The following is a 115,343-nucleotide window of genomic DNA, read 5'->3' as shown; positions in this document are numbered from 1 at the left end:
CCATCCGCTGATTTACAAAGTGCTGACGATGATTCCGCTCGTTCTGGGAATTGTAGTTATGGCGTGTCTGGCGGTCGGACTTCTTGCGGATCTGTATGTAACAGCTTCCGGTATCCTTAAGATGAACCGCAGACTGGAAGCAATGGAGAAGATTGCAGCCGAGCTGAAGGAACTGTCTGATAAGGTCGGCGAGAATATCTATGAGAATGTAATGGAAGGTATGGAATTCAGGGAGGAGAAGAAAGCTCGTATAGAGGAATTAAAAGAGAAATACGAAGAGATGGCAGAGAACCGTACAAAAGTTGGTGAGCGTCTCGTGAAGGCATTCCCGAAGATGCAGGTCGGGCAGCATAAGGAGATATTTGAGGAACTGCGGGAGCGCATAAAAAGAAGTAAATAAAATCATAATTCAGAAAAAATAAAAAACCTTGAAGAACAAATCTTCAAGGTTTTTTCATGCGGAAAAAGGGACTTGAACCCTCACAGGATTGCTCCCACTAGAACCTGAATCTAGCGCGTCTGCCATTCCGCCATTTCCGCTTGACAAAAAGTATCTTATCATAGTCTGACGGAAAATGCAAACATTTTTTGTGAAAAATTGAAATTTTTTTAATTTTTTCTTCAAATCTAATGGATTTCGATTCCGTTTACTTCCAGATGATCATCGATTGCAATTACCAGACAGCGGCGTCCATCGATATCACGCGTCTCTACCAGATCGGCTCGTTCCGGATTAACCTTAACTACCACATCCGGTGTCTCAATCTGGAAAGTCTTAGCACTGGCGATGTTGGATGCGAGCAGGGTTCCGTGTATGCCGACTGTCTCATCGAATTCATCATCGAATGATTCCAGCTTCTCTTCGGCAACTCCGCTGCGTGTCAGGAGCTTTCTGACATCAGTTTTGGATAATTCCAGCGGTTCCGGTTCTTCCTTGGACTGTTCGATCATTTCATTTAAATTATCATGGATGTTACGGACCACTTCGTAGTCACTGTCTTCGCCCAGGGTATCACTTACGATTGCCTGGAAGGTTGTCTTCTGATCACCGGCAGTCAGTGGAGTAGTGCTTCCAAGGACGTGTTCTACGAAATATGGCTGTAATTCTTCTGGTTTCTTTGTGTAATAAAGGACATTATGTAAGTCCGTTGCACGATCCTGGAATGCAGGGAATAAAAATCCTTTGACCGGAGCTTCTACGAACCAGTCGCGGATACGGTCTTCAATGTTATTTGTCTGTGCATTGTAAGTAAGTCCGGCTTTCGTAAGATTGACCGGACAGATGCTGCAGAGGATGTGCTCATATACGGTATCGGAGGCGTCCTCCATCTCCAGACCATCTTTGGTCTTACCGGGAACATCGTATACGGCATGGATCAGGATGATGTAGTAGTTTTCGCCGTATTCATAACTTTCCACGACCTTATCATAGAATTCCTCCAGAAGAAGGTCATCCTGAAGTTTACTGTCCTTTAATCTCATAAGAAATTCCTGTGTGCCGCCATTCAATTCCTGGTCGAGCGGGAATTCCATATTGATGAGGTTCTTTCCAATTGTTCCGGAAAGGGTGTGTTTGAAGATGTCAAAATATTTGAAAGCCTCTTCTTCGGGTAAAGATAAGAAGGCTTTTTTCATTTCCATTTTTTTCTCTTTTTCGTGATCCACATAACATCCGCAGATGCGTGTGATGGCACAGTTTTCAGGAGAAAACTGTCTGCGGATCTCCAGAACTTCTTTTTTATTCATGCTATACACTTCCTTATCATAGGCTGGGAGGATACCTTAAAGCTTCTATATCAGATATCCGGTCCTGCGTTATAAAATGTTAGCATATCAGAGAGGAAAAAACAATCTTTGACCATTGTAAAAGATGAGATGGGAACGTATAATAGTAAATAGAATATACCAAAATACGTAACTATCCGATACTTGAAAAAGATGGGGAAGGGGATAGTTATAGTAAAAAAGAAAGGGAAAAAGAATATGGGAAATATATTCGACATTTTAGGACCGGTAATGGTAGGTCCATCCAGCTCGCATACAGCAGGGGCAGTCAGGATCGGTATGGTGGCAAGACAGTTATTCGGCCGTCAGCCGGAGAAGGCGGAGGTTATCTTGCATGGCTCGTTTGCCGCAACAGGAAAGGGACATGGAACGGACAGGGCATTGATTGCCGGTTTATTGGGGATGATGCCGGATGATATGCGCATACCGGACAGTTACGAAGTTGCAAAAGACATGGGGATGGATTTTGTAATGAAGAACAAGAACATTAAGGGTGCACATCCGAATACTGCTCAGATTATTATGGAAGCAGAAGGTGTGCCGCAGATGAAGATCCAGGCACATTCCATCGGAGGCGGACGCATCTGTGTCTGTAAATTGGATGGGATTGATGTAAATTTCAGTGGAGAGAGCTGTACACTGATCATCCGGAATGTGGATGAGCCGGGACGGATCATGGAGGTGGCCGCTGCACTCAGTAAAGCTGAGATCAATGTGGCGACCATGCAGGTATTCCGTGACAAGCGTGGCGGAACGGCTGTTATGGTTGTAGAGACAGATCAGGTGATTCCGCAGAGTGCGATCGATGAACTGGAGAGCAAGCCGGGAATTATCCGTGTGAAATTTCTTGATCCGAACGGATCGGTATAGATAATGGAGGAAAAGAAGATATGTCATATCAGTCAATGGAAGAGGCGAAACTGAGAGGGGAAAAAGAGAACATTCCATTCTGGAAATCAATCCAGTTAGAGGATGCACAGGAGAGGGATGTGAAGATAGAAGATTCCTGGGAAAAGATGAAGTATATGTGGCAGTCCATGCTGGATGCGCTGGATGCCTATGAACCGGACAAGGTATCAAGAAGTGGTCTGGTCGGAACAGAAGGCGGGCTTATGGACAATTACCGTGAGAATGAAGAACCGTTGTGTGGGGATTTTGTCTCAAAGGTGATGTCTAATGCACTGAAGATGGGGTGTAATAATGCCTGTATGAAACGAATTGTTGCGGCACCCACAGCAGGAGCCTGCGGTGTACTTCCGGCAGTACTTGTTACTTATTATAAAGAATACAATGTTCCGGAAGAAAAGATGATAGAAGCCATGTATGTGGCAGCCGGACTTGGTCAGATCATTGCCAACCGGGCATATCTTGCGGGAGCATCGGGAGGATGTCAGGCAGAGATCGGTTCCGGTTCGGGAATGGCAGCCGGGGCAATCTGCTATATCAAAGGCGGAGATACGGATCAGATCGGACATGCCTGTGCGATGGCATTGAAGAACCTGATGGGACTTGTATGTGATCCGGTAGGAGGTCTGGTAGAGGTACCGTGTGTGAAACGTAATGTAGGCGGTGCAGTGAATGCGCTGGCGGCAGCGGACATGGCACTGGCAGGGATTACAAGTAAGATACCTGTTGACCAGGTGATAGATGCGATGAAAGAAGTCGGAGACAAGATGGACGTATCATTGAGAGAAACCGGTGTCGGTGGTGTTGCAGGAACACCTGCAGCACAGGAAGTAGTAGAAAAATTAGGGATGTAGCATAAGCTACATCCCCTTTTTAAGAGAGCGTTGTTTTTAAATCGGTGTTATGAAAATAAGCGTGTGCTTTATCGAATAATTTGTTGCACAGGACCGTATAAACAGAACCAAACAGGTTGGCACCAATTCGGAGTGCTACTGCATATGGCATTCCAAACAGACCGGACGCAATGGAAAGCGCTCCAAATGTATTGAACACTGTCTGCCAGGAATATCCTGCCGAATATCCGACGCCGATTCCGCCGATGATTCCGATATAGGCATACATAGACTCAGGAAGAATCGTATACAGAACAACGAATAACAGACCTCCTACGATGTTGAACATCCAACGCTTTCCGGAACGTGCGACACAGTCATTTGTAAACGGAAGACACACGGACATACATGCGATACCTGCCCACATAGCTCTTGGAAGTCCGAGCAGGGACATGATGAGCATCGCCGATGATACGATGAATGTCAGCTTGATATACCATCTGCTGCGTGCGGAATGAATGTTGAATTCCTGGAACAGATGAGAAAATTTACGCCGGTAAGGACGGTTCTTCTGATTCTTATAGAAAATGATCATGCAGAGGATCATTCCGACAAGGAGTCCTTCCAGTCTTAAAATGTAGGCATGTCCGCTTACATCATATCCAAATAATAATAGATAGCCAAGGACAAAAGTAGAGTGATTGTACATGATCACATTGTGGCATCCGAGGATCATCAGCAGCATGATACAGGCTGCATTAATAAAGAAGGCAGGAACCGGTGATACCATGTTGGCAAGACGGGGACCTGCCATAAGGATTGCGTAGATGCCTGCGATAGAGGCAAGCCCGTGCGTGGTACGGATTCCGAAATCGGCCTGCCTGAGAACCAGCACGGCCAGAAGCACGGTAACTCCGACAACACTGTTGTCATTTCCGATGAATTTACTATATAAAGATACAACGGCGACACAGAATATCATTACAAGATATACTTTAAAGTTGTAAATGAGTATGTGACGGCGTTTTTCTTTTTTATCGGTTGTGTTTTTAATCAGCTGTTTAGAGCCGGTCGAGCTTAGTTGTAGTTCCTGGTAAAATGTCATAATAAAATCTCCTTTATTTTTTTTGTGAAGAAAGAATCTCGTTCGCTTCACGGATTAGTTGGAATAAAGTCTCGAATTTCTCTTTCTTCATATTTTTCTGTAATGTATAGAGTGGATCCAGATAGTAATAGTACGTACGGTCAATCTCATCTTTTCCGGCACCGGTAATGCGGATGCAGTAACTGCGGCGGTCGGACGCAGAGGCCTCTTTACAGATAAACCCTTTGGATTCCAGATGGTCGGTCAGGCGGCTTACGATAGTCTTACTGATGCCCATAGCGCTGGTAATCTGTCTTGGGGTCAGTGGTTCTTCCGAAAGCGCGATCCGGAACAGAAAATCAATCTCCTGAGCAGAAGTGTGCTCTGATTTTCCGGATTTCCGGATCGCCATGCTTGCGAAATGCCGGAGGTCGCCCTGTTTTGATACGATATCAGTCCAGTTTTTGTCTTTCATAGTTGCTCCTTTATAATAGTTTACTTTGTAAACAATTGCGATAAGTACTATAATAGATATAGAAGGAAATGTCAAGGGGATTTATGGAAGTACCTTTGGTCTATAAAAATAAAAAAGTTTGTAACGAATTGAGAAAAAATGACTCTTAATAGTAAAAGAAGATATAAATGAGAGAAGAGAGGTGAGTTCATGGAATCTTTTGAGGAAGTATATCAGAAATATTTAAAAGAGGTATATTGTTTTCTGCTGAGATTATCCGGAGACAGGGAAATAGCAGAAGAACTTACCCAGCAGACATTTGCCATTGCATTTGAAAAATTGGAAAATTTCAGAGGTGAATGTAAATTATCGGTGTGGTTATGTCAGATTGCGAAGCATGAATATTATGCGTGGACAAAAAAGCAGAAAAGATATGCAAATAAATTAGATGAAAATCATGCAGATCAAGGGGAGGATTTATTAAATGGCATAATCAATCAGGAAAATGGACAGATCATCCGAAAAATTCTACATGACTTACAGGAACCGTACAAAGAAGTATTCATGCTGCGGGTGATGGGAGAGGTATCATACAGAGATATCGGACAGTTATTTTCAAAAAGTGAAAGCTGGGCGAGAGTGACCTATTACAGAGCCAAGAAAATGATCGTAGAAAAGATGGGAGGCGCAGGCAATGATGAAATGTGAGATTATCAGAGATCTGATACCGTTATATCTGGATAAGGTATGCAGCGAAGATAGCAGAAAACTGGTGGAAGAGCATTTAGCAGAATGTAGTGAATGCAGGAAATATATGAAAGAATTAGAGACGGAACTGGAAGCGGTGAAACAGAAAAAAGAAGAAGACCTGGATGAAAAGCGGTTGTTACAGGAAGGAGCGGAGCGTATGAAGGAAATCGGCAGGAAAAGTATCGTAGATAAGATGATTATTGTGGATACATTACTAAATTTCTTATTGATCGTAACGGCTGTAGTATTGTGCAAACGGCAGATAGATATCGAAGGTGCCGATGCGGGATATTATATAGCAGCCATGGTATTCAGCTTTGGATTTATTATCACATTCTTCATATGTGACTGCATCACACTGGTTCAGAAATGGAAGAGAAGAAAAATGCGGACGGAGTGGGAGTATAAACAGATTCCGATCTGTGAAAGTTATGCGAAGATATCTATAGGCGTAAAAGTAATCATTGTATTTATGCTGGTATGTGCGGCTTGTATATTAGGATTTTCACAGTTTGGAGGAGTATTTTCTATTTAATGCACTAAGTAAGCCAAATCCCCGAACCGTAATAAAAGGTTAGTTCTCCATTTAATTATTATGGCATGCGAAACCGCAGGAATAAACTTACAAGGTCCTATCCTGTGCATACGGACTCATGGTTGGTAATTCTTAAGTAAAAAAGTTGACCGTTTGCTCACAAAAAATCCACTGTCTGAGACGAATGTCGAGTTTGGATTTTTTGTGAGCTCGTTTTTAGGTCAACTTTTTTGCTTTAGAATTTCCCCATGTTGGAGTCAGCACAGGATAGGATCTTGTAAGTTTATTCCGATCGGTGATAGCCGCCATAATGCATTAAATAGAAACTTGACAACTATAGTTGTCATCTGTTAGAATCTAAATGACAAGAAAAATTGTCAAAATATGATTGATAAAGGAGATGAGCATTTGCCTTTACTAAACCGATTGAAGGAATACAGATCAAGACTTGGCGTCAATCAGACCGAGATGGGAAAGCTCGCAGGCGTATCCAGACAGACGATCAGCCAGATAGAGAGAGGAGACTATTCGCCGTCAGTAACACTCGCATTAAAGATTGCGAAGATTTGTGAAGTCAGTGTAGAAGATATTTTTATATATGAAGAGGAGATAAATGATGAAGGAAAAGAAAAGTAGTTATTTTACCGCAACGTGGAAGATGCTCGCGGCAGTGATAATCGGGGGAATCGCCGGAGGCGTGTCGGTAGTCATCTATGAACTGATGAAAAAAGGAATAGATGCAGGAATCAGAACGATTAACGGAACGATTCAGCAATATATATTTCCAGCTCTGATTATAATCGCGGTTGTTACGGTAGTTGTGGGTGAATACAGTTTATACCGGTTAAAGAATGTATACAAAGAAATGAAGGATGCAGATGAGGACAGATTCTATGAACTGGATTACGAAGAAGAAAAATGGGGAGCGTGGACCAGTGGGGTTAATTTGGTGTCACAGGTGGCCTGCATCATAATTTTATCCTTTGGATATTCTTTGAAGTATATAGAATCAGGAAAATCCAGATATTTTTTATTCGCTTGCATTATATTTATACTGTGCTATTTCTACGATATTTATCTTTCTGTACGTTATGTAAAAGCGATACAGGCGGCACATCCGGAGAAAAAAGGTGATCCAACTTCAAGCAAATTTACGGAACAGTGGGTGGAAAGCTGTGATGAAGCAGAAAAAGAAATTATATACAAAAGTGCATATAAGACGTATATTGTATTGAACAAAGTAATACCGATATTATTGTTGCTTACATTAATAGCAAATATGTTCTTGAATACTGGTATATTGGCGGTTCTTGTTGTAGCTGTCATTTATCTGGTCACAGGAATGACGTATATCAGATCCAGCATGGTTTCTAAAGCAAAAAGGATTGGATAAAATAAAAAGTCATATTAGGTGAATGCATCAGATAAAACTGGTGCATTCATGATTATAACATATCATTCTATATTATAATTCGTTGAGTTAAGGAACATTTCGTTCCAATCATGAAATACATCGATAAATATATCAAAATTTTTCAAAATATATAACGAAAGAATAAGCAAATAAATGTTGAATTATCAGATATTCGAAATGTGGGATTCCATTATGAAGGATGGAAACGGAAGATTAAAATCATTTACAAATATACTTGATAATATAATTATTATCGCATTGAAATACTGTAAAGATAAGTTTATACTGAGAGGAGAAGCCTATGAATAATACGAATTTGTTAAAGACAGGTTTTGTTAATGAACGGTTCCGATATTATGAGAAGTTAGTCGCAGAGCTGACAATGATGAGTGATATGTTCATGCGGAACGTGTTAAATATTCTGGAATGTGCGGAATATATATTAAGAGTTATTACTGAAAATGATGATCTGGAATTAACAGAAGTCGTTGTTCAGAAAGATTACAAGAATTTACAGGGAAGATCGGCTGTACTTGACTGTGTGGCTGTGAATGGCAGAAAAGAAATATATGATATAGAAGTACAGCAGGAAAAAGCCGGAGCAGGCCCAAAAAGATTACGCTACCACAGCAGTATAATAGACGCACATAGTCTGTTTGCGGGAGAAGATTTTGAAAAACTGCCGGAATCAAAGGTTATTTTTATCGTAGATGAGGAAGTAGAAAATGAAGTTGCACCCATCTTACATATCAAACGGACTGTAAGAGAAACCGGCAGAGATTATAATGATAAAAGCGAAATTATATATATTAACGCCCGGATGAAAGAAAATACAGATATGGGCAGATTGATGCATGATTTTCATTGTACAAAGGCAGAAGACATGTATAGCAAAGTATTGGCAGAGCGGGTAAGAGTATTGAAAGAGACACAGGAAGGAGTGGAGATTATGTGTAAAGAGATGGATAAGATTTACAAAGCGGGAGAGTTAATAGGAGAAGAGCGTGGAAAAGAAAAAGGAAAATATGAAACAGCAATGAAGTTGCTTGAATTAGGAGCAAGGGAAGACATGATTGCAGAAGCGGTAGGGCATAGTGTAGAAGAAATAAAACGTTGGAAGAATGATATGAAACACTAATAATATATTATGAAAAATAAGCAAAAATGGAAAAGGAGAATCTATTATGAAAGTATTCGTATACAGAAAATGCAGCACCTGCATGAAAGCATTAAAGTGGCTGGAAGCACACAACGTAGAATTTGAAGAACGAGCAATTAAAGAAGAAAATCCAACTTACGAAGAATTAAAAGAATGGTACACAATGAGCGGACTTCCACTCAAAAAGTTCTTCAATACCAGTGGCATGTTGTACAAGCAGATGAACCTGAAAGATAAGCTAAAAGAAATGACGGAGGACGACCAGTTAAAACTCCTGGCAACCGACGGAATGCTCGTAAAACGCCCACTCGTAATTGGAGACAACTTCGTCCTGACCGGATTCAAAGAAAAAGAGTGGGAAGAAAAGTTGCTATAAGTTAAGATACATTATCATAATTATATGAATTTCCGGTAAACACCAGATGCCTGGAAAATAAAAATATATTTTGATATTCAAAATACTTGACAAACAAAATTTCTTGATATATACTTTGACAGTCAAAATAATTTAGAATCAAAATAAATCAGAGGTATTTAGAATGACTGGAAGAATATGTGGGACAGGATCTTGCGTACCATCATTTGTAATGGATAACAATGACATTGCAAAACTGGTTGATACCAGTGATGAGTGGATCCGGGAGAGAACCGGAGTCGTGAGACGTCATATCATCAGAGAAGAGACGACGGTATCCATGGCCGTCCAAGCCGGACGACAGGCACTTGAAAATGCAGGTATTACTGCAGACGACGTGGATCTGATCATCGTTTCTACGATTTCTTCAAATGTAATACTTCCATGTACAGCCTGTGAAGTGCAAAGAGAACTCGGAGCAAAGCGTGCAACCTGTTTTGATCTGAGTGCGGCATGTACCGGATTCGTAGTTGCTTATAATACAGCGGCTGCGTATCTGAATGCGGGTGTGTATCAGACGGCTCTGATCATTGGCAGTGAAAGTTTGTCGAACCTGACGAACTGGAAGGACCGCGGAACATGTATCCTGTTCGGGGATGGTGCCGGAGCAGCGGTACTGAAAAGTGAAGATATGAGATATTATCTTCCAGTGACACACTCCGATGGTTCCAAAGGAGAAGCACTGTGCTGCCGGAGCAGATATGACAGAAGCGAGTTATCGCCGGAAGATCTGCCGAAGCCGGATGAAAAAGAATATCTGATGCAGATGGATGGAAGAGAAGTGTTTATGTTTGCAGTAAAGAGCGTGCCGCAGGCAGTAAAAGAAGTGCTGGAAAAAAATAATGTGGCTCAGGAAGAAATCAGCTTTTATATCTTACATCAGGCGAACAAAAGGATCGTAGAAGCAATCGCAAAGCGGCTGGGCGAGCCGTTGGAAAAATTTCCGATGAATCTGGAAGAATACGGAAATACATCTTCCGCAAGCATTCCGATTCTTCTTGATGAATTGAACAGAGCCGGAAAGCTGCAAAAAGGTCAGAAGATTATCCTCGCGGGATTTGGCGCAGGACTTACCTGGGGCGCAAGTATTCTGGAATGGTAAAAAACAGTAAAAACAAATATGAGAAGGAGAACAAAAACATGTTAGAACAGATTAAAAAAATGGTAGCAGATAACTTAGGAGTAGAGGAAAGCAAGATCACAGAAAATGCATCATTCAAAGATGACCTCGGAGCAGATTCCCTGGATCTTTTTGAACTGACAATGGCACTGGAAGATGAATACGGAATCGAGATTCCATCCGAAGATCTGGAAAAGATCGTAACAGTAGGTGATGTTGTAGAGTACGTAAATGCTCACAAAGAGTAAGAAATACAGGACAGTAACATAAAAATGAGATTATAAAAAGACAGGGAGTATAGAGATTATGCAGACAGAAGTAACCAGATTATTAGGAATTGAATACCCGATCATCCAGGGCGGTATGGCCTGGGTAGCAGAATATCATCTGGCAGCAGGTGTATCTGAAGCCGGCGGACTGGGACTCATCGGTGCAGCAAGTGCTCCGGCAGACTGGGTAAGAGATCAGGTACGCAAGGCAAAAGAACTGACAGACAAACCGTTCGGTGTCAACATCATGCTGATGAGTCCTTATGCAGATGAGGTCGCAAAGGTAATCGTTGAAGAAGGTGTAAAAGTTGTGACCACCGGTGCAGGTAATCCGGAGAAATACATGAAGATGTGGAAAGAAGCCGGAGTAAAGGTTATTCCTGTTGTTGCTTCTGTAGCCCTGGCGAAGAGAATGGAACGCTGCGGGGCAGATGCCCTGGTAGCAGAAGGATGTGAAGCCGGCGGACATATCGGCGAGAGTACAACGATGGTGCTTGTTCCGCAAATCGTGGATGCAGTCAATATTCCGGTTATTGCTGCCGGAGGAATTGCAGACGGAAGAGGAATCGCCGCCGCATTTATGCTGGGAGCAAAAGGTGTTCAGATGGGAACACATTTTGTCGTTACAGATGAATCCCAGGTACATGAGAATTACAAAGAAAGAATCATCAAAGCGAAGGATATTGATTCCAAAGTAACAGGAAGAACCACAGGACATCCGGTCAGAGCCCTTCGCAATGATATGACGAGAAAATATCTGGAACTGGAGAACGCCGGAGCCGGATTTGAAGAATTAGAAAAGCTTACACTTGGCGGACTTAGAAAAGCAGTTGTAGAAGGCGATGTGAAGAACGGAAGTGTAATGGCAGGACAGATTGCAGGTATGGTAAAAGAAAGAATGTCATGTAAAGAGCTGGTTCAGAAACTGGTGAATGAGACAGATGCATTGATCGGAGGAAAAGGATTCTATGAGTAAGACTGCATTTATTTATCCCGGACAGGGAGCTCAGAAAGCCGGCATGGGAGCCGACTTTTATGAGAACAGTGAGATCGCAAGATACATATTCGATCAGGCAGGTGAGGAGCTTGGTCTGGATATGAAAGCACTCTGCTTTGAAGAAAATGATAAACTGGATCTGACGGAATATACGCAGGCAGCAATGGTTACCACTTGTCTTGCGATGACAAGAGTTGCAGAGAATAAAGGGTTGAAAGCAGATGTTACGGCAGGATTAAGTCTCGGTGAATATCCGGCGATCGCAATTGCCGGCGGGATGAATGATATGGATGCGATCCGTCTGGTGAGAAAAAGAGGAATTCTGATGCAGAATACGGTGCCGGCAGGAGAAGGTGCTATGTGTGCGGTCATCTCCATGGATGCAGAGAAAATCGAAGAAGTGATCGAACCGATCGCAGATGTATCAGTTGCAAATTATAATTGTCCGGGACAGATTGTTATCACCGGCAAGACGAAGGCTGTGGAAGAAGCAGCCGGAAAATTAAAAGAAGCAGGTGCAAGACGGACAATTATGTTAAATGTCAGCGGACCGTTCCATTCGAAGATGCTGGTTCCGGCGGGAGAGAAGCTGGCAGAAGAGCTGGAGAATACCAGATTTCATGAATTGAAGATTCCGTATGTGACAAACGTATCGGCAGAAGAAGTAACGGATATCAGAGAAACTCCGGGGCTTCTTACGACACAGATCAGTTCACCGGTGCGCTGGATGCAGAGCATGGAGCGCATGATCGCAGATGGTGTGGATACATTCGTCGAAATCGGACCGGGCAGGACACTGGAAGGATTCTTAAGAAAAATCAATCGAAATGTGAAAGTATTCCACATTTCCCAGTGGGAGGATGTGGATAAAGTCTGTGAGGAACTCGCAGATGGTGGAAACAGGATGGAGGAATCGTAAAGATGGATCAGACAATGGAAGGAAAAGTTGCGGTTGTAACCGGAGCATCCAGAGGAATCGGAAAAGCAATCGCTGTAAAGCTTGCATCAAAAGGAGCAACAGTTGTGATCAACTATAACGGTTCCAGAGAAAGAGCCGAAGAAGTAAAGAATGAAGTTGAGTCTGCAGGCGGTAAAGCGGTGATCATACAATGTAATGTGGCCGATTTTGATGCCTGTAAAGAATTCATCGAGACGGTGATCAAGGAGCAGGGAAGAATTGATATTCTGGTTAATAATGCAGGAATCACAAAGGATGGACTCCTTATGAAGATGTCAGAAGAAGATTTTGATAAGGTATTGGACACAAACTTGAAGGGAACATTTCATACAATAAGAGCTGCGCTCCGCCAGATGATCCGCCAGAGAAGCGGACGCATTATAAATATGGCATCTGTTGTAGGTGTCAGCGGTAATGCAGGACAGGCAAATTATGCGGCGTCCAAAGCAGGTGTGATCGGACTGACCAAAACAGCAGCCAGAGAAGTGGCATCCAGAGGAATCACGGTCAATGCAGTTGCACCGGGATTTATCGAGACCGACATGACAGAAGTACTTCCGGAAAAGATAAAAGAAGCGTCTGCCGCACAGATTCCGCTTGGAAAATTCGGAAAAGCAGAAGATGTGGCGAATGCGGTTGCATTTCTTGCGTCAGAGGATGCGGGATATATTACCGGACAGGTATTGCATGTAGACGGCGGTATGGTGATGTAAAGGAGATTAAGATATATGAAGAGAAGGGTTGTAGTGACAGGACTTGGAGCAGTGACTCCGATCGGAAATACCGTAGAGGAGTTCTGGGACGGTATAAAAGAAGGTAAAGTAGGAATCGGAGAGATCACAAAATTCGACACTACGGAATATAAGGTGAAAATTGCGGCCGAGGTAAAAGATTTTCAGGCAAAAGACAGAATGGATTTTAAGGCAGCAAGAAGAATGGAGCCATTTTCCCAGTATGCGGTAGCGGCGGCGAAAGAAGCATTCGAGGATTCCGGACTTGATATGTCAAAAGAAGATCCGTTCCGTGTCGGTGTGATCGTAGGTTCCGGTATCGGAAGCCTTCAGGCAGTAGAAAAAGAATATGAAAAGATCCGGACCAAAGGACCGGGAAGAGTCAATCCATTGTTGGTTCCGATGATGATCTCGAACATGGCAGCAGGCAATATTTCCATCCAGCTTGGGCTGAAAGGAAAATGCACGAATGTTGTCACAGCATGTGCCAGTGGAACAAACTGCATCGGTGATGCATTCCGTGCGATCCAGTATGGTGACGCAGAAGTGATGCTGGCGGGTGGAGCAGAAGGATGTATCTGTGAGACCGGAGTCGCAGGATTCACAAGTCTGACAGCACTTTCGACTTCTACAGATCCGATGAAGGCATCCAGACCATTTGATAAAGACAGGGATGGATTCGTTCTCGGAGAAGGTGCAGGTGTAGTTGTTCTGGAAGAACTGGAACATGCAAAACAACGTGGTGCAGTCATCTATGCCGAACTTGTCGGATACGGTTCTACGGGAGATGCATATCACATTACTTCTCCGGCAGAAGACGGAAGCGGAGCAGCCAAAGCAATGGAACTTGCAATGGAAGAAGGCGGGATCAAACCTTCTCAGGTAGATTATATCAATGCACATGGAACCAGTACACATCATAATGACCTGTTCGAGACACGTGCAATTAAGCTGGCACTCGGCGAAGCGGCAAAGGATGTTGTGATCAATTCTACAAAATCTATGATCGGACATCTGCTTGGCGCAGCAGGAGGTGTAGAGTTTATTACCTGTGTGAAGACAATTCAGGATAACTTCATTCATCAGACTGTCGGAACAGAAACCGCAGATGAAGAATGTGATCTGAATTATGCAATTGGTGCGCCGATTGAGAAGAAAGTGGATTATGTACTGACCAACTCGCTTGGATTCGGAGGGCATAATGCAGTGTTATTGTTGAAGCGGTATGAAGGCTAGCGGAGAATCACAGGAGGGACAAAGAGCATATGGAAATGGAGAAAATGATCGAACTCATAGATGCCGTGTCAAAGTCAGATCTGACAGGATTTAAATATGAGGAAGAAGGAATCAAATTGCATTTGAGCAAGAAAGAAAATACATGCTATGTGACGGAAAATCTGTCTGCACCGGTGAATGCGGTAACAACTTCTGCTGCTGAGATAAAAAAAGCAGCAGAAGGAGATCAGATATCGGGAACATCTGCCGAAGAAATACCTGTCGGGAATGTAGTGGAATCCCCGTTGGTAGGAACATTCTATGCAGCACCTGCGGAAGATGCGGAAAGTTTCGTAAAAGTCGGTGACAGAGTAGAAAAAGGACAGACACTCGGAATTGTAGAAGCAATGAAGCTGATGAATGAGATCGAAAGCGATTACAGCGGAACAGTCGCAGAGATTCTGGTAAATAATCAGGAAGGTGTGGAATATGGACAGCCATTGTTCCGCATCGTGTAGGAGGACAGTATGAATCATTTAGATATCAATCAGATAAAAGAAATCATCCCGCACCGCCACCCATTTCTTCTGTTGGATTACATTGAGGATTATGTACCGGGAGAATACGCAGTGGGATATAAATGTGTGTCTTACAGAGAAGAATTCTTCGCCGGACATTTTCCGGAAGAACCGGTGATGCCGGGAGTACTGACTGTGGAAGCGCTGGCGCAGGCCGGTGCGGTTGCAATCTTAAGTCTGGAAGAAAACAAAGGAAAGATTGCATATTTCGGCGGAATCAATAAATGTAAATTCAAAGGTAAGATCGTTCCGGGAGACAAGGTACGTCTGGAGACGAAGATCATCCGGCGAAAAGGGCCTGTCGGTGTCGGCGAGGCAGTCGCAAGTGTGGATGGAAAGGTAGTAGTCAGTGCAGAACTGACATTCATGGTTGGATAAACAAAAAGCAGCATAGGAGTGTAAGGAAAGATGATTAAAAAAGTATTGATCGCAAACAGGGGAGAGATTGCAGTGCGTATCATCCGTGCCTGCCGTGAGATGGGAATAGAGACTGTGGCGGTCTATTCCGAGGCAGATAAAGAAGCATTGCACACGAAGCTTGCAGATGAAGCAATCTGCATAGGTCCTGCTCCGTCAAAAGACAGCTATCTCAGTATGGAAAATATCATCAGTGCAACGATCATCAGTGGTGCAGATGCAATTCATCCCGGATTCGGATTCCTGTCTGAGAACAGTAAATTTGCAGAATTATGTGAGCAATGCAATATTACATTCATCGGACCGGATTCCAAAGTCATTGCAAGCCTTGGTAATAAACAGGTTGCGAGAAATACGATGATGGCAGCAGGCGTTCCGGTCATACCTGGAAGTAAGGAACCGGTCTACGATGCAAAGACAGGTGCTGCGTTGGCACAGGAGATCGGCTATCCGGTTATTATAAAAGCTGCCCTTGGCGGCGGAGGGAAAGGCATGCGTACTGCATGGACACCGGAAGAGTTTGAATCTGCATTTCAGACGGCGCAGAAAGAGACTGAGATGGCATTTGCCGATTCGACGATGTACATTGAACACTTTGTAGAAAATCCAAGACATATTGAGTTCCAGATTCTGGCAGATAAATATGGCAATGTGATCCATCTGGGAGAAAGAGACTGTTCCATCCAGCGTAATCACCAAAAATTGATTGAAGAATCCCCATCTGTTGCATTGTCAGATGAACTGAGAAAAAAGATGGGAGATGCGGCGGTGAAAGCCGCCAAAGCAGCAGGGTATGAGAATGCCGGAACGATCGAGTTCTTATTAGAAAAATCCGGGAACTTTTATTTCATGGAAATGAATACCAGGATCCAGGTGGAGCATCCGGTAACGGAATGGGTAACCGGTGTAGATCTTGTAAAGGAACAGATCCGTATCGCATCCGGACAGAAGCTGTCCTATACACAGGAAGACATTAAACTGACCGGACATGCGATCGAGTGCAGGATCAATGTAGAGAATCCGGAGAAAGGATTCCGCCCGTCTCCGGGAACGATCACGGATATGTATCTTCCGGGAGGAAAGGGAATCCGCATCGATTCTGCAATATACAGTGGTTATACGATTCCGCCATATTATGATTCCATGGTGGCAAAACTGATCGTATGGGCGAAGAACCGTCAGGAAGCAATCCACAAGATGCAGAGTGCGCTGGGTGAGGTCATTATAGAAGGAATTGACACGAATGTGGATTATCAGTATGGAATTGTGAATCATCCGGATTACATTGAGGGAAATATAGATATTGAATTTATTGAAAGACTGTAGAGGTGACTGCTGATGAAGCTGGACAACGTATTTAAGAAAACCAGAATTGCTGTCGGAAGAAAGAATTATATTACATTTACCAGACGACCGGAAGTACCGGAGGGATTACTCCGCAAATGTAACAAGTGTGGAGGAGCAATTATTGCAGAGGATGTAAAGAAAGATCATTACATCTGTCCGAAGTGCGGGGGATATTTCCGCGTGCATGCGAGACGAAGGATCGAGATGGTCACAGATGAAGGTTCTTTTGAAGAGTGGGATTCTGATCTTCAGGGAGGGAATCCTCTGGAATACAAAGGATACGAAGAAAAACTGGAAAAACTGCAGGAAAAGACAGGGCTTTCAGAAGCAGTCATAACAGGAAAAGCAAAGATTGACGGCCGTGAGACGGCTATCGGAGTCTGTGATGGGAGATTTTTGATGGCCAGCATGGGAGAAGCAGTTGGAGAGAAGATAGCAAGGGCAGTAGAACGGGCAACAGAAGAAAGACTTCCGGTCATCTTATTTGCCTGCTCCGGAGGGGCCCGCATGCAGGAGGGAATCGTCTCTCTGATGCAGATGGCAAAGACATCCGCAGCACTGAAGCACCACAGTGATGCCGGACTTCTTTATATCAGCATACTGACTGATCCCACGACTGGCGGAGTAACCGCAAGCTTTGCGATGCTCGGGGATGTGATCCTGGCAGAGCCAAAAGCTCTGATCGGGTTCGCAGGCCCAAGAGTGATCGAGCAGACCATCGGCCAAAAGCTTCCGGAGGGATTCCAAAGAGCAGAGTTCTTATTGGAACATGGATTCCTGGATGCCATTGTAGAACGTCCGCAGATGAAAGCAGTACTTTCTAAAATCCTTGCACTTCATGAGAATGGAAAAGGAACAGATTTTAATAGAAAAGAATGTGCTCAGGATCTGGTGGCAGACGGAAGGAAAGAAGAAAAATTAACGGCATGGCAGAGAGTAGAACTTTCCAGACGAAAAGACCGTCCGGTAGGAAGTGATTACATTGATGCGCTCTTTACAGACTTTGTAGAATTCCACGGTGACAGATATTTTGCGGATGACAAAGCAATCATTGGCGGTGTGGCAAGGTTCCATGGCATGCCGGTAACGGTGATCGCACAGGCAAAGGGAAGAAATACGAAAGAAAATATCGAAAGAAACTTCGGCATGCCGGAACCGGAAGGTTATCGAAAAGCATTAAGACTGATGAAACAGGCAGAAAAATTTGCCAGACCTGTCATTTGTCTGGTCGATACACCGGGAGCGTTCTGCGGACTGGAAGCAGAAGAGCGCGGACAGGGAGAAGCGATTGCCAGAAATATCTATGAGATGTCCGGATTAAAGGTTCCGGTCGTATCTATCATTATCGGTGAAGGCGGAAGCGGTGGAGCACTTGCGATGGCAACTGCGGATGAAGTGTGGATGCTGGAGAATTCTATCTATTCGATTCTTTCGCCGGAAGGATTCGCAAGCATTTTATGGAAAGACAGTTCTAAAGCAAAAGAAGCCGCAGAAGTGATGAAGCTGACAGCAGAGAATTTGAAAGCACAGGGAATTGTAGAGCGTGTTTTCGCAGAACCGGAAACATATACGGTTCAGAATATGGATTCTGTGATCATGCAGATAAATGAAGCAATAGAAGAGTTTCTGATGAGATATGGAAGCATGTCAGAACAGGAATTGATAAGACATAGATACGAGCGCTTCAGAAATATGTAATAGGTATGAACACATAAATTCTATAATATGACGAGGAAAAAAGATATGGAAATACAACCATTGAAAATAGGAACAAAGATGGCAAAAGTTCCGGTTATCCAGGGTGGTATGGGAGTAGGGATCAGCCTTGGAAATCTTGCCGGAGCAGTTGCAAAAGAGGGCGGCATAGGGATTATCTCTGCCGCTCAACCCGGCTTTAAAGAAAAAGATTTTGAAAAGAATCCATTAGAAGCAAACTTAAGAGCGGTGAAATCGGAATATGAAAAAGCAAGAAAACTGGCACCGGATGGAATCATAGGATTTAATCTGATGGTTGCCATGGAGCATTATGAAGAATATGTGCATGCGGTGGTAGAAGCAGGCGCAGATCTGATCGTATCGGGAGCGGGACTTCCGACGGAACTTCCGAAATATGTGGGGGATTCGGACATTCTGCTTGCGCCGATCGTATCTACTGCAAAGTCGGCGAATGTCATATTAAAGTACTGGGATAAAAAATATCAAAGAATACCGGATCTGGTAGTGATCGAAGGACCGCTTGCCGGGGGACATTTGGGATTTCGTGAAGATCAGCTGGATGAATATGAAGGACAGGCAATATACGATCAGGAGATTCAGAAAATCAAAGAAATCATACAGAACTATTCGGATAAATACGAAAAGAAGATTCCGATAGCAATCGGTGGAGGAATTCATGACAGCGAAAGCGCCGCACATGCATTTTCCCTTGGGGCAGATGCGATACAAGTGGCAACCAGATTCGTTACAACGGAAGAATGTGACGCAGACATCCGCTATAAAGAAGCATATCTGAATGCCGGAAAAGAAGATATTGTGATCGTAAAAAGTCCTGTGGGAATGCCTGGACGTGCGATTCTGAATCCCTTTATGAAAAAAGTAAAAGAACAGGGCAGGATTGCTCCCGCACATTGTTACCGCTGTCTGAAACACTGTAATCCGGGAACGACACCATATTGTATTACGCAGGCACTGATCAATGCCGCAAAGGGAAATGTCGATGATGCATTACTTTTCTGCGGGGCATATGCATACAGAGCAGATCATCTGGAAACTGTGAAAGAAGTTATTGATTCTCTGATGCCAGAAAGGGTATAATAAAAGACAAGAGTAAAGAATGAAGAGTTAAAGTGAAGGAAATTACAGAAGATGGGAATGGATGACGCATATAAGATGATCAATCAGACACTGGTCAGTCTGATCAATGAAATATGGGAGCTGGAAGAAAAGGCGATTATTACGGACGAGTTCAAGGATCTTACAAATAATGATATGCATGTAATAGAAGCAATCGGACTCGGAGAAGGAAATAATATGTCTTCCATCGCCAGAAAGCTGAATATTACGGTAGGATCCCTTACGACTGCCATGAACAGTCTGGTGAATAAAAGATATGTGGAGCGTCACCGCAGTGAAGAAGACAGAAGAGTCGTTCTTGTCAAGCTGACAGAAAAAGGTGTAAAGGCTTACCATCATCACGAAGATTACCACAGACAGATGACACAGGCTATCCTGGACAAACTGGATGATACCGAACTTCCGGTACTTGTGAAGACACTGGATGCATTATCTGAATTCTTTACCGGGTATAGTGAGAATAAGGAATGATGGAGTTATCTTCCAAATCTGCATGAAGTAGCTGCATGGATCGAGAAAGAGAATAACAAATAAGAAGATAGAAAGTGACTGTCATGCAGCCTTTACAGGTTGTGGGCAGTTTTTTCTGCATATGTCAGAAATACAAAATAAAATTCATAGAATTCAGGAGGAATAGCAATGTACGAAAAAGAAGCAGAACAATTACAGACAATTATTGATGACAGTGAAAGAATTGTATTTTTCGGAGGTGCAGGTGTCTCTACAGAGAGTGATATTCCGGATTTCCGAAGTGCGGATGGATTATATCGGCAGAAGTATAAGTATTCACCGGAACAGATTGTAAGCCACAGTTTCTTCGTACAGAGCCCGGAAGGATTCTATGAATTCTATAAGGAGAAGATGATGTTCCTGGATGCGAAACCGAATGCTGCACATCGTAAGCTTGCAGAATTAGAAGCAGCCGGCAAATTAACTGCTGTTATCACGCAGAATATTGACGGACTTCATCAGGCGGCAGGAAGCAAAAATGTACTGGAACTGCACGGAAGTATTCATCGCAATTACTGCATGAAATGCCATAAATTCTACGATGCGGCTTATGTAAAACATGCAGACGGAATCCCGAGATGCAGCTGCGGAGGAATGCTCAAACCGGATGTTGTACTTTATGAGGAAGGTCTTGATTCTGCTGTGATCAATAAGAGTGTGAAGGCAATAAGTGAAGCAGATACGCTGATCATAGGTGGTACATCACTGATCGTTTATCCGGCAGCAGGATTTATTGATTATTTCAGAGGAAAACATCTGGTGGTGATCAATAAGGGTGCAACAGCCAGAGAAGTTGGTGCGGAGTTGACGATTGCGGCACCGATCGGGGAGATACTGGGACAGATAAAGGTACAGTAGTAAGCGCTGGAAGTACTAAGTGCCAAAAGTGGTAAGGACTGGAAAAGAACTTAAAAACTGGAGAAAGAAGATGAAGAGAACAGGAAAATACATTTCTGTCTGCCTGTGTGCAGTAATGATCGCTTCCATGTTCATGTGCGGAGGCTGCCAGAAACAAGAGAAAACAAAAATAACAAAGAAAAAACAAATCGAACTGTGGCATTACTGGGACATCCCGGGAAACCAGCAGCATCTGGAAGAACTGGTAGATCAGTTTAACCAGTCACAAGATAAAATAGAAGTTAAGGTATCCTACATACCGGATGAAGATTTCAAGAAACAGCTGGCATTGTCCATGTCGGAAGAAAAAATGCCGGATATTGCGTTGGTGGATTCTTCGGATTTTCAATTTCTCCATCAGATGAAACCATTTGCAGATCTGACAGATGAGATCCCGGAATTACAGGAGTATTCAGAAAAAGCGCTGGCACCATGTTCTGCGGATGGAAGAATCTATGGACAGCCGTTTGGAGTGAACTGTACGGCGATGTTTTATAATAAGAAGATTCTGGAGAAAGCCGGATGTAAAGTCCCGGACAATTGGGAAGAATTCGAAGAAATTGCGGCGAAGGTCAGTGATAAAACGATAAAAGGATTCGCAATCACAGCATTGCAGACGGAAGAAAGTATGTATGAGTTCCTGCCGATCCTGTGGTCTATGGGTGGCGATATCCATCGTATTAATACAGCAAGCGGGCAGCAGGCTTTTCTGTTTTTGAGAAATATGGAACAGGAAGGAAGCTTAAGTCTGCAGAGTATTTCCCTAACGATGGGAGATCTGACGAATCAGTTTATAAAGGGCAAGATTGCAATGATGTTCAATTCTTCTATGGCAATCGACAGCATCCGAGAAAGCAATCCGGATCTCGAATTTGGAGTGGCAGCAATTCCATGTGGAGACAATCCGGTGACAGTTGCAGGAGGAGAGATTCTGGCGGTGGCAAATAATGAAAATAAGGAATATGCGGTTCAGTTTCTGAGATTTCTTGCTGATGAGAATCGAATGAAAAGCTACATAGATGAATTCGGATTTCTTGCACCAAGGCAGGAGATTATGCAGCAACAGTTCAAAAACGATGAAGAAAAAGGGGTATTTATAGATCTGTATCAGAATGCAAGGATAAGAGAGATCAGCAGTAACTGGCCGCAGATCTCATTGACTCTTTCCGATACATTAAGAGAGATCCTGGTAAATGAAGAAGATTCACAGACGATATTGGATAAAGGTGCGGAGAAGATAGAGAGTATTGGAGCGGAAAACAGATGAAAAAGAGAAAGAAAAATCTCCGGCAGATATTAATACCGGCATTTATCATTACGGCATGTATTCCGCTTGCTATTTTTGCACTGATATCGCAGGAGAGATTAAAGACAAGTACATTAGAGAATATGAACAATCAGGCAGAGGCTGACTTGCAGAAAGCAAATCAGAGCCTGAATATGACGCTGGATAAATACGAAACGTTACTTTATGCTATTACAACAGATGAAGAATTTCTGAGCCTTGTAGTAAATGCAAATGATTCGGAAGAAATTCCGGAAGCGGATGCATATAATATGAGAAGAGATTTTGCCCATATCTGTAATAGAAATGAAGGAGTTGACGGAATCCAGCTTGTGCTTTCAGACAAGAGGCGGATATTTTACGACCGACTGTCGTCATCTTCGGTGAATAGTACATGGATGGAAAAGGTAAAAATTCCGGATGAGACAAAGCTGCTGTCCTATGATGTTGATAAAGATACGGACAATCCTGAGCGTATGTTTCATATCGGGAGAAAGGTGGTTAATTACTGGGATATCAGTGAGGATCTAGGATATGTAATCCTGTCTGTCAATTTGGATGAACTGGAATCGGTATTAAGCGCAGGAAAAGGGTCCAGAGTATATCTTGTGAAAGACGGAGTGATCGTAGGGGCAGAAGATACAAAGATGCTTGGCCGGCAAGAGAAGGCTTTGGATAGTGCAAAGGTTAATCAGAAGGCAATCAAAAATGCCAGAAGCGGCTGGTCAATCCTCTTATGTCAGTCGATTCGTGAATATCAGAAAGCAATTGAAGAACAGGTGATATTCTGGATCATGGTAGCGCTTGCTGTTCTGCTGATCTTTGTCCTTCTGATCTATCGTGTTACCAAACCGGTCATGATATCGGTAAATGACATTGTGGATGCAATGAAAAATCTCGAAAAAGATAATTTCCGGGAAAAGCTTGAAGTCAAAGAAAAAGACAGTACAGAGATTCAGGAAATATCTGAAGGATTTAATGAAATGTCGGAACGTATCCACAATTTGATCGGACAGGTAAAAGAATCGGCAATGGAGCAGAAGAATGCAGAAATCTCTGCATTAGAGGCTCAGATCGATCCACATTTCCTTTATAATATTCTGGATACGATCAACTGGAAAGCAATTGAGAATGAACAATATGAGATTAGCGAGATGTTGGTGGCACTTGCGGACATCCTGCGCTATGCGATCAATGATGCCGGTGAATTTACCACAATTGATGCGGAAAAAGGATGGCTGGAAAAATACATCCTTCTCCAGCAGGAAAAACTGGGAGAAGAGATTGAACTGGAATTTAAAATTCAAGATTCGTACGGGAAATGCAAGATTCACAAGATGCTGCTGCAGCCATTTGTGGAAAATGCGATCAAATATAGTTTCCGTGGTTATGAAGGAGCACATCGTCTGACGATCGAGGTATCCAAAGCGGAAGAACAGATGCATATTATTATCGCAAACAACGGCCGGCATATAGATGAAGATCAGTTGAAAGACCTGAATATGGGAAAAGAGATCAAGAATCATTTTGGAATCTCGAATGTAAGAAAACGTCTGAAACTTTATTACGGAGAAGATGCAGTGATTTATTTTGAAAATGTATCTCCAAGTGGAGTGAAAGTACATTTGTTTGTGCCATTGCAGGAGGAACAAAAAGATGAAGATAGCAGTTATTGAAGATGAAAAACCGATCAGAGAAGGACTTGTACATATTTTAAATAAGATAAGTCCGGAATATCAGGTCGTAGGCAGTGCGGAGAATGGAGCAGAAGGACTGATACTTCTGGAAGAGGAAATGCCGGATCTGATCATGCTGGATATCCAGATGCCGGATATGGATGGACTGCAGATGCTGAAAGAAGCACGGGCAAGAGGAATCTATACAAAAGTGATTATTCTTACAGCCTACTCGGATTTCAGCTATGCGAAAAAAGCAATCGAACTGGGAATTGAAAATTATCTGCTAAAACCGGTGAATCTGACAGAACTAAAGAAAACGCTGGAAAAAATTAAAGAAGAGTTATTTGTAGAACAGAGGGGAAAGAATTCTCTTTCATTGGAAAAGATTCTGAAGGATATCCTGGATGGTGAATATGAGAAGAATGAAAGGCTGGACGCTGTGCTGGCAGATAATTATGGAATCATTCAGGGACACAGCCTGTATTGTATGTACATTTTCCTTGGAAAATATTATGAAAGTGAGAAGAAAGAAGTCGGATTATTTCTGGAGGAATTGAAAGAACACAATCCGGAACGGAAACTGTGCTGGCTGCCTCGTGAAAAACAACAGGCCGCATTGGTCTGCTTTTATGGTGAGGAAGATGTCAGTAAATTATTGAAATACGTAAAACATTCGGTAGTACCGGCATGTTCCGTAAGACTGCATGACCGTGGCGTATTTACATGGAAGGAATGTAAGGGACTTAACAGACTGACTGAGACAGAGCTGGAATTAGAAAAGGCATGTGGCTGGCATCTGATACTCGGAGACAGGGTATTGATTGAATGCGAGAAAATTCTACAGATGAGAACGTATCAGTTCATTTATCCGGCAGAGCTGGAAAACAGGGCCAGAAGTGCAGTAATACATATGAATGTAGAAGAATTTACCGGTTGTTTTCAGAAATTCATGAAATATGGACGCATAGAAGTACACAGTCCACAGGAACTCAGAGAAGTGTGTATCCGTTTCGCATATGCGATAATCAATACAGCCAAGGAGTGTGGCACATTGCGGGATGAGGAATTGATGGTTCAGAGAGTGTTAAAGACAATCTTAGGTGCAGTTTCCTGGGAGGAGATAGAAGCAGTCATGATGGAATTATTCTCCAGCATCGAGATAAGTCAGATCAACCAGACATCTTCTGAATATCTGGTACAAAAAGCACTGACAATTATGAAAGAATGTTATAGTGACGGGATTACTTTGGAAGAAACAGCCAGAAGACTTCATGTTACAGAGCAATATCTGGGAACACAATTAAAGAAAGAAACGGGGACTTCCTTTACGGAGACGGTACGAAAATTTAAAATCATGCATGTGAAAGAATTACTTCTGGATACAGATCTGAAATTAAATCAGATAGCTGCAATGACTGGATTTTCCAATCCAAAGTATATGAGTAAAGTATTTAAACAGGAAGAAGGGATGCTTCCAAATGAATACAGGCGGATTAATGCATAACAGTTTATAAAATTACTCCTTTCCGAAAAAATTGCTCCTTTTTAAAATTTGGATTCTGATATAGTGGGTTCAGAACAAAAAGAGGAGGAATTAAGATGGAAGCGGTTGATAAAATATCCGTCGGAGTGAGTAAAGAAAAAGCCGGACAGAATACACAGGAAGCCATCACAGAGAATGCGGATGGAATGAAAGTATCTCTGGGAGAGAAAATCTGTTATGGAGTAGGTGATATCGGAGCAAATCTGGTATGGACAACGGTAGCCTCTTTCCTGACGATATATTGTACTGATGTGGCAGGTATTGCTGCAGGAGTAGTAGGAACACTGATGCTGATCGCCAGATTATTCGATGGCGTATCGGATCTTTTTATGGGAATCATTATAGATAAGACGAACACCAGATGGGGAAAAGCCCGTCCGTGGGTACTCTGGAGTGCGCCACCGCTGGTCATCAGCCTGATCATGATCTTTACAGTACCGGACCTTGGTGCAAATGGAAAAGCAATTTACCTGTTACTTGTATACATATTCCTTGCAGCGGTATGCTTTACAGCATCTAACCTTTCTTATAATACAATGCTTTCACTGGTAACCACAGAGCAGCACGACAGAAATGTCATGAACACGATCCGTTTTGAATTTACCATGATCGCACAGCTTGTGATTAACGTGATCACGATTCCACTGGTACATTTCCTTGGAAACGGACAGCGTGGCTGGACATGCATGAGTATCGTGTATGCAATCGTAGCACTTGGAATGTTCATCACAACATTTGCCGGAACAAAAGAAAGATACAAACCAATCAAAAAAGAAACAACAGCGAAGAAGAAGACACATCCGCTGAAAACAATTAAGATCCTTTGCAGAAATAAATACTTTATCCTGATCACACTTGCATTTGCAGTGATCTATACATCGCTTGGATTAACCGGAGGATCCAGAATCTACTATGCAAAATACGTATTAGGGGATGAGATGCTGAACAGTACAATGACCATGTTCAACTATATCCCGACCATCCTTACGATTATGTTGATCCCGGTATTTACAAAAAGATTCGGAAAGATCAAAGCACTGTTTGTAGGATTCTTATTCTACGCAGCAGGACTGGTGCTTGAAATCGCAGGACCTGTTAATCTTCCAATGATTTACACTGGTCTGGTGTTACAGGGAATCGGACATGCGGCATTGTATTCATGCCTGTTCGCAATTGTCGGAGATGTCGTAGATTACAGTGAATGGAAAGACGGAATCCGTGAAGAAGGAATTACTTATAGTGTGACAAGCTTCGGACAGAAGATCGGAACCGGACTTGGAACAGCAGCACTTGGATGGATTCTGGCAGCCGGACATTATGACGGAACAGCAGCCGTTCAGTCAGCAAGTGCAATCTTCGCAATCAAAGGACTGTTCCTGTATCTGCCACTGGTGATTACAGTGATCGTTCTTATCATCTGGTACTTATTCATGGGAATTGATAAGATCTATCCGACAGTCAGAAAAGAACTGGATGAGCGTAGAGAAAAGGCTGAGTAAGAAAAAGCTGAGCAAGAGAAAGCCGAGTCAGAAAATATAGAATAGAAAATGTGAACTTGAATGGTAATTAGGAATAAGCCGGAAGATGTAATGTCTTCCGGCTTATTTTAATCGCCATGCGTTCGGAAGAAGCTGCCGGTGGCAGGTTCTGTAGATACAGAAAACTTTGGCACATAAAAAGGCAGGAAATGAAGTCCTGCCTTTAAAAAATAATATGTAAGATTTAAAATTAACCAACAATGCGGTATTTCTTATCTACAGCATTCAGAAGTTCATGTCCGTCTTCTGTTACGAGAACAAGGTCCTCAACACGAACACCGTATTTGCCTTCGAGGTAGATACCAGGCTCGATAGAGAAGATCATACCAGGCTCAGCTACATTCTTGTTGATCGGGCTTACATCACCATACTCGTGATCTTCCTGTCCGATGAAGTGTCCAAGACGGATTCTCCAGTACTCACTGTATCCAGCTTCGTCAATCAGATCTCTTGCCTGAGCGTCGATATCGCAGAAACGCATACCAGGTTTGATAACGGCTTCTGCTTTCTCAACTGCTGTACGAACCAGATCGTGGATAGCAGCCTGCTCATCATCTACGCTCTTGCAGTAGAATGTTCTTGTCATGTCTGAGCAGTAACCTTTCCATACACAACCCATATCGATCAGGACACATTCTCCGGCTTTCAGAGTTCTTGTCTCACTTGGTGTATGGTGCTGGTCAGCAGCGTTAGGTCCGAAGCATACGATTGTATCAAAGCTTACTCCGCTAGCTCCCTCTTTCAGGTACTCAGCGTCGATGAAGTCAGCAACTTCTTTCTCTGTCATACCTTCTTTGATGAAATTAGCAACTCTTTCCATAACCGTATCGTTGATTACAGATGCATGTTTCATGATTGCAATCTCTTCTTCGTTCTTAACTGCACGAACACCGTCTACGCAGTCAGATCCCCAGATTGTCTTCATCTCAGGGCAGCGCTCCTGAAGTGGAATGAGGAAACGTGCAGGCCATGTCTTGTCAATACCAAGAGTGCTCTTTGTATCGATGTGCTCCATCAGAACACCGATCTGGTCATCCATGTCACTGAACCATACTTCTTCAAATCCTGTATTTGATACATAATACAGATAGTTCAGGAATAATGTATGTTTTCCACTTGTTCTAAGTAACAGGGCATATAATCTTTCCCCAGGATTTACCATGATTCCTGTTAAAAAGCGGATGCTCAGTGGATCAGATACCAGTAACTGATCAATTCCTTTCTCTTTCATTTTTTCTAATACGCGGCTAATTCTTTCGTCCATTGTTAAAATGCTCCTTCCTGTGCGTTTTGATAAAAATCCTATTTAAGATAATAACATGAATTGGCTAAAATGACTAGAATTTTAGTGAATTTAAAGGATTAATTTTTGAAATGTTCTGACAACAATTTCTAATGTTTATCATATTGACTTTAATAGAACAATGTGATAATATATTAAAAATAATGAATGGGCATTACACAGTATGGTAATGCCCATTTTTTTATTGCTATGCATTCGTAAGGAGCATGTTGATAGCAAGGGTTATAAATACGAAGGTATACGTATAAGAGTAATTTTTAGAGAATGCTCTTGTAAAAAGAGAGGAAGAGGGTAGGAAATATGAAAGAAAAGAAAAAATTATCACTGGCTGCACAGATATTCATTGCACTGGTTTTGGCGGTCATTGCAGGATTACTGATGCAGAAATACGCAAATTTTGCGGAAACTTATATCAAGCCATTTGGTACGATCTTTCTGAATTTACTGAAATTCATTGTCGTTCCGATCGTGCTGTTTTCCATTATGTGTGGAATTATTTCCATGAAGGACATTAAAAAGGTCGGATCGATCGGAGTAAAGACAGTCGTTTACTATATGTGTACGACAGCATTTGCCATTACATTCGGACTTATTGGGGCAAATATGTTCAAAGGAGCATTTCCGAAGATTGCGACAACAGATCTTTCTTATAAAGCAGATCAGACGATCTCACTGATGGATACGATTGTAAATATCTTCCCATCAAATTTTGTATCACCGATGGTGGAGGCAAATATGCTCCAGGTGATCGTGACGGCACTGATTCTTGGATTTGGAATTATCCTTCTGGGGGAAGGTGAAAGAAATACAAGACTGGTAACAGCCTGTAATGATCTGAATGATGTATTTATGAAATGTATGGAGATGATCCTGAAGTTATCACCGATTGGTGTGTTCTGTCTGCTGAGTCCGGTCATTGCTTCAAACGGGCCGGCGATCATCGGTTCACTCGCGATGGTACTTCTGGCTGCTTATGTATGCTACATCATCCATGCAGTAGTTGTATATTCGTTTGCAGTAAAGACAATGGGCGGAATGAGCCCGTTAAAATTCTTCAAGGGAATGCTTCCGGCAATCATGTTCGCATTCTCAAGTTCTTCATCTGTCGGAACACTTCCGATTAATATGGAATGCGTAGAAAATATGGGAGCATCCAAAGAAGTATCTTCTTTCGTACTTCCGCTGGGAGCTACGATTAACATGGACGGAACTGCAATCTATCAGGGTGTGTGTGCGATCTTTATTGCATCATGCTATGGCATCCATCTGACGCTTCCGCAGATGCTGACGATGATCCTGACTGCAACGCTGGCTTCCATCGGTACTGCAGGAGTTCCGGGAGCAGGTATGGTTATGCTCGCAATGGTACTTACCTCAGTCGGACTTCCGGTTGACGGAATCGCACTGGTTGCCGGCGTGGACCGTATCTTTGATATGGGACGTACGGTGGTTAATATTACTGGTGATGCATCTTGTTGTATTATTGTTTCGAATATGGAACGGAAGAAAGATGCAAAGAGGGAAATTGAAAACGGACTGTAGACTAGTGGAACCAGTTGGAACGGCGTGTTGTGTCGTTTTTAGTGTCCCAGTGGCTCGTTATAAGAATGAAAATAATAGGTGCTTTCCAGTATGTGTGCTGGGAACACCTATTATTTTGTGATTTTTAAAGATGTTTGGGTGTTGCCCGGTAATTGGGCAAAAAAATAGGACTGCAATGTTTGGGAGGAGTGCAGTCCTGAGGAAAAAGTTATGAAAAAGATTTAAAGTGTTTGTTCTCTTGAACAATTCCTAGTATAGAATTAAATTGTGATAAAACTGTGATGGAATTAGAAAGAAATTGTTAACAAATTTAGAACATAAAATAAAATACGATCAGATGCACCATAAACCGGGACAGTGTTGAAATCAAAAAGTCCGGGTGTTAGAATTACAACAGATGCTATAGCAGAAGATATATAACAGAAAGATATCAAAGAACACAAGAAAGAACACGGAATATACGAACATACACCAAGGAGGAATACACCATGCGGATCCTAATCTACGGCGCCGGAGTCATCGGAAGCTTCTACGCATCCAGATTCGTCAAAGCAGGACTGGATGTAACAGTCTTAGCAAGAGGGCAGCGGTTAAAAGAATTACAGGGACACGGTCTATGGTACAGAGGCAAGACAAGAACGCATAAAGTTGAGGTTAAGACGATCAGTGAGTTAAAGCCGAATGACCGTTACCAGTTTATTTTCCTGACTGTACGTGAGAATCAGGTGGAAGAAGCACTGGAAGACATCAGTAGGAATGAAAGTCCGAATGTTGTCACTATGGTCAATACGATCAAACCATATGGCAGGTGGGAGAAAATCTGCGGAAAAGGCAGGATCCTTCCGGCATTTCCGGGAGCGGGCGGCTGTATCGAAGGTGGGATTCTGGATGCACAGCTTCTGCCAAGAGCAATCCAGCCGACAACATTCGGTGAGATCGGAGGAAGAAAGAGCAGCAGGGAAGAAGCACTGGCATACATATTTAGAAAAAGCCACATTCCATATCAGATCGTTCCGGAAATGCATCACTGGCAGATCTCACATCTTGGCGTGATCATTCCGCTGGCAGATGCTTATTACCAGAGCAGGCATCCGGAAAAAATCTGTGCAAATGAAAAATTGATGACGCTGACAGCTTATCGGATGAAAAAGAACCTGAAGTGGATCGCCCAAAAGGGAATGTTGTGCCCGGCAAAGCTTTATATGATCAAAGATATGCCGACAGGAATGCTGGCAGGGGTTCTAAGCAGAGTATATCAGAGTGAATTTGGCAACAGATTTCTTTACCGGCATGCGATGCATGCACCGGAAGAATTCCAGCGGCTGCATCAGGAATTCTATAATTATATGAAGACACATACGAAAGAGAGTAACAAAACATGATAAGACCGATTATGAAAGATATATTTTTCCTAAACCAGAGATCCAAGCCGGCGACAGAGGCGGATAAGCAGGTTGCAGTGGATTTGTTAGATACATTGAAAGCGCACGAGGAAGGCTGTGTCGGCATGGCAGCGAATATGATTGGCGTGAAGAAATGTATCATAGCCGTCAATATGGGATTCATGAATGTGGCAATGTTCAATCCGAAGATTGTAAAACGTTCCGGAAAATATGAGACGGAGGAAGGCTGTCTTTCCCTTACTGGTGTGAGAAAATGCACCCGGTATCAGGAGATTGAAGTGGAATATCAGGATATGAATTTCAAAAAACAGAGACAGAAATATACTGGATGGACGGCGCAGATTATTCAACATGAAGTAGATCATTGTCACGGTATTGTGATATAGTCATGCGCTGGTGTTGTATCATTGACACAAAGATATATATTAGGATTAGTCATAATATTTTGCCATAATATTTCCCACTACCTTATTGACACAACTGCATCAAAAGCATACAATAAAACTAGATTGTTAATAAAATAACACATGAAACGTAAAGATTACAGGAGGGTAATATCATGGCAAAGATTTTATGTAGTCCAAGTAAATATGTACAGGGTGCAGGAGAGATGAAGAAGCTGGGTGAATATGCTCAGAAGTATGGCAAGAAGGCACTTGTACTGATCACGGAATCCGGATACAAACGTATCGGAGACGTTGTAAATACTGGATTTGAAGGATACGAGATCACACCTGTATATGAGTATTTCAACAGAGAATGCAGTAAGAATGAGATTAACCGTCTGGTAGACATTATGAATGAAAAAGGCTGTGATGTCGTGATCGGTATCGGTGGTGGTAAGATCCTGGATACAGCCAAAGCAGTTGCTTATTACAAAGAAGCTCCGGTTCTGATCTGCCCGACAATCGCATCGACAGACGCACCTTGCAGTGCACTGTCAGTTATTTATACAGATGATGGCGTATTCGAAGAGTACTTATTCCTTCCGGCTAACCCAAATATGGTTCTGATGGATACCGAGATTATTGCAAAATCACCGGTAAGACTTACGGTATCAGGAATGGGTGATGCACTGGCAACATATTTTGAAGCAAGAGCCTGTCAGGCAAGCGGGGCAACAACATGTGCCGGCGGACAGGTTACACAGGCAGCAATCGCACTTGCAAAACTTTGTTTTGACACTCTGATGGCAGAAGGTGTAAAGGCAAAACTTGCCCTGGAAGCAGGAGCATGTACACCGGCTGTGGAAAAAATCATCGAAGCCAACACATTACTGAGCGGTATTGGATTTGAGAGTGGCGGACTTGCAGGAGCACATGCAATTCATAATGGATTTACCGTACTGGACGAGTGCCACCATATGTATCACGGTGAGAAGGTTGCATTCGGAACGATTACGCAGCTGGTACTGGAGAATATTCCGGCAGAAGAACTGGAAGATATCATTGACTGGTGTATCGAACTGGGACTGCCTGTGACATTAAAAGAACTGGGAATCACAGAAGTGACGGACGAGAAACTGATGGCAGTTGCAACAGCAGCCTGCGCAGAGAACGATACGCTTCATAATATGCCATTCGAGGTAACACCGGAGACTGTATGTGCAGCAATCAAGGCAGCAGATGCATACGGAAAATATTTCCTCGGAGAATAGTCAAGAATCTGTGAAAATAAAAAATACATAATAAATACAGAGAATCTGCCATTGACAGGTTCTCTGTATTATTTTGCAGAATCATTCTGTATATGAATCTGAAAATTTCAGTAGATTTCAAGAATAACTTAACATCTTTTTTACAAAAATATCGAGTAAATTCAATATTTTCATACTATACCTGAAAATGTACAAAAAACAAAATCAGAAAGTGTGAGAAATATCTATGATCAAATCCTATGTTATTGATACCAATATTTTAATCCAGGCACCTTATGCATGTCAGTGTTTTGAAGAAAACAGGGTGATATTGCCATTGGTTGTATTAGAAGAACTGGACGGCCTGAAGAAAGCAGAAGGAGAAAAGGGAGCAAATGCAAGGCGGGCGATCCGTTTTCTGGAAAAGCTCAGACTGAAAGGAGACCTTTTAAAAGGTGTCCAGATGGAAAATGGAGGAATCCTCCGTGTAGAGGCCAATTGTGTAAATGTAGAACTGCCGGAAAGCCTTCCGGAAGATAAGCCGGATAATCGGATCTTAAAAGTATGTAAGGGAATCCGGGAAGAAGAAAAGCCGGTCGTTCTGGTGACAAAAGATCTGGTCCTTAGGTTAAAAGCACAGATTCTCGGAATTGAAGCCCAGGATTTCAGCACAGAGCAGGTCATCGAAGAAGAGGGACAGTACAGCGGCAGACAGATTTGCTATGTGGCGGAAGACAAGTTCAAAGAATTCAAGAAAAAAGGCGTTCATCTGAAGGAACTTTATTTGTCCGATGAAGATGGTAATAAGATCCAGCCGGAACTTACGGAGAATGAATTTATCATATTGAAGGCAGATCAGTCTGTGAAAAAGACACATCTTGGAAGAGTTGAAGGGAAGAAAGTAGTATCGTTAGAATTCCGAAAGAGCCAGCCTTATGGCATCAAACCAAGGAATGCCGGACAGTATTTTTTACAGGAAGCATTGATGAAATCCGCAGAGAAAGCACCGCTTGTAATTGTAAAAGGAATGGCAGGAACGGCGAAGACATTTTACTCACTGGCAGTCGGACTGGAGAAGGTGCTGAACAATCCGACCGGAGAATATAGAAGAATTCTGATCTGCAGACCGAATGCGCAGTTTGACCAGGATATCGGTTTCCTTCCGGGAGACGAGCAGGAAAAGATATCACCTTTGATGCGTCCGATCGTAGATAATCTAGAGCAGCTGATTGATTCGGATGAAGAAGAGCGTTATCAGGATGAACAGGAATTACAGGGCAAGATCGAAGAGATATTTGCAAGAGGACTGATCCAGACAGAAGCAATGAATTTCATCAGAGGCCGTTCATTTGTGAAGACCTATCTGATCATAGACGAGGCGCAGAACATGACTCCGAATCAGGTGAAAGGAATCATAACAAGAGCCGGAAAAGGAACGAAGATCATTCTGCTTGGTGATCCGAATCAGATAGACCGGCCATTTCTGGATGAGAGAACGAATGGACTTAGTTATGCGTCGGAATACATGAAGGGTAGTCCTTTATGTTATCAGATTACAATGTCTGCAGAAGAATGTGAGCGTTCCGAACTTGCGATGGATGCGATTCACAGATTATAGACATAGATTATAGAATTAGAAGGGAACGAAATAAAATTGAGCAAAGTAACATATAAAGCAATCAAAAATATGCCGGAGGTGAATGCCTATATTGAGCAGGGAAATAGGGTACTTGGAGCACTTGGGTTTACCGAACATTCCAGAGGACATGCAGTAAAAGTGGCGGAAACTGCCGGAAATATTCTGGAAAAATTAGGGTATAACCAGCATACGATCGAGCTTGCCAGGATAGCGGGCTATATGCATGACATGGGAAATTGTGTAAACCGTGTGGATCATGCACATAGTTCCGCAATCATGGCATTTCAGATACTGCGGGATCTGAAAGCACCGGATGAAGACATCGCAGTGATCGTCAGTGCAATCGGTCAGCATGATGAGGCAACCGGCATGGCAGTGGATGCGGTATCGGCAGCACTGATACTGGCGGATAAGACGGATGTAAGAAGAAACCGTGTGCGGAACACGATCAAGGAAAGCTTTGACAAACATGACCGTGTGAATTATGCTGCAGTGGCATCCAGTCTGCATGTAAATGTCGAAAAGCAGGTGATTCTGCTGGAGATTGAACTGGATGAAGGAATCTGTTCTATATTAGATTATTTTGAGATTTTCTTACAGCGTATGCTGATGTGCAAGCGTGCGGCAGAGATGCTGGGAATGAAATTCAAGATGAAAGCGAACGGGAATAAGATCTGTTAATCGGATGTGACAAATGAGGGAAAATTGGAAGATGATTTCATAGAACTAGTGATTGACATTCCCTGAAAGACAGTGCTATAATACAACCCTAAAATGAATGTGGATTTTTCTGGAGCAATCTATTTTTCGCCACATGGTTACTGAGTAGAAGTAACCATGTGGTTTTTTGTTGTTACATATTCAGTTGAAACAATCTGTGACAAGATGGGAAAATAGAGAAAAGCATTGCAAAGATCCGCAATAGAATTAGAAGATTAATAGATAGTACATATGAGAGAAAGGGGATATATATGGATCAGACATATATGAAAGAACAACCGGTATTAAAATTGATCGTATCGATGGCACTGCCGATGGTCATTTCTATGATGGTGAGTTCACTTTATAATATTGTAGACAGCTTCTTCATCGCCAGGATCAGCGAAGATGCCATGACGGCGTTATCACTGGTGTATCCAGTGCAGAATCTGATCAATGCGGTGATGATCGGATTTGGAATCGGAATCAATGCGGTCATCTCATTTTATCTTGGAGCGCAGGATAAAAAGATGGCAGACAGGGCGGCAACACAGGGAATGCTGCTAGGGACGATTCACGGAGTCGGATTTATGATTCTGGGAATTGCCGTAATGAGACCGTTTTTACAGATGTTTACGGGAAATGCACAGATTGTGGACTATGGTGTGCGTTATTCGAGAATTGCATTTTTATTTGCTACGGCATTATCTTGGCAGCTGGTATTTGAGAAGACGTTTCAGGCGGTCGGACGTATGGTGGAGTCAATGACTTGTATGATGTCAGGTGCGATTATCAACATTATCCTGGATCCAGTCCTGATCTTCGGACTTGGACCATTTCCGAAGATGGGAATCGAAGGAGCCGCACTTGCAACAGGAATCGGACAGGCAGCAGGAGCAGTATTGTACCTGATCTTTTATATCGTGAATCCGCTTCCGGTGAAATACAGAAAGAAATATCTGAAGGCTGATTTGAAGCTGTGGAAAAAATTATATGTAATCGGAATTCCGGCAAGCCTGAACCTGGCACTTCCGTCGCTTTTAATCTCTGTATTGAACGTAATACTTACAGGCTATGGGGAAGTCTACGTATTCGTTCTCGGAGTCTACTATAAGCTGCAGACCTTCCTCTACCTTCCGGCAAATGGAATCGTGCAGGGAATGCGTCCGCTTCTCGGATATAATTACGGAGCGGGAGAGCATAAGCGTGTACATAAGATCTTCCAGGATGGCCTGATCCTGGTACTCGTGATGATGGCAGCCGGAATGGCAATCTGTCTGGCAGTTCCGGGACAGCTGATGGGATTATTTACAGCGAATCCGATAACGATGAAGGCCGGAAGTGTGGCACTCAGAGTCATCAGTCTTGGATTCCTTGCTTCATCGGTATCGGTTATCTGCAGCGGGGCACTGGAAGGTCTTGGAAAAGGTGTGCATTCACTGATCATTTCGTTATGCAGATATGTGGTTGTGATTATTCCGGTGGCATTCATTGTCAGCCGTTTTATGGGAGCGGTCGGAGTATGGCATGCGTTCTGGATCACGGAAGTGGTGACTGCGGTGATTGCGTATGTGGTGTATCGGAAAGGCGTGAAGGGATAGTAGAAGAGATAGCGAAAGAGATCATATAAGAGTAGAGAATATAAAATAAGAAGTGGGAAGTTAAAAGTCAGAAAGAAAGTTTTTTCAGATCTGAATAATCTGAATGTGATTACTTCTACATCTCAGGAATATGAGACCAGCTTTGAATTTACGGAAGAAGAAGTATTTTATGTCTGATCGCATGGACCATTGCCGAGTCACTGGGAGCGGATCCGAGAGCCGTCGTCATTGCAGTGTTCATTGTATTGCCGATCTTTTATCCATTTTATTAATTCCTCAATTTTTATAAATATGACAGGGCTGTCGTACGAAATGATGTGTGCGGCAGCCCTGTTCTTTTGCGCAAAAAGGGCAGGTAAAGACAGAGAAAATTGTAAAAGAAGAGACTACAGGTTTGCGTTGACTGACTAATTGAATAAAGAGTATAATAAACCTACTGATACAGACGGAGTGATCGATATCTATCCGAATGTAAAGAGAAGAAAATACAGGGAAGAAAATAAAAAAAGAATGACTCTGACTGCAAGGTAAGTCCCGAGCAGGAATAGTTATGAATTCGTTTCATTAAAAAGTAGTTAACAGCAGGTTATGTTACAGCACGGTATACAAAATCAGGCGATTTCTAACATGAAAGAGAGCCATTTGGGTATATCGTGCTTTATTATATCTAAGTATACAAGAAAAATTTTCAAAGGTAAGTTTTCAGCAATAAGAACATGCAGGAGGAACACACATGTTAAAAGTAGCAATCTACGGAAAAGGTGGAATTGGGAAATCCACCGTCACATCCAATCTGGCAGCAGCATTTGCCACGATGGGGAAGAAAGTCATCCAGATCGGCTGTGACCCGAAGGCAGATTCGACGATGAACCTGCTCGGCGGGGAGCCGCTAAGGCCGGTCATGAATTATATGAGAGAAGAAGACGAAGAACCGGAGAAACTGGAAGATATTGCAAAAGAAGGATTCGGAAATGTCTTATGTATCGAGACAGGCGGACCGACACCGGGACTTGGATGTGCGGGAAGAGGAATCATTGCGACATTCCAGTTATTAGAAGATCTGAAATTATTCGAGACCTATAAGCCCGATGTCGTTCTGTATGACGTACTCGGGGACGTGGTCTGCGGCGGATTCGCAGCGCCGATCCGGGAAGACTATGCGGAAAAAGTTCTGATCGTGACATCCGGGGAGAAAATGGCACTCTATGCGGCAGACAACATTTCAAAAGCAGTAAAGAACTTTGAAGACAGAAGTTATGCAAGAGTGTTCGGAATCGTACTGAATCACAGAAATGTGGAAAATGAGACCGAAAAAGTAGAGACATTTGCAAAAGAGCATGGATTTGACATCGTGGGAGAGATTCCAAGAAGTGATGAAATTAACCGTTGTGAAGACCAGGGGAAGACGGTGATCGAGGGCAATCCGGAGTCGGACATCAGTAAATGCTTCTATGATCTGGCGGAAATATTATGGAAAGATGAGGAAAAGGTATGAGAGGGACTGCCTATTATTGTACGGTAGAAGAATTACAGAAGCGGGGAAGGGATGATATTCCGGAGCAGTTCCGGTCGAATACGCATCTGATTTACAGTTCTCCGGCGACGCTTGCATTTAATTCGCCGGGAGCGGAAGGATTCGGTGTAAAGAGAGCGGGGCTTGCGATCCCGGATTCGATTATGCTGATCGTGGCACCGGGATGCTGCGGACGGAATACGTCCATGATCAGTTCCATGCCGCAGTATGAGGACCGGTTCTTTTATCTTACGATGGATGAGACCGATATCGTAACGGGAAGACATCTGAAAAAAGTGCCAAAGGCAGTACAGGAGATCTGTGACAGTCTGGAGAAGAAGCCGTCGGTTGTGATGATCTGCATTACCTGCGTGGATGCGCTTCTTGGAACAGATATGGAACGGATCTGCAGAAAATCCGAAGAAAAGACAGGACTTCCGGTCAGACCGTGTTATATGTATGCGCTGACAAGAGAAGGACGGAAGCCGCCGATGGTGCATGTGCGTCAGTCCTTATATTCTTTATTGGAACCAAAGAAGAAAAAAGGAAATGTCGTGAATCTGCTGGGATTCTTCTCACCACTTATGGATGATTGTGAGTTATACGGAATGCTGGAAAAAGCAGGCGTAAAGACGGTACACGAGATATCCAGATGCAAGGATTACGAAGAGTACCAGACGATGGCAGAGGCGAATTTTAATCTGGTATTACATCCGGAAGCGAGATTCGCAGCGGAAGATTTTCATGAGAAATTGCAGATTCCGTTTATCGAACTTCGGAGATTGTACCAGATTGATAAGATAACGAAGCAGTATCAGGCACTGGGAAATGTTCTGGGGATTCCATTCGAAGATCATGAAGCGGAGGCTGCTGCACTTGATTCCGTAAAACGCTTGAAATCTGCGAAGCCGGATGCAGTTTTCGCCATCGGGGAATGTATGAACGGGGATCCGTTCGAACTGGCACTGGCACTTGTAAAGTATGGATTCCGGGTGGCTGAGATCTATGGAACGCTGACCGCCGAGAATTTTGTATACCTGAAGAATTTATCTGAATTGAGTCCGCAGACAAAAGTATTTTCCAATATGGAACCAACCATGCTGTATTATGATCCGGAAGAGAGCGGGGTTACAATTACAATTGGCAAAGATGCCTGCTACTATCATCCGGATGTGAAAAACGTGATGTGGAACGAAGAAGTGCAGCCGTACGGATATGCGGGTGTGAGATATTTGTGCGAAAGACTGTTGGAGGTGTAGGCGATGAAAGGATTAAGAAAATATCTGACACCATTTGCACCGGATCAGTCGGGAGCAGTGTCGGTGTTATATGAACTTGGCGGAATGCTGGTCATCTGTGATGCAGGCGGATGTACGGGAAATGTGTGCGGCTTCGATGAGCCAAGATGGTTTGAAACCAGAAGTGCGGTATTCAGTGCGGGACTTCGTGATATGGATGCGATCCTTGGAAGAGACGACAGACTGGTTGCAAAACTTGCAGATGCGGCAGAAAAACTGGATGTGACATTTGCAGCAGTGATCGGGACTCCGGTTCCAGCAGTGATCGGGACGGATTACCGGGCGCTGGAGCGGATGCTGTCTAAGAAGACGGATCTTTCGGTCCTGACGGTGAATACGGATGGAATGGAATTGTATGACAAGGGAGAAGAAAAGGCATATCTTGCATTGTTCGAGAAATTCAGTGACAAGAACGAAGAGTCTGAGGATATGAATGATAAAGACAGACCACATATCGGGATTATCGGCATGACTCCGCAGGATGTCAGTGACCTGAAGGCAGCAAATAAGATCCGGAAAGTATATGCAGACCAGGGAATGCGTGCCATCTGCTATGGCATGGGGGACGGACTGGATGAAGTGAGAAATGCTTCTCTGGCAGCGAAGAATGTGGTCGTATCTCCGGCAGCATTAAAAGCAGCGCAGTATCTGCAAAAGAAGTTCGGAACACCATATGAGATTGCCTATCCACTGGCATCAGAACTTGTGCCGGAAGTGAATTATCAAGGAAAGAAGATCCTGATCGTACAGCAGCAGGTGATTGCAAATGCAGTGCGTAAGGAGATCGAAAAACGAACCGGGGAAAAAGAAGCAATCACAACAGCGACATGGTTCATGCGGAAAGAGGAGATTTTAACGGATCTGAATGTTGATGCCGCAGATGATATTAGTCTGAAAGAAGAGGATGATTTCATTTCGCTGGTGGAAAAAGAAGGATATGATGTGATCTTTGCAGATCCGTGTATGGAGCGGATGATTCCGGGATTTGAAGGGACATTTATTCCGCTGACGCATTTTGCAGTGTCAGGAAAGCTTAACGTGTAAGCAGGATATATGGGAAACCTATATGTTTTAGACAGGGGGAAGAAACGGATGATAACAAAGAAAATCCGTGTCTACGGAATTGTGCAGGGCGTCGGCTTCAGACCGACTGTGAGCCGTCATGCAGCGGCTGCCGGAATCACCGGAAGTGTGTGTAACAAAGGTCCCTATGTGGAAATCTTTGCACAGGGAGAGGAAAAATGTGTAAAAGATTTTCTGGAGAGACTGGAAAATCAGCCGCCGAAGAGAGCTGCCATATTGAAGATCAATACAGAAGATGTAAAAGAGGAAGAATACGGGAAATTCAATGATTTTCAGATCATAGAAAGCGAGAAGACAAAAGGGGAGATCTTCGTCTCGCCGGATATTGCAATCTGCGAAGAATGCAAGAAAGAAATGTACGATCCGAAAGACCGGCGTTATCTGCACCCATTTATCAACTGCACCTGCTGCGGTCCCAGACTTACGATCCTGGATGCACTTCCATATGACCGGGAACGGACCAGCATGAAGGAATTCCCGATGTGTCCGGACTGTGCTTCGGAGTATGAGGATCCGGCGACCAGGCGTTATGATGCACAGCCGGTATGCTGCAACGATTGTGGTCCGGAAGTGTATCTGACCGGCAGGGAAGAACGGGGAAGAGCTGCGATCATTGCCACAAGAAAAATGATTCATGATGGCGGGATCGTGGCAATCAAGGGAATCGGCGGATTCCATCTCTGCTGTGATGCGACGAACGAGGAAGCAGTACAGAGACTGCGGACATTAAAGAACCGTCCGGCGAAACCGTTTGCCGTGATGGCGCGGGATTTGGAAGCGGTAAAGCAGGAATGTCTGGTAAATGAAGTACAGGAGGAGATTCTGGATGGACACCAGAAGCCGATCCTGTTACTTGAAAAACGGAAAAAATCTGCAGACAGTACAGGTCTTTGCAAGTCTGTCGCTCCGGGGAATCCAAAAGTCGGCATCATGCTCCCATACGCTCCGGTACAGATGCTGTTATTCCGATATGACGATGGAATCGAGATGCCGGATTATCTCGTAATGACGAGCGGTAATACCTCCGGTGCACCGATCTGCAGGGATGACAAAGAAGCGGTGGAGGAACTGTCACAACTATGTGATCTGATCCTTTCTCATGACCGGAAGATACGGATCCGGGCGGACGATTCGGTGATGGATTTTTATAAGGGAGAGCCTTATATGATCCGGCGCTCCAGAGGCTATGCACCGCTTCCGACGATGGTGACAATGCCGTGGAAAGGACAGGTGCTGGCAGCAGGCGGAGAACTTAAGAATACATTCTGTATCGGGGTGGATGGACGTTTCTATCTGTCTCCGTATGTAGGGGATCTGGAAGATCTCCGTACTGTAAAAGCGTTGCAAGAGACGATCCACAGATTCGAGACACTTCTGGAGGTAGAACCGGAAGTTGCAGCATGTGATCTGCATCCAAAATACAACTCGACAGTCGTTGCAGAAGAACTGGGACTTCCCGCCGTAAAGATCCAGCATCATTATGCACATATTTTATCCTGTATGGCAGAAAATGACCGGAAAGAGCAGGTGATCGGCGTGGCATTCGACGGAACCGGATATGGTACAGATGGAACCATCTGGGGAGGCGAACTTCTGCTTGCAGATTATCACGGATTTGAGCGGATGGGAAGTATCGAACCATTTCTTCAGATCGGAGGAGACATTTCTGCTAAAGAAGGATGGCGAATTGCAGTTTCACTGATCTATCAGCAGACACAGGATAAAGAACAGACAATGGAGATTGTAAAGAAGCTTAACCTGTGCAGTGAACCGGAATGCAAAGTGCTTCTTGCCATGGCGGACCGGAAAATGAATGCTGTGACATCGACCAGTGCGGGACGTCTGTTCGATGCAGTCAGTGCAATTCTCGGAATCCGGACGAAGTCTACGTTCGAAGGGGAGGCTTCGATGGCACTTGAATTTGCCGCAGAAGCTTATGAGAAAGAGATCTGGGAAATTGATGAGCCGGCAGATGGTGAAAGCGATCCGGATGAAGAAAAGAAAGAGCCGGAAGACAGGCTGATTATGCAGACAGGAAGCCTTATAAAATATCTGACAGAGAAGAAAACAGAAGGCATTCAGGCAGAAAAATTAGCTTATATCTTTCATCAAAAGCTGGCAGACCTTATAATCTGTGGCTGCAGGAAGATCAGAAAGAAAACAAAATGTAATTGTGTGGCATTAAGCGGCGGTGTATTCCAAAATCGGCTGTTGTTGAGAATGGTGGAAGAAGGTCTGGAAAAAGAACATTTTACCGTACTCAGACATCACCTGATCCCGGCAAATGACGGCGGGATCGCACTGGGGCAGGCAACATATGCCATGCAGTATATTCAGGAGGGAAAATAACATGTGTGTAGGATTATCAGCAAAAGTAGTCCGTATCAGTGATGGTACGGCAGTTGTAGACGCGGGGGGTGCAAAAAGATCGGTCTCTTCAGAATTACTGGAAGATCTGGAACCAGGAGATTATGTAATGGTGCATGCAGGAATCGCCATTGCAAAAATTACCGATGAAGATGACAGTGAGACAGATCAGTTGATGGAGGAACTTCTGTAATGAGTGAAGGAAAGAAAACGGCAAGAGAGATCATAGAAGGATATGACGGTCCTGCAGTCCGGATCATGGAAGTATGCGGGACACATACACATGAAATCTTCCGTCTGGGTATCCGCAAACTTCTTCCAAAGCAGGTAGAATTGATCTCTGGTCCCGGGTGTCCGGTCTGTGTCACACCGGTAAGTTATATCGATGAGGCAGTTTATCTGGCTCTGGAAAAGAGTGTGACAATCTGTACATTCGGAGATCTGGTGCGTGTGCCGGGAAGTAAGAAGAGTCTGGCAGATGCAAGAAGCGAAGGCGGGAAGATCCATATCGTCTATTCACCTGCAGATGCGGAAAAATATGCAAAAGAACATCCGGAAGAAGAGGTTGTATTCTTATCTGTAGGATTTGAGACGACGACTCCGGCGGGATGTCTGTCTGTCAAAAAAGCAAAAGAAGAAGGAATCACGAACTATTCCATGCTGATCGCAAATAAAACGATGCCGCAGGCATACGAAGCATTAAAAGGAAGCGCAGACATTTTCTTATATCCGGGACATGTCAATGCGATCACAGGAACAAAGCTTTGTGAAGAACTGGTGCAGGAAGGTGTAAGCGGTGTGGTGGCAGGCTTTACGGCAAAAGAACTTCTGACTGCACTGGCAGTTGCGTTGACACATTTTCAGAAAGGGAAACCTTTCTTTGTAAATTGTTATCCGCGTGTAGTGACAGAAGAAGGAAGTAAAGAAGCGCAGAGACTGGTGGATACGTTGATGGAAGCATGTGACAGTGAATGGAGAGGACTCGGAATCATACCGGGATCAGGACTTCGTTTACGTGATGAATGGGGGATGTATGATGCCAGAAAGAAATATCAGGTTCAGAAGATGGAAGGAAGGGCGAATCCGGCCTGCAGATGCGGGGATGTATTACAGGGAAAATGTAAACCATCCGACTGTAAAGTATTTGGAAAGGTCTGTACACCGCAGCATCCGGTAGGTGCATGTATGGTATCCGGTGAGGGAGCCTGTTCAGCATATTATATGTATGGAAGAGAATAAGAAAAACAGACGGAAAATAGCAAGGAAGTGGACAAAATGAACGAGTATGTGGATAACGAAGCAAGAAAAGCGAAATTAGTGGGGAAAACTGTGACGATGGCACATGGTGCGGGAGGACACCAGACGTCAGAGCTGATCGATATGATCTTCAAAGCACATTTTGATAATCCGGATCTGACTGCGGATGATGCAGCCGTCCTGGCACCTCCGGCCGGTAAGATGGCAGTATCTACGGATGGATTTATCGTATCACCGGCATTCTATCCGGGAGGAAATATCGGAAAGCTTTCCATTTGCGGTACGGTCAATGATCTTTCATGTATGGGAGCAAAACCATTATACCTGACCTGTGCATTTGTGATCGAAGAGGGATTTCCGATGGAAAAACTGGAAGAGATTGCAGAAGCAATGGAGAAGACGGCGAAAGAAGCCGGAGTCCGGATCGTATCGGGAGATACCAAGGTTGCCGGAAAAGGGCAGGTGGACGGAGTCTTTATTACGACAACAGGTATCGGTGAGATCACGGATGGAGTCGAAGTTGCGGGAAATCTTGCAAAACCGGGCGATGCGATCATTGTGACAGGAGATATAGGAAGACACGGATGCACGATCCTTCTTGCGAGAGAAGATTTTGGAATCGATGCGGATGTGACGAGTGACTGTGCACCACTCTGGGGGAATGTAAAAGCAGTGATGGATGCAACGCATGAACTGCATGTGATTCGTGATGCGACCAGAGGAGGAGTCGGAACTGTGCTGTATGAGATTGCCGGACAGAGCCAGGTAGGCATTCGTCTGGATGCTTCGAAGATTCCGGTTGCACCAGAGGTACGAGGTGTATGTGGAATGCTTGGACTGGAGCCGCTCTATCTTGCATGTGAAGGACGGCTTGTGATCATGGCGCCGAAAGAACAGGCACAGACGATCGTGGATGCATTGAAAGTATGTCCATATTCACAGGATGCGGCAATTATCGGTGAAGTGACCGAAGAGCAGCCGGGAAAAGTAGTGATGTTGACGGAGATCGGAACGCAGGCATTACTTCCGCAGCCGGGCGGGGAATTACTGCCGCGCATCTGTTAGGAGGGTATCAATGGATACAAGAGTGGCAGTTATTTCTATCATTGTGGAAAATCCGGAAGCGATCGAGACATTGAATCATCTGCTTCATGAGGCAGGACAGTATATTATCGGAAGAATGGGAATTCCATATCGGGAAAAAGGTATTAATATTATCAGTATTGCTATTGATGCACCGCAGGATGTGATCAGTACGTTATCCGGCAAGATTGGTCGTCTGAGCGGGATATCCACGAAGACGGCGTATTCGAATATTATTACGAAAGCAGGAGAATAAAAATAGTATGATTAAGATTGCAGTATATGGAAAAGGCGGGATCGGAAAATCAACAACCGTGTCTAATGTAGCTGTGGCACTGGCGGAAAAAAGACTGAAAGTGATGCAGATCGGATGTGATCCGAAAGCGGATTCGACGATTGCATTAAGACACGGGGAAGCGGTGCCGACTGTACTGGACCTCTTCCGGGAAAAGAAGCAGGATCTGAGATTAGAAGATATGGTGCGGACCGGCTATCAGGGTGTGATCTGTGTAGAGGCAGGTGGTCCGACACCGGGACTTGGATGTGCAGGAAGAGGAATTATCACGGCACTGGAAAAGTTAAAAGAGACAGGAGCATATGAAGTATATCAGCCGGATGTTGTACTTTATGATGTACTCGGGGATGTTGTATGCGGTGGATTTTCTATGCCGATGAGGAAAGGATATGCGGATAAAGTCTTTATCATCACTTCGGGAGAAAATATGGCAATCCATGCCGGGGCAAATATTGCGATGGCAGTGGAGAATTTCAAGACCCGTGGATATGCGTCTCTTGGAGGGATTATCTTAAATCGCAGAAATGTGGCAAGAGAAGAAGAGAAGGTAAAAGAGCTGGCAGATGATTTCAAGACACAGGTGATAGGAACATTATCTCACAGTGAACTTGTGGCAGAAGCGGAAGAAGAAGGAAAGACGGTCATGGAGTGTTTCCCAGGCAGTGAGATGGCGGAAGAATATAGAAAGCTTGCGGAAGTAATCTATGAGTTGTCAAAAGAATCCGGGGAGGGATGGAAATGTTAAAGAAAGCCGGAGAATCAAGCGGTCTGGAATTCAATTCCCCGGCGCATGGGAACTGGAATATTGTTCATACGGGAATGCTTCTTCCGGAAGCGATCCAGATCTATGTCTGTGCGGATAACTGTATGCGGGGAGTTGTTCTGACAGCAGCCGAGATGAATGCCGCAGACAGGTTCTCTTTTGTGATCGTAGAAGAGGAGGACCTTCTGAATGGTAATCTGGAAGATGTGACGATCGAGGGAGTGACAGATGTATTAAAGAAACGAGGCGATCATCCGAAGGCGGTATTATTATTTACAGTATGCCTGCATCATTTTCTGGGATGTGATCTGGAACGGGTATATGAAGAATTGGAAGCGAGATTTCCGGAGATCTTTTTCATCCGCTGTTATATGGATCCGATCATGCAGAAGCACGGACTGACGCCGGATCAGAAGCTTCGGAAGTCGATCTACGACGCACTTCCGGAAAGAAATGCAGGGAAGTCTGATTTAGAAAGATCAGTGACAATTTTAGGCAGTGATTTTGCGCTGGATGAGACGAGTGATATCAAACGTTTGTTGAAGGCAGAGAATATAGAAGTGAGAGAACTTCCGACCTGTGACTCATGGAAAGCTTATGAGAACCTTGCAGACAGTAGAATATTCATAGCATGCTATCCGCCTGGAAAATATGGACTGGAAAGTCAGGCAGAGAGGCTTGGGAAGAAAGCGTTATATCTTCCGGGAAGCTTTGATTATGAAGAAATCATCAGACAATGGAGAATGCTGGAGCAGACGGTTACGGAAAGTGTAAGAGATGCTGAGATAGATGAGACCATAGAAAGAGAGATTGCATTGTGTGAAGCAGTTTTGAAAAAAACAAGACAAATAATCGGAGATGCACAGATCATGATCGATCACACATTTCATCCAAGACCGCTGGAGCTTGCAAAGCTGTTACTGACATATGGCTTTTCTGTGACAAGAATCTATCTGGATGCGGTAAATCCGGAAGAAAAAGCAACATTTGAGTGGCTGAAACAACAATATCCTGGCCTTTCATATGAGCCGACGATCCACCCAGAGATGCGGGTACGTCCGAGGAAAGAAGAAAATATACTGGCAATCGGACAGAAAGCGGCGTGGTTTACCGGAACGAAGCATTTTGTCAATCTGGTGGAAGGTGCCGGACTGTATGGATTTGACGGAATCCGGAAAGTGGCAGGATTGATGATAGAAGCCTGGCAGGAAGAAAAAGATCCGGAAGATCTGATCATCCGGAAAGGTTGGGGGTGCGAAAGCTGCATATGAAACGAAGTTATAAGATCATACCAATTTATACAGCGGATGTATCCGGTGTCTGCTCGGCACTCTATGAACTTGGCGGGATGACAGTGATGCATGATCCGTCCGGCTGTAATTCTACATATAATACACACGATGAGATTCGCTGGTATGACCAGGACAGCATGATCTATATCTCGGGACTTACGGAGATCGATGCTGTTATGGGAAATGATGAGAAACTGATCCGTGATATCGAGATTGCGGCAGAGGAATTAAAGCCGAAGTTTATAGCACTTGCGGGCTCCCCGATTCCCTATATGAATGGAACAGATTTTGAAGCAATCGCCAAGATACTGGAACAAGATCTCGGGATTCCGGCATTTTCCGTTCCTACAAACGGCATGCATGATTATGTATATGGTGTTGGAAGAGCACTTGCAGAGATTGCGAAACGTATCGAAGGAAAGAGAGAAGTGACGCCAAAGAGCGTGAATCTTCTTGGTGTGACACCGCTCGATTTCGGACCACAGGAGCATGTGGATGCATTGATACAGAATGTGGAACAGGCGGGATGGAAGGTGTTGTCGACCTGGGCGATGGGAGATACACTGGAAAACCTTGCTCGCGCACCGGAGGCAGAGGTGAATCTGGTGGTCTCTTCGACGGGACTCCGGGCGGCGGAAATATTGCAGGAAAGATTCGGGACGCCTTATGTGACCGGTACACCGATTCGGGGATTTATGAAAACTCTGTTGAATGCAATAGAAGAAAAAAAGCAGGTAGCATATCTCGAAAAAGGAAGACATATCGGCCTGACAGGAAACGAGTTGGAAAAAAGTTCAGAAAATCAGATCATATTAATCGGCGAACCAGTGATCATGGAATCTCTGGCAGCGGTGATCGAGACGGAATATCAGATATCTGTAAGAGTAATCTGTCCGCTAAGGGAAAAGAAAGGATTACTTGCGGATGGAGATATTGCAGTTTGTGGAGAAGAAGAACTGGAGCAGGCACTTCAGAGTTTAAAGAATGTAAAAGGCGTTGTGGCGGATCCATTGTATCGCCCGGTCTGCCCGGAGAATGTGGCATTTTATGAGTTGCCGCATATTGCATTTTCGGGAAGAATTTATAAAAAGAAACTGCCGGTTCTTGCAGAACTTATATAGGCGGTAAGAGCAGAAAGGAAACAGAAATGGGACATTTATATTTTGCAAGACACGGACAGACAGTCTGGAATGTAGAGAATAAGATCTGCGGAGCAACGGATATTGAATTGACAGAACTGGGCCATCAGCAGGCAGAAGAACTGGGACAGGCAATTCTGGAGCAGGGAATTCAGATTGATGAGATACTGTATTCACCATTGATCAGGGCAAAGGAGACCGCCAGACATGTATCTGAGGTAACCGGGATCCCGATGCGTGAAGAAATGCGCCTGAAAGAACAGAACTTTGGAAAATACGAAGGTACGCCGAGAAATGGAGAAGAGTTCCAGAAGGCCAAGGCTAATTTTATTAATTCTTATGAAGGCGGCGAATCGATGCTGAAGCTTTGTCACCGGATCTATGATCTGCTCGATGATATTAAAAAAGAATCAGATCAGAAGACGTATCTTCTGGTTGCACATAACGGGATTTCAAGAGCGATACAGTCTTATTTTGGTGATATGACAAATGATGAATTTGCAAGATTCGGTATCAGGAATTGTGAGATCCGTAAGTTTGAATACAAGGAGTAAGAATAAAAACAAAAAAGAAACATGAAAAATCCACCGTACTTAATAATATTTTAAATACGATGGATTTTTATGATATCTCATCCAATGGACTATACCTCTTTCTTTCTTCGATTTGTTTTTTATCATTTTTAAATGATGTTAAATTTACGTTCCTGGTGGTTTATCCTCCTTATTCTTTATTAGAATCTTTTCAGTTTAAATTGTCCTCTGCATTGGACTATACCTCTTTCTTTAAATTTTAAATAAAGATTTAACTGATTGGTGGTTCGTCCTCCTTTTCTTTTGTTGATATTATAATATCTCACGAAAGAGAAAATGTCAATAGGTAATCTGAAAAAAATATAAAAAATAATAAAAAGACAGAATATTCAGAAAATATGGAGCACCTAAATAAATAATGCTATAAAATTATATAAGATAGATTCCTTCGATAAAGTCTTTAATAAATGGCAGGGCGGCTCCTGTGGCTACGGTGTCTGTGCGGCATTTTCCCGGAATGATATAAGAAGTATCGTCATCAAATGTTGAACGTTCTGCTACACAGGAACGGATATATTCCATATCTTCTTCCGTGAAATATGGTGTTACATGTCCGCCAAGGATTACCGTGTGTTCCAATACCATATGGAGGTTATTGATGAGGATGGATAAATGCCGGAGATATTCATCCCATTTGGCAAGGCAGGACGGATCGCCTGTGACTTTGCGGGAAAAAAATTCATCCAGATTATCACAATCGGAAAGTAGCGAATTACCGGAACAGTAACATTCGGCACATCCTTTGCGTCCGCAGTAGCAGTCCAGACCATTCGGAACAAGAGTCATATGTTCAAAAGTACCACTTTTTCCGGTTGCTCCGGTAAGCAACTGACCGTCGACAATGATGGCACCGCCAAGATGATAACCGAGAGATATATAGGTCGCATCGGTAATATCCGGATTTTCCCATAATTCACTGGTACATGCACATTCGGCATCGTGTACAAATTTGCAGGGAACATGAAAGGCATCAGAGAAGAGGTCTATAGACATTCCGGTGCAGTCTAAGATTTTTCCATAAGTTAATTCCGAACCGTCCGGAGAGATAAGTCCCTGGACACCAAGGCCAATTCCAAGAATACTTTCAGCTTTATGATGGTTGATCTGGCAGAAGTTTTTGACCGCTTTTTTTAATTTGGAAAAATATGCAGCAGAAGCTTCGAATGAGACCGGGAGCGTTTCTTTTGCAATCATCTTACCATATAAGTTGATAGAAAGAATGTGTGTAGTATGTGGCAGAATTTCCAGTCCTATTGCGATTTTTGCATCTGAAATAATCTGATATGCATTAGCCCGGCGTCCAACGGAAGAGGACAAACGGCCGCATTTTTCAATTAACTGTTCTGATTCAAGTGTTGTCAGATGTTGTGAAACGGTAGGCAGACTGACTGATAATGCAGTTGCGATATCCTGTTTGGAGCAGGATGGATTCATATATATATAATGATATACGTCTGACAGATTTTTTTTCTTAATATCAGTTAATGAAAATTGTTCCATGATCGATCTCCTAATTATTATAAATCATTTTATAAATTTATTATACAATTTATTCGGTTCATTGAAAAGGATATTTCTCCTATGAAAACTGCACAAAAAAGAAAGTATAATCTTGTTTGGTTTTATGTCTTGCATTTATCTCGAAAAAGATATATTATATAAACACATTAAATAAAACGATTTTATAAAATTGAAACATATAATTATATAAAAAGAATCAAAAAGAAAGAGAGGAAACAAAAATGGGAATCATTGAAAAAATGAGACTGGATGGAAAAAAAGGTTTCGTAACCGGTGCAGCAAGAGGAATCGGTAAATGTACAGCTACAGCATTTGCAGAGGCAGGAGCTGATGTGGCAATTGTAGACCTTGACATCGAAGAAGCAAAGAAGACGGCGAAAGAACTTGCTGAGAAGACAGGAAGAAAGGTTATCGCAATCCAGACAGACTGTACAGACAAAGAGCAGGTTGATGCAATGGTAAAACAGGTTGTTGAAGAATTTGGCGGACTGGACTTCTGCCACAATAATGCAGGAATCTGTATCAATGCTCCGGCTGAAGAGATGACATATGAGCAGTGGTTAAAAGTTATGAATATCAACCTGAACGGAATCTTCTTAACAGATATCGCAGCAGGAAAATATATGTTAGAGAATGGCGGCGGATCCATCATTAACACCGCTTCTATGTCAGCACATATTGTAAACGTACCACAGCCACAGTGTGCATACAATGCATCAAAAGCAGGAGTGATCCAGCTTACAAAATCACTTGCTATCGAATGGGCAAAACGTGGCGTACGTGTTAACAGTATCAGTCCTGGATACATCGGAACGGAATTAACACTGAATTCTCCAACACTGATTCCACTTATTGAGAAATGGAATGAGATGGCACCAATGGGAAGAATGGGTAAACCGGAAGAACTGGAAGCTATCTGTGTATATCTTGCAGGAGACGCAAGCTCATTTACAACAGGATCTGATATTGTGGTTGATGGAGCATTTACCTGCTTCTAAGCTATAGAATGTCTGTATGGATATATAGAAAATGCATAGGGAAGTTTGTCTTTTGGCAGGCTTCCTTATATTTATAATAAACGAAAAAATCAGATGATTAGGTCGGAAAGGAATTTATTTATGGGTGCAAAAGAATTAATTATTGAAGGGAAAACGGCACTTGGAATCGAGCTTGGATCAACAAGAATCAAAGGAGTGTTGATTGATTATCAGGGCAATGTACTTGCTGTCGGAATACATGACTGGGAGAACTCTTTTATAGATAATATCTGGACATATAGCCTTGCGGAAATTCATGCAGGAGTGCGTGACTGCTATAACTCTCTGAGAAAAATTGTAGAAGAGACATATGGAGTTACACTCAAGAAGATTGGTTCGATCGGAGTCAGTGCAATGATGCATGGATATATGGCACTGGACAAAGAAGGCAGACAGATTGCTCCATTCCAGACATGGAGAAATACCAATACACAGCAGGCAGCAGATGAACTGACAGAGTTATTTGACTTTAATATTCCGCTCCGCTGGACAGTTGCACATCTGTATCAGAGAATTCTGGACGGAGAAAAACATGTAGAGAAGCTGGATTATGTATCAACACTGAGTGGATATATTCACTGGAAACTGACAGGGGAAAGAGTTATTGGTGTCGGTGATGCTGCCGGTATGTTCCCGATTGATTCGGATACTATTGATTATGATGCCGGCATGAAAGAGAAATTTGATGATTTGATCAGGCCATATGGATATAGCTGGAAACTGGAAGACATTTTCCCGAAGGTACTTGCAGCAGGTGAGAATGCAGGATATCTGACAGAAGAAGGAGCAGCATTTTTAGATGAGACCGGTAATCTGGAATCCGGAATTATGATGTGCCCACCGGAAGGAGATGCAGGAACCGGAATGACAGCTACAAATTCGGTGGCTCCAAGAACAGGTAATGTATCAGCAGGAACCAGTACATTTGCAATGATCGTTCTGGAAAAACAGCTTAGCAAAGTGTACCGTGAGATCGATATGGTTACTACACCAACAGGTTTCCCATGTGCAATGTCTCATGCGAATAACGGAACATCTGACTTAAATGCATGGATCGGAATCTTTGGCGAATTTGCAAAACTGATGGGAATGGAAGCAAGTTCAGGTGATTTGTTCCAAAAATTGTATACAAAATCTTTGGAAGGGGATCTGGATTGCGGAGGACTTCTGGCATATGGATACTATTCAGGTGAAAATATCACAATGTTAAATGAAGGCCGCCTGGCTTTCCTTAGAACAGCAGAGAGCAAATTCAACCTTGCAAATTTTATGAAAGTAAATCTGTATACATCACTTGGTGCGGTTAAGATGGGACTGGATATTTTGATGGATGATGAAAAAGTAAAGGTTGAAAAGATTATGGGACATGGCGGTTTCTTCAAGACAAAAGGTGTCGGACAGAGATATCTGGCAGCGGCAGTAGGAGCACCGGTTACGGTTATGGATACTGCAAGCGAAGGTGGTGCATGGGGAATTGCACTTCTGGCCGCATATCTGGCAGATAAAAAAGACGGAGAAAAGTTGGAAGATTTCCTGGATAACAGAATCTTTAAAGAATTATCAGGAGAGACGATTGAACCTGCAAAAGAAGAGATTGATGGATTTGATGCATTTATGGATCATTATAAAGCCGGACTTGAAATTGAAAAGAGTGCAATTGAACATATGAAGTGGTAGAATTGTGCATAAAAATCCAGACAAAATAATCAACTTTTTGGTGAATCTTCATCTGCTTTAGGTGTTATAATACGACTGTAACAAAGGAAACCTACTTAACAAAACCTCTTTGTAGCGTTGAAACCACAAAGCGAAGGCTGCTAAGCATCAGATTTTTGGAGGAAAAGATAAATGAATACTTTAAAAGCTGAAAAAAGAAGCATGGACGTCAAAGCAAAGAAATTAAGAAGAGAAGGTTACGTTACCGGTAATGTCTTCGGAAGAGAGATGAAAGAATCTGTTCCGGTTAAGATAGAAAAAGCAATTGTTGACCGTTTACTGAAGACCTGTCACAAAGGCAGTCAGGTCATGCTGGACATCGAAGGTGAGAAGATGAATGTTCTGGTCAAAGATGTTGAGTTCAATCCATTAAAAGGTCAGGTAGATGAGATAGACTTCCAGGCACTTGTAAGTAATGAAAAAGTACATTCTGTAGCAGAGATCGTTCTGGTCGGACATGAGAAAGATGCAGGCGGTGTACTGGAGCAGTTACTGGAAGAAGTACAGTTCAAGGCATATCCGTCAGCATTGGTTGACAAGGTAGAAGTTGATGTAAGTAACATGAAAGTCGGAGATTCTATTAAGGTAAAAGATCTTACACTTTCAAGTGACAAAGATGTAGATGTCATGACTGATCCTGAAACGACAGTTGTTACATTACAGTATGTACACAACAATGTACCGGATGATGATGAAGATGAGGCAGCCGCAGAGACCGCAGAATAATTCTTGTGTAATACAGAAAATTGTATTACAGAAGGGAATAATCTAAACAAAAGATAAAGTATATAAAAATATGGAAAAACCCGGATATCGAAGTATAGATGTCCGGGTTTTTCTGTTATACTACATCATATATAGAAACTATGATCTGTTCTGATTTGTATAGAGATGAACAAAAGTAAGAATGGTAAAATGAGGTGATCTTATGGCAAAAGAGCAGCTTGCGGTAATAGAGATGGTAACGAATATGATCCTGGGTAAGACCGGTGGAATCAGTAAAGTGGATTTTGTACCTCAGAAAATACGGTGCCCGGAACCACAGAGTATTGTGTATGAGAATCCGGGGCAGACCTTCCCAAGAAACACTCCGGAAAGCCAGGGGATTCATTCGGAGCATTTGAGAAATCTGGTGGAGGAACTGGCATACTCACCAGACACCGATATGCACCACTTTATGGTATTGCGTCATGGAAATGTCATCTGTGAGACGGATTTTGCACCTTACAGAAAAGGTATCTGGCATATCACACATTCCATGTGTAAGAGCATCACCGGAATGGCAGCAGGACTTCTGATAGATGAGGGAAAACTGGATCTTTCAGAAAACATTTATAAAATTTTTCACGATAAAGGAAGTACCTGGGCGAAAATATTCCGGCCGGAGGTCACGGTAGAGAACCTGATGACGATGACAAGCGGCGTAACATTTAATGAATCAGGAATCGTATCCGGAAATGACTGGCTGGAAAGTTATCTGAATGCACCGGTATCAGAAAAACCAGGCACAAAATTCCAGTACAACAGTCTGAATTCCTATGTGCTTTCCGCAATCATAACCGAACGGACCGGAATGCCGATGGATGAATATCTGAAGCCGAGACTGTTCGAGCCATTGGGGATTACAGATTATCTGTGGGAGAAATGTCCGAGAGGAATTACGAAAGGCGGCTGGGGACTTTTCATGCATACAGAGGATATGGCGAAGCTTGGACAGCTATATCTGAATAAGGGGAAATGGAATGGAAAACAGATCATTCCGGAAAGCTGGGCAGAGGCGTCTGTTACGAAAAAAATAGATAGTATAGAAGGTACTTACGGATACGGATATCAGCTCTGGATGGAAGAACGTCCGGGAAGTTTTGAATATAACGGAATGCTTGGGCAGAATGTGCTGATCTATCCGGACGTTGATATGGTGATCGTAACGAATGCGGGAAATGAAGAACTATTCCAGGACAATGTGATGCTGAATATTATAAGAAAATATTTCCCGGTAGATTGGATGCCAAAAGAGACACTTCCGGAGAATCCAATTGCGTATGCAAAGCTGCAGGAACTGACCGAAATCTGTTTAAAGAAGCAGCAATGCTATAATCATCCACTCACGGTCTGTAAAGGTGGATGGAAGAAGAACTCAGAAAAATATAGGGCACGCGGGAAGTATATAGAAACACAAAAAGCACGGAAACAACAGATCCATTTACTGGAGGATCTGCTGGATGGTGTACACTATGAATTGGACCAGTCAAGTGTCGGTCTGTTTCCGCTGGTTATGCAGGTGATGCACAATAATATGACAGATGGGATATCGAAAATCGGTTTCCGCAAAGGGATGATACTATGCTTTCAGGAAGGTGAAGAATTAATAGAACTTGAAATGGGATGGTCAAAATATATCGAAAATAAACTGACTGTTCATGGAGAGACATATCTGGTTGCAGTGAAGGGAGAACTTTCTTCAGATGTAGATGATAACCCGGTTTTGAAAGTGGAAATTGCGTATCTGGAAGAAGCGATGAGACGGAAGTTATACGTGACATTTGTCAGGAATACAGGGAATAACCGGGACTTAATACCGCCGGAACATATAGAAATAAAATGGTACGAATCGCCCGGTAAGGCTTTGATCATGGAAGGAATGGAATCCATCACGACAGAAGTTACTAAGCATCCGATCTATTCCCGTATCAGGGAGAACGGAGGTATTGATCTGCTCCATCGCCTGATGGAACAGACGATAGAGCCGGTAATTAAGGGGAAATTAATCATTACTGATACACATTAAAGTAAACGGAAAACCTGTTCTACAGTTGCGGTCATATTATTGCGCGCAGCGACAGGATCCATAGCTTCTGCAAGTGTGCAGACACCGCGTAAGATAGGGAAAAATGCATCGATCCCTTCTTTGTTGCAGGCAGTCGCTTCTTTTGTGACGCTTCCTGCAAATGCGATAACCTTTGCATTATATTTTTTTGCAAGTCTGGCAACTCCGACAGGAGCTTTTCCCATTGCGGTCTGAAAATCAAGGCGGCCTTCACCGGTAACGACCACATCTGCGCCGGAAAGCTCTTCTTCCAGTCCGACAGCATCTAAGATCAGTTCAATACCAGGTGTCAGTGCAGCGCCGGTATATGCAAGGAATGCATAGCCAAGTCCACCGGCAGCACCGGCACCTGGTGTATTCATATAATCATTTTCAAGAGTTTCAGAAGTAACTCTGGCAAAATGTGCCATCGCTTCATCCAACGTTTTTTTCATATCTTCGGTCACACCTTTTTGCGGTCCATAAACATATGTGGAACCATTTTCACCACAGAGTGGATTATTCACATCGCATGCGACCTGAATGTGGCATTCTTTTAAAAGCGGATTCATACCGGATACATCGATACGGGCAACTTTAGCCAGGGCCTGTCCGCCTTCTCCGGCATCTTCGCCATTTTCATCCAGAAAACGTACGCCGAGAGCTTTTAACATTCCGATACCTCCGTCGTTGGTGACACTTCCGCCGATACCGATGATAAAGTTACGACAGCCTCTTTGGATAGCATCGTTTATCATTTCACCAACACCGTAACTGGTTGCAAGAAGCGGGTTCTTTTCTGAATCAGGAACCAGAGTAATACCTGCTGCGGATGCCATCTCCATAACAGCAGTGTTGGTATCTTTCAGATATCCGTAATAAGCATCTACCGGTGTGTGCATCGGACCTGTAACGGTAAGGTCAATGCGTTCCCCGTTCATTCCTTCGATCAGTGCGTCGGTTGTTCCTTCTCCTCCATCTGCGAGCGGTTTTACGATAACTTCCGCGTCTGGTTTTGCTGCAAGGATTCCGTCTTTGATTGCCATTCCGGCTTCCATGGAACTTAGGCTTCCTTTTAATGAATCGATTGCTATTACAACTTTCATGTGAATAAACCTCCTGAAATACATTTTTTAGGTACATAGAAATAAAAATTCAGAATTGATTTCTTAATATGCAGTATAACATAGGAGAAAAAGAAAAATATATAGTACGAAGAATGAAAAAGGGGAAAAATAAACGCAATATATGTTTCAAGTGACATATATTGTGTAAAAAGCTGCAGTTTTATCTACATTTCTTTCAGACGAAGAGCAAGATAAAGAATAACTCCGTCTCTGAAACTACGCGGGTTCAGACCGCAGATCTTATGAATACGGTCTAACTTGTATTGCAAGGTATTCTTATGAAGATAGAGATATTCACTTGTTCTGGAAAGCGATTGCTCATGGTCAAAATAACTGCGTAAAAGAGAACAGTCTGCTTCATCCAGGCAGGAAAGCGTCTTTGCAATAAATTCAGCCGTGGTGACTTCGTTTAAGGATCCAAGGAGGATTTCAAGTGTCAGATCATCGAAGAGTGCATAATGATCAGCAGAATCCGTAAGTGAATTTAATGCGATCCGGGCAGTATCGTAGGAGGTGGAAAGCTTAAAAAGTTCCGCTGGGCGTCCGATACCCATCTGGATGGAATCAGACAGGGACAGACAGAATGATTCCAATTCTTTCAGAGGGAAGGAGCTGTCGATGATTGCAGCATATTCATGTGGATACTGAAACTTATATAAGTGTATGGAATGTTCTGTGAACATCCGTAAAATTTTTTCTTCCGCAGACGAGATCGTGATCGTAGAATGGTCTGATAACATGCGGATGATCAGTACACGTTTTTTCTTCTCGATATTGATCTCAAATTCATCAAGAAGATCATGGATATAGTTCAAATCTGCTATTTTATCCGGGAAAGACTCAAATTCGCAGGTTCCGTTGGAAGTTCCGGTTCCGGACAGCAGATAAGAAACCAGATAAGTGCGCTTTTCTGATAAAGTGCGGGAAGCGGCATTCAATTCCTGTTCGCGGATAAGAAGCCGGGTGATTTTTTCTGCCAGATAAGCAAATTTGCGGACCTCATCCGGTGAACCGCTTATTCCGATAACAGCAATGAGATATCCGTTGTGTGTAACAGGAATATTAACTCCGCTGCTGGTTCCTTCGTAGTGGTCATTATCCTGTACTTCAATGACAGTTTTCGTATCGGCAGCTTTTTTACCGATTTCATGAAAAGAGCCGATGCGGGAAGTATTGGTACTGGCGTAGATAATACCATTCTTATTGATGAAATTAATATCGTGTCCACAAACGTCATGGACGGTATCTACAATCTGTGTAGCGAGCTGTTTTCCAATCTGTGTGATCATTGGTATCCCTCCTGCTTGTATGATTCGCCTAAAAGATCATATTCAAAAAAGTTCATATCTGAGATTATAGCAGAGAATCCGTTCATATTAAAACATGAAAAAATATATTTGATAATAAAAAAAGTTAATATATTAAAGTGAAATTATTTATTTTATTATTTATTCTTGCGGTGTTATACTTGAAGCAACAAGGAAAAAAGAAACGGAAATAACCGAAAGGAGAAAGACTCATGTATAGTATTGATTTGAACAGTGATATGGGAGAAAGCTTTGGAGCATATAAGATCGGAGGAGACGAAGAAATCATCAAATATGTGACCACTGCCAATGTTGCCTGTGGATGGCATGCAGGAGATCCGATGGTTATGGACAAGGTTGTCCGCATGGCTAAAGAGAGAGGTGTTATGGTAGGTGCACATCCGGGATATCCGGATATGATGGGATTCGGACGCAGAAAGATGGTTTTGTCTCATGATGAGATTAAAAATTATGTAAGATATCAGATCGGAGCGCTTGCAGCATTTACGAAGAGTTATGGAATGAAATTACAGCATGTGGCACCTCACGGGGCAATGGGAAATGCATGCCAGTATGATGAAGATATCGCAAGCGCAATCGTAGAAGCAATCTGTGAATACGACAAAGACCTGATTGTTTACTACTGTGCGGGAGCAGTTCTCGGAGATATTGCCGAAAGCAAGGGACTTCGTACAGCTTCAGAGATCTTTGCAGACAGAGCATATATGGATGACCTTTCACTCGTTCCGAGAAAGATGGAAGGGTCTATGATCACAGATGAAGACATTGCAATCCAGAGATGTGTGAAGATGATTAAAGAAGGAAAGGTTACTTCTATCACTGGAAAAGAACTGGATATCAAAGGAGATACCCTTTGTGTTCACGGTGACGGACCGAAAGCGCTGGCATTCGTTCAGAAGATCCGTGAGAAATTCACGGAAGAAGGCATCGAGATCAGACACTTATAAAATATAGTATAGGGACAAACAGATAATCATTTTCAGCAGGAGGAACAGACATGGAATACAAAACAGCAAAAAGAATGGAATGCCTTCCATTCTCCGGAATCAGGGCAGTTATGGAAAAGGCAACAAAGATGCAGCAGGCAGGAGAGAAAGTCATTCATCTGGAGATTGGACGTCCGGACTTTGATACACCGAAAAAGATCAAGGATGCAGCGTATGAGAGCCTGAATGCGGGACATGTATTTTATACATCCAATTATGGAACTCCTGCACTCCGGAAAGAAATCGCAAAATGGGAAAATGAACATCACAATGTGAATTATGAAGCATCGGAAGTTCTTGTAACAGTCGGTGTCGGCGAGGCAACATATGCGTCTATGGCAGCATTTCTGGAAGAAGGCGATGAAGTGCTGGTTCCGAATCCGGTATGGCTGAACTACATTCATGTACCGTCCTCACTGGGAGCAACTCCGGTTACTTACAGCCTGAAAGAAGAAAATGATTATCAGATAGATTTTGAAGAACTGGAATCTAAAATTACTGAGAAAACCAAGATGATCGTAGTGGTTAATCCAAGTAACCCGACCGGCGGGATCTTCTCAAGAAAGACACTGGAAAAATTAAGTGAGATCGCAATCCGTAATGATCTTCTGGTCGTATCGGATGAGATTTACAGTCAGCTGGTGTACGATGGTGCAGAGCATGTCAGCATTGCTTCCATCCCGGGGATGAAAGAGAGAACAATCACACTTGGAGGATTTTCAAAAGCATATTCTATGACCGGATGGCGCCTGGGATATATGTGTGCTCCGGAAGGTATTATCTCTGCATGTGTCAGAGTACATCAGTATACGATCACATGTGCTTCTTCATTTGTACAGGATGCAGCAATTGTCGCACTGAATGAATGTGCAGATGATGTAGAAGCAATGAGGCAGGAGTATCAGAGAAGAAAAGACTTCATGGTAAAAGCATTGAATGATATTGATGGTATCAGCTGCAATAACCCACAGGGAGCATTTTACATTTTTGTAAATGTAAAGAGTCTGAGAATGACATCAATGGAAGTTGCAGAATATCTACTTGAACATGCCAAAGTAGCACTGGTTCCGGGATCGGCATTTGGATCTGAAGGGGAAGGATATCTGAGAATTTCTTATGCATGCAGTTATGAAGACCTTCAGGAAGCAGCTAAGAGAATCAGAGAAGCAGTTGCAGAACTGAAAGCCAGATAAAAATAGAAAAATTAATTTGACACTACCAATTAATATTGTATAACGTATCCAAAAGGAAGAAGCAGTATCTGTTCGTCAGATACTGCTTTTTCGATGAAACAGGAAAATATGGATACCGTTACTGTCCGCCCCATATTTCACCAATCGGGATCTCCTTGCGTTCAAGATGAAGAAGCTGTTCCAGAATCTCTTCAAAAAGCTCAACAGCGCGTTTGCTGGTAGTTTTTGGATATTTGTGTTTGATCTTATAGCAGATGCGGTTTGGAGCCGGATTCTTCAGCTCACTCACATATACTTTGCGGTACCGGGAAAGTTCATGGATGACAGATTCCGGTGCAATCATCCAGGTATCTGCATTTTTCCAGAGACGGTCGAGCAATGTGATCGTATCCGCAGAAATATGTGGTCTGGATACAGAAGAAAGCCAGCGGTCGTGCCAGATTTGAAAATTGTCATCCCAACTTAAGAACAATTCTTTTGTTGGATCCAGTTCATCTGTATGTACGATCGGTTTCTCAACAGTCGGATGTTCGGACTGTACCAGATAAAGTTTTTCTTCAAATAATTTTTCTGAAATAATGTTTTTGTAATGAAGCTGGTGATATACAAAGCCGATATCTATATTATGTTCACTGAGCATACCGTATAATTCGGAAGAATGATGTGACTGAATGCTCAGATCCAGATGTGGATAATTCATAAGGATCTTGTCATACAGAGGGACAAATACGGCGATGTTCAGACTGTCGGTGCAGCCGATATTCAGCAGCAACTGTTCCTGATTATGCTGTAGTTCGAGTGTTTCTTTCCAAAGAGACATCCAGCGTTCGGCGAGGATGATAAAATCCATTCCCTTTGGGGTGAGTTCGACCTGCTTGTGGCCTTTGTTGCGGATGACCAGAGAAAATCCGAGCTCGTTTTCCAGAGAAGTTAACCGGTGGCTTACCGTAGGCTGGGAAAGAAATAAGAGATCTGCGGTTTTGGTAATACTTTTGGTGTTGACAATCGTTAAAAATGTTTCGATTTCAGCGAGATTCATGCTATTCCTCCTCGTTCATTTGTTATTTATATTTCATAGTTTGCAGTTATTCTGAATATAAAAGTTGTTTATATTATACAGAGAAATTATTCGTTTTTCAATCAGTAACTTGTATGCTATGATGAAATCAGAATAAAAGAAAAGAGGTTTTTATATGTCAGCAGGATGTAGAATCAGAAGGAATTTTGAAAGACCGGCAAAGGAGTTAGTTGAGGCATTCCGTGGAATTCCGGTTGCTAATATTGACGATAATTGCGGAAGGATCGCAGCGGTAGATGCAAGTATTTTCCCGTTAAATCCTAAGGCACGTCTTCTTGGAACGGCATTCACAGTAAACGCACCGGCAGGAGATAACCTTCTGTTCCATGCAGCACTTGATATGGCACAGCCTGGAGACGTTATTGTACTTGCAAACAAAGGAAGTATGAGCCGTGCACTATGTGGTGAGATTATGAGCAATTACGCAAAGAAGCGTGGACTTGCAGGTATCATCATTGACGGATGTGTGCGTGACAGCTATACACTCAGCCAGATGGAGTTTCCTGTGTATGCAAAGGGGATTACACCAAACGGACCGTATAAGAACGGTCCTGGAGAGATGAATTTCCCAGTTTCCTTTGGAGGAATTATTATCAATCCGGGAGATATCCTTGTTGGTGATTCCGATGGACTGATCGCAATAGATCCAAAGAATGCGGAAGAGCTTGCTAAAATTGCAAAAGCTTATCATGAAGGGGAAGAAAATCAACTGGACGGAATTATAAATCGTGGTGAATGGCCTCGCCCATGGGTACAGGATTCCCTGGAAAAAGTTGGATTCGAATTTGTGGACTAGCAGATAACTGTATATTAGAAATATTAGTATATGTTATAATGAATCTAAAGTGACGAACGATAAGAAATGATATGCAGAAAGGTCTGTCAGAACATGGGACAGACCTTTCTCCATACAAAATGGAGGTATGAAAATGGAGGTAAGATTTCTTACAGCGGGAGACCGGGCGGTTTCCGTAGAGTTTGGGAAAACAATCTGCCTTGAGACGAATGCAAAAGTACGTATGCTGGATGAGAATTTGAAAGAAGATCCGATCGAAGGCATGATCGAGACAGTTCCTACATACTGTGCACTCATCATTCACTACCGTCCGGAAGTGATCCGGTATGGGAAACTGGTGAAAGAACTGGAGAAAAGACTTGGTAATATGCATGCAGTCGACAATAGTAATAAGAAGAAAGTAGTAAAAGAAGTGCCGGTATACTATGGCGGCGAGACAGGTCCGGACCTGGAATATTGTGCAGAGCTGGAGCATACAACCGTAGAAGAGATCATAAGAAAGCATTCCGAACATGAATACTATGTATATATGCTGGGATTTGCACCGGGCCATCCGTATATGGCAAGATTTGATGAGCCGTTCGGATTCAAGAGAAGAGAATCACCGAGAGTAAAGATCCCGGCAAGATCCATTGTTGTACAGCAGAATCTGTCAGATTTTATTCCATTTGAACAGCCATGCGGATGGAATATTATCGGAAGCACACCGCTGGATATCTGTAACTTTGATAACGAAGATCCATTCCTGGTACATGCCGGTGACTGGGTAAAACATGTGCCGGTAACGAAGTCGGAATACGACAAGATCCGCAGAGATGTGGAAAAAGGTACATATAAGGTGAAGACATATACACCGGAAGGTAACGCATAGAATCGGAGGTCATGATATGGGAATAATAGTTGAAAATGGTGGAATCCTGACGACTGTACAGGATGAAGGAAGATTCGGATATCAGGCATTCGGAGTATCTACCTCAGGAGCCATGGATAATCATTCGTTTCATATCGCCAATATACTGGTAGGAAACGATATGGGAGAAGGGGCACTGGAGATGACATTTATCGGTCCGACATTAAAGTTTACCAGTGATAATATCATTGCAGTGACGGGCGGAGATCTGACTCCGATGCTTGACGGCAATGAATTTCCGATGTATCGGGCGGTTCTGGTGAAAGAAGGACAGACGCTTTCCTTCGCAGGAGCAAGAAATGGATGCCGCGGATATATTGCATTTGCAGGCGGTCTGGATATTCCGATCGTGATGGGAAGTAAATCAACACTGCTTCGTAATCATCTTGGAGGAGTAAAGGGACGAAAACTTGAAAAAAGTGATGAGATTGGATTTGTCTCAGCGAAGACAATACTTCCGAATATGGAAGCAAGAAAAGTACCGGCAAGTGTATATCCAAAGAAAGAGATCGTTCTTCGTGTGGTACTGGGACCACAGGATGATGAATTTACAGAAGCAGGAGTAAAGAGCTTCTTTTGGAACAGTGGTGTGATCACCAATGAATTTGACCGTATGGGCTGTCGTATCGAACGGGAGCCGATCGAACATGTCGGAGATGGTAATATCAATACAGATGGTATTTCCGTCGGATCCATCCAGGTGCCAACAAATGGAAAGCCGATCATCATGTTATCGGACAGACAGAGCACCGGAGGATATGCCAAGATAGGAACAGTAATTTCCGTGGATCTTGCAAAGATTGCACAGGCACAGCCGGGACAGAAAGTACGTTTTGTCAATGTAAGTCTGGATCTGGCCCAGGATCTTTATATCAGAGAGCTGGAGTCGATTAAGGCACTGGATGAAAGGCTGAATGCGTAAGTGGTCATTCAAGTGATGATCATGCAGGATTGCACATGGAAATGAAATAAAACAAAATGCTAATAAAAGAGAAAGGTGAGAAATGTTATGAAAATTGTAGTATTAGACGGTTACACAGAGAATCCTGGAGATTTAAGCTGGGATGCATTAAAAGAATTAGGAGAAGTAGAAGTCTATGACAGAACTTCTTATGAAGAGTCGCCATTAATCGCAGAGCGTATCGGAGATGCAGAGATTGTAGTGATCAACAAAACTCCTATTTCCAAAGAAACAATGGATAAATGTGAAAATATCAAACTGATTGCTGTTCTTGCAACAGGATACAATGTTGTTGATTATGCATACGCAAAAGAAAAAGGCATTCCGGTGGTAAATGTACCTACATACGGAACACAGATCGTAGGACAGTATGCACTCGGACTTCTCCTTGAAATCTGTTCACATTACGGACATCACGACGAATGTGTAAAAGAAGGAAAATGGGAGAACAATCCTGACTGGTGCTTCTGGGATTACCCAATGATCGAGCTCTATGGAAAGACAGCCGGAATCATCGGACTTGGAAGAATCGGACAGGCTACAGCAAAACTTCTGAATGCATTAGACATGGAAGTAATTGCATATGATGCACATGAAAGCGAAGCAGGAAAGAAACTGGCTGAATATGTGTCATTAGATGAGTTATTTGCCCGTTCTGATGTGATCTTCCTTCACTGCCCGTTATTCCCGGCTACAGAAGGAATAATCAACAAAGAGAACATCGCCAAGATGAAAGACGGTGTAATCCTCATCAATAACAGCCGTGGACAGCTTGTTGTAGAGCAGGATCTGGCAGATGCACTGAACAGCGGTAAGGTATACGCAGCAGGACTTGATGTTGTGTCTACAGAGCCGATCAAAGGCGATAATCCACTGTTAACAGCTAAGAACTGTATCATCACTCCACATATTTCATGGGCAGCTCAGGCATCAAGACAGAGAATCATGGATATCACAGTAGATAATATTAAAGCCTTCCTTGAGGGAAATACAGTAAACCAGGTAAACAAATAGAATAAATATGATAAAGGAAAGCCTTTCACAGAGTTATCAAAACTCTGTGAAAGGCTTTCTTTGGTACACTTTCCAGATATTTATATACAAAAAAGAGAAGCTGCCAGATAACAGCTTCTCGCTATTCAAAAGATGAGGAATGGGGGTTATTTCCCTTCTGCAATGTCCTTTGTGATTTTTAAGAACTTGTCTACGTCATCTCTGCCATGGCAATGAAGAGGAGATACACGGAGTGCTCCGTCAAGTCCGAGTGTTTCTACGATACGTTTTGAATATGGACTGCTTTTAACACGTTCAAAGATTGTTACACCGTGTTCCAAATATTTCTGAGCACAGTCAGCATATTCAATACCTTTAATACCCATAGCAATGATTAAATCCTTGTATGTAAGATCTTCCATATCGACATAGACTTCTACGCCAGGAATATGACGAAGACCAGGAACTTCTTCTGTTCCTTCCAGCATACGGTAGAGAAGTCCTCTTTCCTGCAGATGGATTCTGTTCATACCTTCTACATAGAGCTCACGTTTGCTCATTCCTTCAGCTTTGTCTCCAAGGAAATGTTTTGCAATATCGCATACATAATCGATGACTGCCATCATAGATGCGAAGTTACCAGGTGTAGGAGTTCCGAGAGCCCATACATCAGGAGCTTTACATGTGAGTTTTCTGTGCGTCATGCTCGCAACACGGTCAGATACATAACAGTATCCACATCCACGTACACCAAAGAATTTGTAAGGTGCGAAGTTGGATACATCTACACCCCAGTCTTCAACATCTATAACGGCATGTGGTGCATGCTGTACTGCGTCACTTACAATGTAGATGTCAGGATTGATCTCTTTGGCACGTCTTGCAATTTCCTTGATATCCATGATATTTCCGGAAATGTTGGAAGCAGCCATGATGCTTAATAAAACGGTGTCTTTGTCTACGTACTGCATAATCGTATCAGGATCAAGACCACCGGTTGTCTGATTTGCAGGAACTTCACGGAATTCTCTTCCTGTCTGCTTACAGTAGTATTCTACCGCATCATGAGCAGACGGATGTTCCAGTGCAGATGTAACTGCATTTTTTCCCCATTTAACATTTTCCATGATTGTTCCGACAGCATGGAACATTGTCTGGGAAGCAGAAAGTTCAGTGATAAGAGCACCACTCTTTGCACCAAACACAACTTCAAGGATTTCTTTTGTTCCTTCACTTACATAATAAGAAAGATCATATCCTTTTCCACGTACACGTTCCGGACAGTCTGGATATTCTTCCAGTCCGGCTTTGGCTTCTACAGCAGCCCTGAGTCTGAGAGATCCGCCGGAGTTCTCAAAGAAGAGCCGGTCTCCATAATCCGGATCTGTATCGGCATAACAAAACTGTTCTTTTAAGCTTTTCTGATATTCATCTGAAAATAATTCCCCATATTTAGTAGCCATAATTTTTCCTCCTTATTGGCTTGAATCTATTGGTTGTCTTTATTATATCAATGTTGTTGTGAAAAGAGAAATGAATAATGTTGCTGTATAATATTAACGATATTAATATTTGATAATATAGATAATATAAAAGATATTGATATTTTATAGACAAATAATTAATTTTACTTACGACCGCATCCATGTTACATTGTATGTAGTTCATAAATAAACGCGCGGTTTATAGAAAAAATTAGTAAATTCTAATGAAAACAAAAAGGAAAAGGAGTAGAACAACAATGAGTAACACAACGAAAAAACAGCCAATGTCGGTTGTAAAGAAAATGATGATCGCTCTTGTCGGCGGCCTGTTGGTGGGAATTGCTTTTCTTTTATTAAGAGAGCAGTTGATCTCTTCTGGTAATGAGGGTGCATGGACGATACTCAACAAGATCCTGTTCCAGGACATTACAGCAGAAGATGGTGTTAGTGCAATTGGTCTTTTCTACATTATAGGCCAGTTATTTATGAGAGGATTACAGCTTGCGATTGTACCACTTGTATTAGTATCCCTCAGCCTTGCGATGTGCAGTATTTCAAGTTCCACAAAGCTTGGAAGAATTGCAGGACGTACACTGATCGGATTCTTTCTGTTCTATGTATGTGGTGCATTCTTAGCAGGTATCGTTGCATATGCGGTAAAATCAGCAGGATTTTTCAACGTAACACTTCCAAGTGAGGCAGTTACAGATGCAGCAACACTGGATGCATTTAACCCACTGGCAACAATCGTAAATGCAGTACCGTCCAATATTGCTGCCGCATTTAGCAGCAACAACAGTATTCTGGCAGTTGTAGTAGTAGCAATTATCATTGGACTTTGCATGAATGCACTGGGAGAAAAAGCTGATCCACTGAAGAAAGTGCTGGAAAGTGTCAACGAAATCATTCAGTTATACCTTACATTCTTAATTAACAAAGTTGGTCCGATTGCAATTTTCTGCCTGATCTCAAGAACATTTGCAATTTACGGAACAGAGTACCTTGCACCGGCTGCTGCTTATATCGTAGCTGCAATGGTAACCTTATTCGTATTGGTTGTTACAATTTATCCTATTGGTATCTGGGTAACAACAAAGATGAATCCAATTCAGTTTATCAAGAAAATTGCGAAGGTCGGTGTGTTCGGATTTTCAACAAACTCATCAGCAGCATGTCTGCCGCTCAATACAAGGACATGTATTGATGAACTTGGATGCAGCGAAGAGATTACAAGCTTTGTATTACCGACAGGTATGACGATCAATATGAACGGAACAACCGTTATGCATATGTTCGCAGCAACATTTATTGCAACAAGTGCAGGAATTGATGTAACACCTGCCAACCTCGCAACGATCGCATTCTTATCAATCTGTGCAGCTATGGGATGTCCTGCTATTCCAATCGCAGGTACTACACTGATCGTAACGATCCTTTCAGGACTTGGATGGACATCTGATGCATGTATGATCGCTTACGCATTGGTTGTTGCAATCAACCGTCCGGTAGAAATGGCACTCCTGCCACTGAACGTTATCGGTGATGCCACAGTAAACGTAATCGTAAATGCGAAAGAAAAAGAGCTGGATAAAGAAAAATATAACAGCTAAAAATGTAACTGATAAACTTTTCATAACGGCAACGGATGTATTCATCCGTTGCCAAAAAAATGACTATTTATTGACAGGAATTTAACAACTGGGAGGAAAAAAATGGAAACATTTATGAAGTTACTGGAAACAATTCAGACATTTGTCTGGGGACCGCCGACATTGGTGCTTCTGATGGGAACTGGTCTGTATTTTACATATAAATTACGAGGAATACAGATATGTAAATTTCCAAGGGCACTGAAAAGTATTTTTGAAAAAGAAGAAGGGGCAGGCGATGTATCTCCGTTTGCAACACTTTGCACAACACTGGCTGCCGATATCGGAACCGGAAGTATCGTAGGTGTGGCAACAGCTCTTCGTATCGGTGGACCTGGAGCGATGTTCTGGATGTGGGTATCTGCGCTTCTTGGAATGACAACAAAATATGCTGAGGCACTTCTGGCTGTAAAATTCCGTGTAAAAGATGAAAAAGGTGAAATCGCCGGAGGACCGATGTATTATATCGAGAATGGAATGGGAGATAAATTCAAATGGCTGGCAAAAATCTTTGCATTTTTCGGAGTTGTAACAGCACTTCTTGGATGTGGTACCTTTCCACAGGTAAATGCGATTACAGAGTCGGTGCATGATTCATTCCATATTCCAGTCATTGTTATTGGAATTATTGTTACTGTATTAACAGCAGTTGTAACACTTGGCGGAATTCAGGCAATCTCGAAAGTTGCACAGTTTGTTGTTCCATTTATGGCAATTTCTTTCATTGGTGGATCAATGGTGATTCTGATCGTGAACCATTCCGCAATTCCGGGAGCATTTGCAGAGATATTTTCCTGTGCATTTTCTAAGGAATCTGCACTTGGCGGAGCAGCAGGAACGGCTGTGGTCTCTTTCATGACAGCTATGAGAACCGGTGTGGCAAGAGGTGTATACACGAATGAGGCTGGGCTTGGAAGTTCACCAATCGTGGCGGCAGCAGCAAAGACAGATTCCTGTGTAAAGCAGGGGTTGATTTCAATGACAAGTGTATTTTTCACCACAATTCTGACATGTTCTATGACAGGACTGGTTGTAATCTCAAGCGGCTTGCTTGATAAAACTGATTTAAGCGGAAGTGTTCTGGTTACAAAGGCATATAATGCCGGACTTCCGTTTAATATTGGTATGTATCTGGTAGCAGTAGGAATTATCTTCTTCTCATTTACTACGATCCTCGGATGGAACTATTATGGAGAAAGATGTGTGCTGTATCTCACCGGAAAGACAGGAAGTATCAAGATTTTTAAGATCGTTTATATTCTGGCAATTGCAACAGCGCCGTTCCTGACACTGGAACCAATCTGGCTGATGGCGGATATTACCAATGCGCTGATGATCATTCCGAATCTGATCGCATTACTTGGACTTCGAAAAGTGGTTATCAGCGAAACTAAGAAATTCTTCGACCGGGAAGAGCGTACGAAGGTGAATGTAAGAAAATCAGTAGTAGAGTAGATTTATTGTTGAAAAATCTTTTGACATATTCATAAGATGATGTTAGTATAGTTATAGAAAAAGAGTGCTACCGATAGACGGTTAGCCCGATAATAATTTAGTAAAAATAGTCGCTTAGTTTACCAGACTGTGGGCGGCTATTTTTGTGTCTTATGATTATCCTTACCAATAGTGTATCCGATGCTGAAGCATGATAAGCCGAAACTGATGATAGCTAAAAAATCCATAATACTCATTGGCTTAGCCCTCCTTTCCAGTGAATTCCTTTTCAGGTTTCTATGTAATCAGAGGGGCACAGTCCCTCTGCAGAAGGACTAACCGCCTACCGTTTTGGTAGCACCCGTGATATGATTATAACAATTAACAACGAAAAATACAATATATATTTACTTACTAATGGATAATTTAAAGGCGCGATTTTATTAGTGAGAATAACAAATTATGGATTCATGTATCTTGCACAGTCTTCTTATATAGACTTATAATAAAAGAAAAAGACCGAAAGGACTGATTCTATGAAACGTATTTTTTGGATCGTATTGGACAGTGCAGGCATCGGTGAAGCACCGGATGCGGATAAATTTGGTGATATCGGAAGTAATACATGGAAGAGTTGCTATGACAGCGGGAAACTTCATATTCCGAATATGGAAAAGATCGGAATCTACCAGATCGATGGTATGGAATATGCAAAAAGCACAGAGAATCCGACCGGAAGTTTTGCAAGAATGCAGGAATTATCCTGTGGAAAGGATACGACGACCGGACACTGGGAAATGGCGGGAATCGTAACACCGGATCCACTTCCAAAATTTCCAAATGGATTCCCAAAAGCATTCATAGAGGAATTTTCAAAAAGGACGGGAAGAAAGATTCTATGTAATCTGCCGTATTCAGGCACACAGGTCATTCATGATTATGGCCGGGAGCAGGAAGAGACAGGAGCACTGATCGTATATACATCTGCGGACAGTGTATGCCAGATCGCAGCGCACGAGGATGTAATTCCGGTAGAGCAGTTGTATGAATACTGCAAGATCGCCAGAGAGATGCTGACGGGAGATCTCGGAGTCGGAAGAGTGATTGCAAGACCATTCATCGGAACATGGCCAAATTACGAACGAACGATCAGACGGCATGACTTTTCACTTGCACCGCCGAGACAGACGGTGTTGGATGCATTAAAAACAGAAGGAAAAGATGTGATCGGTGTCGGAAAGATCTATGATATCTTTGAAGGGCAGGGAGTGACGGAGACCTACCCGAATCAGGGAAATGAAAAAAATATGGAAAAGACGATCGAGATACAGAAAAAAGAGTTCGACGGACTTTGCTATGTGAACTTAGTAGATGGGGATATGATCTATGGACACCGGCGTGATATCGAAGGATATGCAGGAGCATTGACGCAATTTGATGAACAGCTGGGAGAGTTCCTTACGAATATGCGGGATGATGATATGCTGATGATCACGGCAGACCATGGCTGTGATCCCGGATATACCGGAACAGATCATACGAGGGAATATGTGCCTTGCCTCATATATGGAAAAGAGATCAAAGCGGGAGTAAACCTGCATACCAGAAAAGGGTTTGCAGATATGGCGGCGACGATCGCGGAAGCTCTTGGAAGTATCTACCGGGGGGATGGGGAATCTTTCTGGGGTGAAATAAGAAATAAGAGGTGACATTATGAGTCTTCCACCATATAGAAAAATCGATCAGTCAACCTGGTCGCGCCAGGATCACTACAAGTATTATACCGAAAAATTAAAAGTAAACTACAGTATGACAGCACGCCTGGATGTAACAAGATTAAGAGCAGAATGTGACCGCTTGGGGGTGCATTTCTATGCAGCCTTTATCTGGTGTACGTCAAATGTTGTGAACCGCTTGCCATTTATGAAGATGATGACGGATGAAAAAGGCAGTCTGGGAGTGTGGGATGTTGTACACCCGAATTATACGATCTTCCACAAAGAAGATCACACATTTTCTGACTGCTGGAGCGAATACGATGATGACTTTGCGACTTTCTATAAGAGAATAGAAGCGGACATAGAAGCTGCAAAGAAGGTCAGAGGCATCAAGGCAAAAGCCGGACAGCCGGTGAACTTTTACTGTATTTCCTGCGTGCCATGGCTGGATTACACCGGATATGCGGCATCAACAGCATCTGATCATGTGCCGCTGTTTCCGATCATTACATTCGGTAAATACACAGAAGATAACGGGAAACTGACACTTCCGCTGACGTTTACGATTGCCCATGCGGCGATGGATGGGTGGCATACGTCGGAATTCTTTCGGGAGATGCAGAAGGAACTGCAAGGAATTGAATTGGGAATTTAATTTATTAACGGGGAAGCGGCCTCTCAGTCCTTGAAGGAAACAATAGATAAGGCTTCTTGTTCAGGTTCCATACCATAAGAAACACTAAGAGAGTCAGAATCACCTAAAAGCAAAGGAACTACGCTCAAACTCGGCGTTCGCCTCAAACACGTTCGCTTCGTTCCTTTAACGGTGCTTCTGACTCTCTAATTGTTTCTAACGGCATTCCACATTCACAATAATCCTTATCTATTGTTTCCTTCAAGTCGTGACTGGCAGCGAATGTTAATAAATAAAATGCCCGGAAGTGTAACCCGGTGAAGGCCACTACGATTACGCACTTGCCATTTCATTCTTAAGGCATTCGACACCCACGGAATAAAAAGTAGGAAGCCGTTCCAGTGAATGTGAAGAAGGTGTTGGAAATAGTTAAGCGTCAAAATTATGCGTTGGGTTTTCGAAATTTGCCTGTTTGAGCCGAATGGCGAGTTGCAAATTTCGGAAGCCCGTTTTTAGCATAATTTTGACGCTTTAGTATTTCCCACCGACGGAACCTGAACAGGAACGGCTTCCTACTTTTTATGCAGGTCCGGGTCGTCGTGCCTTCCTGAATTAAATCCCAATTACCGATTTTATAGCTCCCAACAATTCCGCATATGTCTCGTATGCCGGAATCTCCGGATGATCTTCTTTGATCTTATCAGTGGTGCGGAACAGGAATCCTGCTTTTCCTGCTTGGATCATGCCCAGATCGTTGTACGAATCGCCACTTGCAATTGTTTCAAATCCAATAGACTGTAGTGCTTTCACGGTGCTGAGTTTTGAGTTTTCCACACGCATCTTAAAATCTGTGATCTCGCCATTTTCTGCGATCTCAAGACTGTTGCAGAACAATGTCGGTCTTCCGAGCTTTTCCATCAATGGCTGTGCAAATTCTGTAAAAGTATCACTGATCAGAATTACCTGACTGAAAGAGCGCAGTTCATCTAAGAATTCTTTTGCTCCCGGGAGTGGGTCGATCTTAGCAATCGTTTCCTGGATTTCCTTGATTCCAAGTCCATGTTCTTTTAAAATATCCAGTCTCCATCTCATCAGTTTATTGTAATCCGGTTCATCCCTTGTCGTTCTTTTTAGTTCAGGGATTCCACTTTCCTCGGCAAATGCGATCCATATTTCCGGTACTAATACTCCTTCAACATCCAGACATGTAATATACATTCTATGATTCCTCCTATACCTGTTTGTCTTTTTGCTTTTTATCATAACACAAGTTTGCTGATTTTACATTCTTTTTATTAGCAATTCTTCATTCCTAACTGCCAGAATGCAACCGCACTGGCAGCTGCGACATTCAGCGAATCCACACCGTGTGACATCGGAATCATTACCGTATAATCGCAGGCGGCAATGGTTTCCGCCAGCAGTCCGTCTCCTTCCGTTCCCAATATCACTGCCAGCTTCTCTTCTTTTGCGAGTTTTGGATCAGCGATACTTACGGAATTTTCTTTCAATGCCATCGCCGCCGTCTTAAATCCCAGTTCACGTAATATATGCATTCCTTCTTTTGGCCAGCTTACAGATCTATCCACAAATGTCCACGGAATTTGGAACACTGTCCCCATACTGACCCGGCTTGCTCTTCGGTAAAGCGGATTACTGCATCCACCTGTCAAAATCACTGCATCCATGTGAAGTGCCGCTGCTGAACGGAAGATAGCGCCTACATTCGTGGGATTCATTACATTTTCAAGTACTGCTATTCTGTCACAGCCGGCACAGATTTCCCGTAGCCCCGGCAGATTCCGCCTTTTCATTACACATAACATTCCTCTGGTCAGTTTAAATCCGGTAAGCTTCGTCAGTACAGCAAATTCTGCCGTATATATCGGTACATTGGCACACCGTTCAAGTACGGCTATTGTTTCCGCATCTTCCAAAGCCTGCTTTTTTTCTACCAGAACAGACACCGGCTCATATCCTCCATCCAATGCCCGGATAATCACTTTCGGACTTTCCGCAATAAACAGTCCTTTCTCCGGATGGTCTTTGTTCAAAAGCTGTGCTTCTGTGAGCCTTGCATATACATCCAGTTCCGAAGCATCAAAATCCATAATTTCTTTTGCATTCTGTAATAGCCTTATATTCGCAGTTTCTGTATTATCCATAATCATTTTCCTCTTCTTTGTCATTCACAGGATCTTATTGTTATCTTATTATACAGAATGAATGATATTTTCTCAATTCTGTAAATATTTTATGCCCATAATCCCGGACTTTATGTTAAAGTGGATAAGGTATGAGCAGATATTTTTTTGATATAAGGAGAATTCTTCACTATGATGACTGAACTTGAGAAATATTATAATAAATTTAACGAAGAAAAACGTCTTGGAAGCCGGCATGGACAAGTCGAATTTACAACTTCTATGAAATATATACACGAATATCTTCCAAAAGATAAATCTGTAAAAATTCTGGATGTAGGTGCAGGAACCGGCCGTTACAGTGTCGCCCTTGCGGAAGAAGGTTACGATGTTACCGCTGTTGAACTGGTTAAATATAATCTTGGCATTTTAAAAAAGAAGAACAGTTCCGTAAAAGCTTATCAGGGTAATGCTATGAAACTATCTCGCTTTTCGGATAAAGAATTCGACTTGATCCTGGTATTTGGCCCTATGTACCATCTGTATTCCATGGAAGACAAAGTCAAGGCACTGACCGAAGCAAAACGTGTACTAAAAGATGACGGTGTAATCATGGTTGCTTACTGTATGAATGAATACAGTGTCCTGACCTATGGATTCAAACAGAATCATATTTTAGAATGTATAGAAAGTGGGAAGATTGATGAAAACTTCCGTGTACAGCCAAAACCGGAAGACCTCTATGATTATGTACGTCTGGAAGATATGGATGCATATAATAAGGCCGCCGGACTGGAACGGATTAAAGTAATCTCAGCAGACGGACCTTCGGATTATATGCGCCCGGTACTCAATGCAATGGATGATGAGACATTTGAGACATTTATCCGATATCATCTTTCGGTATGTGAACGCCCGGAACTTGTGGGGGCAGGATCACATACGGTGGATATTTTGAAGAAGATTGGGATTTAATTTATTACCGGGGAAGCGGCCTCTCAGTCCTTGAAGGAAACAATAGATAAGGCTTCTTGTTCAGGTTCCATACCATAAGAAACACTAAGAGAGTCAGAATCACCTAAAAGCAAAGGAACTACGCTCAAACTCGGCGTTCGCCTCAAACACGTTCGCTTCGTTCCTTTAACGGTGCTTCTGACTCTCTAACTATTTCTAATGGCATTTCACATTCACAATAATCCTTATCTATTGTTTCCTTCAAGTCGTGACTGGCAGCGAATGTTAATAAATAAAATGCCCGGAAGTGTAACCCAGCGGAAGCCACTACGGTTACGCATTTGCCATTTCATTCGTAAGGCATTCGACACCCACGGAATAAAAAGTAGAAAGCCGTTCCAGTGAATGTGAAGAAGGTGTTGGAAATAGTTAAGCGTCAAAATTATGCGTTGGGTTTTCGAAATTTGCCTGTTTGAGCCAAATGGCGAGTTGCAAATTTCGGAAGCCCGTTTTTAGCATAATTTTGACGCTTTAGTATTTCCCGCCGACGGAACCTGAACAGGAACGGCTTCCTACTTTTTATGCAGGTCCGGGTCGTCGTGCCTTTCTGAATTAAATCCCAAATTATTTTAAAAACATCCGCAACATCTTCCTCTTAAACTTATTATACCTTTGATACCGCACCGGAAGATCCATCCAGGTCTTTTTATCCACAATACTCCTGTAATGTGTAAACTCATCGAATCCGGCTTTCCCATGATATCCACCCATTCCGCTTTCGCCGACACCGCCGAACGGCATGGCACTGGTAGCAAGATGAATGATGGTATCGTTGATACAACCACCACCGAAGTGACAGCGGTCAAGGACTTTCTTCTGTGCAGCTTTATCTTCACTGAAAAAATACAGTGCCAGCGGATGCGGATGTGATTCCACGGTCTGAATGGCATCATCCAGTGATTCGTAAGTCAGGATCGGAAGGATTGGTCCGAAGATTTCCTCGCCCATGACAGCATCCTCCCATGTAACATTCTTCATCACAGTAGGTGCAATGCGTAAAATCTTGGCATCCGATTGTCCGCCGATCACTACTTTGGAAGAATCAATCAGCCCCTGCAGACGCTGGAAATGTTTCCGGTTGATAATCTTACCGTAATTAGGATTCTCCAATGGATGTTTACTGAACTGACGGCGGATCTCGGATTTGATCGCATCGGTCAACTGGTCACGGATCGCTTTATCACAGAGAATATAATCCGGTGCGACACAGGTCTGTCCGCAGTTTAAGTATTTACCAAAGACAATACGTCTTGCGGCAAGAGGAATTTTGGCCGTAGAGTCTACAATACATGGACTTTTACCGCCAAGTTCCAAAGTTACCGGTGTTAAATATTCGGCTGCATGTCTTAAGACTTCACGTCCGACCGTCTTTCCGCCGGTGAAGAAGATCTTATCAAAACGCTGGTTTAAAAGCGCCTGGTTCTCGGCACGTCCGCCGGTCACAACAGCGACATATTCATCTGCAAAGCATTCTTCGATGATCTCCTGCATCACACGGCTGGTAGATGGTGCATAAGCACTTGGCTTAACAACAGCGGTATTACCGGCGGCCAGTGCATCAATCAGTGGTTCCAGTGTCAGCAGGACCGGATAATTCCATGGACTCATAATGAGAACATTTCCGTATGGGGAAGGAGAGCGGAAGCTTTTGGCTGCAAACTGTGCCAGCGGTGTCGGAACGACCGTTTCTTTTGTCAGTTTTTTTATGTGCTTCAGCATCCAACTAAGTTCTGAAAGTGTGAGTCCTATCTCACACATATAACTTTCCGTCTCACTTTTTCCAAGGTCGGCTTTTAAGGCAAGATTCAGATCCGGTTCATGGCGGATGATAGAATCTTTTAATTTCTGAAGTTGCTCTATTCGATAAGCTACAGGCAGAGTCTGGCCTGTCTGGAAAAATTTATGCTGCTTTTCCAGGATGTTCTGAATTTCTGCTTCTGTCATTTTCATTTACCTCCTGTACAAGATGATACATCTGTTCCAGTTTTGAAGGTCCCCATAAAACAGGTACCGGATAGAGAGGGTTCGCTTCTTTATCTGCATAACGGGCCAGTTTCGGAATATCCTCATTGCGGATACCATCCAGTGTCTCGGGGATATTCATGGAAAGATTCATGTTTCGGATATGCCGGATGAATTCTCCGGCAGCAACTGCGTCAAGGTCCGAATCAGAGATGCCGGTAAGACGCGCAAGTCTGGCCAGCTTTTTGTGTGCGGCAGTTCCATACGCTTCCAGTATGACCGGAAGAAGTACAGAATTGGCAAGTCCATGAGGAATTCCGTAACATCCACCGAGACTGTGGGCTACGGCGTGCACATATCCGACATAACTTTTGGTAAAGGCAGTTCCGGCAAGATAAGAGGCACGGAGCATATGATGTCTTGCAGTTTTGTCATTTCCATTATTATAAGCGTTTTGCAGATTGTCGAAGATCAGTTGGATGGCTTCGACAGCTGCGCTGCGTGTCTGTCTGGTAGTAGAGCGTCCGATATAAGCTTCAATGGCATGGGTCAGTGCGTCCATACCGGTAGTTGCCGTAAGCTGTGGCGGAAGTCCGTAAGTGACGGATGGCTCCAGTACCGCATAGTCTGGAATCAGATTAAAATCGTTGATTGCATATTTGTGATGCGTATCGGCATCAGTGATCACAGCTGCAAGAGTGGTCTCACTTCCGGTTCCGGCAGTTGTCGGAACTGCGATCAGGAGCGGAAGTCTGTGCCAGATCTTTAAGATGCCTTCCATCTTAGAAAGAGACTTATGCGGGCGGGCAAGTCTTGCACCGACTGCTTTTGCACAGTCCATGGAAGAACCGCCGCCGAATGCAAGAAGTGCCTGACATTTATGGTCAAGATAAAGATCCTTCGCATCTTCTACGTTGGCAGAAGTTGGATTTGCAACTGTATCTTTATATATTGTACATGAAATCTGAGATTTTGAAAGCTGTTTTTCCAAAGGTTTTGTAAGTCCAAGTTTGTAGACACCCGGATCTGTGACGAGCAGGATGTGGGAAATGTGATGTTTTTTTAGTACGGCAGGGACATTTTTGAATCCATCGATTAATTCCGGTTCCCGGTAAGGAAGAAACGGAAGAGCAATTCTAAAACAAGTCTGAAAAATGCGACAGTATATTTTCTTAAAAGTATTCATGAGAAACCTCCATATAATATAAAAAATTGTGTGTTCAAAAGAATTGGAAAAATACAGTGTCATACTGCAAAATCCTGTGCTAGAATAAAACCGGGGGTAACACCCATGTCAAGAAAGAGAGTGAAAGATATGCAGAAAAAAGACGAATACTGCATCACTGCAGGTGAATTTGCAAAGATGTGCCAGACCACCAGAGATACACTCCGCTATTATGAGCGCCAGGGAATTCTGGTGCCGAAGAAGAATCCGGTCAACGGATATCATTATTATAGTTATGCACAGATCAGTTCCTATTATTTTATAAAAACATTTCGTGAACTGGACTGTTCGGTGGGTGATATTAAAGAATACCTGTTGGGCGGGGAAGAGGTAAGATTTGACGCTTTTGTGGATCAGCAGTATGACAGACTGCTCATGATGAGAAGAGAACTGGACCGGAAGATCCACACGATTGCCGGAACGAGGAAGATTCTGGATCAGATCCGGATTGCAGATGTAGGGAAACCGGTGATCAGAAAAGTGGAACATTCTTTATATCTGATGCTGACAGAAGTCCGGTCGTCACCGGCGACTTCGTCCGGGGAGATAGCAGAAGATATACGCAGACATCTGAAATGTTGTGAGATTCCGGATGTCCAGGCATTTCCAATGGGATCCGCAATTGGGAAAGAAGCATTTATGAAGGGAATATATTCGTATAAAAATGTGTTTAGTTTTGCGGATAAAAAGCAGAAAGTATATACAGAGATGAAGCCGGGGGAATATCTTGTGGCTGTATCGCGGGAAAGTGACGGAGATATCAGCAGAACTTACAGAAAGATGATGGAATTACTGCAGAAAGAGAAGAAAAAATGGAGTTCAGATATTTACATTCTCAGTATTGTCAATGTGATCGACCCAAACGAAGAACGGAAATATCTGAAATATATATTTGCAGCGGTCAGTGATTTATAGTATCATTTTCATCTTATCTTTCTCCATCTGCATCCAGTAATCTTTGCGCTCTTCAAATTCCTGAGAGATCCATTCCAGTGATTCATCCAGTCCTTCTCCGGTGAATGGAAAATCTTTCAAAGTCTTTACATCATCAGAAGTCTGTTCGAAGCACCATGGTTCCGGATACACCCATACGTGCAGAATGTCATTTTCTGCACGCATGAAGAAGCGCATGCCATGATGAGAACCGGAGAAAGGTTCTTTTTTTAATACTTTTGTATTGAGACCGATAACCTTGATCATAAGAAATCCTCCCTTGTTGTTCAGTCGGTATTCTCATCTTATCACAAAAAGAATGATTCATAAAGGCAGATTTCTAAAGGCAGATTCTTTTATTTCTGAGCCTCTTCTGCAAGTTTTTTGTAATAAAGAATCAGATCTGCAGCCTGCTGATAACTCAGATGAGTGGTGTCAATGGACAGGTTGTAGTATTTGGACTGTCCCCATTCTTCACCGGTGAATTCCTTGCGGAAAGTACTGCGTTTTTCATCAATTTCTTCAATCTTACGTTTGGCTTTTAAGCGGGAATTGATGTGGTCACGGGCCATGACTGCAGCAATCCGCTTGTCCATATCTGCATGAATGAATACACTGAAGGCATTGTCCTGTTCACGTGTAAGGTATCCGGCGCAGCGGCCAATGATGATGCACGGCTTCTCGGCGGCCAGTTCTTCTACGAGTTCAAAAGGAAATGGCTTCTTCTTAGGTCTGGAGTAGTTCATAGCGATGGAATACAGCAGACTGTTCATCGGCTGTTCTTCCAGATATTCTTCAACTTCCCCCTCAAATCCACGTTCTTTTGCAATTGCAATGAAACGTTCTTTATCATAGAATTCATACCCGGTACGTTTTGCAAGAATCTTTCCGATGGCATGTCCGCCGCTTCCATATTCACGTCCGATACAGATAATTGTTTTTTCCATAATTGTTAACCTCCATTTATCTGATTCATAATACATTAATATAACTGATAGAAGATCGTTGCACCGATAACCGTCATAAGTCCGGCAACAGCGATAGAAAGGCTGCTCATAGCACCTTCGATCTCTCCTATCTCCATAGCTTTGGCCGTTCCCATGGCATGGGAAGCCGTTCCGATGGCGAGACCTGTGGCAATCGGATGCCTGATCCCGCACAGCCGGCAGATCACATCACCGAACATATTTCCGATGATTCCGGTAATGATGATAGCTGCAACGGTGATCGTAACGATTCCACCAAGCTCCTCAGAGATTCCCATTCCGATCGCTGTCGTGATAGACTTCGGAAGCAGGGTTGCATAGATCTTCTTATCCAGATGGAATAACATCGAGAAGACCCATACACCGGCCAGACTGGTGAATACACCGGAGAGAATACCGGCAAGGATAGCTTTCATATTCTTTTTCAACAGTCCCATCTGCTGATGCAGCGGAATTGCAAGGCAGACGGTAGAAGGTGTCAGCAGATAGCTGAGTAACGAAGAACCATCTTCATATACTTCATATTTAATATTGGTAACTTTCAAAATAATAATCACAAATACAATTGAGATCAGCAGTGGATTGCAGAGCGCAAGCTTTGTCTTTTGTCGGAGAATGATACCGATCTCATATCCGATCAGGCTGATTGCCAGACAGAAAAATGCTGAATCCTGTAATAATTTACTCATGTTTTTTGTCCTCTTTCTTTAAGATAAACTGTGCAATACGTCCGCTTACGGCCATAACAAGGATGGTTGTAACGACGATAATAATACTGATCGGAATGATGACTGGCTTTAAAGCACCCCAGGAAACCATAAGTCCGACTCCGGCAGGGATAAAAAGCATTGGCATGATTTCAATCAGAAATCCTCCGGCTTCATTTACTGCATTGAGTGGAAGTATACCGGTCTGTAAACCGATCAGCATAAGAACGAGGCCGTAGATGCTGGCCGGAACCGGGAGCGGCAGTAATGCGTGCAACAGTTCTCCGACGAATGAGATCGCCAGGATGATCATAAATTGTCTTACAAACTTCATGTGTTCCTCCCTATATCTTGTGAATCATAAGATATCCACTTTACTTTGGTGAAATTGTCCTACCAATTATACCACTTCTGAAATAATATGCACGGAAAATCTTAGCGAAAATTGTATAAAATATAATACGTTTGATATGGCGCAAGAATTTAAACGGCATAAATGAGAAATATTATCTGAACGGTCGGAGGTATTAAGAAAATCTTCATAATTTATAAGAGGAAGTCTTTATATTTTTATAGTAAAATGAATCCATATTCTGAAAAGTCTGAAAAACGACAGAGAGGAGGAGTATGAGGAAGGTAATTGAAGTCAGGAATCTATACAAGCTGTACCGTGTTGGTGATGAGTTTGTACGCGCACTGGATGGTGTGGATTTTGAGATATATGAAGGAGAGTTTTGCGCAATTGTCGGGACCTCCGGTTCCGGTAAATCAACACTTCTGAATATGCTGGCGGGGCTGGAAAAACCGACAAAGGGAGAGGTCATCATTGCGGGAAAGCATATTGAAAAGTTAAATGAAGAACAATTGGTGACATTCCGGCGGGATCATGTGGGATTCATCTTTCAGTCATTTCATCTGATGGGAACGTTGAATGCGGTGGAAAATGTAGCATTGCCGCTTAGCTTCCGCGGCGTTCCAAGAGATGTAAGAGTACGAAAAGCCAATGAGATGTTAGATCTGGTAAAACTTGGAAAGCATAAGAAGCATCTGCCGAACCAGATGTCGGGCGGACAGCAGCAGAGAGTGGGAGTTGCCAGGGCACTGGTAGTAGATCCGGATATTATATTTGCCGATGAGCCGACAGGAAATTTGGATTCCCATACATCGGAAGAAGTCATGGAACTGATGCAGCGGGTGGTCAGAGAGCAGAAGAAGACACTGGTCATGGTCACACATGATGATCATCTGGCAACTTATGCGGACAGGGTATTTCATATCCGGGACGGCAGGATCATTAAGATAGAAGATAACCGATGGAAAAAAGGGAAAGAAGAGGGAGGAAGACATGCAGAAACGAATACAGAAAGAGACAGGAAATAATTGCTTGAAAAGAATCATTGTTGCCTTTCTGGCAGTGATCATGATGACAACTATGCTGCATCCGCAGATGGTACAGGCTGCAACAGGAATTACGATCGAGTCAAAAGACAATAAGGTGCTGACGTATAAAGCGGGAGAAAAGAAGACATGGACATTTACTGTAACGAATCATTCGGGGAATCCGATGAATAATGTAACGGTAACACCGGATCTTGGAGATGACAATGATGTATGGCCATTCAAAACAGAGATGCAGAGTTACCAGCAGAACATTGGAACCCTGGAAAACGGAAAATCAAAAGATGTGGCGTTTGATTTTACTCAGAGAGAAGATGTTCAGACTTCACGCTATACTTTAAAGTTCAAGGTTACGGCAGACGGACAGGAAGAAGCAGAAAAGCAGTTCTATGTGAATACCACAGCAAAGCCGGTACAGAAAGACACACAGGATAATAAAGACAACAAAGATACAGATGACGGCAAGGATACAGGAAAAGGCAATGGAGCAGGCAGTGGTTCTGACACATCTTACCAGATACCGGATGCCGGCGGTTACAGTAACGGAGAAGCAGCTTACAGCGGAGGAGCCGGTGGAAGTACGGATGGAGGTGCAGCTTCGGGAAATGGTTCTGTTCCGCGTGTGATCGTAACCGGATTTACAACCGATCCGGCAGAAGTCCGTGCGGGCAGTAATTTCAAGTTAACGATCCATCTGAAAAATACATCCAGGATGAAAGTCAGCAATATGCTGTTCGATCTTTCAGCACCGACAGAAGTCAGCGATGAACAGACGACATCACCGGCATTCCTTCCATCATCCGGTGCAAGCTCCATCTATCTGGACAGCATTGCTCCGAATGGAACAGCCGATATTAGTATCGAACTGAATGCAAAATCAGATCTTCTTCAGAAGCCATACAATATGGAACTTTCCATGAAATATGAAGATCCGAATGCTACGCAGGTAGAAGGATCGTCAAGTATCTCTATTCCGGTGAAGCAGGATGCAAGATTTGAAATCAGCGATTTTGAGATCAGTCCGCAGAGCGTTGCTGTCGGTGAAGAAGCAAATGTGATGTGTAGTCTTTATAATCTGGGACGGATCAAGCTCTATAATGTAAAAGCTACATTTGAAGGAAAGAATATCAAAAAGTCGGAAGTATTTATTGGAAATATAGAATCCGGTGCAACCGGTTCGATTGATGCCATGCTGGAAGGAAAGAAAATATCGGATGGTCCGGCGAAGGTAACGATGACACTTAGTTATGAAGATGAATCGGGAAACATTTCAACAACCACGAAAGATCTGAATCTGGAAGTGACAGAAAAAGTGGATGATGATGAGGCGGCAGCTTCCGATATGCCGGAGGAGACACAGAAAAGTTTTCCTGTAATTCCGGTTGTAATCGCAGCAGTGGTCATTGCAGTGGTGGCAGCAGTCGTAATACTTAAGAAGCGCAAAAAGAAACAGCTGGCAGAGATTGAAGAGGAGGAGTTATTGGATGAACTGGAACGATCTTCTGAGGATGAGCATCAATAGTCTGCGGAGAAGGAAACTCCGTACATTTCTGACGGTCCTTGGTGTGTTGATCGGTACAGCTTCGATTGTAGTGATGATCTCACTCGGACTTGGTATGCAGCAGTCCCTTTATAAGGAAGTGGAACAGTCGGGAGGTCTGACCAGTATCACTGTGACCGGATCGGACAACAGTGACGGTATGACGACAGAAAGTATGGGATCAGGACAGGAGACAGAAAAAAGGATAGATGACCAGTTGGTTGAAAAGATCAGTAAAATGGATCATGTGAAATTAGCTGCACCAATCTATGAGACTTCGGTGATCCTGCTGAAAGGCTCCTATATGGCGTATGTCCAGTTGCAAGGAATGACACCGGAAGGCCTGAAATCCCTAAATATGGATCTTGGAGATGGAACGCTCCCAAAGACCGGAACAGGACATCTGGAGCTGATATTCGGAAATGGCGTGATCACTGATTTTTATGAAACAGGAAGCGGCAACGGATATTATGATACCGGGAAAGTCCCGAATATCAATCTGATGAAAGATTCTCTTTTCATGATCACGGATACAGAGAATTACAATAGTGACAGCAGCGCAGCCTTTGGAGACAGTGCAGACAGAACAGCAGGGGCAGGGAGCCAGTCAGATTCCGGAACCGGGCAGACAAAACCTGTCCAAAAATATGTAGTAAGGGCAAGCGGTGTGATAAATGGCGGCCTGGATGACTATTCCAATAATTATGACAGTGTATTTTGTGACCTGGAGACTTTAAAGCAGTTATTGCGGAAAGAATATGCAGGCAAAGTCATTCCGGGACAGCCGAAGACCAAAGCTGGAAAGGCATTAAAAGGCTTCTATTATACGTCATTAAAAGTGAAAGCAGACGATATAGATCACGTGAATGAGGTCGCTGATGTAATCCGTAATATGGGATATAATGTTGAGACTAATGCGGAATATCTGGACAGTATGAAGAGTCAGTTCGCGATTGTACAGGCGGTGCTCGGAGGTATTGGTGCGGTGTCATTACTGGTAGCTGCAATCGGAATTGCAAATACGATGATGATGTCCATTTATGAACGGACAAAGGAAATCGGTGTGATGAAGGTACTTGGATGCAGTCTTAGGAATATCCGGGAAATGTTCCTGCTGGAAGCAGCGTTTATAGGTCTTCTCGGAGGAATTGCCGGAAATATTCTAAGCTTCGTAATGTCAGTAGCCATTAATATAATTGTTGGAAGCAGCGGTGCTATGTCGATGGGAACAGACAGCACGATATCTTATATTCCGTGGTGGCTTGTGCTGATGTCCATGGTATTTGCAGTGCTGGTCGGAGTGCTGGCGGGATATTTCCCGGCGAAACGGGCAATGAAGCTGAGTCCACTTGCCGCGATCAGGAATGAATAGGGAATAAGATTTTTATAATAAATAAAATATAAAATTACAATGAAAGAAGAAGGTGTAAGGCAGATTGCTAGACATCTTCTTTTTTCTTGTCATATGTTCGAAAGAAGTGCAGGTAGTAGGTTTTCTGTATATAGAGGAAGAGCAGGAAAGATAATAATTATGTACAAATGATGAGTGTTAAATTGTTATATATAATGTAAAAATATATAATTAAAATATTGACATATATCGAAAAAAGATATATATTCAAAATAGATAATAAAAACAAAAGAAGTAATTGTAACATACACAATTGAATCGGAAAGGAGCTGAGAAGTATAAAGATAACATTAGGAAAATAGATGTTACAGTCTTTCTGTTGTTAAAAAGTAAGGAGGCATTAAATTATGAAGAAATTAGGAAATGCTATTTTAATGATTGATATTCCATTTAATATTGCGGGAATTATATTGTGCATGTGGAGAATTAATATTATGTTGCACTCTGATCTGCAGAGACTAATAGACGAGGAGGGAGGCATAGGAACGGCTAATACATTAATTGTTGTTGGTGCGGTATGTTGTTGTATGTTTTTAGTATTGAATATTATATGTGCGGTGGGACGTGCAAGAAATAAAGAATCAATGATTGCAGAAGGAATGACTGGAATTTCATTTTTAATAAAAATAATGTGTGTTATCTTTTTTGCAGTATACAGATTATTCTTATAATTATAATTCGAAGAGGGATGGGGGGAAGAAGTATGAACAGGTTGTTTCGAGATATATTAAGAGAAAATAAGAATGATTATATTCGAACAGTTTTAGGATGTAGCTGGATTATTTCATTAATATATTTTTCGACAGCAGTGGGTGGCTGTCTTTCATACATATCAACAGGATCCATCCCTCAAATGACATATTTGATCATGGAAGTAGAAAAAGAATTTCTTATTCCATATGGTTTACTGTTGATCCTGCTGATCTTACTGTTGAGCGGATACATAAGAAAAAGGGCCGTTATATACAAAACGTTAACTGTATTCGGAATGAAAAGAAAGCATAAATACAGATTTATTTTGTTCGAATATCTGGGAATTGTTGGATTCAGTATGATATTAGGAATCGTATTAGGAATTTATGAATCAAAGGGCTTAAAAATTATTTTAGAATATTTTTTTGCCAATATAAAGGGACATATTCAATATGGTGAGACTCCGCTGAAACTTACATTAATTATCAGTTTTTTGATTTTTGGAATGGGATTTATTGTTTGTGATCAGGCAATCTCATGTCTGGGAATTGATTATCTTATCAGTAATGAAAGTGAGACAAGACAAAGAACAAAGGTAAATATTAAAATGTGCTTTGTGACAATTATTATGGCTGGAATTACGATTATATCCATTATGACATACTGGGGTAAAAGCGGTAATACGATTCCAACCTTGTTGGCAGTTATTACAATATTACTCTTTTTATATTTTTATGGTGCTTATTTTATAAAGCGTTTTGAAAGAGGAAAAGGGTATTATAAGAAAATTCTCTGGATAGATGACTGGTGTGGCAATTTTTACAGGCATATTAATATCTCGTATATAGTAGGAGTGTTTATATATATTGTTATATTCACGTTTTCCTTTGAAATTATTAATACGCTGCCCATTGTACAAAAAGATAATTATCCGTATGATCTGGTATGGGGAGCAAATAAAACCGATAAAGATTTTTTAAACCAATTGGAAAAGAAATATGGAATTGAAGTCAAATGTATTCCGGATATAAGGGTTACATCAGGTGACTATGGAGAACATACAGGAATATCAGCTTCAGAATATCAGAAACTTACAGGTGAAAAACTGAAATTGCATAATCATGAAATATATGTTGTATATCAACGAAATAAAGCGGAATACGGAACACTTGGAATAGATTATGGGAAAAAAGAACCGAGATTATATATAGGAAATTCGGATGCAGATATTTGGGTGTACACGATGCGGGTTATGCCCAGTAATCAATTTATACGAGATTATAGGATTGTTGGTACTACAAATAGAATTATAACCGGTAATTTTAAAAGCAGACAATTAGAAGAAAGCGGAATAAAAGGAAATGTTTTTGAAGAGATTATTGTATTTTCAGATGAAGAATATGAAAGAATCAGTAAAACGGCCAGAGGATCTGATTTAACAGTTGCAATCAATATTCCACAGAATTATAGCCGGGTAGTAAATGATATATATAAATATGCAGAGAAAAATTCACAGGTGAATTTTTTCGATTATAAATATGGCAATCTGATTTATGAGAAGAAAGAACTGATCGTAGAGGAACAAGAAGCAAATATGTTAAAAGTAAGTGCAATGATAATTAACATTATTACATTGGTTATTTGTATTATATTTACTTTGTACAATAATATTGCAAGCTATAAAAATAAAATGAGATGGAAGTATACGTTCTTTTACCGGCAGGGAATGGATAAGATGAAAATAAAAAGCCATTTAAAGCGGGAAATATTACTAACAACAGAAATTGCATGTATAAGTAGTATACCGTTTGCGGGTATTATGGTTTTGATAAAAATATTGTATAAGGATTTGAACACATATTGGACGATACGTTATATAGGAGAAAGTTTGCTGGTAGTTGTTGTATTGACAATAGTCATCCATTTCATGGTATATGGTATGGCAAGTAATGTTTATAAACAGATTGAAAGGAGCATTCAAAATGAGCAGTAATATTGTATTGGATGTTAGAAGGGTTGAAAAAAATTACAATACGACAACGCAAGAAGGAAAAGAAAATATTTATTCTGTTTTAAAAGGAATATCCTTTCAAGTTCATAAAGGGGAATTCATAAGTATCATGGGAAGTTCAGGATGTGGAAAAACCACACTTTTGAAAATCATTGGAATGCTTAACGAACCGAGTAAAGGAACTGTGCTATATAAAGGGAAAAACATACAGGAAATATATGGAGAAAATCTTGCCAGGATACGAAGAACAGAGATTGCATTTGTATTTCAAGATTATTATTTGATGAATAGTCTCACCGTAAAAGACAATATTATGCTGCCATTGATTTTGAATGAAAATGATTTAAAAGAAGGTATTAAATCTGTTAGAAAGATAGCTGCTGAATTTGGTATATCCAACTTATTGGATAAATATCCATATGAATTGTCAGGTGGTGAAAAACAAAGAACGGCTATTTGTAGAGCAATGATAGAAAATCCTGAATTGATACTGGCTGATGAACCAACTGGAAATCTTGATTCAAATACTTCTTTGCAGGTGATAAAGACATTGGTTCATATTAATGAAACATTAAATAAAACTGTAGTAATGGTAACACATGATCCTAAAATGGCAAGTTATGGGAAAAGAACACTTTTTCTAAAAGATGGAGTAATATTGGACTCTCTGATAAAGAAAGAATCAAATGAAAAATATTATGAAAAAATTTTAAATAAAATGGTTCAGATATAAAATGGAAGCAGGTTGAAAAATGATTAGGGTTAAGGTATTATAAAATAATTGGTGAGTATGTTAACGCTAGTGAGGAGTGAAAGCATGAAAGTTAATAAAAACATGGTTTCTGGTAATTCAGCAATGCTGGTTTTAAAACTTTTGTCAGAAAAGGATATGTACGGGTATGAGATGATTGATGCTTTGGCAAAAAAATCGAATAATATTTTTGAACTTAAAGTCGGTGCTTTGTATCCAATGCTGCATGGAATGGTACAGTCGGGATATTTGGAATCTTATAATCAGGAAGTTAACGGAAAATTACGTAAATATTATTGCATTACAGTCAATGGAAAAAAATATCTGGAAAGAATGATCGAAGAATGGAATGCGTATAGAAATGCAATGAATGACGTACTATGTCAGACAGTATAAATTACAGAAAATAGAATTATAGTTATACAGCCCGGAGCAAAAAACTCTCGGGCTGTGATTTTTATTCTTCAATAATATGAATCTCCAGATAATCAAAATCAATGGAATCTACAAAGTTATCCTGATAGAATCTTGTCTTGTCATGTCTTTTGAATTCATCAATATTATGATCCAGCCAGATCGGTTTGCTGAGGTCGAACTCATAACAGATCGAGTCCAGAGCATTGAATATCTTATGCGTTCTGGTGTCATCCGTCTCATCGCAGATTACGGTGTCGCGCAGCATATGATTGTCTTTAAATTCTTTTCCCCATAAACGGAACATATGAAGTCCTCCTGTTCGTGTGTATATTTGGATTTTCAGATTGGAAAATCTAAAGAATATTACAATTTGATATTCCAAGTATACAGGGAATCAAAAATAAAGTAAAGACGGGATTGCATGGAAAAAACAGTAAGGCAATAGTATAATAATGTATGTGTCAGACAATCAGAAAACATTAGATGAGGAGGAAGAGATATAATGAAAAGTTTAACGGATACATTTCAGTTGAGAAATAAAGTAGAAATTCCGTGTATCGGATATGGAACATGGAAGACACCGGATGGAGAGACTGCTTCCGTAAGTGTAAAAACTGCAATTGAACTGGGATATAGGCATATTGATACAGCGGCGGCATATGGAAATGAAACCAGTGTAGGAGAGGGAATCCGGGAAAGTGGAATTTCAAGGGAGCAGTTGTTTGTCACAAGCAAAGTATGGAATACGGAACGTGGTTATGAAAAGACACTTCATGCTTTTGAAAAAACATGTCAGGACCTGGGAACGGATTACCTGGATTTGTATCTGATACACTGGCCGGCTTCTGTGAATCAGTTTGAAAACTGGGAAGAGATAAATATTTCTACATGGAAAGCAATGATGGAGCTTTATAAAGAGGGCAGGATAAGAGCAATCGGAGTATCTAATTTTATGCCGCATCATCTGAAGGCTCTGATGGAGACAGAAATCATTCCAATGGTTGATCAAATTGAATTTCATCCGGGATGGATGCAGAGTGAAACTGTAAAATATTGTAAAGAGAATATGATACAGGTAGAAGCATGGAGTCCGCTGGGAAACGGACGGGTATTAAATCATCCAAATTTACAGCAGATTGCACAGAAATACGGAAAAACAGTTGCACAAATATGTATTCGCTGGTGTCTGCAGCATCAGGTGCTGCCATTATCGAAATCGGTAACACCATCCCGGATAAAAGAAAATTCAGAAGTCTTTGATTTTTCATTATTACCGGAGGATATGGAACAGATAGACAAAATAGAGAACTTCGGGAACTCTGGTTCACATCCGGATAAGATTAATTTTTGACAGAAACAAAACAATTCTTGTTTTTCCTGTAGCTGTATGATACACTCGTGACATGTGACAAGACACATGTAAATGCAAACGAAATATCTGTAAATCAGCACTGATCGACAAAAAATAGCAGATAAGGAAGGACGAGGAGAACGTTATATGAAAAAAGTAAAGAAAGTATTAGACCGCATCTTCATTGAAGGCTTAAGCGCCATGGCGCACGGTCTGTTCGCAACACTGATCATCGGCACGATCATCCAGCAGATCGGAACATTTATGGGCGGAAATATCGGAGAGATGATTTTCATCGCAGGTAAGCTTGCAGCAACCCTTACCGGAGCCGGTATTGGTGTGGCAGTAGCCTATAAGTTTAAGGAAGCACCGCTGGTAGTGGTGTCGGCAGCAACGGCCGGAATGGCAGGTGCATTTGCAAGCAGTATCCTGGCCGGAAAGGTATTCGTAGACGGAGCTATGGTATTTGCCGGACCGGGAGAGCCGCTGGGAGCGTTCATTGCTGCCTATGTGGGAATCTTCTTCGGACATATGGTATCCGGTAAGACGAAGGTGGATATTCTGGTGACTCCGGTCGTGACGATCGGAAGTGGATGTCTGGTGGGATTCCTGATCGGACCTCCAATCTCGGGATTCATGAGCTGGCTTGGTTCACTGATCAACTGGGGAACAGAGCAGCAGCCGTTTTTGATGGGGATTATTGTATCGGTACTGATGGGAATGATCCTGACACTGCCAATCAGTTCGGCAGCACTTGGTGTGATCCTGAATCTGTCCGGTCTGGCAGCAGGAGCCGCAACAGTAGGATGCTGCTGTAATATGGTAGGATTTGCCGTGGCAAGTTACCGTGAGAACAAAGTCGGGGGACTTCTGGCACAGGGGATCGGCACTTCCATGTTACAGGTTCCGAATATTGTGAAGAAACCGGTAATCTGGCTTCCGGCAATTATATCGAGCGCAATTCTCGGACCGGTAGGAACAATGGTGCTTCATATGACGAATAATGCGACCGGTTCCGGTATGGGGACAGCAGGTCTGGTGGGACAGATCATGACGTGGCAGACGATGATCCAGACAGAGTCCGCACAGATGGTTCTGATCAAAATATTACTGATCCAGATCGTACTTCCGGCAGTCGTGACACTTGGTATTTCGGAATTCATGAGAAAGAAAGACTGGATTAAGACCGGAGATATGAAACTGGAATTTTAGAGAAACTACCTGTATTTACATTTTCGGTGTAAACGATTATAATGTCCTGTAGAATGAATGTGAGTTCAGATTTTACAGAGATATTTAGGAGAAAGCAGGTAGAAAGTTATGATGGGCACTGGAAGAATTCATATGTATTACGGAGATGGCAAGGGAAAGACAACAGCAGCAGTCGGACAGGCAGTCAGAGCCGCCGGAGCCGGACTTCAGGTGCTCTTCTTTCAGTTCCTGAAAGATAATTCTTCAAATGAGAGAAAGATTCTGGAATCTGTACCCGGGATCACCTGCCTTCCGGGGCGTGATCAGGTAAAGTTTGTAAGCCGGATGAACGGAGATGAGAAAGCGGAACTCCGCCATTATAATAATAAAGCGTTGGATGAGATCGTAAAGTTCTGTACGAATTTTGATGTGCTAGTGCTGGATGAATCGCTGTGTGCGATCCATCTGAATGTCTTAAGTGAAGAGAAGATCAGAAGTTTTCTGGAACATAAGCCGCGTGGACTGGAGATCATTATGACAGGGCATGAGGTATCGCAGGATCTTCTGGATCTGGCAGATTATGCGACGATGATGATGAAGGTAAAGCATCCGTATGACCGTAAGGTACAGGCGAGAGAAGGAATTGAATTTTAAAAAATGAGTGGAGAGAGGCTGTCTGAGGATAGCTTCTTTTTGTTTTACATATGTATAATCTTTCTAAAATAAATGTGAAAAATAAGACATATTAGCAGTACTTATGGTATAATATTAACAGTGCTGGTTTAACTCTTCGTTAAGAGAGGAGAGAGAACATTTATATGGAAAATACGATGAAGAACTATGAAGATGTCGACAGTTGGAAGACGATCATGTTCCTGTATAATTCAGCGTTGAAAGAAGTGGGGACAAAGCTGGAGATACTGAATGATGAATTTCAACATGTGCATAAATACAACCCGATCGAACATATCAAGACAAGAATTAAGACACCGGAAAGTATTGTAAAGAAGTTACGCAGGTATGGTTACGAGATATCGATTGAGAACATGGTAAAATATATCAATGATATTGCAGGAGTACGCCTGATCTGTTCCTTTACGTCGGATATTTACCGGCTGGCAGAGATGATCGGCAATCAGAGTGATCTGAAAGTATTGTCGATCAAAGATTATATTAAGAATCCAAAAGAAAGTGGATATAAGAGCTATCATATGCTGGTATCTGTACCGATATTTCTTTCTGACAGCGTTGTAGATACCAAGGTAGAGATTCAGATCCGTACGATCGCAATGGATTTCTGGGCAAGTCTGGAACATAAGATCTATTATAAATTCGAAGGAGATGCGCCGGAGTATATCAGCAGGGATCTGAGAGAATGTGCAGAGATGGTATCAACGCTGGATGAAAAGATGCTGTCTTTGAATGAAGCAATCAAAGAATGTCTGGAGAAACAGGAAGAGTTAAATATAAGTACAAAGACAAAAGAGACGAACAGGCAGGATCAACGGGTTCTGCAGGGCCTGGATTAATATCTGGGCCTTTTATATAGAATTCATCTATAAGGGAATGGTTATATTAAGATTCTCTATTTGAAACCCGGAGCGGTTATTTATATAATGAGGAGTGAGAGAAAAGCTTGTAATATAAAGGAAGATTAAAGGAGCCGGGAAACATGTTTATAGATACACACATGCACGAAATGACCTGTTCAAAAGACAGTTTCTTAAAATTAGAACAGATGGTGGAAATTGCCAGGGAGAAAGGTCTTGGCGCAATCTGCATCACAGACCATGATGATATGGGACTGAAAGAATATGCGGAAGAATATGCGGAAAAAACCGGATTTCCGATCTTTGTCGGGATCGAGTTTTTCTCTTTGCAGGGAGACATCATCGCATTTGGAATTGAGGAATACCCGGATGAAAGGATTCCGGCCCAGGAGTTTATAGATCTTGTAAAGAGTCAGGGAGGCTTCTGCTTTGCGGCACATCCATTCCGGAATAATAACAGAGGTCTGGAAGAGAACTTAAGGACAGTAAGAGGCCTGGACGGTCTGGAAGTCCTGAATGGAAGTACTTCTGTAGCAGCGTGCCAGAAGGCAGCAAGATATGCACAGGAACTTGGACTTTGTACGATGGGATCCAGTGACTGTCATGTTCCGGAGAAAGTCGGCGTCTGTGCGACCTGGTTCCCGGAAGAAATAAGGACAATGGAAGAGTTTATGAAAGCTCTGAAAAAAGGTGGTATGAAACCGGCGTATTATGAAGATGGATCATACCATATACTTGAGGTACAAGAGTATGGGAATGGCTATCCGGAGATAGGATTCTAAGGATAGACGTTTTCAGGCTTTTATATAATTTATATATTTACCTTTTCCATAAATAATGATAGAATATTTCTATATGTATTGATTGTGGGAATGGTGATGGAAAGGTGGAATCATTATGATTACAGTTAATGCTATGGGGGATAATTGTCCAATCCCGGTTATTAAGACCAAAAAGGCAATAGCTGCACTGACCGGACCGGAGACAATTGAAGTTCTGGTTGACAATGAGATCGCAGTGCAGAATGTAACAAAGATGGCATCAGGTTCAGGAGGAAAAGTTACTTCTGAGAAGCTTGGGGATGCCGAGTTTAAAGTTACGATTGAAATGGAAGGAGCACCGGCAGCAGACGAAGCAGAAGCAGTATGCGTACCGGATGCAAGAGACAATACAGTTGTTGTTGTATCATCTGACCGTATGGGATCTGGAAATGATGAATTAGGTAAAGTACTGATCAAAGGATTTATCTTTGCAGTGACACAGCTTGATACTCTGCCAAAGACAATGCTTTTCTATAATGGAGGAGCAACCTTGACAACAGAAGATTCGGATTCTCTGGAAGATCTGAAATCACTGGAAGCACAGGGAGTAGAGATCATGACATGTGGAACCTGTCTGGATTACTATGGTCTGAAAGACAAGCTTGCAGTTGGTACAGTTACGAATATGTATAGCATTGTGGAGACAATGGCAAAAGCAGGAAGAATCGTCAGACCGTCATAAATTTACTTACATATCTGGATAAAAGCCGGATTCCTGAAGAAAGATGCAGGAGTTCCGGCTTTCTTATAATATCATGTATGTATAATGAATACAAAAATCCGGGCGTGTCAGAGAGATAAATGGATTGTCTTGGGAAAAAGGTATGAAAAACAGGAGGAGTAATAAGAATGAAATCAGATGTAAAATTAACGAGTTTAAGCAAAACCGCAGGTTGAGCGGCCAAGATTGGTCCGGAGACCCTTGCTCAGGTTCTGAGTAAGCTGCCAAAATTTGAGGATGACAATTTAATAGTAGGAATCGAGACTTCCGATGATGCTGCCATCTACAAAGTGACAGATGATATTGCGATGATTCAGACGGTTGATTTCTTTACTCCGATCGTAGATGATCCATATATGTTCGGACAGATCGCCGCGGCCAACTCGCTCAGTGATGTGTGGGCGATGGGAGGAGAGCCGGCAGTAGCATTGAACATCGTAGGTTTCCCGAACTGCCTGGATCCGGCGATCCTTGGCGATATTCTTGCGGGAGGTGCAGATAAGGTAAAAGAAGCAGGTGCGGTATTAGTCGGCGGTCATTCGGTACAGGATGATGAGCCAAAATACGGTCTCTGCGTATCCGGATTTGTTCACCCGGATAAGATCTTTAAGAATTATGGCTGTAGACCTGGCGATATATTGATTCTTACAAAACAGATCGGAAGTGGTATCGTGAATACTGCGATCAAAGCAGAGATGGCATCGCCATCGGCAATCCGCGAGGCACAGACGGTTATGGCATCCTTGAATAAGACAGGCAAGCAGGTTGTAGAGAAGTATGATGTTTCCGCATGTACGGATATTACAGGTTTTGGACTGCTTGGACACTGTGTTGAGATGGCATCCGCAAGTGATGTGACATTTGAACTCAGCGTTACCGACATTGCATATCTTCAGGATGCATATGATTATGCGAAGATGGGACTGGTTCCGGCAGGTGCCTATAAGAACAAGAGATATTCGATTGATAAGGTGGAAGTAGGATCGGTGAATGAGACATATTTAGATCTTCTTTATGATCCACAGACTTCCGGCGGACTTCTCATCAGTGTATCACCAAAAGAATATGAGAATATGATGAGAGATTTTAAAACATCAGGACTGGATACAACCGTTTCCGTAATCGGAACAGTTGCGCCAAAGAGTGATAAGCTGATCCGGTTATTCTAAAATTAATATTTGAAAAGAATGACAGAATGGAGAAGTATAATGAATAAGAATTTATTATATCGGAGTATTCCGAAGGTGGATATTCTTCTTGCAGACGAAGGGATAAAAGTATTGATTGAGACATACAGCCGTGAAAGCGTCATGGAAGCGATCCACAGTGAGATGGAAAAACTCCGTGCATTTATCGGAGTGTGTGAAGAGGAAGAAAAAGCAAAACAGCAGATTGCTCTTCTGAATGAAAATATCGCAAAAGCCGTATCTGCAATGCATACACCGAATATGAAGAAAGTGATCAATGGAACGGGAACCATCCTGCATACGAATCTTGGCCGTGCCCCGATAAGCTTCGAGCATATGATGAGGGCAGCTGAGATCGTCAGTGGATATTCGAACCTGGAATATAATCTGGAAGCAGGAAGAAGAGGAGAGCGGTATTCACATTTTGAAAAATTACTGTGTAAGTTAACCGGTGCAGAAGCTGCCATGGCGGTCAATAATAATGCATCTTCCGTGCTTTTGATCTTAAGTTCCCTGGCAAAAGGCGGGGAAGTGATTGTTTCCAGAGGGGAACTGATCGAGATCGGCGGAAAGTTCCGTATTCCGGATGTAATGGAACAGAGCGGTGCAAATCTTGTCGAAGTCGGAACGACGAATAAGACGCATTATGAAGATTACGAAGAGGCAATTACAGAAGAGACAAAGGCACTTCTGAAGGTGCACACCAGCAATTACCGGATTGTCGGATTTACAGAAAGTGTGGGAATTGACGAACTGGTACCGATTGCAAAGGAACATGGGATTCCAGTAGTAGAAGATCTTGGAAGCGGTGTGTTGATCAATTTGGAAAAATATGGACTGACGCATGAGCCTACTGTACAGGAATCCATTGCACATGGTGCTGATGTGGTGTGTTTCAGTGGTGACAAACTGCTGGGCGGTCCACAGGCCGGAATTATCATTGGTAAGAAGAAATATATTGATATGATGAAGAAGAACCAGCTGACCCGTGCACTCCGTATTGATAAATTTACGGCGGCGGCACTGGAGATGGTTCTGATGGAGTATCTGTCAGAAGAGACAGCCGTACAGAATATTCCTGTTCTGCGGATGATCGCAATGCCGCTTGATGAGATTGAAAAAGAAGCGGGATATTTTGCCAGAATCTTACGCCGTACAGGAATGGATGCAAAGATACAGGTCGTGTCTTATGAATCACAGATCGGTGGAGGATCCCTTCCGCTTGAAAGGATGGAAAGCCGCGCCGTATCCATCCAGCCAAATGGTATGAGTGTAGCTGAGATGGAAGAAAAGATGCGGCATCTGGAGATCCCGATTATTCCAAGAACAGTCAATGACAGTATTTGTCTGGATGTCAGAACGATCGAACGCAAGGATTATAAGATGATCGCATCAGAACTGACGGAATTACTTGGACAGAAAGAAAAAGAAGAACGGTAGGTGTGAAAGAAGGCTATGAAGAATATTATTATCGGAACGGCCGGACACATTGATCATGGTAAGACGACACTGATCAAAGCACTGACCGGAAGAAATACAGACCGCTGGGAAGAAGAACAGCGCAGAGGAATTACGATCGATCTGGGGTTTACCTATTTTGATCTGCCGGGCGGAGACCGTGCGGGGATCATCGATGTACCCGGACATGAGAAATTTATCAACAATATGGTTGCCGGAGTTGTCGGAATGGACCTGGTACTTCTGGTAATTGCAGCGGATGAAGGAATCATGCCGCAGACAAGAGAACACATGGATATTTTGAATCTTCTCGGAATTGAGAAGAGTATCATTGTGCTGAATAAATGTGATCTTGTGGATGAAGAATGGCTGGAGATGATGGAAGAAGATGTGCGGGAGGAGCTTTCCGGTACTTTTCTGGAACATGCACCTCTGATAAAGGTATCTGCAGCAACGGGTGAAGGGCTTGGTGACCTGGTGAAAGAGATTGAGCATCAGACCAGAGATGAAGTTGTGCAGAAAGACATCCATACCATTCCGCGTCTGCCGATTGACAGAGTGTTCTCCCTGTCGGGATTCGGGACGATCATCACCGGAACACTGGTGTCTGGAACGATTACAAAAGAAGATACGCTTCAGATGTACCCGGTCGGAACAGAATGTAAGATCCGGAGCATCCAGGTGCACGGGGAAGATAAAAAAGAATGCTATGCCGGACAGCGCGTGGCGATCAATCTTTCAAATGTAAAGAAAAAAGAGATTAAAAGGGGATGTGTGCTGGCACCTCTGAACAGTATGAAGAATACAGATCTTCTCGATGTAAAGTTAAATGTGCTGGATTCATCCGTGAGAATCCTTACGAATCACACCCGGTTGCATTTCTTTACAGGAACCAGTGAAGTCCTGTGCCGTGCGGTACTTCTGGACAAAGAAGAGATCGGACCGGGGGAAAGCGGATATGTACAGCTCCGGATGGAGGAAGAAGTTGCTGTAAGACGTGGCGATAAATTTGTCGTACGTTTTTATTCTCCGATGGAAACCATTGGCGGCGGCGTCGTTCTGGAGCCGAATCCGAAGATTAAGAGAAGATTCCAGCCGGAAGTGATCGAAGAACTGAAACGGAAAGAAGAGGGGTCATCTGCGGATGTGATCGAAATGCATGTGAAGAGTCATGCAGATACCCTGATCACAGTCTCTGAACTTGCGAAACTGACGGCACTTTCACTCGAAGAGGTAGAACAGGATGTAAAAGAACTGGAAGGGCAGGGAAGTGTATATGTATTTCCGATGAGGAAAGATACATATGTATGGCACTACGATTCGGCAAGAGAGGCAGAACACATTTTGCTGAAAGCTCTGACAGAATACGAAGAGAAGTATCCATACCGCTACGGAATCAAGAAAGCACAGGTACAGACGACGTATTTTAAAAAAGTAAAAGCGAATGTATATGACAGAATCCTGACGCTCCTGGAAGAACAGGGAAGTTTGAAGAGAGTGGATGAATTTTTGAGCACTCCGGGATATGAAGTGAGAAAAGATAAGATCTATGACAGGGTATCGGAGATCATGCTGGATACATTTAAGAAGGCCGGGTTTGACTTTGCAAGATATTCCGAGATCACATGTAAAGATGTACCGCAGGAGATCATGGATGATATCCTGAATATCTTATTAGAAGAAAAGCAGATTGTAAAAATAAATGATGAAATGTATACACTGACTTCTTATATGGAGACTGCGAAAGAGAAGATCAGAGAACATCTGAAAGAAGATCCCCTGATCACGATCGCACAGGTGAGGGATATGTTTGCGACAAGCAGAAAGAGCGCAAAACCGATCCTGGAATACATGGACAGTATCAAGGTAACGAAGAAGACAGGAGCAGAGAGCGAAAGGGTGGCATACTAATGAATCTGAAACAATTAGAAGCTTTCGTTCAGGTAGCAGAGGGAGGCAGTTTTTCAAAGGCAGCAAAGCAGCTGTTCCTGACACAGCCGACCATCAGTGCACATATTTCGTCACTGGAGAAAGAACTGAATGCAAGGCTTTTTGTAAGAAACACAAAAGAAGTAAAATTATCGGACGATGGAAAGGATCTGTACCGCTATGCGAGACAGATGATCGATCTGCAGAAAAAAATAGAAGAACGGTTTGAAACAGGAAAAGAAGAGAGCAAGCATCTGATCACGATTGCAGCATCTACGATTCCGGCACAGTATATTCTTCCGAAAATTCTGATGAAATTCAATGAACGGTATCCGAAAGAACAGGTTAAACTTCTGGAGACAGACAGCAGTCAGGTGGTTACACAGATTATTGATCATATGGTAGATGTCGGATTTACCGGTACGGTTCTGGAGAAGAAACACTGTAAATATATCCCATTTTATAAAGATGAACTGGTTGTGATCACACCGAATACGGAGAAATATCAAAAGCTGTTGGAAGATATGCCGGATGATATCAGCTGGATTGGCGGGGAACATCTGATCATGCGTGAGGAAGGTTCCGGTACAAGAAAAGAAGCAGGAAAACAGCTCCGTGCGGCAGGAATCAATCTGGATAAGCTTAAGATTATCGCCAGTATCGAGAATCAGGAAACCATAAAAAAATCAGTCAAACAGGGAATGGGGATCTCTGTGATATCCAGGCTTGCGGCAGAAGATGAAGTGAAATATGGAGATCTTCTGGCATTCTCAATCCCAAAGGCAGATCAGGGACGGGATATCAACCTGGTATATAATAAGAATTATCAGATGTCAAAAAGTACCGAACGCTTTGTAAAGATAGTAAAAGAAGTATACGGAATTGAAGAGTAACCGATAATACGATTGATAACATGAACCCACTGTAATGATAGAAAAAATCTATTAATACGGTGGGTTCATATAATGTTTCAATTAGACGAAAAGAGGAAAATGGACTATACTGAAAGCATATGAATAATGTACAAATTTGTTCGGAAATAAATGAGTATTGTATAAACGGGGTGTTTTTATAATAATACTTGAATCATATGCGGGGAAGATATTAGGAGGAATCAAGTATGATATATATGGATAATGCTGCGACGACAATGCATAAGCCACAGGAAGTGATCGATGCAGTAGTAAACGCTATGAATTCAATGGGCAATGCCGGCCGCGGTGCAAGTGAGGCGGCACTCAGTGCATCCAGGGTTATCTATGATACAAGAGACAGACTGGCGGAATTGTTTGGGGCAGAAGATGCAAGACGGATTGCATTTACTTCGAATTCGACAGAGAGTCTGAATATTGCAATAAAGGGAAGCCTGAATCCGGGAGATCATGTGATCACAACTGTTTTGGAACATAATTCGGTGCTTCGTCCTTTATATGAGATGGAGAAAAATGGAGTAGAACTTTCCATTATAAGGTGTGATGAGAAGGGAATGCCTGACATTAGTCAGATGGAAGCTTCGATAAAAGAAAATACGAAGATGCTCATTTGTACAAATGGATCGAATCTTACAGGAAATTATGTAGATGTATCAGTCATAGGGAAGATGGCGCATGCACATGGACTGATGTTTGTGGTAGACGCATCTCAGACAGCAGGGGTTTTCCCGATTAATGTGCAGGAGATGAATATTGATATTCTGTGTTTTACCGGACATAAAGGACTGCTTGCACCACAGGGAACAGGTGGAATATATGTAAAAGAAGGAATAGAGTTAAGACCGCTGAAGACAGGCGGAAGCGGGATCCAGACATACAGTAAGGAACATCCGGTACAGATGCCGACAGCTTTGGAAGCAGGAACATTGAATGGGCATGGCATTGCGGGACTGCATGCGGCTCTTGGGTATCTGAAAAAAGAAGGAATAGACAATATCCGCAGAAAAGAACAGGAACTGATGTGGAGATTTTATAACGGGGTAAAAGATATCCCGGGCGTTAAGATTTATGGGGATTACAGTCAGAAAGAACGCTGTGCGATCGTAACTTTGAACATCGGTGATTATGATTCTTCAGAAGTGAGTGATGAGCTTCTTATGGAATATAACATTTCTACCAGATCAGGAGGACATTGTGCACCGCTTATGCATAAAGCACTCGGAACGGTAGAGCAGGGAGCTGTGAGATTCAGTTTCTCGCATTACAACACGGAGGAAGAAGTGGATGCAGCGGTAAGAGCTATCCACGAACTGGCAGAAGAACCGTAAATATGTATGAAAAATGATATAAATTCATAAAAAAGTATGTCAGGCATAAGTTATGGGGAAATGCAAAAATGAGAGTGTAGGAGGAAATACGAATGAATTTATCAGATTCAAAGAAAAAACTGGCGCTGGCCGGTGTTGTATGTGGTATTGTAGCGGCATGCCTCGCAGCACTTGGAAATCCGGCAAACATGGCATTCTGTATTGCATGCTTTATCCGCGATACGGCAGGAGCAATGGGACTGCATCAGGCGGAAGTGGTACAGTATGCAAGACCTGAGATCATCGGACTTGTACTGGGAGCATTTATCATTTCTGTGGCAACAAAAGAATATCGCTCAACAGCAGGATCATCTCCGATGATTCGTTTTGTACTTGGTGTAATCATTATGATCGGTGCACTGGTATTCCTTGGATGTCCGCTCCGTATGGTGCTCCGTATGTCAGCAGGTGATCTGAATGCATGGGTTGCATTTGTTGGCTTTATTCTTGGAGTTGGAACAGGAGTGTTTGCATTAAAGAATGGTTTCAGCCTTGGAAGAGCGCATATTACAAATAAGTCAAGTGGAGCAGTGCTTCCGGCGGTCGTTGTTGGAATTCTTATCCTTGCCACATGTACAACGCTTTTTAAAGCAAGCCAGGCAGGACCGGGAAGTATGCATGCACCAATCATCGCATCTTTAGTAGGCGGACTTGTATTCGGTGCATTTGCACAGAAGTCAAGAATGTGTTTTGCGGGTAGTATCAGAGATATCATCCTGATGAAGAACTTCGATCTGATCAGCGTGATTGCAGGTTTATTTGTTGTTATGCTGGTATTCAATATTGCGACAGGACGTTTCGTGGTAGGATTCAATACACCGGGAGTCATCGCACATTCGGAACATTTGTGGAATATCCTGGGAATGTACACTGTGGGATTTGCAGCAGTTCTTGCAGGTGGATGCCCGCTTCGTCAGCTGATCCTTGCAGGGCAGGGTTCTTCGGATTCGGCTGTAACGGTTGTCGGAATGTTTGTCGGATCTGCAATCTGCCATAATTTTGGACTTGCAGCAAGTGGAACAGCTCTGAATCCAGAGACGAAAGAAGTGGTAGCAGGTGCGGTACCGGTAAATGGGAAAGTGGCATGTATCATCTGTATTGTGATCTGCTTCATTATAGCATTTACAAATAAGAGAGAAGAAGCAAAATAAGATTGAAATATGTGTAAATACGTAGTATTCTAGGAAAGAAGGAATTAAATTATGAAAGAAGTAGATGCAAGAGGTCTTTCTTGCCCGGAACCTTTGATGCTGACAGCAGAGGCATTAAAAGGAGCAGCAGGACCTGTGAAAATTCTTGTCACAGAGCCGCATCAGATGATGAATGTTGAGAAATTTGCCAAAGATAAAGGTAAAAAGCCAACATCTGTGCAGAAAGACGGTTACTACGAAGTGGTGATTGAGTAAACATGAGAAAAAAAGTAATGAAACTTGTTGTAACATTCCATACAACATCGGATGCAATGGCGATGGAAAAGATATGCAAGGAAAGAAGTGTGCCGGGAAGACTGATTCCGGTTCCGAGAGCAATCTCAGCGGGCTGTGGACTTTCCTGGTGTGCAGACCTGACAGACAGGGAACAGATTCTTGATGTGATGAAAGATGTCGGAATTGAACAGGAAGATGTTCATGAATGTCTGGTGTAGGAGAATTGTGATAAAATTCTGATACAGACTTTATAAGAAGAATTTAAAAAACAGATAAAAGGCGATGCTAATAGAGGAGAAGATACGAAATCTTCTGTTAGCATCGCCTTTTTGATATTAAATTCCTTCTACAAATGTGTCCAGTACATGAGGCAATAGTTTGTCAGAACGTTCAGTCAGTGAGAATTTACCTTTAAACAATGCCCAGTCATATAAAAGAGCCCGCTCGTACATAGCATAGATATCCATGAGTTCAGCGGCGGTGCTTGTACTTTTGAATTCTCCTTTGGCAAGCCCCTCTTCCATAATTTCTGTAAGCCATTTGAAATAGATCCGTTTCTTGTCGGAAAGGGATTTCTTGTCTTTGGTGATCAATTGCGAAGAATAAAGGTATGCAAGCAAATGGATATCCACGCTGGTCTCGATCATGTAGAATAATTCGTGATTCAAAAATAATAGTTTATCATAACTGGAAAGATTCGGATCGATCACGGCGGCAAGGTCTTCGTATTTCTGATCAAAAAGATAGGAAAGAGAGTTTAAAAGCGCTTCTTTTCCTTTAAAATAATGGTAAAATGTGCCTTTTGATGTTTTGGCGGCATTGATAATATCTTCTACAGTGGTCTGTTCATAACCGTTTTTGTAGAAAAGATTCCAGGCTGCTTTGACAATACGGCTTTTTGTGGATCTGCGTTTACGCGGCATTCGGATCATTCCTTTCTCTTGGTATTTATATAACAGGAGAACACGCCCGGATAATAGTTCTCTGAACATGAAAACGCTGTCTAAGTAAAAAAATAGAAGCGGATCATATGAATCCGCTTCTATCATCATATATGATAATGCAATCTAATTCAACCCCGAATATGCATTAACCTACAAGGAAACCATATTTTAATGGATCTGTAGAGTCAATTAAGTAAGTAGCAACACCTGTAAGATATGCACTTCCTGTGATCATTGGGATTACTGCATCGTAATCACCGATCTTAGTTTCTTCTTTGATCACACCTTTGAAGCGTGTTCCCATGAAACTTTCGTAAATAAATTCTTCACCAATTCCAAGTTCGCCCCATCCGTGAAGAGTAGCAAGTTTGGCACTTGTACCTGTTCCGCAAGGTGAACGGTCAGCCTGAGCATCTCCGAATACAACAACGTTTCTCATTGTAGCCTGATCCGGATTCGGTGTTGGTCCGTAGAATTCAACCAGGTCAACTTCTGTGATGTCCAGAGTTGGATGCTGAATCTTAACTTCTGCGTTGACTTTATCACGAATCTTCATTCCGAGTTCTGTATAAGCAGGAACTGTCTTAGCGTTGATTTCGCCAATGTCAAGCTTTGTAGTATCAACCAGTGCGAAGAAACTTCCACCGAAAGAAATAGTATAAGGAATGTCTACTCCGTCGATATTAACTGTTAAGTTGTCTTTGTAAATGAATGCAGGTACGTTTGTAAGAGTTACATCTGTTACCTTTCCGTCTTTTACATGAGCTTTTGTTCTGATGATTCCTGCAGGAGCATCCAGAACAACTTCGTTCTCTCCTTCGTGGCATTCAACAAGACCTGCTTCAAGGGCTACTGTAACAGCTCCGATCGTACAGTGTCCGCACATGTTCAGGTATCCGCCTGTATCCATGAAGATTACCCCAAGATCTGCTTCTTCGTGGATCGGCTCACAAAGGAAAGCACCGAACATATCGTGATGTCCTCTCGGCTCCAGCATTAATGCTGTACGAACGTGGTCGTATTTTTCCTCCATCCATTTTTTCTTTTCGATCATTGTGCTGCCTTCTGGCTCAGGGAATCCTCCGATGACCATACGACAGAACTCACCGGCTGTATGAGCATCTACAACCTGAAGTGCCTCTTCAAACCGGTCGAAGTTAACTTTTGCTTCTAACTTCATAATCCTTACCTCCTTATGATTTTCTTATAGAAACAATCTATAAGTTTTTATAAAAACACATTGAAAACATCTATATTTTCGTAGTGCCTTTTTCTATGGGTAAAAAATAAAAATATAAAATTAACAAATATTACGATATAAAATTAACAAATAGACCATGTTCTAGTATCGTGTTCAATCTGTTGATTTCATTATGTACGAAATCCCTTGAAAAGTCAATGATTTTTTGGTATTATAAAAATAAATAAAAGTGTTGAAAAATAAGGATAAATGTGATATGGTTAATAGGCACATGGGGGTAGTTGGGTAACTGGTGTGCCTCCTAGTCTTCAAAACTAGTGTAGGGCGTTAAGAGCGTCCTGGGTGGGTTCGATTCCCACATGCCTCCGCCAAAAAAACAAGCAATTCTGTTAAAAAAATGGCGAAGATGAATTTATAGAATTTATCTATAATGAAAAAAATGTGAATAAGTAAACGAACTGTATAGTTTCGTTTTGACTTAGATAAAATATTAAAAAAGGAGAAGTGTGTCATGGGAAATGTACAGATGTTATTACGCCAGCATGTTGGCGCTCCTTGTGCACCATGTGTAGAAGTTGGTGCTGAGGTGAAAAAAGGTACTCTCATTGCTACACCAACAGGCCTGGGAGCTAACATTTTTTCAAGCGTGTATGGAAAAGTAACAGAGATTACAGAAGACCGCATCATCATCGAGCCGGCCGCTGAACAGCCGGATGAATTCGTTCCTGTTACCGAATCAGTAGAAGGTATCACAGATGAGTCATCAAAGCTTGATTTGGTGAAAGCAGCCGGAATCGTAGGAATGGGAGGAGCTGGATTCCCGACAGGAGTAAAACTTAATATTAATTTAGAAGAAACTCCGATGGGTGAGCTTGATCCTGAGATCAACCCAGAGCTTCCGAAAGACTTCAAACTGGATTGTGGATACATTCTTGTAAATGCAGCTGAATGCGAACCGGGACTGGAACACAACACAAGACAGATCGAAGAGCAGAGTGATAAATTAATCCGTGGTATTAAATATAGTATGGAAATCACTCACGCAAAGAAAGCAATTATTGCTATTAAGAAGAAACATCATAAAGCAATCAAGGTATTACAGAAAGCTCTTGAGAATGAGCCTGATATCAAGATGCACCTGATGGCTGATATCTACCCGATGGGTGAGGAACGTGCAGTAGTAAGAGAGTGTCTTGGGGTATTACTCACAACTACACAGCTTCCATCAGCAGCTAGATCTGTTGTTATCAATGTAGAAACTGTCTGTAAGATTGCTGAAGCGGTTGATGAAAAGAAACCTTGTATCAGCAAGAATATGACAGTCCGTGGTAAATTAAACGGTGGAAATGAAGCACATGTATTCTTCGATGTACCGGTAGGTGTAAGCGTTGGAGAGATGATCGAAAAAGCCGGCGGAATCGACGGAAAATATGGCGAGATCATCATGGGTGGAGCTTTCACAGGAAAGTCTACTACATTAGATGCACCAACAACCAAGACGACAGGAGCAATCCTTGTAACAGTCGAGTTCCCGGATCTCCACGGAGCAACAATGGGGATTCTTGTATGTGCCTGCGGCGGAAGCGAAGAGCGTATGCGTGAGATCGCTTCTAAGATGAATGCAAAAGTAGTATCTATGTGCAAATGTAAACAGGCAATTGAAAATAAACCGGGAGCACCACTGAAGTGCTTAAGACCTGGTAACTGTCCTGGACAGGTTAAGAACAATATGCAGTTCAAGAAAGACAAATGTGAATACATTCTGATCGGTAACTGCTCAGACTGTTCAAATACTGTAATGGCGTCAGGACCGAAGATGGGACTGAAAGTATTCCATCAGACAGACCACGTTATGAGAACAGTTGGACATCCGCTGTACAGAAGCCTGAAGGTTTCAAAAGAAGTAAGTCAGGATATTGATTTTTAATCACTGTCCGAAATGACACAATATTATCAAAATTATATTATGGTATTACTGTTGCGTACAATGAGGTAGAAGACCCCCGATTCTTTTGCCCGCCAGAAGTAATTGAGAGGTTCTTCTGAATGTTGTATGTAACTGTATATATATTAAAATTACAATATCCCGTAAGGGACAATGTACCGAAACAAAACAAGGAGGGAAAACAATATGTCAATCACAGCTGAAACAGCAAAAGCACATGCTCATGATCCTGCAGTACTGTGCTGTAGAGCAGAAGCTGGTATCACAATTGAACCGGCGAACCTCGAAGATCCAGCAATCTTTGATGATCTGGTAGATTCAGGATTATTAAACCTGGACGGATGCCTTACTATTGAAGAAGTACTGGGTGCAAAACTTACAAAAACATGTGATTCTCTTTGCCCGTTAACAAATGATGTTCTGGATGGTGTAAAAGCACCTACAACTCCAGCAGAAGAAAAGGCAGAGGAAGAAGCTCCAGCAGAGGAAGCTGCACCGGCAGCACCAGTTGCAACAGCAGCAACAGTAGCTGGAGGAACACTCAAGATCCATATCGGAGAAGGAAAAGATATCAATCTTGAAATTCCGGTTGGAGCTCTTGGAGCAACAGGAGAAGCAGTAGCAGAAGTACCTGCAGCAGCAGTAGCAGCTACAGCAACAGCAGAAGCACCTGTTGAAGAAACAAAAGTAGTAGGAACATTAACAAGAAGACACATTAAGATCACAGAGGTTAAGAGAGGACCAGAGACAAAGATCGAAGGAACAACTCTTTACATCCGTGAAGGAATTGAAGCAGAAGTAATTGCTAATCAGGAACTGGTTAAAGATTTCCATCTTGAAATCATCACTCCTGACCAATACCACACATACTCAGAGACAATCATGGATGTTCAGCCAATCGCTACAAAAGAAGGCGATGCAATCCTTGGTGAAGGCGCAACAAGAGTACTTGACGGCGTTGTTATGATGCTGACAGGAACAGATGAAGGCGGAGTTCAGATCGGTGAGTTCGGTTCTTCAGAAGGATACCTTGACGAGAACATCATGTGGGGACGTCCTGGATGCCCGGATAAGGGAGAAATCTTTATCAAAGGTAACATCGTAGTTCAGGAAAAGACTAACATGGAACGTCGTGGACCTATGGCTGCACATACAGCATTCGATATCATTACTCAGGAAATCCGTGAAGTAATGAAAGAATTAGATGACAGCTTCATCGTTGAAGACGAAGAACTGAAATCTATCCGTCGTCCAGGTAAGAAGAAAGTCGTAATCGTAAAAGAAATCATGGGACAGGGAGCTATGCATGATAACTTCATCCTTCCTGTAGAACCAGTTGGTATCCTTGGCGCAAGAGCTAACGTAGACTTAGGAAACGTACCTGTATGCGTATCTCCACTTGAGGTACTTGATGGATGTATCCATGCATTAACATGTATCGGACCTGCATCTAAAGAGATGTCAAGACATTACTGGAGAGAGCCACTTGTACTTGAAGCTTTACATGATGAAGAAGTTGACCTTTGCGGAGTTGTATTCGTAGGATCACCTCAGATCAATGCTGAGAAGTACTATGTATCTCGTCGTGTAGGACATACTGTAGAAATGATGGATGTTGACGGAGCTTTCGTTACAACAGAAGGATTCGGAAATAACCACATTGATTTCGCAAGCCACATCGAGCAGATCGGTATGAGAGGAATTCCTGTAGTAGGACTTTCATTCTGCGCTGTTCAGGGTGCACTTGTTGTTGGTAACAAGTACATGCAGTACATGGTTGACAATAACAAATCAGAGTCTGGTATCGAGAATGAGGTACTTGGATGTAATACACTTTGCCAGGAAGAGGGTATCCGTGCTCTTGCTATGCTGAAAGCAGCTATGGCTGGTGAAGAAGTAAAGGCCGCTGAGAAGAAGTGGAATCCAAACGTTAAATCTACAAACGTAGAGCTGATCGAAGCAGCTTGCGGTAAGAAGATTGAACTCGTAGACAACGAACAGTCTCTGCCGATGAGCCAGAAACGTAAAGAAAAATACGACTAAGATCGGGTGTTATCATAATGGATAATGAACGTTTACACTATGGCGATAAGATCATTTATATGGAAGGTGTGATCGTAGATGTTGATGACTGTAGCATCAGCATCGACTTGAAAGGACGTCTGGGGTTCTTTAAAGCTCCGAAGAGAATGTTCATCTGCGATACAGAACCGAAAGTAGGTCAGGAAGTTGGCTGGAACATGAGTTTTCCGGAACAGCTCGGACCGGAAGTAAATGAGAAATACGTCAGCAATATTGAAAAAGAACGTCGCAAACAACAAGAAATGCAAGCACGTTTGGATGCTAATAAGGAGGATTAAAAATGAGTTTAACGGTTGTTAAAGGCTTACAGTCTGAAATATTCGTTCCTATTACTCCACCGTCAGTATGGGCTCCTGTAACAAAAGAGTTAAAAGATATGTCTATCGCTCTTGCAACAGCAGCAGGTGTTCACAAGAAGAGCCAGGAGAGATTTAACCTTGCTGGTGACTTCACATGGAGAAAGATCGAAAACACTACACCATCTAGTGATCTGATGGTATCACACGGTGGATATGATAACAGTGATGTTAACAAGGACATCAACTGTATGTTCCCAATTGACAGAATTCATGAATTAGCTGCAGAAGGATTTATCAGAGCTTGTGCTCCTGTACATGCTGGATTCATGGGTGGTGGTGGAAACCAGGAGAAATTCAAACATGAAACTGGTCCTGCTATCGCTGAAATGTTCAAAAATGAGGATGTTGACGCAGTAATCCTCACCGCTGGCTGAGGTACCTGCCACCGCTCTGCAGTATTGGTGCAGAGAGCGATTGAAGAAGCTGGAATTCCTACAATTATTATTGCAGCTCTTCCACCAGTTGTTCGTCAGACTGGTACTCCTCGTGCGGTAGCTCCGTTGGTACCTATGGGTGCTAATGCGGGTGGTCCTCACAACGTAGAACAGCAGACACAGATCGTAAAGGCAACTCTGGAGCAGTTAGAGAAAATCGAAACTCCAGGAAAGATTGTTCCGTTGCCATTCGAGTATGTTGCTAAGATCTAATTCTATTTAAAGAATATTGTTGATCTTAAGAAGGGCAGATGTATTTTGCATCTGCCCTTTTTTAAAAAAAGAATGAGACAATATATTGGAATTTCTTGCAGTATATTGTATACTAGAGACATGGAGAAGGCATAGAAAGGGGCAGAGATATGCTTAATTTCCTGAACGGTACAGGAAAGAGATATGCCTTAAGAATATAGGAGGTGACATGATGGCTGAGAAAGAGATAGACTTAAGACGCCTTGTGATCAAAGCATTTCATATGACAGATGTGGAATGGGGTGAACACAATAATATCACAACGGATGGACATATGACAGTCAGTAAAGAGATGATCGATCAGCTTGTTGCACAGGATGATTGTATTGAGAAGATTGATATTCAAATCATAAAACCGGGAGACCACGACAGATGGACGAACACGATCATGGATATCATTCCAATCTCAACAAAAGTGCTTGGTAAATTGGGAGAAGGAATTACTCACACCATAACCGGTGTATATGTAATGCTGACAGGCGTTGATGTGAATGGAAAGCAGTGTCACGAATTTGGTTCATCGGAAGGGAATCTGAAAGAACAGTTATACTTAAACCGTGCAGGTACACCGGGAGATGATGATTATATCATTTCTTTTGATGTTACATTTGCGGCCGGAATGGGACAGGAGAGACATGGACCATTTACTGCGCACAGACTGTGTGATGAATTTATTCAGACATACAGGGATAAACTGAAAAAGTTCAAAGGGGACAAGTGTACGGAACGGCATGAATATCATGATAAGGTGAGACCTGGAAAGAAGAAGGTTGTTATTATCCGTCAGGTTGCAGGTCAGGGAGCTATGTATGATACGTGGATGTTCCCGGATGAACCGTCAGGAGTTGAAGGCGGACGTTCAATTATCGATATGGGTAATATGCCGGTTATGATTACTCCAAATGAGTACAGAGACGGTATTATCCGTTCGATGCAGTAATAATAGGAGGTGCAGAAGTTATGGGTATTGGACCATCGACAAAAGAAACATCATTACATCATTTCAGAGATCCTCTTCTGGAAGTCGTATCTGAGGATACAGATCTGGACCTTCTTGGACTTATTATAGTAGGGACTCCGGATGATAATAAAGATAAGATGCTGGTTGGAACCAGAGCGGCAGCAATGGCTGAGTGTATGCGTGCAGATGGTGTGATCATATCATCAGATGGATGGGGAAATAGTGATGTGGATTATACCAACACATGTGAACAACTTGGTATTCGTGGAATTCCGGTAACGGGACTTAATTTCAGCGGAACGGTTGCGAAGTTCGTTGTAGTCAATGATTATCTGGATGGAATCATTGATATTAATAAGAGTGCCGATGGCACAGAAACAGACGTTGTCGGAGAAAATAATATGGTGAAAGTAGACTGTCTGAAGGCGAAGGCACTTCTGAAACTCAAGATGCGCCATAAAGACGAACTGGAAGGACGTTAAAATATCTGGACAGAATGTCTGAAAAAAGGAAAACGGAGAACTTGTAAAAAGAGAAGATTACCACATTTTGCGATGGAAATCTTCTCTTTTTCTATTTGTCAAATGCCGGATCAATAGGTCCGTATTTGATTTCCGGATGCTGTTCTAACATCCATTGTTTAAAACTGCTCGAATCCCCTTCTGTAAAAGAGTCTTTGTCAAGCATAACTCCTTCTATCTGATCTTTGGAAGTTAATTTATAATAAGTTTTTGCTTCTTCAAATTTTGTGAGATCTTCCCAGTTTACATGATTGTTGATCTTATTGTTGATAAAGAGTGCTATATCTTTCTCACGGATCATCACTTTACATGTCCAGTCTTTTCCATTGAAATATTGTGCGCGTGTCACACGGAAAGTTTTGTCAGCATGCATCCATTTGAAAAATACTCCGCGGTAGAGGGCTATAAAGGAAAGTGTAGCACCAACAGACTGCCATCTGAGCGAAGCGCCTACATGATGAAAATAAATCCAGCCAAAAGTTCCGGCTGCGAAGATTATACAATATACGTAAAAGATGGGAAGCCTCCAGAATTTTGGAGCTGCCCATTTGTCATAACGCTTGCGTGTCATTACATATTCGTTAACAAACATATGATATTCTCCATAAATAAAATTGTAATGCGTGGAAACTGCACAGGCAGTTCCTCTTGTGTGTCAGGATATAAAGATGGCAGTCTGTTAAGACTGCCATCCGGATGTTATTTTGTTTAAATAAGTGCATTGCTTATTTATATGTTTTGCGGATATTAAGCAATACCTTTTGCTTTATCTTTCTTTGCTGCACTAAGTAATGTGTAAGAAGTCCAAAGAAGAACGATACAAATTAAGTTGATGAGCCAGAACATCGGAAGTCCTGTAACCACTTTCCATGCAATGAATACACCGATACATCCGCCGAGCGCATTACCGACTGTGTGTGGTACGTCATATCTGTGTGATTTAATGAACTCGATAGAACAAGCCGGCATTAAGCATGCGCAAGATCCCATGAATACAGGGAAGCATGTAGCAGCATCAACACCAAGAAGCAGACATGTTGCCATACATGGTGCATAAAGACCGAAACCGATATCCATTAAAGCACCCCATAAGATATTAAGAGCTGCGGCAACGATCAGTTTCCATCCGCTTAATCCTGTTGCAGTACCAACAATACCGAAAGGTCCGACACCTAAGTTCTTGCAAAGCATGATCGCAGCAAGAGGAATCATAATGGTTCCAAGAGCAATTCTGATCTTGTTACGTGGCCATTTTGTTACGATGGATGCAAATCCGAATGAACCAACAGCGGCACAGATATACATTACCCATAAGAAGATAGGATCACATTCTACAGAAGTTGTGAAGATGAATGCCTCAAAAATAACTGGGAATGTGTCACCAACATTCAGTGTACCCGGAATGTTGATATCATCAATCTGATTAAAAAGTTTGTACATGAATGTTGATGGTGCATAGGAACCACATCCTAAAGTATCAAGGAAGTTGGCTATGATACCAACCGCAAAAGCGGAACCCCACTGCTTACCTGTAGAACCTTTGAGTTCATCCATGCGGTTCTTGCCTATGTCGACAACAAGGCCGATACCTGTTCCGGCGAACAAAACACCTAATAAAATTTGGATCGCTAATAACATAAATTCATCCCTCCAGATTTTCATATTTAATTGTTGACAAGCTATACATGTGAATGCATAAGTGCAAAATGTATTTTAGCACTTTAAAAAGGAAATCTTATACACCCCGATTTGTAAAGATTTTCTATAAATTCACGCATTGCTTTGTATTAATATTTTACCAATTAAATCGTTAAAAGTCAATCAAACATGAAAATTATAGACAGATTCAATAAGAAAAAGCACGACATCTGAACATGTCGTGCTCTTTCTTATTGGTATGTCATTGAGAGGTTTTTCCTCGTTGCATTGCAGTTTTGTCTTTATATACAAAGCTGGGGAATGCTCCTCTATATAGAGGATGTATATATCAATTGGAGTTCACCTTCGCAAGGTCATTCTTGGGGGAAACGACCAGCTTAGGTATAACTGCAATAACAACCATAATAATGGTTTCTTAAAAACAAATTACTACAATATAATGTCTGATTCTAAAAGAGCAGTTCCCGCATAATAGAATTCTGTTAAGGAACCGCCGTTGGTGTCTGTTTTTAAGTTGATATTAATATAGCACGTTAATTCGATGATGTCAATAAGGATGTAAAAAACTGGCATTGCAACAAGAAAATGTGGAATTGATGGGTGCTCTTTCGTGCAATTTTAATGAATAAATGAGAAATGATGTCAAAAATAATATACAAGAAGCAGCTTGAAGAGTCGGGATTGTGAAAAAATATGAGTGAATAGTAATG

Annotated in this window: 110 protein-coding genes and 2 tRNA genes (1 of these 112 only partly in view); 89 read left to right on the top strand and 23 right to left on the bottom strand. The window is 42.4% G+C overall.

Annotated elements, in window-relative coordinates:
* Positions 1 to 400, top strand: partial view of a putative ABC transporter permease gene (locus tag NKF87_RS11590; RefSeq protein WP_055282012.1) — the final stretch only. Its footprint begins 407 nt before the window's first position; 400 of the gene's 807 nt are visible here — the last part of the coding sequence; its start codon lies off the left edge, out of view; the stop codon is at positions 398 to 400.
* Between the two features lie 57 nt (positions 401 to 457).
* Here the strand turns inward: NKF87_RS11590 and NKF87_RS11585 are convergent.
* Together NKF87_RS11585 and NKF87_RS11580 are read right to left on the bottom strand one after the other, a co-directional pair.
* Positions 458 to 540, bottom strand: a tRNA-Leu gene (locus NKF87_RS11585).
* Between the two features lie 87 nt (positions 541 to 627).
* The gene (locus NKF87_RS11580) at positions 628 to 1,746 is read right to left on the bottom strand and encodes a DUF4317 domain-containing protein (protein WP_055281870.1); all 1,119 of its coding nucleotides are present in this window, start codon (positions 1,744 to 1,746) and stop codon (positions 628 to 630) included.
* A 237-nt stretch (positions 1,747 to 1,983) separates the two neighbouring features.
* Here NKF87_RS11580 and sdaAB point away from each other — a divergent pair, with 237 nt between their 5' ends.
* A complete protein-coding gene (gene sdaAB / locus NKF87_RS11575; RefSeq protein WP_028088076.1) occupies positions 1,984 to 2,655 on the top strand; it encodes an L-serine ammonia-lyase, iron-sulfur-dependent subunit beta in 672 nt (223 codons plus the stop codon).
* A gap of 20 nt (positions 2,656 to 2,675) precedes the next feature.
* Positions 2,676 to 3,545 carry an L-serine ammonia-lyase, iron-sulfur-dependent, subunit alpha gene (gene sdaAA, locus NKF87_RS11570; RefSeq protein ID WP_117597761.1) on the top strand — a complete coding sequence of 290 codons (870 nt, stop codon included), beginning with the start codon at positions 2,676 to 2,678 and terminating at the stop codon, positions 3,543 to 3,545.
* Between the two features lie 19 nt (positions 3,546 to 3,564).
* Here the strand turns inward: sdaAA and NKF87_RS11565 are convergent, their stop codons facing one another.
* Both NKF87_RS11565 and NKF87_RS11560 read right to left on the bottom strand, forming a co-directional pair.
* Positions 3,565 to 4,629, bottom strand: coding sequence for an FUSC family protein (locus NKF87_RS11565; protein WP_117597760.1), 1,065 nt, complete (start codon positions 4,627 to 4,629; stop codon positions 3,565 to 3,567).
* 13 nt (positions 4,630 to 4,642) lie between these two features.
* Positions 4,643 to 5,083 carry a MarR family winged helix-turn-helix transcriptional regulator gene (locus NKF87_RS11560; protein WP_055281863.1) on the bottom strand — a complete coding sequence of 147 codons (441 nt, stop codon included), beginning with the start codon at positions 5,081 to 5,083 and terminating at the stop codon, positions 4,643 to 4,645.
* A 189-nt stretch (positions 5,084 to 5,272) separates the two neighbouring features.
* On the opposite strand from NKF87_RS11560, the gene NKF87_RS11555 reads away from it, so the two are divergent.
* The 23 genes from NKF87_RS11555 (at position 5,273) to NKF87_RS11445 (ending at position 27,233) form a co-directional block, all read left to right on the top strand.
* Complete coding sequence (locus tag NKF87_RS11555) at positions 5,273 to 5,770, top strand: RNA polymerase sigma factor (RefSeq protein WP_055193515.1); 498 nt, start codon at positions 5,273 to 5,275, stop codon at positions 5,768 to 5,770.
* Complete coding sequence (locus tag NKF87_RS11550) at positions 5,757 to 6,347, top strand: zf-HC2 domain-containing protein (RefSeq protein WP_055281861.1); 591 nt, start codon at positions 5,757 to 5,759, stop codon at positions 6,345 to 6,347. The genes NKF87_RS11555 and NKF87_RS11550 overlap by 14 nt, the downstream gene beginning before the upstream one ends.
* Before the next feature lie 408 nt (positions 6,348 to 6,755).
* Positions 6,756 to 6,983, top strand: coding sequence for a helix-turn-helix transcriptional regulator (locus NKF87_RS11545; RefSeq protein WP_028088072.1), 228 nt, complete (start codon positions 6,756 to 6,758; stop codon positions 6,981 to 6,983).
* Positions 6,964 to 7,740 (top strand): DUF3169 family protein, encoded by a 777-nt coding sequence (locus NKF87_RS11540; protein WP_055193512.1) that lies wholly within the window; start codon positions 6,964 to 6,966, stop codon positions 7,738 to 7,740. Before NKF87_RS11545 ends, NKF87_RS11540 begins: the two co-directional genes overlap by 20 nt.
* 322 nt (positions 7,741 to 8,062) lie before the next feature.
* Entirely contained in the window at positions 8,063 to 8,899 is an 837-nt protein-coding gene (locus NKF87_RS11535) for a PD-(D/E)XK nuclease family transposase (protein WP_117597759.1), read from the top strand.
* A 46-nt stretch (positions 8,900 to 8,945) separates the two neighbouring features.
* The gene (locus NKF87_RS11530; RefSeq protein WP_117597758.1) at positions 8,946 to 9,296 is read left to right on the top strand and encodes an arsenate reductase family protein; all 351 of its coding nucleotides are present in this window, start codon (positions 8,946 to 8,948) and stop codon (positions 9,294 to 9,296) included.
* A gap of 163 nt (positions 9,297 to 9,459) precedes the next feature.
* Positions 9,460 to 10,437, top strand: a complete 978-nt coding sequence (locus NKF87_RS11525; RefSeq protein WP_117597757.1) for a beta-ketoacyl-ACP synthase III — start codon at positions 9,460 to 9,462, stop codon at positions 10,435 to 10,437.
* Between the two features lie 38 nt (positions 10,438 to 10,475).
* A complete protein-coding gene (locus NKF87_RS11520; RefSeq protein ID WP_006428212.1) occupies positions 10,476 to 10,703 on the top strand; it encodes an acyl carrier protein in 228 nt (75 codons plus the stop codon).
* Between the two features lie 58 nt (positions 10,704 to 10,761).
* The gene (fabK, locus tag NKF87_RS11515; protein WP_028088545.1) at positions 10,762 to 11,700 is read left to right on the top strand and encodes an enoyl-[acyl-carrier-protein] reductase FabK; all 939 of its coding nucleotides are present in this window, start codon (positions 10,762 to 10,764) and stop codon (positions 11,698 to 11,700) included.
* Positions 11,693 to 12,640: an ACP S-malonyltransferase gene (gene fabD / locus NKF87_RS11510; protein ID WP_055281848.1), complete on the top strand. Its 948-nt coding sequence runs from the start codon at positions 11,693 to 11,695 to the stop codon at positions 12,638 to 12,640. The genes fabK and fabD overlap by 8 nt, the downstream gene beginning before the upstream one ends.
* Before the next feature lie 2 nt (positions 12,641 to 12,642).
* Positions 12,643 to 13,392, top strand: coding sequence for a 3-oxoacyl-[acyl-carrier-protein] reductase (fabG, locus tag NKF87_RS11505; RefSeq protein WP_055180671.1), 750 nt, complete (start codon positions 12,643 to 12,645; stop codon positions 13,390 to 13,392).
* A 15-nt stretch (positions 13,393 to 13,407) separates the two neighbouring features.
* The gene (fabF, locus tag NKF87_RS11500) at positions 13,408 to 14,646 is read left to right on the top strand and encodes a beta-ketoacyl-ACP synthase II (RefSeq protein ID WP_117597756.1); all 1,239 of its coding nucleotides are present in this window, start codon (positions 13,408 to 13,410) and stop codon (positions 14,644 to 14,646) included.
* Between the two features lie 29 nt (positions 14,647 to 14,675).
* Positions 14,676 to 15,143 carry an acetyl-CoA carboxylase biotin carboxyl carrier protein gene (gene accB, locus NKF87_RS11495; protein ID WP_055281844.1) on the top strand — a complete coding sequence of 156 codons (468 nt, stop codon included), beginning with the start codon at positions 14,676 to 14,678 and terminating at the stop codon, positions 15,141 to 15,143.
* Between the two features lie 9 nt (positions 15,144 to 15,152).
* Positions 15,153 to 15,581, top strand: coding sequence for a 3-hydroxyacyl-ACP dehydratase FabZ (gene fabZ / locus NKF87_RS11490; protein WP_055281842.1), 429 nt, complete (start codon positions 15,153 to 15,155; stop codon positions 15,579 to 15,581).
* Between the two features lie 30 nt (positions 15,582 to 15,611).
* Positions 15,612 to 16,946, top strand: a complete 1,335-nt coding sequence (locus tag NKF87_RS11485) for an acetyl-CoA carboxylase biotin carboxylase subunit (protein WP_117597755.1) — start codon at positions 15,612 to 15,614, stop codon at positions 16,944 to 16,946.
* A 12-nt stretch (positions 16,947 to 16,958) separates the two neighbouring features.
* Complete coding sequence (locus NKF87_RS11480) at positions 16,959 to 18,665, top strand: acetyl-CoA carboxylase carboxyl transferase subunit (RefSeq protein WP_055281838.1); 1,707 nt, start codon at positions 16,959 to 16,961, stop codon at positions 18,663 to 18,665.
* Positions 18,666 to 18,710: 45 nt separating this feature from the next.
* Entirely contained in the window at positions 18,711 to 19,781 is a 1,071-nt protein-coding gene (locus NKF87_RS11475) for an NAD(P)H-dependent flavin oxidoreductase (protein WP_055281837.1), read from the top strand.
* 57 nt (positions 19,782 to 19,838) lie between these two features.
* A complete protein-coding gene (locus NKF87_RS11470; RefSeq protein ID WP_028088536.1) occupies positions 19,839 to 20,291 on the top strand; it encodes a MarR family winged helix-turn-helix transcriptional regulator in 453 nt (150 codons plus the stop codon).
* Between the two features lie 168 nt (positions 20,292 to 20,459).
* Positions 20,460 to 21,188, top strand: a complete 729-nt coding sequence (locus NKF87_RS11465) for an NAD-dependent protein deacylase (RefSeq protein WP_117597754.1) — start codon at positions 20,460 to 20,462, stop codon at positions 21,186 to 21,188.
* 70 nt (positions 21,189 to 21,258) lie between these two features.
* Positions 21,259 to 22,494 (top strand): ABC transporter substrate-binding protein, encoded by a 1,236-nt coding sequence (locus NKF87_RS11460; protein WP_242998872.1) that lies wholly within the window; start codon positions 21,259 to 21,261, stop codon positions 22,492 to 22,494.
* A complete protein-coding gene (locus NKF87_RS11455) occupies positions 22,491 to 24,188 on the top strand; it encodes a sensor histidine kinase (RefSeq protein WP_117597753.1) in 1,698 nt (565 codons plus the stop codon). The genes NKF87_RS11460 and NKF87_RS11455 overlap by 4 nt, the downstream gene beginning before the upstream one ends.
* A complete protein-coding gene (locus NKF87_RS11450) occupies positions 24,169 to 25,695 on the top strand; it encodes a response regulator (RefSeq protein WP_117597752.1) in 1,527 nt (508 codons plus the stop codon). The genes NKF87_RS11455 and NKF87_RS11450 overlap by 20 nt, the downstream gene beginning before the upstream one ends.
* 95 nt (positions 25,696 to 25,790) lie before the next feature.
* Positions 25,791 to 27,233, top strand: coding sequence for an MFS transporter (locus NKF87_RS11445; RefSeq protein WP_006426121.1), 1,443 nt, complete (start codon positions 25,791 to 25,793; stop codon positions 27,231 to 27,233).
* Between the two features lie 229 nt (positions 27,234 to 27,462).
* Here NKF87_RS11445 and NKF87_RS11440 read toward each other — a convergent pair whose 3' ends face one another.
* Positions 27,463 to 28,536 carry a M24 family metallopeptidase gene (locus NKF87_RS11440; RefSeq protein ID WP_117597751.1) on the bottom strand — a complete coding sequence of 358 codons (1,074 nt, stop codon included), beginning with the start codon at positions 28,534 to 28,536 and terminating at the stop codon, positions 27,463 to 27,465.
* Positions 28,537 to 28,875: 339 nt separating this feature from the next.
* Between NKF87_RS11440 and NKF87_RS11435 the strand changes: the two genes are divergently transcribed.
* The 19 genes from NKF87_RS11435 (at position 28,876) to NKF87_RS11345 (ending at position 49,739) form a co-directional block, all read left to right on the top strand.
* Positions 28,876 to 30,117 (top strand): dicarboxylate/amino acid:cation symporter, encoded by a 1,242-nt coding sequence (locus NKF87_RS11435; RefSeq protein WP_117597750.1) that lies wholly within the window; start codon positions 28,876 to 28,878, stop codon positions 30,115 to 30,117.
* A 488-nt stretch (positions 30,118 to 30,605) separates the two neighbouring features.
* A complete protein-coding gene (locus NKF87_RS11430) occupies positions 30,606 to 31,499 on the top strand; it encodes a ketopantoate reductase family protein (protein WP_117597749.1) in 894 nt (297 codons plus the stop codon).
* The gene (locus NKF87_RS11425) at positions 31,496 to 31,906 is read left to right on the top strand and encodes a peptide deformylase (protein WP_055181541.1); all 411 of its coding nucleotides are present in this window, start codon (positions 31,496 to 31,498) and stop codon (positions 31,904 to 31,906) included. The genes NKF87_RS11430 and NKF87_RS11425 overlap by 4 nt, the downstream gene beginning before the upstream one ends.
* Before the next feature lie 173 nt (positions 31,907 to 32,079).
* Positions 32,080 to 33,177 carry a glycerol dehydrogenase gene (locus tag NKF87_RS11420; protein WP_117597748.1) on the top strand — a complete coding sequence of 366 codons (1,098 nt, stop codon included), beginning with the start codon at positions 32,080 to 32,082 and terminating at the stop codon, positions 33,175 to 33,177.
* A 226-nt stretch (positions 33,178 to 33,403) separates the two neighbouring features.
* Entirely contained in the window at positions 33,404 to 34,774 is a 1,371-nt protein-coding gene (locus NKF87_RS11415) for a PhoH family protein (protein ID WP_006426107.1), read from the top strand.
* 69 nt (positions 34,775 to 34,843) lie between these two features.
* Positions 34,844 to 35,476: an HD domain-containing protein gene (locus NKF87_RS11410; protein WP_055181618.1), complete on the top strand. Its 633-nt coding sequence runs from the start codon at positions 34,844 to 34,846 to the stop codon at positions 35,474 to 35,476.
* A gap of 290 nt (positions 35,477 to 35,766) precedes the next feature.
* A complete protein-coding gene (locus NKF87_RS11405) occupies positions 35,767 to 37,095 on the top strand; it encodes an MATE family efflux transporter (RefSeq protein ID WP_006426105.1) in 1,329 nt (442 codons plus the stop codon).
* A gap of 733 nt (positions 37,096 to 37,828) precedes the next feature.
* A complete protein-coding gene (locus NKF87_RS11400) occupies positions 37,829 to 38,590 on the top strand; it encodes a P-loop NTPase (RefSeq protein WP_117597747.1) in 762 nt (253 codons plus the stop codon).
* Positions 38,587 to 39,867 (top strand): nitrogenase component 1, encoded by a 1,281-nt coding sequence (locus NKF87_RS11395; RefSeq protein WP_117597746.1) that lies wholly within the window; start codon positions 38,587 to 38,589, stop codon positions 39,865 to 39,867. Before NKF87_RS11400 ends, NKF87_RS11395 begins: the two co-directional genes overlap by 4 nt.
* 3 nt (positions 39,868 to 39,870) lie before the next feature.
* Positions 39,871 to 40,950, top strand: a complete 1,080-nt coding sequence (locus tag NKF87_RS11390) for a nitrogenase component 1 (RefSeq protein WP_117597745.1) — start codon at positions 39,871 to 39,873, stop codon at positions 40,948 to 40,950.
* A 48-nt stretch (positions 40,951 to 40,998) separates the two neighbouring features.
* Entirely contained in the window at positions 40,999 to 43,338 is a 2,340-nt protein-coding gene (gene hypF, locus NKF87_RS11385; protein WP_242998871.1) for a carbamoyltransferase HypF, read from the top strand.
* Position 43,339: 1 nt separating this feature from the next.
* Complete coding sequence (locus NKF87_RS11380; RefSeq protein WP_028088524.1) at positions 43,340 to 43,549, top strand: HypC/HybG/HupF family hydrogenase formation chaperone; 210 nt, start codon at positions 43,340 to 43,342, stop codon at positions 43,547 to 43,549.
* A complete protein-coding gene (gene hypD, locus NKF87_RS11375; RefSeq protein ID WP_117597743.1) occupies positions 43,549 to 44,595 on the top strand; it encodes a hydrogenase formation protein HypD in 1,047 nt (348 codons plus the stop codon). Before NKF87_RS11380 ends, hypD begins: the two co-directional genes overlap by 1 nt.
* 36 nt (positions 44,596 to 44,631) lie before the next feature.
* Entirely contained in the window at positions 44,632 to 45,678 is a 1,047-nt protein-coding gene (hypE, locus tag NKF87_RS11370; protein ID WP_117597742.1) for a hydrogenase expression/formation protein HypE, read from the top strand.
* 10 nt (positions 45,679 to 45,688) lie between these two features.
* Positions 45,689 to 45,952 (top strand): TM1266 family iron-only hydrogenase system putative regulator, encoded by a 264-nt coding sequence (locus tag NKF87_RS11365; protein ID WP_028088521.1) that lies wholly within the window; start codon positions 45,689 to 45,691, stop codon positions 45,950 to 45,952.
* Positions 45,953 to 45,959: 7 nt separating this feature from the next.
* Complete coding sequence (locus NKF87_RS11360; RefSeq protein ID WP_117597741.1) at positions 45,960 to 46,736, top strand: nitrogenase iron protein NifH; 777 nt, start codon at positions 45,960 to 45,962, stop codon at positions 46,734 to 46,736.
* Complete coding sequence (locus NKF87_RS11355) at positions 46,730 to 48,025, top strand: nitrogenase component 1 (RefSeq protein ID WP_117597740.1); 1,296 nt, start codon at positions 46,730 to 46,732, stop codon at positions 48,023 to 48,025. Before NKF87_RS11360 ends, NKF87_RS11355 begins: the two co-directional genes overlap by 7 nt.
* A complete protein-coding gene (locus NKF87_RS11350) occupies positions 48,022 to 49,167 on the top strand; it encodes a nitrogenase component 1 (protein ID WP_055281804.1) in 1,146 nt (381 codons plus the stop codon). The genes NKF87_RS11355 and NKF87_RS11350 overlap by 4 nt, the downstream gene beginning before the upstream one ends.
* Before the next feature lie 26 nt (positions 49,168 to 49,193).
* Positions 49,194 to 49,739: a histidine phosphatase family protein gene (locus NKF87_RS11345; protein WP_055281802.1), complete on the top strand. Its 546-nt coding sequence runs from the start codon at positions 49,194 to 49,196 to the stop codon at positions 49,737 to 49,739.
* Positions 49,740 to 50,147: 408 nt separating this feature from the next.
* Here NKF87_RS11345 and NKF87_RS11340 read toward each other — a convergent pair whose 3' ends face one another.
* Entirely contained in the window at positions 50,148 to 51,278 is a 1,131-nt protein-coding gene (locus tag NKF87_RS11340) for an ROK family transcriptional regulator (RefSeq protein WP_117597739.1), read from the bottom strand.
* A 242-nt stretch (positions 51,279 to 51,520) separates the two neighbouring features.
* Between NKF87_RS11340 and NKF87_RS11335 the strand changes: the two genes are divergently transcribed.
* The 4 genes from NKF87_RS11335 to NKF87_RS11320 all read left to right on the top strand — a co-directional run bounded on the left by NKF87_RS11335 (position 51,521) and on the right by NKF87_RS11320 (position 56,840).
* Positions 51,521 to 52,297 carry an SDR family oxidoreductase gene (locus tag NKF87_RS11335; protein WP_028088515.1) on the top strand — a complete coding sequence of 259 codons (777 nt, stop codon included), beginning with the start codon at positions 51,521 to 51,523 and terminating at the stop codon, positions 52,295 to 52,297.
* A 120-nt stretch (positions 52,298 to 52,417) separates the two neighbouring features.
* A complete protein-coding gene (locus NKF87_RS11330; protein ID WP_055281798.1) occupies positions 52,418 to 54,013 on the top strand; it encodes a xylulokinase in 1,596 nt (531 codons plus the stop codon).
* Positions 54,014 to 54,184: 171 nt separating this feature from the next.
* Positions 54,185 to 54,778, top strand: a complete 594-nt coding sequence (locus tag NKF87_RS11325; RefSeq protein WP_055281796.1) for a 50S ribosomal protein L25 — start codon at positions 54,185 to 54,187, stop codon at positions 54,776 to 54,778.
* A gap of 202 nt (positions 54,779 to 54,980) precedes the next feature.
* On the top strand, positions 54,981 to 56,840 hold the full coding sequence (locus NKF87_RS11320) for a serine hydrolase domain-containing protein (RefSeq protein WP_117597738.1): 1,860 nt from the start codon (positions 54,981 to 54,983) through the stop codon (positions 56,838 to 56,840).
* Here the strand turns inward: NKF87_RS11320 and NKF87_RS11315 are convergent.
* Both NKF87_RS11315 and NKF87_RS11310 read right to left on the bottom strand, forming a co-directional pair.
* Positions 56,837 to 57,964, bottom strand: coding sequence for a glycerate kinase (locus NKF87_RS11315; protein WP_117597737.1), 1,128 nt, complete (start codon positions 57,962 to 57,964; stop codon positions 56,837 to 56,839). The genes NKF87_RS11320 and NKF87_RS11315 overlap by 4 nt on opposite strands.
* Positions 57,965 to 58,149: 185 nt before the next feature.
* Positions 58,150 to 59,274: a CdaR family transcriptional regulator gene (locus NKF87_RS11310; RefSeq protein WP_117597736.1), complete on the bottom strand. Its 1,125-nt coding sequence runs from the start codon at positions 59,272 to 59,274 to the stop codon at positions 58,150 to 58,152.
* 230 nt (positions 59,275 to 59,504) lie between these two features.
* Between NKF87_RS11310 and NKF87_RS11305 the strand changes: the two genes are divergently transcribed.
* Positions 59,505 to 60,260, top strand: a complete 756-nt coding sequence (locus tag NKF87_RS11305; RefSeq protein ID WP_028088509.1) for a LamB/YcsF family protein — start codon at positions 59,505 to 59,507, stop codon at positions 60,258 to 60,260.
* 50 nt (positions 60,261 to 60,310) lie between these two features.
* Positions 60,311 to 61,492 carry a pyridoxal phosphate-dependent aminotransferase gene (locus NKF87_RS11300; protein ID WP_253583581.1) on the top strand — a complete coding sequence of 394 codons (1,182 nt, stop codon included), beginning with the start codon at positions 60,311 to 60,313 and terminating at the stop codon, positions 61,490 to 61,492.
* A 118-nt stretch (positions 61,493 to 61,610) separates the two neighbouring features.
* Here the strand turns inward: NKF87_RS11300 and NKF87_RS11295 are convergent, their stop codons facing one another.
* Positions 61,611 to 62,531 carry a LysR family transcriptional regulator gene (locus tag NKF87_RS11295; RefSeq protein WP_055214807.1) on the bottom strand — a complete coding sequence of 307 codons (921 nt, stop codon included), beginning with the start codon at positions 62,529 to 62,531 and terminating at the stop codon, positions 61,611 to 61,613.
* A 154-nt stretch (positions 62,532 to 62,685) separates the two neighbouring features.
* Here NKF87_RS11295 and NKF87_RS11290 point away from each other — a divergent pair, with 154 nt between their 5' ends.
* From NKF87_RS11290 to NKF87_RS11275, 4 genes are all read left to right on the top strand, one after another.
* Positions 62,686 to 63,366 (top strand): RraA family protein, encoded by a 681-nt coding sequence (locus NKF87_RS11290; RefSeq protein WP_117597734.1) that lies wholly within the window; start codon positions 62,686 to 62,688, stop codon positions 63,364 to 63,366.
* A 133-nt stretch (positions 63,367 to 63,499) separates the two neighbouring features.
* Positions 63,500 to 64,237 carry a 5-oxoprolinase subunit B family protein gene (locus NKF87_RS11285; protein WP_055281782.1) on the top strand — a complete coding sequence of 246 codons (738 nt, stop codon included), beginning with the start codon at positions 63,500 to 63,502 and terminating at the stop codon, positions 64,235 to 64,237.
* A 16-nt stretch (positions 64,238 to 64,253) separates the two neighbouring features.
* A complete protein-coding gene (locus NKF87_RS11280; RefSeq protein WP_117597733.1) occupies positions 64,254 to 65,198 on the top strand; it encodes a biotin-dependent carboxyltransferase family protein in 945 nt (314 codons plus the stop codon).
* 87 nt (positions 65,199 to 65,285) lie between these two features.
* Complete coding sequence (locus NKF87_RS11275; protein ID WP_055281777.1) at positions 65,286 to 66,251, top strand: D-2-hydroxyacid dehydrogenase; 966 nt, start codon at positions 65,286 to 65,288, stop codon at positions 66,249 to 66,251.
* A gap of 146 nt (positions 66,252 to 66,397) precedes the next feature.
* Here NKF87_RS11275 and NKF87_RS11270 read toward each other — a convergent pair whose 3' ends face one another.
* The gene (locus NKF87_RS11270; RefSeq protein WP_117597732.1) at positions 66,398 to 67,693 is read right to left on the bottom strand and encodes an aminotransferase class V-fold PLP-dependent enzyme; all 1,296 of its coding nucleotides are present in this window, start codon (positions 67,691 to 67,693) and stop codon (positions 66,398 to 66,400) included.
* A 278-nt stretch (positions 67,694 to 67,971) separates the two neighbouring features.
* On the opposite strand from NKF87_RS11270, the gene NKF87_RS11265 reads away from it, so the two are divergent.
* The 4 genes from NKF87_RS11265 (at position 67,972) to NKF87_RS11250 (ending at position 73,170) form a co-directional block, all read left to right on the top strand.
* Complete coding sequence (locus tag NKF87_RS11265) at positions 67,972 to 69,324, top strand: dicarboxylate/amino acid:cation symporter (protein WP_117597731.1); 1,353 nt, start codon at positions 67,972 to 67,974, stop codon at positions 69,322 to 69,324.
* Between the two features lie 102 nt (positions 69,325 to 69,426).
* Positions 69,427 to 70,818, top strand: coding sequence for an alanine/glycine:cation symporter family protein (locus tag NKF87_RS11260; RefSeq protein ID WP_055281771.1), 1,392 nt, complete (start codon positions 69,427 to 69,429; stop codon positions 70,816 to 70,818).
* 515 nt (positions 70,819 to 71,333) lie between these two features.
* A complete protein-coding gene (locus tag NKF87_RS11255) occupies positions 71,334 to 72,506 on the top strand; it encodes a phosphopentomutase (protein WP_117597729.1) in 1,173 nt (390 codons plus the stop codon).
* A gap of 4 nt (positions 72,507 to 72,510) precedes the next feature.
* A complete protein-coding gene (locus tag NKF87_RS11250) occupies positions 72,511 to 73,170 on the top strand; it encodes a chloramphenicol acetyltransferase (RefSeq protein ID WP_253583579.1) in 660 nt (219 codons plus the stop codon).
* Between the two features lie 591 nt (positions 73,171 to 73,761).
* On the opposite strand, the gene thrH is transcribed toward NKF87_RS11250, so the two are convergent.
* Complete coding sequence (gene thrH, locus NKF87_RS11245; protein ID WP_055284951.1) at positions 73,762 to 74,367, bottom strand: bifunctional phosphoserine phosphatase/homoserine phosphotransferase ThrH; 606 nt, start codon at positions 74,365 to 74,367, stop codon at positions 73,762 to 73,764.
* Positions 74,368 to 74,444: 77 nt separating this feature from the next.
* Positions 74,445 to 75,320: a TrmH family RNA methyltransferase gene (locus NKF87_RS11240; RefSeq protein WP_138376559.1), complete on the bottom strand. Its 876-nt coding sequence runs from the start codon at positions 75,318 to 75,320 to the stop codon at positions 74,445 to 74,447.
* Positions 75,321 to 75,485: 165 nt separating this feature from the next.
* On the opposite strand from NKF87_RS11240, the gene NKF87_RS11235 reads away from it, so the two are divergent.
* Positions 75,486 to 76,268, top strand: coding sequence for a class I SAM-dependent methyltransferase (locus tag NKF87_RS11235; RefSeq protein WP_253583577.1), 783 nt, complete (start codon positions 75,486 to 75,488; stop codon positions 76,266 to 76,268).
* A gap of 603 nt (positions 76,269 to 76,871) precedes the next feature.
* Here NKF87_RS11235 and NKF87_RS11230 read toward each other — a convergent pair.
* Both NKF87_RS11230 and NKF87_RS11225 read right to left on the bottom strand, forming a co-directional pair.
* The gene (locus tag NKF87_RS11230) at positions 76,872 to 78,251 is read right to left on the bottom strand and encodes an aldehyde dehydrogenase (protein ID WP_253583575.1); all 1,380 of its coding nucleotides are present in this window, start codon (positions 78,249 to 78,251) and stop codon (positions 76,872 to 76,874) included.
* Positions 78,208 to 79,455, bottom strand: coding sequence for an iron-containing alcohol dehydrogenase (locus tag NKF87_RS11225; RefSeq protein ID WP_253583573.1), 1,248 nt, complete (start codon positions 79,453 to 79,455; stop codon positions 78,208 to 78,210). Before NKF87_RS11225 ends, NKF87_RS11230 begins: the two co-directional genes overlap by 44 nt.
* Positions 79,456 to 79,560: 105 nt before the next feature.
* Here NKF87_RS11225 and NKF87_RS11220 point away from each other — a divergent pair, with 105 nt between their 5' ends.
* Entirely contained in the window at positions 79,561 to 80,409 is an 849-nt protein-coding gene (locus NKF87_RS11220) for a MerR family transcriptional regulator (protein WP_253583571.1), read from the top strand.
* Here NKF87_RS11220 and NKF87_RS11215 read toward each other — a convergent pair.
* From NKF87_RS11215 to NKF87_RS11200, 4 genes are all read right to left on the bottom strand, one after another.
* Complete coding sequence (locus NKF87_RS11215) at positions 80,404 to 80,694, bottom strand: hypothetical protein (protein WP_028088492.1); 291 nt, start codon at positions 80,692 to 80,694, stop codon at positions 80,404 to 80,406. The two genes, NKF87_RS11220 and NKF87_RS11215, sit on opposite strands and share 6 nt — an antisense overlap.
* A gap of 89 nt (positions 80,695 to 80,783) precedes the next feature.
* The gene (locus NKF87_RS11210; RefSeq protein WP_055283662.1) at positions 80,784 to 81,374 is read right to left on the bottom strand and encodes an AAA family ATPase; all 591 of its coding nucleotides are present in this window, start codon (positions 81,372 to 81,374) and stop codon (positions 80,784 to 80,786) included.
* A 35-nt stretch (positions 81,375 to 81,409) separates the two neighbouring features.
* Complete coding sequence (locus NKF87_RS11205) at positions 81,410 to 82,102, bottom strand: LrgB family protein (protein WP_173791853.1); 693 nt, start codon at positions 82,100 to 82,102, stop codon at positions 81,410 to 81,412.
* Positions 82,095 to 82,454 (bottom strand): CidA/LrgA family protein, encoded by a 360-nt coding sequence (locus NKF87_RS11200; protein ID WP_006426152.1) that lies wholly within the window; start codon positions 82,452 to 82,454, stop codon positions 82,095 to 82,097. Before NKF87_RS11200 ends, NKF87_RS11205 begins: the two co-directional genes overlap by 8 nt.
* Before the next feature lie 293 nt (positions 82,455 to 82,747).
* Here NKF87_RS11200 and NKF87_RS11195 point away from each other — a divergent pair, with 293 nt between their 5' ends.
* The 7 genes from NKF87_RS11195 (at position 82,748) to NKF87_RS11165 (ending at position 90,320) form a co-directional block, all read left to right on the top strand.
* Positions 82,748 to 83,500: an ABC transporter ATP-binding protein gene (locus tag NKF87_RS11195; protein ID WP_006426151.1), complete on the top strand. Its 753-nt coding sequence runs from the start codon at positions 82,748 to 82,750 to the stop codon at positions 83,498 to 83,500.
* Positions 83,466 to 85,040, top strand: coding sequence for a COG1361 S-layer family protein (locus NKF87_RS11190; RefSeq protein ID WP_117597720.1), 1,575 nt, complete (start codon positions 83,466 to 83,468; stop codon positions 85,038 to 85,040). Before NKF87_RS11195 ends, NKF87_RS11190 begins: the two co-directional genes overlap by 35 nt.
* The gene (locus NKF87_RS11185; protein ID WP_117597719.1) at positions 85,003 to 86,430 is read left to right on the top strand and encodes an ABC transporter permease; all 1,428 of its coding nucleotides are present in this window, start codon (positions 85,003 to 85,005) and stop codon (positions 86,428 to 86,430) included. Before NKF87_RS11190 ends, NKF87_RS11185 begins: the two co-directional genes overlap by 38 nt.
* A 386-nt stretch (positions 86,431 to 86,816) precedes the next feature.
* Entirely contained in the window at positions 86,817 to 87,140 is a 324-nt protein-coding gene (locus tag NKF87_RS11180) for a hypothetical protein (protein ID WP_117597718.1), read from the top strand.
* A 32-nt stretch (positions 87,141 to 87,172) separates the two neighbouring features.
* The gene (locus tag NKF87_RS11175) at positions 87,173 to 89,155 is read left to right on the top strand and encodes a hypothetical protein (protein WP_253583569.1); all 1,983 of its coding nucleotides are present in this window, start codon (positions 87,173 to 87,175) and stop codon (positions 89,153 to 89,155) included.
* Positions 89,145 to 89,906 carry an ABC transporter ATP-binding protein gene (locus tag NKF87_RS11170; RefSeq protein WP_055283674.1) on the top strand — a complete coding sequence of 254 codons (762 nt, stop codon included), beginning with the start codon at positions 89,145 to 89,147 and terminating at the stop codon, positions 89,904 to 89,906. Before NKF87_RS11175 ends, NKF87_RS11170 begins: the two co-directional genes overlap by 11 nt.
* An 84-nt stretch (positions 89,907 to 89,990) precedes the next feature.
* Positions 89,991 to 90,320, top strand: coding sequence for a PadR family transcriptional regulator (locus tag NKF87_RS11165; protein WP_117597716.1), 330 nt, complete (start codon positions 89,991 to 89,993; stop codon positions 90,318 to 90,320).
* A 61-nt stretch (positions 90,321 to 90,381) separates the two neighbouring features.
* On the opposite strand, the gene NKF87_RS11160 is transcribed toward NKF87_RS11165, so the two are convergent.
* Positions 90,382 to 90,645 (bottom strand): hypothetical protein, encoded by a 264-nt coding sequence (locus tag NKF87_RS11160; RefSeq protein WP_006427348.1) that lies wholly within the window; start codon positions 90,643 to 90,645, stop codon positions 90,382 to 90,384.
* A 198-nt stretch (positions 90,646 to 90,843) separates the two neighbouring features.
* On the opposite strand from NKF87_RS11160, the gene NKF87_RS11155 reads away from it, so the two are divergent.
* The 14 genes from NKF87_RS11155 to NKF87_RS11090 all read left to right on the top strand — a co-directional run bounded on the left by NKF87_RS11155 (position 90,844) and on the right by NKF87_RS11090 (position 104,493).
* Positions 90,844 to 91,692 carry an aldo/keto reductase gene (locus NKF87_RS11155; RefSeq protein ID WP_215721185.1) on the top strand — a complete coding sequence of 283 codons (849 nt, stop codon included), beginning with the start codon at positions 90,844 to 90,846 and terminating at the stop codon, positions 91,690 to 91,692.
* Between the two features lie 147 nt (positions 91,693 to 91,839).
* Positions 91,840 to 92,904, top strand: a complete 1,065-nt coding sequence (locus NKF87_RS11150) for a PTS transporter subunit IIC (protein WP_117597714.1) — start codon at positions 91,840 to 91,842, stop codon at positions 92,902 to 92,904.
* A 108-nt stretch (positions 92,905 to 93,012) separates the two neighbouring features.
* Positions 93,013 to 93,537 (top strand): cob(I)yrinic acid a,c-diamide adenosyltransferase, encoded by a 525-nt coding sequence (locus NKF87_RS11145; protein WP_028088485.1) that lies wholly within the window; start codon positions 93,013 to 93,015, stop codon positions 93,535 to 93,537.
* A gap of 164 nt (positions 93,538 to 93,701) precedes the next feature.
* Positions 93,702 to 94,412 (top strand): GTP pyrophosphokinase, encoded by a 711-nt coding sequence (locus NKF87_RS11140; protein WP_055283683.1) that lies wholly within the window; start codon positions 93,702 to 93,704, stop codon positions 94,410 to 94,412.
* A 143-nt stretch (positions 94,413 to 94,555) separates the two neighbouring features.
* Positions 94,556 to 95,215 (top strand): PHP domain-containing protein, encoded by a 660-nt coding sequence (locus NKF87_RS11135; protein ID WP_117597713.1) that lies wholly within the window; start codon positions 94,556 to 94,558, stop codon positions 95,213 to 95,215.
* A 115-nt stretch (positions 95,216 to 95,330) separates the two neighbouring features.
* Positions 95,331 to 95,936: a sulfurtransferase-like selenium metabolism protein YedF gene (gene yedF, locus NKF87_RS11130; RefSeq protein ID WP_028088482.1), complete on the top strand. Its 606-nt coding sequence runs from the start codon at positions 95,331 to 95,333 to the stop codon at positions 95,934 to 95,936.
* Between the two features lie 167 nt (positions 95,937 to 96,103).
* Positions 96,104 to 97,144, top strand: coding sequence for a selenide, water dikinase SelD (gene selD / locus NKF87_RS11125; protein ID WP_171029302.1), 1,041 nt, complete (start codon positions 96,104 to 96,106; stop codon positions 97,142 to 97,144).
* Positions 97,145 to 97,183: 39 nt separating this feature from the next.
* Positions 97,184 to 98,602 carry an L-seryl-tRNA(Sec) selenium transferase gene (gene selA, locus NKF87_RS11120; protein WP_117597711.1) on the top strand — a complete coding sequence of 473 codons (1,419 nt, stop codon included), beginning with the start codon at positions 97,184 to 97,186 and terminating at the stop codon, positions 98,600 to 98,602.
* Positions 98,603 to 98,617: 15 nt separating this feature from the next.
* Complete coding sequence (gene selB / locus NKF87_RS11115) at positions 98,618 to 100,531, top strand: selenocysteine-specific translation elongation factor (RefSeq protein WP_117597710.1); 1,914 nt, start codon at positions 98,618 to 98,620, stop codon at positions 100,529 to 100,531.
* Positions 100,531 to 101,442, top strand: coding sequence for a selenium metabolism-associated LysR family transcriptional regulator (locus NKF87_RS11110; RefSeq protein WP_117597709.1), 912 nt, complete (start codon positions 100,531 to 100,533; stop codon positions 101,440 to 101,442). The genes selB and NKF87_RS11110 overlap by 1 nt, the downstream gene beginning before the upstream one ends.
* A 227-nt stretch (positions 101,443 to 101,669) precedes the next feature.
* Entirely contained in the window at positions 101,670 to 102,809 is a 1,140-nt protein-coding gene (locus tag NKF87_RS11105) for an aminotransferase class V-fold PLP-dependent enzyme (RefSeq protein ID WP_117597708.1), read from the top strand.
* 92 nt (positions 102,810 to 102,901) lie between these two features.
* Positions 102,902 to 103,999 carry a YedE family putative selenium transporter gene (yedE, locus tag NKF87_RS11100; RefSeq protein ID WP_117597707.1) on the top strand — a complete coding sequence of 366 codons (1,098 nt, stop codon included), beginning with the start codon at positions 102,902 to 102,904 and terminating at the stop codon, positions 103,997 to 103,999.
* Between the two features lie 51 nt (positions 104,000 to 104,050).
* The gene (locus NKF87_RS11095) at positions 104,051 to 104,254 is read left to right on the top strand and encodes a sulfurtransferase TusA family protein (RefSeq protein ID WP_028088475.1); all 204 of its coding nucleotides are present in this window, start codon (positions 104,051 to 104,053) and stop codon (positions 104,252 to 104,254) included.
* Between the two features lie 2 nt (positions 104,255 to 104,256).
* A complete protein-coding gene (locus NKF87_RS11090) occupies positions 104,257 to 104,493 on the top strand; it encodes a DUF3343 domain-containing protein (RefSeq protein WP_028088474.1) in 237 nt (78 codons plus the stop codon).
* Between the two features lie 117 nt (positions 104,494 to 104,610).
* Here the strand turns inward: NKF87_RS11090 and NKF87_RS11085 are convergent, their stop codons facing one another.
* On the bottom strand, positions 104,611 to 105,198 hold the full coding sequence (locus NKF87_RS11085) for a TetR/AcrR family transcriptional regulator (protein WP_028088473.1): 588 nt from the start codon (positions 105,196 to 105,198) through the stop codon (positions 104,611 to 104,613).
* A 166-nt stretch (positions 105,199 to 105,364) separates the two neighbouring features.
* Complete coding sequence (locus NKF87_RS11080) at positions 105,365 to 106,399, bottom strand: proline racemase family protein (RefSeq protein ID WP_044919936.1); 1,035 nt, start codon at positions 106,397 to 106,399, stop codon at positions 105,365 to 105,367.
* Between the two features lie 294 nt (positions 106,400 to 106,693).
* Between NKF87_RS11080 and NKF87_RS11075 the strand changes: the two genes are divergently transcribed.
* The 7 genes from NKF87_RS11075 (at position 106,694) to NKF87_RS11045 (ending at position 112,935) form a co-directional block, all read left to right on the top strand.
* Positions 106,694 to 106,791, top strand: a tRNA-Sec gene (locus NKF87_RS11075).
* A gap of 140 nt (positions 106,792 to 106,931) precedes the next feature.
* Positions 106,932 to 108,347 (top strand): proline reductase-associated electron transfer protein PrdC, encoded by a 1,416-nt coding sequence (prdC, locus tag NKF87_RS11070; protein WP_028088471.1) that lies wholly within the window; start codon positions 106,932 to 106,934, stop codon positions 108,345 to 108,347.
* A 204-nt stretch (positions 108,348 to 108,551) separates the two neighbouring features.
* Entirely contained in the window at positions 108,552 to 110,408 is a 1,857-nt protein-coding gene (gene prdA / locus NKF87_RS11065) for a D-proline reductase (dithiol) proprotein PrdA (protein WP_117597706.1), read from the top strand.
* Between the two features lie 17 nt (positions 110,409 to 110,425).
* Positions 110,426 to 110,725: a CBO2463/CBO2479 domain-containing protein gene (locus NKF87_RS11060; protein WP_028088469.1), complete on the top strand. Its 300-nt coding sequence runs from the start codon at positions 110,426 to 110,428 to the stop codon at positions 110,723 to 110,725.
* 2 nt (positions 110,726 to 110,727) lie between these two features.
* Positions 110,728 to 111,453 carry a D-proline reductase (dithiol) protein PrdB gene (prdB, locus tag NKF87_RS11055; protein ID WP_117597705.1) on the top strand — a complete coding sequence of 242 codons (726 nt, stop codon included), beginning with the start codon at positions 110,728 to 110,730 and terminating at the stop codon, positions 111,451 to 111,453.
* Positions 111,454 to 111,664: 211 nt separating this feature from the next.
* Positions 111,665 to 112,432 (top strand): proline reductase cluster protein PrdD, encoded by a 768-nt coding sequence (gene prdD, locus NKF87_RS11050; protein WP_028088466.1) that lies wholly within the window; start codon positions 111,665 to 111,667, stop codon positions 112,430 to 112,432.
* A 20-nt stretch (positions 112,433 to 112,452) separates the two neighbouring features.
* Entirely contained in the window at positions 112,453 to 112,935 is a 483-nt protein-coding gene (locus NKF87_RS11045) for a glycine/sarcosine/betaine reductase component B subunit (protein WP_055214632.1), read from the top strand.
* 91 nt (positions 112,936 to 113,026) lie between these two features.
* Here NKF87_RS11045 and NKF87_RS11040 read toward each other — a convergent pair whose 3' ends face one another.
* Positions 113,027 to 113,566, bottom strand: a complete 540-nt coding sequence (locus NKF87_RS11040) for a YcxB family protein (RefSeq protein WP_055283703.1) — start codon at positions 113,564 to 113,566, stop codon at positions 113,027 to 113,029.
* Positions 113,567 to 113,721: 155 nt separating this feature from the next.
* The gene (locus tag NKF87_RS11035; RefSeq protein WP_117597704.1) at positions 113,722 to 114,612 is read right to left on the bottom strand and encodes a permease; all 891 of its coding nucleotides are present in this window, start codon (positions 114,610 to 114,612) and stop codon (positions 113,722 to 113,724) included.
* Positions 114,613 to 115,343 lie beyond the last annotated feature (731 nt).

Source organism: Dorea longicatena (genome assembly GCF_024168045.1).
Taxonomy (GTDB): domain Bacteria; phylum Bacillota; class Clostridia; order Lachnospirales; family Lachnospiraceae; genus Dorea_A.
Note: the sequence above shows the minus strand (reverse complement) of the source record. Positions and strands in the feature narration are given on the sequence as shown.

Coding starts and splice junctions, on each gene's coding strand:
- NKF87_RS11265 (WP_117597731.1), top strand. CDS start 67,972: ATGAGTAACACAACGAAAAAACAGCCAATGTCGGTTGTAAAGAAAATG.
- NKF87_RS11525 (WP_117597757.1), top strand. CDS start 9,460: ATGACTGGAAGAATATGTGGGACAGGATCTTGCGTACCATCATTTGTA.
- NKF87_RS11455 (WP_117597753.1), top strand. CDS start 22,491: ATGAAAAAGAGAAAGAAAAATCTCCGGCAGATATTAATACCGGCATTT.
- NKF87_RS11280 (WP_117597733.1), top strand. CDS start 64,254: ATGGGAATAATAGTTGAAAATGGTGGAATCCTGACGACTGTACAGGAT.
- NKF87_RS11440 (WP_117597751.1), bottom strand. CDS start 28,536: ATGGACGAAAGAATTAGCCGCGTATTAGAAAAAATGAAAGAGAAAGGA.
- NKF87_RS11320 (WP_117597738.1), top strand. CDS start 54,981: ATGGCAAAAGAGCAGCTTGCGGTAATAGAGATGGTAACGAATATGATC.
- yedF (WP_028088482.1), top strand. CDS start 95,331: ATGATTACAGTTAATGCTATGGGGGATAATTGTCCAATCCCGGTTATT.
- NKF87_RS11480 (WP_055281838.1), top strand. CDS start 16,959: ATGAAGCTGGACAACGTATTTAAGAAAACCAGAATTGCTGTCGGAAGA.
- NKF87_RS11580 (WP_055281870.1), bottom strand. CDS start 1,746: ATGAATAAAAAAGAAGTTCTGGAGATCCGCAGACAGTTTTCTCCTGAA.
- NKF87_RS11530 (WP_117597758.1), top strand. CDS start 8,946: ATGAAAGTATTCGTATACAGAAAATGCAGCACCTGCATGAAAGCATTA.
- NKF87_RS11465 (WP_117597754.1), top strand. CDS start 20,460: ATGTACGAAAAAGAAGCAGAACAATTACAGACAATTATTGATGACAGT.
- NKF87_RS11035 (WP_117597704.1), bottom strand. CDS start 114,612: ATGTTATTAGCGATCCAAATTTTATTAGGTGTTTTGTTCGCCGGAACA.
- NKF87_RS11110 (WP_117597709.1), top strand. CDS start 100,531: ATGAATCTGAAACAATTAGAAGCTTTCGTTCAGGTAGCAGAGGGAGGC.
- NKF87_RS11350 (WP_055281804.1), top strand. CDS start 48,022: ATGAAACGAAGTTATAAGATCATACCAATTTATACAGCGGATGTATCC.
- NKF87_RS11395 (WP_117597746.1), top strand. CDS start 38,587: ATGAGAGGGACTGCCTATTATTGTACGGTAGAAGAATTACAGAAGCGG.
- NKF87_RS11445 (WP_006426121.1), top strand. CDS start 25,791: ATGGAAGCGGTTGATAAAATATCCGTCGGAGTGAGTAAAGAAAAAGCC.
- NKF87_RS11380 (WP_028088524.1), top strand. CDS start 43,340: ATGTGTGTAGGATTATCAGCAAAAGTAGTCCGTATCAGTGATGGTACG.
- hypD (WP_117597743.1), top strand. CDS start 43,549: ATGAGTGAAGGAAAGAAAACGGCAAGAGAGATCATAGAAGGATATGAC.
- yedE (WP_117597707.1), top strand. CDS start 102,902: ATGAATTTATCAGATTCAAAGAAAAAACTGGCGCTGGCCGGTGTTGTA.
- NKF87_RS11135 (WP_117597713.1), top strand. CDS start 94,556: ATGTTTATAGATACACACATGCACGAAATGACCTGTTCAAAAGACAGT.
- NKF87_RS11080 (WP_044919936.1), bottom strand. CDS start 106,399: ATGAAGTTAGAAGCAAAAGTTAACTTCGACCGGTTTGAAGAGGCACTT.
- NKF87_RS11550 (WP_055281861.1), top strand. CDS start 5,757: ATGATGAAATGTGAGATTATCAGAGATCTGATACCGTTATATCTGGAT.
- NKF87_RS11285 (WP_055281782.1), top strand. CDS start 63,500: ATGGAGGTAAGATTTCTTACAGCGGGAGACCGGGCGGTTTCCGTAGAG.
- NKF87_RS11150 (WP_117597714.1), top strand. CDS start 91,840: ATGAAAAAAGTAAAGAAAGTATTAGACCGCATCTTCATTGAAGGCTTA.
- NKF87_RS11155 (WP_215721185.1), top strand. CDS start 90,844: ATGAAAAGTTTAACGGATACATTTCAGTTGAGAAATAAAGTAGAAATT.
- NKF87_RS11425 (WP_055181541.1), top strand. CDS start 31,496: ATGATAAGACCGATTATGAAAGATATATTTTTCCTAAACCAGAGATCC.
- NKF87_RS11535 (WP_117597759.1), top strand. CDS start 8,063: ATGAATAATACGAATTTGTTAAAGACAGGTTTTGTTAATGAACGGTTC.
- NKF87_RS11255 (WP_117597729.1), top strand. CDS start 71,334: ATGAAACGTATTTTTTGGATCGTATTGGACAGTGCAGGCATCGGTGAA.
- NKF87_RS11420 (WP_117597748.1), top strand. CDS start 32,080: ATGGCAAAGATTTTATGTAGTCCAAGTAAATATGTACAGGGTGCAGGA.
- NKF87_RS11105 (WP_117597708.1), top strand. CDS start 101,670: ATGATATATATGGATAATGCTGCGACGACAATGCATAAGCCACAGGAA.
- NKF87_RS11555 (WP_055193515.1), top strand. CDS start 5,273: ATGGAATCTTTTGAGGAAGTATATCAGAAATATTTAAAAGAGGTATAT.
- accB (WP_055281844.1), top strand. CDS start 14,676: ATGGAAATGGAGAAAATGATCGAACTCATAGATGCCGTGTCAAAGTCA.
- NKF87_RS11190 (WP_117597720.1), top strand. CDS start 83,466: ATGCAGAAACGAATACAGAAAGAGACAGGAAATAATTGCTTGAAAAGA.
- NKF87_RS11485 (WP_117597755.1), top strand. CDS start 15,612: ATGATTAAAAAAGTATTGATCGCAAACAGGGGAGAGATTGCAGTGCGT.
- fabZ (WP_055281842.1), top strand. CDS start 15,153: ATGAATCATTTAGATATCAATCAGATAAAAGAAATCATCCCGCACCGC.
- NKF87_RS11060 (WP_028088469.1), top strand. CDS start 110,426: ATGGATAATGAACGTTTACACTATGGCGATAAGATCATTTATATGGAA.
- NKF87_RS11520 (WP_006428212.1), top strand. CDS start 10,476: ATGTTAGAACAGATTAAAAAAATGGTAGCAGATAACTTAGGAGTAGAG.
- sdaAA (WP_117597761.1), top strand. CDS start 2,676: ATGTCATATCAGTCAATGGAAGAGGCGAAACTGAGAGGGGAAAAAGAG.
- NKF87_RS11200 (WP_006426152.1), bottom strand. CDS start 82,454: ATGAAGTTTGTAAGACAATTTATGATCATCCTGGCGATCTCATTCGTC.
- NKF87_RS11215 (WP_028088492.1), bottom strand. CDS start 80,694: ATGATCAAGGTTATCGGTCTCAATACAAAAGTATTAAAAAAAGAACCT.
- NKF87_RS11410 (WP_055181618.1), top strand. CDS start 34,844: ATGCCGGAGGTGAATGCCTATATTGAGCAGGGAAATAGGGTACTTGGA.
- NKF87_RS11290 (WP_117597734.1), top strand. CDS start 62,686: ATGTCAGCAGGATGTAGAATCAGAAGGAATTTTGAAAGACCGGCAAAG.
- NKF87_RS11040 (WP_055283703.1), bottom strand. CDS start 113,566: ATGTTTGTTAACGAATATGTAATGACACGCAAGCGTTATGACAAATGG.
- prdA (WP_117597706.1), top strand. CDS start 108,552: ATGTCAATCACAGCTGAAACAGCAAAAGCACATGCTCATGATCCTGCA.
- NKF87_RS11250 (WP_253583579.1), top strand. CDS start 72,511: ATGAGTCTTCCACCATATAGAAAAATCGATCAGTCAACCTGGTCGCGC.
- NKF87_RS11205 (WP_173791853.1), bottom strand. CDS start 82,102: ATGAGTAAATTATTACAGGATTCAGCATTTTTCTGTCTGGCAATCAGC.
- NKF87_RS11430 (WP_117597749.1), top strand. CDS start 30,606: ATGCGGATCCTAATCTACGGCGCCGGAGTCATCGGAAGCTTCTACGCA.
- NKF87_RS11405 (WP_006426105.1), top strand. CDS start 35,767: ATGGATCAGACATATATGAAAGAACAACCGGTATTAAAATTGATCGTA.
- NKF87_RS11450 (WP_117597752.1), top strand. CDS start 24,169: ATGAAGATAGCAGTTATTGAAGATGAAAAACCGATCAGAGAAGGACTT.
- NKF87_RS11210 (WP_055283662.1), bottom strand. CDS start 81,374: ATGGAAAAAACAATTATCTGTATCGGACGTGAATATGGAAGCGGCGGA.
- fabG (WP_055180671.1), top strand. CDS start 12,643: ATGGATCAGACAATGGAAGGAAAAGTTGCGGTTGTAACCGGAGCATCC.
- NKF87_RS11360 (WP_117597741.1), top strand. CDS start 45,960: ATGATTAAGATTGCAGTATATGGAAAAGGCGGGATCGGAAAATCAACA.
- NKF87_RS11310 (WP_117597736.1), bottom strand. CDS start 59,274: ATGATCACACAGATTGGAAAACAGCTCGCTACACAGATTGTAGATACC.
- NKF87_RS11300 (WP_253583581.1), top strand. CDS start 60,311: ATGGAATACAAAACAGCAAAAAGAATGGAATGCCTTCCATTCTCCGGA.
- NKF87_RS11145 (WP_028088485.1), top strand. CDS start 93,013: ATGATGGGCACTGGAAGAATTCATATGTATTACGGAGATGGCAAGGGA.
- NKF87_RS11160 (WP_006427348.1), bottom strand. CDS start 90,645: ATGTTCCGTTTATGGGGAAAAGAATTTAAAGACAATCATATGCTGCGC.
- NKF87_RS11475 (WP_055281837.1), top strand. CDS start 18,711: ATGGAAATACAACCATTGAAAATAGGAACAAAGATGGCAAAAGTTCCG.
- NKF87_RS11185 (WP_117597719.1), top strand. CDS start 85,003: ATGAACTGGAACGATCTTCTGAGGATGAGCATCAATAGTCTGCGGAGA.
- NKF87_RS11390 (WP_117597745.1), top strand. CDS start 39,871: ATGAAAGGATTAAGAAAATATCTGACACCATTTGCACCGGATCAGTCG.
- hypF (WP_242998871.1), top strand. CDS start 40,999: ATGATAACAAAGAAAATCCGTGTCTACGGAATTGTGCAGGGCGTCGGC.
- NKF87_RS11095 (WP_028088475.1), top strand. CDS start 104,051: ATGAAAGAAGTAGATGCAAGAGGTCTTTCTTGCCCGGAACCTTTGATG.
- NKF87_RS11165 (WP_117597716.1), top strand. CDS start 89,991: ATGAAAGTTAATAAAAACATGGTTTCTGGTAATTCAGCAATGCTGGTT.
- NKF87_RS11140 (WP_055283683.1), top strand. CDS start 93,702: ATGGAAAATACGATGAAGAACTATGAAGATGTCGACAGTTGGAAGACG.
- NKF87_RS11195 (WP_006426151.1), top strand. CDS start 82,748: ATGAGGAAGGTAATTGAAGTCAGGAATCTATACAAGCTGTACCGTGTT.
- selA (WP_117597711.1), top strand. CDS start 97,184: ATGAATAAGAATTTATTATATCGGAGTATTCCGAAGGTGGATATTCTT.
- NKF87_RS11090 (WP_028088474.1), top strand. CDS start 104,257: ATGAGAAAAAAAGTAATGAAACTTGTTGTAACATTCCATACAACATCG.
- NKF87_RS11335 (WP_028088515.1), top strand. CDS start 51,521: ATGGGAATCATTGAAAAAATGAGACTGGATGGAAAAAAAGGTTTCGTA.
- NKF87_RS11400 (WP_117597747.1), top strand. CDS start 37,829: ATGTTAAAAGTAGCAATCTACGGAAAAGGTGGAATTGGGAAATCCACC.
- NKF87_RS11235 (WP_253583577.1), top strand. CDS start 75,486: ATGATGACTGAACTTGAGAAATATTATAATAAATTTAACGAAGAAAAA.
- NKF87_RS11240 (WP_138376559.1), bottom strand. CDS start 75,320: ATGATTATGGATAATACAGAAACTGCGAATATAAGGCTATTACAGAAT.
- NKF87_RS11305 (WP_028088509.1), top strand. CDS start 59,505: ATGTATAGTATTGATTTGAACAGTGATATGGGAGAAAGCTTTGGAGCA.
- prdD (WP_028088466.1), top strand. CDS start 111,665: ATGGCTGAGAAAGAGATAGACTTAAGACGCCTTGTGATCAAAGCATTT.
- hypE (WP_117597742.1), top strand. CDS start 44,632: ATGAACGAGTATGTGGATAACGAAGCAAGAAAAGCGAAATTAGTGGGG.
- NKF87_RS11085 (WP_028088473.1), bottom strand. CDS start 105,198: ATGCCGCGTAAACGCAGATCCACAAAAAGCCGTATTGTCAAAGCAGCC.
- NKF87_RS11565 (WP_117597760.1), bottom strand. CDS start 4,629: ATGACATTTTACCAGGAACTACAACTAAGCTCGACCGGCTCTAAACAG.
- NKF87_RS11170 (WP_055283674.1), top strand. CDS start 89,145: ATGAGCAGTAATATTGTATTGGATGTTAGAAGGGTTGAAAAAAATTAC.
- selB (WP_117597710.1), top strand. CDS start 98,618: ATGAAGAATATTATTATCGGAACGGCCGGACACATTGATCATGGTAAG.
- NKF87_RS11365 (WP_028088521.1), top strand. CDS start 45,689: ATGGATACAAGAGTGGCAGTTATTTCTATCATTGTGGAAAATCCGGAA.
- NKF87_RS11415 (WP_006426107.1), top strand. CDS start 33,404: ATGATCAAATCCTATGTTATTGATACCAATATTTTAATCCAGGCACCT.
- NKF87_RS11260 (WP_055281771.1), top strand. CDS start 69,427: ATGGAAACATTTATGAAGTTACTGGAAACAATTCAGACATTTGTCTGG.
- NKF87_RS11435 (WP_117597750.1), top strand. CDS start 28,876: ATGAAAGAAAAGAAAAAATTATCACTGGCTGCACAGATATTCATTGCA.
- NKF87_RS11270 (WP_117597732.1), bottom strand. CDS start 67,693: ATGGCTACTAAATATGGGGAATTATTTTCAGATGAATATCAGAAAAGC.
- NKF87_RS11340 (WP_117597739.1), bottom strand. CDS start 51,278: ATGGAACAATTTTCATTAACTGATATTAAGAAAAAAAATCTGTCAGAC.
- NKF87_RS11180 (WP_117597718.1), top strand. CDS start 86,817: ATGAAGAAATTAGGAAATGCTATTTTAATGATTGATATTCCATTTAAT.
- NKF87_RS11330 (WP_055281798.1), top strand. CDS start 52,418: ATGGGTGCAAAAGAATTAATTATTGAAGGGAAAACGGCACTTGGAATC.
- fabK (WP_028088545.1), top strand. CDS start 10,762: ATGCAGACAGAAGTAACCAGATTATTAGGAATTGAATACCCGATCATC.
- NKF87_RS11315 (WP_117597737.1), bottom strand. CDS start 57,964: ATGAAAGTTGTAATAGCAATCGATTCATTAAAAGGAAGCCTAAGTTCC.
- NKF87_RS11460 (WP_242998872.1), top strand. CDS start 21,259: ATGAAGAGAACAGGAAAATACATTTCTGTCTGCCTGTGTGCAGTAATG.
- NKF87_RS11325 (WP_055281796.1), top strand. CDS start 54,185: ATGAATACTTTAAAAGCTGAAAAAAGAAGCATGGACGTCAAAGCAAAG.
- NKF87_RS11470 (WP_028088536.1), top strand. CDS start 19,839: ATGGATGACGCATATAAGATGATCAATCAGACACTGGTCAGTCTGATC.
- prdC (WP_028088471.1), top strand. CDS start 106,932: ATGGGAAATGTACAGATGTTATTACGCCAGCATGTTGGCGCTCCTTGT.
- NKF87_RS11175 (WP_253583569.1), top strand. CDS start 87,173: ATGAACAGGTTGTTTCGAGATATATTAAGAGAAAATAAGAATGATTAT.
- NKF87_RS11345 (WP_055281802.1), top strand. CDS start 49,194: ATGGGACATTTATATTTTGCAAGACACGGACAGACAGTCTGGAATGTA.
- sdaAB (WP_028088076.1), top strand. CDS start 1,984: ATGGGAAATATATTCGACATTTTAGGACCGGTAATGGTAGGTCCATCC.
- fabF (WP_117597756.1), top strand. CDS start 13,408: ATGAAGAGAAGGGTTGTAGTGACAGGACTTGGAGCAGTGACTCCGATC.
- NKF87_RS11045 (WP_055214632.1), top strand. CDS start 112,453: ATGGGTATTGGACCATCGACAAAAGAAACATCATTACATCATTTCAGA.
- NKF87_RS11225 (WP_253583573.1), bottom strand. CDS start 79,455: ATGAATACTTTTAAGAAAATATACTGTCGCATTTTTCAGACTTGTTTT.
- NKF87_RS11275 (WP_055281777.1), top strand. CDS start 65,286: ATGAAAATTGTAGTATTAGACGGTTACACAGAGAATCCTGGAGATTTA.
- fabD (WP_055281848.1), top strand. CDS start 11,693: ATGAGTAAGACTGCATTTATTTATCCCGGACAGGGAGCTCAGAAAGCC.
- NKF87_RS11220 (WP_253583571.1), top strand. CDS start 79,561: ATGTCAAGAAAGAGAGTGAAAGATATGCAGAAAAAAGACGAATACTGC.
- NKF87_RS11540 (WP_055193512.1), top strand. CDS start 6,964: ATGAAGGAAAAGAAAAGTAGTTATTTTACCGCAACGTGGAAGATGCTC.
- NKF87_RS11355 (WP_117597740.1), top strand. CDS start 46,730: ATGTTAAAGAAAGCCGGAGAATCAAGCGGTCTGGAATTCAATTCCCCG.
- thrH (WP_055284951.1), bottom strand. CDS start 74,367: ATGTATATTACATGTCTGGATGTTGAAGGAGTATTAGTACCGGAAATA.
- NKF87_RS11230 (WP_253583575.1), bottom strand. CDS start 78,251: ATGACAGAAGCAGAAATTCAGAACATCCTGGAAAAGCAGCATAAATTT.
- NKF87_RS11295 (WP_055214807.1), bottom strand. CDS start 62,531: ATGAATCTCGCTGAAATCGAAACATTTTTAACGATTGTCAACACCAAA.
- NKF87_RS11560 (WP_055281863.1), bottom strand. CDS start 5,083: ATGAAAGACAAAAACTGGACTGATATCGTATCAAAACAGGGCGACCTC.